The sequence below is a fragment of the Acinetobacter sp. UBA6571 genome (assembly GCF_002434085.1).
Lineage (GTDB): Bacteria > Pseudomonadota > Gammaproteobacteria > Pseudomonadales > Moraxellaceae > Acinetobacter > Acinetobacter radioresistens.
The window spans coordinates 1-115343 of the sequence record NZ_DJJJ01000057.1 but is presented as its reverse complement, the minus strand read 5'-3'; the positions used below and the strand labels follow the sequence as shown (position 1 = coordinate 115343).

At 40.9% G+C, this 115343-nt stretch carries 97 protein-coding genes, 3 tRNA genes and 2 pseudogenes (1 of these 102 running past the window's edge); 56 read left to right on the top strand and 46 right to left on the bottom strand.

Features of this window, described 5'->3' with window-relative positions; all coding sequences use genetic code 11:
* The 4 genes in view from B3X18_RS11215 to B3X18_RS11200 are tightly spaced (at most 19 nt apart) and all read right to left on the bottom strand, a layout consistent with a single transcriptional unit that may run on beyond the window.
* Positions 1-597, bottom strand: the 5' portion of a protein-coding gene (locus B3X18_RS11215) for a Smr/MutS family protein (protein ID WP_005406118.1). Its footprint begins 93 nt before the window's first position; only the first 597 of its 690 coding nucleotides appear in the window; its start codon is at positions 595-597; its stop codon lies beyond the left edge, outside the window.
* Positions 590-1414: an indole-3-glycerol phosphate synthase TrpC gene (gene trpC / locus B3X18_RS11210; protein WP_005406050.1), complete on the bottom strand. Its 825-nt coding sequence runs from the start codon at positions 1412-1414 to the stop codon at positions 590-592. The genes B3X18_RS11215 and trpC overlap by 8 nt, the downstream gene beginning before the upstream one ends.
* A gap of 19 nt (positions 1415-1433) precedes the next feature.
* Positions 1434-2480: an anthranilate phosphoribosyltransferase gene (gene trpD, locus B3X18_RS11205; RefSeq protein WP_005015126.1), complete on the bottom strand. Its 1047-nt coding sequence runs from the start codon at positions 2478-2480 to the stop codon at positions 1434-1436.
* A 9-nt stretch (positions 2481-2489) separates the two neighbouring features.
* Positions 2490-3074, bottom strand: coding sequence for an aminodeoxychorismate/anthranilate synthase component II (locus B3X18_RS11200; protein ID WP_005015125.1), 585 nt, complete (start codon positions 3072-3074; stop codon positions 2490-2492).
* Positions 3075-3798: 724 nt separating this feature from the next.
* Between B3X18_RS11200 and glnA the strand changes: the two genes are divergently transcribed.
* The 6 genes from glnA (at position 3799) to B3X18_RS11170 (ending at position 8695) form a co-directional block, all read left to right on the top strand.
* A complete protein-coding gene (glnA, locus tag B3X18_RS11195) occupies positions 3799-5214 on the top strand; it encodes a type I glutamate--ammonia ligase (RefSeq protein WP_005404245.1) in 1416 nt (471 codons plus the stop codon).
* Positions 5215-5299: 85 nt separating this feature from the next.
* On the top strand, positions 5300-5575 hold the full coding sequence (locus B3X18_RS11190; protein ID WP_005406195.1) for a hypothetical protein: 276 nt from the start codon (positions 5300-5302) through the stop codon (positions 5573-5575).
* Positions 5568-6080 carry a chorismate--pyruvate lyase family protein gene (locus tag B3X18_RS11185; RefSeq protein WP_034428757.1) on the top strand — a complete coding sequence of 171 codons (513 nt, stop codon included), beginning with the start codon at positions 5568-5570 and terminating at the stop codon, positions 6078-6080. Before B3X18_RS11190 ends, B3X18_RS11185 begins: the two co-directional genes overlap by 8 nt.
* Positions 6081-6097: 17 nt before the next feature.
* A complete protein-coding gene (gene ubiA / locus B3X18_RS11180) occupies positions 6098-6979 on the top strand; it encodes a 4-hydroxybenzoate octaprenyltransferase (protein ID WP_005025222.1) in 882 nt (293 codons plus the stop codon).
* Between the two features lie 106 nt (positions 6980-7085).
* Positions 7086-8393, top strand: a complete 1308-nt coding sequence (locus B3X18_RS11175) for an alpha/beta hydrolase family protein (protein WP_005406046.1) — start codon at positions 7086-7088, stop codon at positions 8391-8393.
* Positions 8394-8491: 98 nt separating this feature from the next.
* Complete coding sequence (locus tag B3X18_RS11170; RefSeq protein WP_034428789.1) at positions 8492-8695, top strand: hypothetical protein; 204 nt, start codon at positions 8492-8494, stop codon at positions 8693-8695.
* A gap of 37 nt (positions 8696-8732) precedes the next feature.
* Here B3X18_RS11170 and B3X18_RS11165 read toward each other — a convergent pair whose 3' ends face one another.
* From B3X18_RS11165 to B3X18_RS11145, 5 genes are all read right to left on the bottom strand, one after another.
* Positions 8733-9164, bottom strand: coding sequence for a DUF2726 domain-containing protein (locus B3X18_RS11165; protein ID WP_373866275.1), 432 nt, complete (start codon positions 9162-9164; stop codon positions 8733-8735).
* A 69-nt stretch (positions 9165-9233) separates the two neighbouring features.
* Positions 9234-9309: transfer RNA gene (locus tag B3X18_RS11160), tRNA-Asn, on the bottom strand.
* A gap of 201 nt (positions 9310-9510) precedes the next feature.
* Positions 9511-9586 (bottom strand) — tRNA-Asn (locus B3X18_RS11155).
* 145 nt (positions 9587-9731) lie between these two features.
* Positions 9732-10358, bottom strand: coding sequence for a superoxide dismutase (locus B3X18_RS11150; RefSeq protein ID WP_005015109.1), 627 nt, complete (start codon positions 10356-10358; stop codon positions 9732-9734).
* 149 nt (positions 10359-10507) lie between these two features.
* Positions 10508-11266: a Nif3-like dinuclear metal center hexameric protein gene (locus B3X18_RS11145; RefSeq protein ID WP_005406080.1), complete on the bottom strand. Its 759-nt coding sequence runs from the start codon at positions 11264-11266 to the stop codon at positions 10508-10510.
* Positions 11267-11436: 170 nt separating this feature from the next.
* Here B3X18_RS11145 and B3X18_RS11140 point away from each other — a divergent pair, with 170 nt between their 5' ends.
* The gene (locus B3X18_RS11140; protein WP_005015106.1) at positions 11437-12618 is read left to right on the top strand and encodes a S1C family serine protease; all 1182 of its coding nucleotides are present in this window, start codon (positions 11437-11439) and stop codon (positions 12616-12618) included.
* A gap of 52 nt (positions 12619-12670) precedes the next feature.
* Here the strand turns inward: B3X18_RS11140 and B3X18_RS11135 are convergent, their stop codons facing one another.
* The 9 genes from B3X18_RS11135 to B3X18_RS11095 all read right to left on the bottom strand — a co-directional run bounded on the left by B3X18_RS11135 (position 12671) and on the right by B3X18_RS11095 (position 25075).
* A complete protein-coding gene (locus tag B3X18_RS11135; RefSeq protein ID WP_005025235.1) occupies positions 12671-13918 on the bottom strand; it encodes a multifunctional CCA addition/repair protein in 1248 nt (415 codons plus the stop codon).
* Positions 13919-14003: 85 nt separating this feature from the next.
* Positions 14004-16274, bottom strand: a complete 2271-nt coding sequence (locus tag B3X18_RS11130) for an NADP-dependent malic enzyme (RefSeq protein WP_005406117.1) — start codon at positions 16272-16274, stop codon at positions 14004-14006.
* Between the two features lie 354 nt (positions 16275-16628).
* On the bottom strand, positions 16629-17348 hold the full coding sequence (locus B3X18_RS11125; RefSeq protein ID WP_005015100.1) for a 16S rRNA (uracil(1498)-N(3))-methyltransferase: 720 nt from the start codon (positions 17346-17348) through the stop codon (positions 16629-16631).
* Between the two features lie 40 nt (positions 17349-17388).
* Positions 17389-18225 (bottom strand): methylenetetrahydrofolate reductase [NAD(P)H], encoded by an 837-nt coding sequence (gene metF / locus B3X18_RS11120; protein ID WP_005025240.1) that lies wholly within the window; start codon positions 18223-18225, stop codon positions 17389-17391.
* Between the two features lie 81 nt (positions 18226-18306).
* Complete coding sequence (gene ahcY / locus B3X18_RS11115) at positions 18307-19689, bottom strand: adenosylhomocysteinase (RefSeq protein ID WP_005406147.1); 1383 nt, start codon at positions 19687-19689, stop codon at positions 18307-18309.
* A 472-nt stretch (positions 19690-20161) separates the two neighbouring features.
* Positions 20162-21616 (bottom strand): cryptochrome/photolyase family protein, encoded by a 1455-nt coding sequence (locus tag B3X18_RS11110; protein WP_034688173.1) that lies wholly within the window; start codon positions 21614-21616, stop codon positions 20162-20164.
* Positions 21617-21753: 137 nt separating this feature from the next.
* Positions 21754-22236, bottom strand: a complete 483-nt coding sequence (locus B3X18_RS11105) for an FKBP-type peptidyl-prolyl cis-trans isomerase (RefSeq protein WP_005025246.1) — start codon at positions 22234-22236, stop codon at positions 21754-21756.
* A 138-nt stretch (positions 22237-22374) separates the two neighbouring features.
* Entirely contained in the window at positions 22375-23646 is a 1272-nt protein-coding gene (locus B3X18_RS11100) for an NAD(P)/FAD-dependent oxidoreductase (protein WP_005025248.1), read from the bottom strand.
* A 115-nt stretch (positions 23647-23761) separates the two neighbouring features.
* A complete protein-coding gene (locus B3X18_RS11095; protein ID WP_005015094.1) occupies positions 23762-25075 on the bottom strand; it encodes a D-alanyl-D-alanine carboxypeptidase PBP6B in 1314 nt (437 codons plus the stop codon).
* A gap of 180 nt (positions 25076-25255) precedes the next feature.
* On the opposite strand from B3X18_RS11095, the gene B3X18_RS11090 reads away from it, so the two are divergent.
* Positions 25256-26959 (top strand): M61 family metallopeptidase, encoded by a 1704-nt coding sequence (locus B3X18_RS11090; protein ID WP_005025250.1) that lies wholly within the window; start codon positions 25256-25258, stop codon positions 26957-26959.
* A gap of 516 nt (positions 26960-27475) precedes the next feature.
* Positions 27476-29713 carry an NADP-dependent isocitrate dehydrogenase gene (locus B3X18_RS11085; RefSeq protein WP_005025252.1) on the top strand — a complete coding sequence of 746 codons (2238 nt, stop codon included), beginning with the start codon at positions 27476-27478 and terminating at the stop codon, positions 29711-29713.
* 224 nt (positions 29714-29937) lie between these two features.
* Here the strand turns inward: B3X18_RS11085 and B3X18_RS11080 are convergent, their stop codons facing one another.
* On the bottom strand, positions 29938-30954 hold the full coding sequence (locus tag B3X18_RS11080; protein ID WP_005025254.1) for an ELM1/GtrOC1 family putative glycosyltransferase: 1017 nt from the start codon (positions 30952-30954) through the stop codon (positions 29938-29940).
* Between the two features lie 333 nt (positions 30955-31287).
* Positions 31288-32112: an rRNA large subunit pseudouridine synthase E gene (locus B3X18_RS11075; RefSeq protein ID WP_005025256.1), complete on the bottom strand. Its 825-nt coding sequence runs from the start codon at positions 32110-32112 to the stop codon at positions 31288-31290.
* Positions 32113-32303: 191 nt separating this feature from the next.
* Here B3X18_RS11075 and icd point away from each other — a divergent pair, with 191 nt between their 5' ends.
* Positions 32304-33560, top strand: a complete 1257-nt coding sequence (gene icd / locus B3X18_RS11070; RefSeq protein WP_005015085.1) for an NADP-dependent isocitrate dehydrogenase — start codon at positions 32304-32306, stop codon at positions 33558-33560.
* Positions 33561-33613: 53 nt separating this feature from the next.
* Here the strand turns inward: icd and B3X18_RS11065 are convergent, their stop codons facing one another.
* The gene (locus B3X18_RS11065; RefSeq protein ID WP_005025259.1) at positions 33614-34207 is read right to left on the bottom strand and encodes a flavin reductase family protein; all 594 of its coding nucleotides are present in this window, start codon (positions 34205-34207) and stop codon (positions 33614-33616) included.
* Positions 34208-34288: 81 nt separating this feature from the next.
* On the opposite strand from B3X18_RS11065, the gene B3X18_RS11060 reads away from it, so the two are divergent.
* From B3X18_RS11060 to B3X18_RS11050, 3 genes are all read left to right on the top strand, one after another.
* Positions 34289-35116: a PhzF family phenazine biosynthesis protein gene (locus B3X18_RS11060; protein WP_005025261.1), complete on the top strand. Its 828-nt coding sequence runs from the start codon at positions 34289-34291 to the stop codon at positions 35114-35116.
* 525 nt (positions 35117-35641) lie between these two features.
* On the top strand, positions 35642-37033 hold the full coding sequence (locus B3X18_RS11055; RefSeq protein ID WP_034670480.1) for an L-cystine transporter: 1392 nt from the start codon (positions 35642-35644) through the stop codon (positions 37031-37033).
* 153 nt (positions 37034-37186) lie between these two features.
* Positions 37187-39958 carry a M16 family metallopeptidase gene (locus tag B3X18_RS11050; RefSeq protein WP_034670481.1) on the top strand — a complete coding sequence of 924 codons (2772 nt, stop codon included), beginning with the start codon at positions 37187-37189 and terminating at the stop codon, positions 39956-39958.
* Positions 39959-40048: 90 nt separating this feature from the next.
* On the opposite strand, the gene B3X18_RS11045 is transcribed toward B3X18_RS11050, so the two are convergent.
* The gene (locus B3X18_RS11045; protein WP_005025267.1) at positions 40049-41113 is read right to left on the bottom strand and encodes an amidohydrolase family protein; all 1065 of its coding nucleotides are present in this window, start codon (positions 41111-41113) and stop codon (positions 40049-40051) included.
* Between the two features lie 119 nt (positions 41114-41232).
* Positions 41233-41628 carry a DUF3144 domain-containing protein gene (locus B3X18_RS11040; RefSeq protein WP_005015077.1) on the bottom strand — a complete coding sequence of 132 codons (396 nt, stop codon included), beginning with the start codon at positions 41626-41628 and terminating at the stop codon, positions 41233-41235.
* 108 nt (positions 41629-41736) lie between these two features.
* Here B3X18_RS11040 and B3X18_RS11035 point away from each other — a divergent pair, with 108 nt between their 5' ends.
* Positions 41737-42369 carry a hypothetical protein gene (locus B3X18_RS11035; RefSeq protein ID WP_005025273.1) on the top strand — a complete coding sequence of 211 codons (633 nt, stop codon included), beginning with the start codon at positions 41737-41739 and terminating at the stop codon, positions 42367-42369.
* Positions 42370-42436: 67 nt separating this feature from the next.
* On the opposite strand, the gene B3X18_RS11030 is transcribed toward B3X18_RS11035, so the two are convergent.
* Positions 42437-43918: a CYTH and CHAD domain-containing protein gene (locus B3X18_RS11030; protein ID WP_005025275.1), complete on the bottom strand. Its 1482-nt coding sequence runs from the start codon at positions 43916-43918 to the stop codon at positions 42437-42439.
* 317 nt (positions 43919-44235) lie between these two features.
* Between B3X18_RS11030 and B3X18_RS11025 the strand changes: the two genes are divergently transcribed.
* From B3X18_RS11025 to hemL, 3 genes are all read left to right on the top strand, one after another.
* Positions 44236-44616 (top strand): DUF962 domain-containing protein, encoded by a 381-nt coding sequence (locus B3X18_RS11025; RefSeq protein ID WP_017401214.1) that lies wholly within the window; start codon positions 44236-44238, stop codon positions 44614-44616.
* 72 nt (positions 44617-44688) lie between these two features.
* Positions 44689-45318: a thiamine phosphate synthase gene (thiE, locus tag B3X18_RS11020; RefSeq protein WP_005025279.1), complete on the top strand. Its 630-nt coding sequence runs from the start codon at positions 44689-44691 to the stop codon at positions 45316-45318.
* Between the two features lie 44 nt (positions 45319-45362).
* Complete coding sequence (gene hemL / locus B3X18_RS11015) at positions 45363-46664, top strand: glutamate-1-semialdehyde 2,1-aminomutase (protein WP_017401213.1); 1302 nt, start codon at positions 45363-45365, stop codon at positions 46662-46664.
* A 106-nt stretch (positions 46665-46770) separates the two neighbouring features.
* Here the strand turns inward: hemL and B3X18_RS11010 are convergent, their stop codons facing one another.
* The gene (locus B3X18_RS11010; RefSeq protein WP_005025283.1) at positions 46771-47553 is read right to left on the bottom strand and encodes a hypothetical protein; all 783 of its coding nucleotides are present in this window, start codon (positions 47551-47553) and stop codon (positions 46771-46773) included.
* A gap of 186 nt (positions 47554-47739) precedes the next feature.
* Between B3X18_RS11010 and B3X18_RS11005 the strand changes: the two are divergent.
* The 3 genes and pseudogenes from B3X18_RS11005 to rapA form a co-directional block, all read left to right on the top strand.
* Positions 47740-48228: pseudogene (locus B3X18_RS11005) on the top strand (isochorismatase); the annotation flags it as partial.
* Between the two features lie 174 nt (positions 48229-48402).
* A complete protein-coding gene (locus B3X18_RS11000; protein ID WP_005025287.1) occupies positions 48403-49047 on the top strand; it encodes an RluA family pseudouridine synthase in 645 nt (214 codons plus the stop codon).
* Positions 49048-49188: 141 nt separating this feature from the next.
* A complete protein-coding gene (gene rapA / locus B3X18_RS10995; protein WP_010700104.1) occupies positions 49189-52026 on the top strand; it encodes an RNA polymerase-associated protein RapA in 2838 nt (945 codons plus the stop codon).
* Between the two features lie 60 nt (positions 52027-52086).
* Here the strand turns inward: rapA and B3X18_RS10990 are convergent, their stop codons facing one another.
* Together B3X18_RS10990 and fabR are read right to left on the bottom strand one after the other, a co-directional pair.
* The gene (locus B3X18_RS10990) at positions 52087-52476 is read right to left on the bottom strand and encodes a hypothetical protein (protein WP_005025291.1); all 390 of its coding nucleotides are present in this window, start codon (positions 52474-52476) and stop codon (positions 52087-52089) included.
* A gap of 175 nt (positions 52477-52651) precedes the next feature.
* Positions 52652-53347 (bottom strand): HTH-type transcriptional repressor FabR, encoded by a 696-nt coding sequence (fabR, locus tag B3X18_RS10985; protein ID WP_005025294.1) that lies wholly within the window; start codon positions 53345-53347, stop codon positions 52652-52654.
* 137 nt (positions 53348-53484) lie between these two features.
* Between fabR and B3X18_RS10980 the strand changes: the two genes are divergently transcribed.
* Together B3X18_RS10980 and B3X18_RS10975 are read left to right on the top strand one after the other, a co-directional pair.
* A complete protein-coding gene (locus B3X18_RS10980; protein WP_005025296.1) occupies positions 53485-54540 on the top strand; it encodes a flavin reductase family protein in 1056 nt (351 codons plus the stop codon).
* Between the two features lie 19 nt (positions 54541-54559).
* Positions 54560-55672 carry a fatty acid desaturase family protein gene (locus B3X18_RS10975; protein ID WP_005404239.1) on the top strand — a complete coding sequence of 371 codons (1113 nt, stop codon included), beginning with the start codon at positions 54560-54562 and terminating at the stop codon, positions 55670-55672.
* Positions 55673-56043: 371 nt separating this feature from the next.
* Here the strand turns inward: B3X18_RS10975 and B3X18_RS10970 are convergent, their stop codons facing one another.
* Complete coding sequence (locus B3X18_RS10970; protein ID WP_005025299.1) at positions 56044-56745, bottom strand: SIMPL domain-containing protein; 702 nt, start codon at positions 56743-56745, stop codon at positions 56044-56046.
* A 469-nt stretch (positions 56746-57214) separates the two neighbouring features.
* Here B3X18_RS10970 and B3X18_RS10965 point away from each other — a divergent pair, with 469 nt between their 5' ends.
* Complete coding sequence (locus tag B3X18_RS10965) at positions 57215-58588, top strand: diaminobutyrate--2-oxoglutarate transaminase (protein WP_005025302.1); 1374 nt, start codon at positions 57215-57217, stop codon at positions 58586-58588.
* 3 nt (positions 58589-58591) lie between these two features.
* The gene (locus B3X18_RS10960; RefSeq protein ID WP_005025304.1) at positions 58592-60124 is read left to right on the top strand and encodes a pyridoxal phosphate-dependent decarboxylase family protein; all 1533 of its coding nucleotides are present in this window, start codon (positions 58592-58594) and stop codon (positions 60122-60124) included.
* 104 nt (positions 60125-60228) lie between these two features.
* Here the strand turns inward: B3X18_RS10960 and B3X18_RS10955 are convergent, their stop codons facing one another.
* Positions 60229-60708: an Lrp/AsnC family transcriptional regulator gene (locus B3X18_RS10955; RefSeq protein ID WP_005025307.1), complete on the bottom strand. Its 480-nt coding sequence runs from the start codon at positions 60706-60708 to the stop codon at positions 60229-60231.
* A gap of 136 nt (positions 60709-60844) precedes the next feature.
* Between B3X18_RS10955 and B3X18_RS10950 the strand changes: the two genes are divergently transcribed.
* The 8 genes from B3X18_RS10950 (at position 60845) to sohB (ending at position 71511) form a co-directional block, all read left to right on the top strand.
* The gene (locus B3X18_RS10950) at positions 60845-62566 is read left to right on the top strand and encodes an alpha-keto acid decarboxylase family protein (RefSeq protein WP_034688178.1); all 1722 of its coding nucleotides are present in this window, start codon (positions 60845-60847) and stop codon (positions 62564-62566) included.
* Between the two features lie 148 nt (positions 62567-62714).
* Complete coding sequence (locus tag B3X18_RS10945) at positions 62715-64097, top strand: amino acid permease (RefSeq protein ID WP_005025310.1); 1383 nt, start codon at positions 62715-62717, stop codon at positions 64095-64097.
* An 810-nt stretch (positions 64098-64907) separates the two neighbouring features.
* Positions 64908-65939, top strand: coding sequence for a substrate-binding domain-containing protein (locus B3X18_RS10940; RefSeq protein WP_101160915.1), 1032 nt, complete (start codon positions 64908-64910; stop codon positions 65937-65939).
* Positions 65940-66039: 100 nt separating this feature from the next.
* Entirely contained in the window at positions 66040-67419 is a 1380-nt protein-coding gene (gene pstC, locus B3X18_RS10935; protein ID WP_005025314.1) for a phosphate ABC transporter permease subunit PstC, read from the top strand.
* Positions 67416-68813, top strand: coding sequence for a phosphate ABC transporter permease PstA (gene pstA / locus B3X18_RS10930; protein WP_005025316.1), 1398 nt, complete (start codon positions 67416-67418; stop codon positions 68811-68813). The genes pstC and pstA overlap by 4 nt, the downstream gene beginning before the upstream one ends.
* Positions 68814-68826: 13 nt before the next feature.
* Positions 68827-69735, top strand: a complete 909-nt coding sequence (gene pstB, locus B3X18_RS10925) for a phosphate ABC transporter ATP-binding protein PstB (RefSeq protein ID WP_005015045.1) — start codon at positions 68827-68829, stop codon at positions 69733-69735.
* A 92-nt stretch (positions 69736-69827) separates the two neighbouring features.
* Positions 69828-70499 (top strand): hypothetical protein, encoded by a 672-nt coding sequence (locus tag B3X18_RS10920; RefSeq protein ID WP_017401209.1) that lies wholly within the window; start codon positions 69828-69830, stop codon positions 70497-70499.
* Positions 70500-70548: 49 nt separating this feature from the next.
* Complete coding sequence (gene sohB, locus B3X18_RS10915; RefSeq protein ID WP_005025322.1) at positions 70549-71511, top strand: protease SohB; 963 nt, start codon at positions 70549-70551, stop codon at positions 71509-71511.
* 95 nt (positions 71512-71606) lie between these two features.
* On the opposite strand, the gene B3X18_RS10910 is transcribed toward sohB, so the two are convergent.
* From B3X18_RS10910 to B3X18_RS10865, 10 genes are all read right to left on the bottom strand, one after another.
* Complete coding sequence (locus tag B3X18_RS10910; RefSeq protein ID WP_005025323.1) at positions 71607-72209, bottom strand: DUF1269 domain-containing protein; 603 nt, start codon at positions 72207-72209, stop codon at positions 71607-71609.
* A gap of 568 nt (positions 72210-72777) precedes the next feature.
* Positions 72778-73425, bottom strand: a complete 648-nt coding sequence (locus B3X18_RS10905) for a DUF2238 domain-containing protein (RefSeq protein WP_005015040.1) — start codon at positions 73423-73425, stop codon at positions 72778-72780.
* Positions 73426-73517: 92 nt separating this feature from the next.
* Positions 73518-74906: an adenylosuccinate lyase gene (gene purB / locus B3X18_RS10900; RefSeq protein WP_005015038.1), complete on the bottom strand. Its 1389-nt coding sequence runs from the start codon at positions 74904-74906 to the stop codon at positions 73518-73520.
* 55 nt (positions 74907-74961) lie between these two features.
* Positions 74962-75693, bottom strand: coding sequence for a high frequency lysogenization protein HflD (gene hflD, locus B3X18_RS10895; RefSeq protein WP_005015036.1), 732 nt, complete (start codon positions 75691-75693; stop codon positions 74962-74964).
* Positions 75694-75710: 17 nt separating this feature from the next.
* Positions 75711-76844 (bottom strand): tRNA 2-thiouridine(34) synthase MnmA, encoded by a 1134-nt coding sequence (gene mnmA / locus B3X18_RS10890; protein WP_005025326.1) that lies wholly within the window; start codon positions 76842-76844, stop codon positions 75711-75713.
* Between the two features lie 4 nt (positions 76845-76848).
* Positions 76849-77334 (bottom strand): NUDIX hydrolase, encoded by a 486-nt coding sequence (locus B3X18_RS10885; RefSeq protein WP_005025328.1) that lies wholly within the window; start codon positions 77332-77334, stop codon positions 76849-76851.
* Between the two features lie 847 nt (positions 77335-78181).
* Positions 78182-78718: a gamma carbonic anhydrase family protein gene (locus tag B3X18_RS10880; protein ID WP_005015027.1), complete on the bottom strand. Its 537-nt coding sequence runs from the start codon at positions 78716-78718 to the stop codon at positions 78182-78184.
* A gap of 98 nt (positions 78719-78816) precedes the next feature.
* Positions 78817-79965 (bottom strand): D-alanyl-D-alanine carboxypeptidase PBP5/6, encoded by a 1149-nt coding sequence (gene dacC, locus B3X18_RS10875; protein ID WP_005025331.1) that lies wholly within the window; start codon positions 79963-79965, stop codon positions 78817-78819.
* A 118-nt stretch (positions 79966-80083) separates the two neighbouring features.
* Positions 80084-80482 carry an MCR_0457 family protein gene (locus tag B3X18_RS10870; protein ID WP_005025333.1) on the bottom strand — a complete coding sequence of 133 codons (399 nt, stop codon included), beginning with the start codon at positions 80480-80482 and terminating at the stop codon, positions 80084-80086.
* 160 nt (positions 80483-80642) lie between these two features.
* The gene (locus B3X18_RS10865; RefSeq protein ID WP_005025334.1) at positions 80643-81014 is read right to left on the bottom strand and encodes an MCR_0457 family protein; all 372 of its coding nucleotides are present in this window, start codon (positions 81012-81014) and stop codon (positions 80643-80645) included.
* 106 nt (positions 81015-81120) lie between these two features.
* Between B3X18_RS10865 and surE the strand changes: the two genes are divergently transcribed.
* The 3 genes from surE to B3X18_RS10850 all read left to right on the top strand — a co-directional run bounded on the left by surE (position 81121) and on the right by B3X18_RS10850 (position 83865).
* A complete protein-coding gene (surE, locus tag B3X18_RS10860) occupies positions 81121-81894 on the top strand; it encodes a 5'/3'-nucleotidase SurE (protein WP_005015018.1) in 774 nt (257 codons plus the stop codon).
* Between the two features lie 121 nt (positions 81895-82015).
* Complete coding sequence (locus tag B3X18_RS10855; protein WP_005025337.1) at positions 82016-82837, top strand: peptidoglycan DD-metalloendopeptidase family protein; 822 nt, start codon at positions 82016-82018, stop codon at positions 82835-82837.
* A 98-nt stretch (positions 82838-82935) separates the two neighbouring features.
* On the top strand, positions 82936-83865 hold the full coding sequence (locus B3X18_RS10850) for a LysR family transcriptional regulator (protein ID WP_005015015.1): 930 nt from the start codon (positions 82936-82938) through the stop codon (positions 83863-83865).
* 55 nt (positions 83866-83920) lie between these two features.
* Here B3X18_RS10850 and B3X18_RS10845 read toward each other — a convergent pair whose 3' ends face one another.
* Positions 83921-85135: an aspartate aminotransferase family protein gene (locus tag B3X18_RS10845; RefSeq protein WP_005025340.1), complete on the bottom strand. Its 1215-nt coding sequence runs from the start codon at positions 85133-85135 to the stop codon at positions 83921-83923.
* Between the two features lie 161 nt (positions 85136-85296).
* On the opposite strand from B3X18_RS10845, the gene grxD reads away from it, so the two are divergent.
* Complete coding sequence (gene grxD, locus B3X18_RS10840; protein ID WP_005015011.1) at positions 85297-85638, top strand: Grx4 family monothiol glutaredoxin; 342 nt, start codon at positions 85297-85299, stop codon at positions 85636-85638.
* 55 nt (positions 85639-85693) lie between these two features.
* On the opposite strand, the gene B3X18_RS10835 is transcribed toward grxD, so the two are convergent.
* A complete protein-coding gene (locus B3X18_RS10835; protein WP_005025342.1) occupies positions 85694-88327 on the bottom strand; it encodes a Lon protease family protein in 2634 nt (877 codons plus the stop codon).
* Between the two features lie 181 nt (positions 88328-88508).
* Here B3X18_RS10835 and B3X18_RS10830 point away from each other — a divergent pair, with 181 nt between their 5' ends.
* The 4 genes from B3X18_RS10830 (at position 88509) to rpmE (ending at position 92656) form a co-directional block, all read left to right on the top strand.
* A complete protein-coding gene (locus tag B3X18_RS10830; RefSeq protein ID WP_010700345.1) occupies positions 88509-90662 on the top strand; it encodes an AmpG family muropeptide MFS transporter in 2154 nt (717 codons plus the stop codon).
* A 2-nt stretch (positions 90663-90664) separates the two neighbouring features.
* On the top strand, positions 90665-91066 hold the full coding sequence (gene gloA, locus B3X18_RS10825; RefSeq protein WP_005025346.1) for a lactoylglutathione lyase: 402 nt from the start codon (positions 90665-90667) through the stop codon (positions 91064-91066).
* A 159-nt stretch (positions 91067-91225) separates the two neighbouring features.
* On the top strand, positions 91226-92227 hold the full coding sequence (locus B3X18_RS10820; protein WP_005025348.1) for a bile acid:sodium symporter family protein: 1002 nt from the start codon (positions 91226-91228) through the stop codon (positions 92225-92227).
* Positions 92228-92431: 204 nt separating this feature from the next.
* On the top strand, positions 92432-92656 hold the full coding sequence (gene rpmE, locus B3X18_RS10815; RefSeq protein WP_005015004.1) for a 50S ribosomal protein L31: 225 nt from the start codon (positions 92432-92434) through the stop codon (positions 92654-92656).
* A gap of 61 nt (positions 92657-92717) precedes the next feature.
* Here the strand turns inward: rpmE and B3X18_RS10810 are convergent, their stop codons facing one another.
* From B3X18_RS10810 to epmB, 3 genes are read right to left on the bottom strand one after another with little or no spacing between them, the layout of a single operon-like run.
* Positions 92718-94853 carry an EAL domain-containing protein gene (locus B3X18_RS10810; protein ID WP_005025350.1) on the bottom strand — a complete coding sequence of 712 codons (2136 nt, stop codon included), beginning with the start codon at positions 94851-94853 and terminating at the stop codon, positions 92718-92720.
* Positions 94835-96589: a hypothetical protein gene (locus tag B3X18_RS10805; RefSeq protein ID WP_005025352.1), complete on the bottom strand. Its 1755-nt coding sequence runs from the start codon at positions 96587-96589 to the stop codon at positions 94835-94837. The genes B3X18_RS10810 and B3X18_RS10805 overlap by 19 nt, the downstream gene beginning before the upstream one ends.
* Before the next feature lie 15 nt (positions 96590-96604).
* Positions 96605-97621, bottom strand: coding sequence for an EF-P beta-lysylation protein EpmB (gene epmB, locus B3X18_RS10800; protein ID WP_005015001.1), 1017 nt, complete (start codon positions 97619-97621; stop codon positions 96605-96607).
* 70 nt (positions 97622-97691) lie between these two features.
* Here epmB and efp point away from each other — a divergent pair, with 70 nt between their 5' ends.
* The 7 genes from efp to B3X18_RS10765 all read left to right on the top strand — a co-directional run bounded on the left by efp (position 97692) and on the right by B3X18_RS10765 (position 104919).
* Positions 97692-98261, top strand: coding sequence for an elongation factor P (gene efp, locus B3X18_RS10795; RefSeq protein WP_005015000.1), 570 nt, complete (start codon positions 97692-97694; stop codon positions 98259-98261).
* Between the two features lie 180 nt (positions 98262-98441).
* The gene (locus B3X18_RS10790) at positions 98442-100547 is read left to right on the top strand and encodes a carbon starvation CstA family protein (protein ID WP_286935576.1); all 2106 of its coding nucleotides are present in this window, start codon (positions 98442-98444) and stop codon (positions 100545-100547) included.
* A complete protein-coding gene (locus tag B3X18_RS10785) occupies positions 100547-100849 on the top strand; it encodes a YbdD/YjiX family protein (protein ID WP_005014997.1) in 303 nt (100 codons plus the stop codon). Before B3X18_RS10790 ends, B3X18_RS10785 begins: the two co-directional genes overlap by 1 nt.
* A gap of 79 nt (positions 100850-100928) precedes the next feature.
* Positions 100929-101888, top strand: coding sequence for an AAA family ATPase (locus B3X18_RS10780; RefSeq protein WP_005025356.1), 960 nt, complete (start codon positions 100929-100931; stop codon positions 101886-101888).
* 11 nt (positions 101889-101899) lie between these two features.
* Positions 101900-102808 carry a DUF58 domain-containing protein gene (locus B3X18_RS10775; protein ID WP_005025358.1) on the top strand — a complete coding sequence of 303 codons (909 nt, stop codon included), beginning with the start codon at positions 101900-101902 and terminating at the stop codon, positions 102806-102808.
* Positions 102809-102810: 2 nt separating this feature from the next.
* Positions 102811-104817, top strand: a complete 2007-nt coding sequence (locus B3X18_RS10770) for a transglutaminaseTgpA domain-containing protein (protein WP_034670490.1) — start codon at positions 102811-102813, stop codon at positions 104815-104817.
* 25 nt (positions 104818-104842) lie between these two features.
* Positions 104843-104919 (top strand) — tRNA-Val (locus B3X18_RS10765).
* A gap of 155 nt (positions 104920-105074) precedes the next feature.
* Here B3X18_RS10765 and B3X18_RS10760 read toward each other — a convergent pair.
* Positions 105075-105512, bottom strand: a complete 438-nt coding sequence (locus B3X18_RS10760) for an META domain-containing protein (protein WP_005025362.1) — start codon at positions 105510-105512, stop codon at positions 105075-105077.
* 551 nt (positions 105513-106063) lie between these two features.
* Between B3X18_RS10760 and B3X18_RS10755 the strand changes: the two genes are divergently transcribed.
* On the top strand, positions 106064-106276 hold the full coding sequence (locus tag B3X18_RS10755; RefSeq protein WP_005405128.1) for a hypothetical protein: 213 nt from the start codon (positions 106064-106066) through the stop codon (positions 106274-106276).
* A 939-nt stretch (positions 106277-107215) separates the two neighbouring features.
* Positions 107216-107353 (top strand): annotated as a pseudogene (locus B3X18_RS10750) (KGG domain-containing protein); the annotation flags it as partial.
* A 137-nt stretch (positions 107354-107490) separates the two neighbouring features.
* On the opposite strand, the gene B3X18_RS10745 reads toward B3X18_RS10750, so the two are convergent.
* On the bottom strand, positions 107491-108945 hold the full coding sequence (locus B3X18_RS10745; protein WP_005406140.1) for a SulP family inorganic anion transporter: 1455 nt from the start codon (positions 108943-108945) through the stop codon (positions 107491-107493).
* Between the two features lie 328 nt (positions 108946-109273).
* Between B3X18_RS10745 and B3X18_RS10740 the strand changes: the two genes are divergently transcribed.
* From B3X18_RS10740 to B3X18_RS10710, 7 genes are all read left to right on the top strand, one after another.
* On the top strand, positions 109274-109495 hold the full coding sequence (locus tag B3X18_RS10740; protein WP_005406029.1) for a hypothetical protein: 222 nt from the start codon (positions 109274-109276) through the stop codon (positions 109493-109495).
* Between the two features lie 481 nt (positions 109496-109976).
* Positions 109977-111296, top strand: a complete 1320-nt coding sequence (locus B3X18_RS10735; RefSeq protein ID WP_286935573.1) for an NCS2 family permease — start codon at positions 109977-109979, stop codon at positions 111294-111296.
* 73 nt (positions 111297-111369) lie between these two features.
* On the top strand, positions 111370-112368 hold the full coding sequence (locus tag B3X18_RS10730) for an adenosine deaminase (protein WP_005025370.1): 999 nt from the start codon (positions 111370-111372) through the stop codon (positions 112366-112368).
* A 142-nt stretch (positions 112369-112510) separates the two neighbouring features.
* Positions 112511-113266, top strand: a complete 756-nt coding sequence (locus tag B3X18_RS10725; protein WP_005025372.1) for an HAD-IIB family hydrolase — start codon at positions 112511-112513, stop codon at positions 113264-113266.
* Positions 113267-113280: 14 nt separating this feature from the next.
* A complete protein-coding gene (locus B3X18_RS10720) occupies positions 113281-114492 on the top strand; it encodes a glycosyl transferase (RefSeq protein WP_005406055.1) in 1212 nt (403 codons plus the stop codon).
* Between the two features lie 103 nt (positions 114493-114595).
* Positions 114596-114976, top strand: coding sequence for a hypothetical protein (locus tag B3X18_RS10715; protein WP_005025378.1), 381 nt, complete (start codon positions 114596-114598; stop codon positions 114974-114976).
* Positions 114977-115037: 61 nt separating this feature from the next.
* Positions 115038-115343: ribonuclease HII (locus tag B3X18_RS10710; protein ID WP_286935603.1), on the top strand; the 306-nt coding region annotated here is incomplete at its 3' end.

Below are 115343 nucleotides of genomic sequence, written 5' to 3'. Positions count from 1 at the left end.
CAGTACATCACGGTGCTGACGCAACCAGCCATTTACATAGGTTTTAAGCACAGCTTCTGGACCTTTACCATGCACTATTTTGATGACATTCTGATTTTCATCTTTTGCCATCTGAATAATTTGCAAAACTGCTTCACGTGCTTCTTCTACCGTGCAGCCATGGAGGTCGACCGCTTCAAACCAGCGTAAATTTCCCGCTTTTAAGTCTTCAAATACCTTATGTTGCAAGGTCGCGATACGATAGCTCAGTTTAGACTGGCTTCCAACCGGATTTAATACAGCTTGGGTATCTGAGAGTTCAGCCAGCTCAACTTCACGAGGCCCCTCAGCAGCTGCACGTTTAGCCAAGATCTGGGCATTGGGTTTAAACTTTCGTGTTTTTTCCACCTGAGCAATATTACTACCTTGCAAAGGTTGTACACCCTGCAAGGCTTTTTTAAACAGATCCAAGTCTTCACCAGAGTCTTTGTCATCCCGGGCTGATTGAACTTCAGTCTGCTTCGCTTCAGGTGAAGACTGAGGAATAGAAATCTGCTTTCTAAACTGTTTCAGCAGGTTTTGCTGGTCTTTAGAAAGTGTAGAGTCTTTTTTACTCATAAGATAAGGTTTCAACTCTCTGTGGCTGACCGAACAGGGCCGTGAAAGCCTGATCAGGATATGGCTGCTTCATAAAACTCTCCCCAACCAGAAATGCATGAATATCATGTTCCTGCATTAGCCGTACATCATCCGGACTGGCAATACCGCTTTCTGTGACTAACAGTCGAGAAGGGTCGAGTAGTTTCTTTAAACGTAATGATGTATTGAGGTCAACCTCAAAGGTTTTCAAGTTACGGTTATTTACGCCAAGCAAACAACGGTCTGAAAGTTGTAAAGCACGTTCCAGCTCATATTCATCATGTACTTCTACCAGTACATCCATTCCCTGTTCAAAAGCGGTTTGAGACATTTCTTCAAGTTGCTGGTCAGATAATGAAGCAACAATCAGTAAAATACAGTCAGCATGAAGAGCACGAGCTTCAATAACATTGTAGGGATCAATCAGAAAGTCTTTACGTAATGCGGGCAGGCCGCAGTGCGTGCGCGCAATTTGGATGTTTTCATCAGCACCCTGGAAAAAGTCGACATCAGTTAGTACTGAAAGGCAGGCTGCACCTGCTTGTTCATACTGCCGGGCGATTTCTGCAGGATTAAAATTTTCACGAATGATTCCTTTAGACGGAGAAGCTTTCTTGATCTCTGCAATTACACCAGGATACTTGCATGACAGTGCCTGCACAAAACTACGCACAGGTGTCGCGGCCTGTGCCAGTTCTTCTATATCTTTTAAACTGCGCTGTTTTAAACGCGCAGCCAGTTCTTCAGTTTTACGGTCAACAATTTTACCAAGAATTGTGTTTGCAATATCTACCATGACTGTTTATTCCTGACCGTTATACTTCGTACTGTTTCAAAGTTTTAGTAAATTCTGATAATACGCTCATTTTTTCAAGTGCCTGTCCACCATAAATAATGTCATGCGCTAAAGCGACACCCTGTTTATAACTTTGACTCAACCCAGAAACATACAGTCCGGCACCTGCATTTAGAGCAATCATCTGGGCAGCTTTTTCACCTACCGGCGTTTTCTTTTTGCCTAATGCGTTTTTAATTAACGCCAGACTTTCATCAGAACTGTTTACCACAAGACCAGTCAATGTCTGAGATTCTATCCCCACATCTTCAGGATTCAGTATCCATTCGGTAACTTCACCATTCTTCAGTTCAGCGACTGTAGTTGGTGCTGCAAGACTGATTTCATCCAGGCCATCTTTGGAATGTATCACCATGACATGCTCGGCACCTAATTGGTTCATTACTTCTGCAATTGGGCTACAAAGTTCATCAGAGAATACCCCAATTACAAAACGTTTGACACCGGCCGGATTCGTAAGCGGGCCAAGCAAGTTGAAAATACTGCGAATACCCAGTTCTTTACGTGGGCCTACTGCATATTTCATGGCTTTATGATGGTTAGGTGCAAACAGGAAACCTATTCCCATTTCACGGATACAGCGCTCAGTTTGCTGCATATTCAGATCAAGATTGATCTCTGCTTTTTCAAGCAGGTCAGAAGAACCAGACTTACTTGATACACCGCGGTTGCCATGCTTGGCGATTGTAGCGCCCGCTGCTGCAATAACAAATGCAGATGCTGTAGATACATTAAACAGATTCTGACCATCTCCACCTGTACCCACAATATCAACCAGATAAGGGATATCACTTACATCAATCTTGATAGCAAACTCACGCATAACTCGTGCGGCAGCAGTAATTTCATCAATACTTTCACCTTTCATGCGCAAGCCCATCATCAGTGCACCAATTTGGGCCTCTGTTGTACTACCTTGCATAATGCTACGCATGACTTCTTCCATTTGCGGCTGAGTCAGATGAATATTTTTTGTAATATGATTAAGAGCTTGTTGAATGTTCATATAAATCACTTAAGCGTAAATTTCTAAAAAGTTCTGGAAAATTTTATGGCCATGCTGACTCAAGATTGATTCAGGATGAAACTGCACACCTTCTACTGGTAATGTCTTATGTTTTACACCCATGATCTCTTCCATCGAGCCATCTGCTTCCTTCGTCCAGCAATTCACTTCCAGGCAGTCTGGTAAACTCGCTTGATCAATCACCAGAGAGTGATAACGAGTTGCTGAAAAGGGTGAAGGTAAATGACTGAAAATTCCAGTATCATTGTGATACATGTCAGATAGACGGCCATGCATGACAGTTTTTGCTCGTATAATCTTTCCACCAAATGCCTGTCCAATACTTTGATGCCCCAAACACACACCGAGTAAGGGAATTTTACCGGCAAAATGCTGGATGGCTGGAATAGAAATACCAGCTTCTGTTGGAGAACAGGGACCAGGACCGATCACAAGATACTTGGGTTGCCATCGCTCAATATCATCCAATGTGACACTATCATTGCGAACGACTTTAACTTCTTGATTTAACTCGCCAAAATACTGGACGATGTTATAAGTAAAGCTGTCGTAATTGTCGATCATTAGAAGCATGAGCTTTTAACCTTTTGAAATGTATACACCTATGTGTCTTTAATTCGGATGAACTCTAAGAAAATATTTAACTAAAAACAGGAAACTCAGATTTAGAAATAAATACAAAAGAAAAATTAGAGCGAACAATATCATAGCAAAAAATCATGAATTGCTGCTGAACTATTTCTATTATAGTGTTGAGGCTAATACTTAATATTAAAAAATCTGGTAAATTCTCTTAAATCAACAATTAAGGATGGCCTAAGACTTAAAAAAATCATGCGTAGGGAGAATAAAAAATAGTGAGTAACTGAGCTACAGCTACTATGAATTAAAAATAAACAGTAACTGTTGAAAGCTGGCTATCATCAAAACTTTTGAGCTAAATTCTCGATAGAAATTAAAAAATAAATAATTTATTAAATTTAGAATATCTATTAGAGCTCCTTAAAAATAAAATCATACAAAAATAACTAAACACAGTCTTAACTTCTAAAAAAATGCACTATTTTGGTTCAATAATTCTATTATTCTGAATAAAGTAATTTAAGAATGATTGATGATAGTGCAATTCAATCTGCACACAGTATAATACCCGCATAGCTAAGGTTTTTTTAATCTTCACACTATTAAGAAATTCAAAGCATTAGCTTAGTATTCTAAAGTTGGTATAGGAATTGCTTTATATTGAGCAACTACTAACATGCACTCGATAAGTGCAACAAAATTTCATCGGAGCAAAATGAGCATGGCGAACAAGGTCCTTCAACTCATAGAAGAAAGTGGCGCAAAATGGGTCGATTTTCGCTTTACTGATACCAAAGGCAAGGAACAGCATGTTACTTACCCGGCAGACAGTATTGATGAAGATACATTTGAAGATGGCAAAATGTTTGATGGTTCTTCAATCGCTGGCTGGAAAGGGATTGAAGCATCAGACATGATTTTACGTCCAGATGCAGAAACTGGCTTTATCGACCCGTTCTTTGCAGAGCCAACAGTTGTAGTAACTTGTGATGTGATTGAACCATCAACTGGACAAGGCTATGAACGTGATCCACGCTCCATTGCTCGTCGCGCAGAAGAATATTTAAAATCTACCGGTATCGGCGATACTGCATTCTTTGGCCCTGAACCAGAATTCTTTGTATTTGACGAAGTAAAATGGGACATCGATATGTCTGGTGCACGCCATACATTGATCGCTGAAGAAGCTGCCTGGTCTACAGGTAAAGATTATGAAGCAGGTAACTCTGGCCACCGTCCACGTGTAAAAGGTGGTTACTTCCCAGTTCCGCCAGTAGATTCTTCACAGGATATGCGTGCAGATATGTGTGCAAAAATTGAAGATATCATGGGACCAGGCCGTGTAGAAGTACATCACCATGAAGTTGCATCATGCCAGTTAGAAATTGGTGTGAGCTTCAATACCATGGTGCGCAAAGCAGATGAAGTTCAACAGTTCAAATACGCAGTTTGGAATGTTGCACATCAGTATGCAAAAACTGCTACTTTCATGCCTAAACCAATGGTAGGCGACAACGGTTCAGGTATGCATGTGCATATGTCGATCTCCAAAGATGGCAAAAACCTGTTCGCTGGTGATGAATATGCAGGCCTTTCAGAAATGGCATTGTATTTCATCGGTGGTGTAATCAAGCATGCTCGTGCACTGAATGCAATCACTAACCCTTCTACAAACTCGTACAAGCGTTTAGTGCCTCACTTTGAAGCACCAATTATGCTGGCTTACTCAGCACGTAACCGCTCTGCTTCTATCCGTATTCCTTACGTGTCTAGCCCTAAAGGCAAGCGTATTGAAGCACGTTTCCCAGATCCAATGATGAACCCGTACCTGGGTTTTGCAGCATTGTTGATGGCAGGCCTTGATGGTATTCAGAATAAAATCCATCCGGGTGAAGCGGCTGACAAGAACCTGTATGATCTTCCTCCTGAAGAAGAAGCAAAAATTCCTACAGTTGCTCATAGCCTCGATATGGCTCTTGAAGCACTGAAAGAAGATCACGAATTCCTGCTAAAAGGTGGCGTGTTTACTAAAGATATGTTAGATGCATATATCGAACTTAAAACTGAAGATGTACGTCGTCTTAATACGACTACTCACCCAGTTGAGTTTGATATGTACTACAGCCTGTAATTCTATTCTGAATTTCACTGTAAAAAGACCCGCCTTTGTGCGGGTTTTTTTGTATGATGCTGTAATTGATAAACGATATGATGTTATGGCACCACGCAAAAAACATACTGGATTTTTTCCATGGATTGATCCTCAGGATCACAATAAAGGTTTTAAACTGAATTTTTCTGAAGTGACTTATATAGAAATAGGACGTACACCTGAAGGTTATAAACAGGCAGAATTTGTTGCACTGCGACATCCTGAATTCGCTCTGGACTATGATTACCCAAAAAGTTTTTATCTCACTACTGAGGGCTTGATCTTAAAGAAATTACCGAGCGGGACATATGTAGTCATTGCTAAAACAGATAATGGTTAATTGTGAAGTTGGGAAAGTTGTGAGTTCAAAATATAAAAACAAGCATGCTGAGCAGATTCCTGCAGCACTAAAAATTTGGTTATATGCATCAGGTTCCTTAACCCGACAGTTAACCGATCTGGCTGGCGGACAGTTTAGGGTCGAGACGCTTAATGAATATTTTCAACGCCCTAACTTCGCTGACAGCCAGTGGATGAAAATGCCAGCTCAGCATACTTCCTGGGTACGTGATACTTATCTATATGGCTGTGAGACACAGCCGTGGGTCAAGGCGAAAAGTATCTTTCCGATACTGAGCCTGCAAGGACGGGCACGTTTATTTCAACACATTGGTCAAAAGCCAATTGGACATTTTTTATTTCAGCGTACCCGGCCCGCCTGTGAGCGGCGTGTAGTTTATCTAGAAGACGGTTGGACCCGTCAGAGCTGCTATACTTGGCATGGCTGCAAATTTATTGTGCAGGAGACATTCCTGCCAGCTTTTGAGTATTTTATTCAGCAATAACCTCGTTAAGGACAGTCATGGCAACTGTGCATCAGATTACTTGGCGTGAGCGCCTGGAAGCTTATTACTATTTATGCCGTTTTGATAAACCGATTGGCACCGAACTGGTTTTCTGGCCAACCATGTGGGCACTCTGGATAGCGTCAAAAGGTATACCGGACCTAAAAATTCTCTTTATTATGACTTTAGGCGTAATTTTTATGCGTGCTGCCGGTTGTGCTATTAATGACTTTGCTGACCGGAAGGTCGATGCACATGTAGAACGTACCAAATCCCGGCCTTTGGCGACTGGTATAATTAGTGCTAAAGAAGCGGTTTTAGTATTTCTGGTTCTGGTTGCTGCCAGCGCGTGTCTGTTATTTTTCCTCCCTATTCAAGCTTTTTACTGGTCATTTGGCGCTTTATTGCTTGCATTCATATATCCTTTCATGAAGCGCTATACTCATTTGCCACAAGTCTTTTTAGGTGCAGCTTTTTCTTGGTCTATTCCTATGGCCTATACCGCAGTGGGCCAGACACCAGATTTAATCTGCTGGCTGCTTTATTTTGGAAATCTGTGCTGGACTGTTGCCTATGATACGCAGTATGCCATTACTGACCGTGAATATGATTTAAAGATTGGTGTAAAATCTACAGCCATCCTTTTTGGTCGTTATGACATTCAAATTATCGTACTTTTACAGTTATGCAGTCTTATTCTAATTGGTACAGCACTGTATTTAGAAAATATTTTATTTCCATGGTCGATGATTGCTTTAGTTGTGGTTGCATTCGATTTTATATATCAAACAATTAAAACCAAGGACCGCAATCCCCAAATATGTTTTTGGGCATTTCGTCATAATCGTTGGGTTGGATTCATAATTTTTCTGGGAATATTTTTAAATTTTATATCATAAAAACAGTACTCAGGTTGAAAAGTGTTCTATGCAGGACACTTTTTTTGTGTCTTAATATTTGTGCATAAATTTATGCAGAATAAATAATTGATAAAAAGGATATTTTATGAGACGTTCAAGAATTGCTTTAACTATAACAAGTTTAGTTTCGGCTTTATTTCTTACAGCCTGTAATGATGAGAATGACGATTATAGAGGGGTAAATCCGGATCAGACATTTATTTCTGAAAAGCCTTATTCTAAAGATAGCTTGAGTGGCGCTTCATCTATAAAAATCATGTCCTATAATATGGTCAATGTACAAGGAAAAACAGCGGAAGCCACTGCGCTAGTAATGTTCCCTAAAGTTACTCAACCTAAGGATGGTTATCGAGTAGTGGTTTGGGAACACGGTACTGTAGGCGTAGGGGATAGCTGTGCACCAAGCAATAATACTATTAATCCACGCTTCAAAATTTTAGCTGATACATTATTGGCAGCTGGTTATGTCGTGATTGCTCCAGACTATGAAGGTTTAGGTACTCGAGGAATCCATCCATACCTTAATTTGGGAAGTGAAGCTAAATCTGCAATTGCAGCAGTGAAAGCTGCTAAAGATCAGTACGGCAGTCAGTTGAATAGTTCATGGATGTCGATTGGGCAATCTCAAGGTGGGCATGCCTCATTAGGAACAGCTGAGTTTGCTAATAACGACAGTAACTATAAAGGAGCGGTTGCAGCAGCACCAGCTTCCAGCCTTGGCTATATTATTTCTGTAGTTGCACCACAGGCAATTCAAGATATTCTTGGAAGAGAACAGGCGGGTACTACGCCTGTTGGCACAGCTGTAGAAGTATATGCCGAGCTACTTGCATATGCTGCATATACCACAGTGGGTATTACTGCTTATGAACCTAAATTTAATTATCGTGAAATCTTCCAGCAACGTTCTCAAAGTATAGCCGAGTTTGCAGAAGGCACTACGGGCGAAAATGGAATGTGTTTAACTGATTTGCATAACAAATTTGCAGATGATATCCGTGATTTTCTTGCGACTAATGCTGGTAAAACAGTTATGGACTATCCTGGTCTCGCTGGTAATTTCCAAGAGAATCCAACGGTGAAGAAATTCTTGGCTGATAATCAACCTGCTACTAAAAAAATTAATTCACCTGTTATGATTGTTCAGGGAACTGCTGATATGGCTGTACCATATCCTGTTACTAATACCTTACAAGAGGGACTTAAAAAAATGGGAACTGATGTGACATTTGTCCCTGTTAACGGAGCCGCTCATACTCAGGCGATTGTATGTAGAAATGCTGAAATTTATCAATTTGTACAATCTAAGATGCCAGCTAGAACCAATATAGTGCTTGATCCATCAGTAATAGATGCAAGTAAAAATGTTGAATGTACTGGAGTAGCCCAATAATTTTTTGTATTTAAAATATTCAAATTAAAAGGGTCTTAAAGAAGGCCCTTTTTTTGTTATATTGGTTCAGTTTTAAATTATTTATCTTTGATATTTCTATGACTAAAGAAACGGTGCAATCGAAAGCTAAATTATGGGTATTGATGGGACTGGGTTTATTGATTCCAATTTTTCTGGTCAGTATGGCTTATATTGCAGTAAACAGTGATGCCAAGAATCAGGAAAAGTACCGACAGCAACAAGCTGAACAACTGGCAAAAATTAAGGCACGTGAAGAAGCAGAAAAATTAAAGAAAGAATGAAATTTCAGGCAGAGTTATTAAATATATTCTCAAAAGCTTAAAGTATATCTTTTCGAAGCTGTCGAATAGTTGGAATTTCTGTATATCGTATAATCCTGTAGCCCGCTTCTTTGAGCATCGCATCCCGTTGCCGGTCTTCTTCTTCTTTATAAAGATGTGTAGGGTCATCAAGTTCAATTATGGCAATCACTTCAAACTGAGTGTTTAAAACGACAAAATCTGTAACTTTGCGATTAAATTTCTGACGGATTTTATAGTCATCGCTCGTAATGAGTGCACTAAATGCCACTTGAGCCAGTATATGCTGCTGTGGGAGAGCCTCTTTAAGGCGAATAAACATGCGCTTCTCAAAGGCAGTAATGACCGGTTTAGCCAAAAACTGCTTTTTAGAAGTAAGGTACTGCTGAAGACTTAAATATAGGAGTCCAAGACTTGCCAAGATACCAATAATTAGAAATGAATTATGAATAAATTCTGACACAGTAAGATCTTTCTATAAGAAAAAAGCCCACTTAAATAAGCGGGCTTTTTAGAATCTTGGCTCTCCCACCTGGGCTCGAACCAGGGACCTGCGGATTAACAGTCCGTCGCTCTACCGACTGAGCTATGGGAGAATCTGTGGGCTATTCTATGGAGGAAGAGATAAATGGTCAAGTGGAAACAGCTAAAAAATCATTAGATTTAAAGCGTTTGTTTTAAAAATATTCAGTAAGTGAATCTTGGCGAACAATAAGACCCATCAATAGGAATAATTTGAATATATTCTTGGCGTAATAAAAAAAAGCCCACTTAAATAAGCGGGCTTTTTAGAATCTTGGCTCTCCCACCTGGGCTCGAACCAGGGACCTGCGGATTAACAGTCCGTCGCTCTACCGACTGAGCTATGGGAGAATCTGTGGGCCATTCTACGGATCAATTATATAGGCGTCAATTAAATAATTTATAAGAATAAACTGATTGATCTATAAATATTCATTTATAAAATAATGTAATAAAAAATCACCCCGCAGGGTGACTTTTTAAGGCAAGAGAAAGATTATTTCTCAACTCCAGCAGGCTGGCCTGCAAGTTTTGCATTTACATATTCCCAGTTTACCAGGCTTTCAAGGAAAGTAGAGATGTACTTAGGACGTGCATTGCGGTAGTCGATATAATATGCATGCTCCCATACATCAATGGTCAGAATCGCTACTTTACCATGAGCCAATGGCGTATCTGCATTTGAAGTTTTCATGATTGACAGGTTGCCATTTACTTCATCAGCCACTAACCAAGCCCAACCTGAACCAAACTGTGTAGTAGCCGCAGTTGCGAATTCTTCAGCAAATTTTTCATAAGAACCGAAAGCTGCATCAATTTTCTCGGCAACAGGACCAGTAGCTTTACCGCCACCATTTTTAGTCATACAGTTCCAGTAGAATGTATGGTTCCATACTTGGGCTGCATTGTTAAAAATACCTGCTTTAGATGCATCACCCGCAGTTGCTTTGATGATATCATCCAGCTCTTTACCTTCGAGGTCAGTACCTTCGATTGCTTTAACCAGATTCACCACATAAGTGTTGTGATGTTTGTCATGGTGGAATTCTAAAGTTTCTTTACTAATGTGCGGCTCAAGCGCATCGTAGTCATAAGGAAGAGGAGGTAAAGTAATGGTTGTCATGTTCTAATTCCTTGCATTTGCTGGGTTATACAATTAAGTGCCTCTATTGTAATTGATTATCTGCATGGTAGGCCACGCTTTTTAAATAACAATACATAATAAAGGCCGAATTTATAAACTTGTAAACGATTCCAATCGTAACATAAGGTTTAAACCGGATTGTTCAGTTCATGATAATGATATTCGAGGGCAAACTGTTCAGCCAGTGCTTGACCTAAGCGTTGTACACCGTAACGTTCAGTCGCATGGTGCCCACAGGCATAGTAATGCACATCTAATTCCTGAGCCTCATAATAAGTTCGCTCACTAACCTCACCGGAAATATAAGCATCACAACCCTGAACAGCTGCTTTAGTAATGAAATCCTGAGCAGCTCCAGTACAAAAACCTATTTTTTGCACAGATAACTTTTCCGCAGGTAGATGAAGTACCTGGGTGTTTAAACGTTCTGCCAGATAATTTCTAAATGCTTGCGGACTTAATGCTTCTGGTAAATAACCAATGTTACCCACCGGATGCCGTTCAGATGGATCAAGTGCTTCAAGATGCTCAAGGCCAAGTAAATCAGAAATGGCAGCATTATTACCCAATATTGGGTGCGAATCTAAAGGTAAATGAAAAGCGACAAGAGAGATATTATTCTGTATTAAAGTTTTAATACGTTTGCCGCGCATACCGGTAATCGGATAGGGTTCGCCTTTCCAGAAATAACCATGATGAACCAATAACAGATCTGCTTTTTGTGCAATCGCCGCATCAATAGCTTCTTGTGATGCAGTAACTGCACACAAAATTTTATTTACTTCCTGCGAGCCTTCAATTTGCAAACCGTTCGGCGCATAGTCACGAAATTCGGAAGTTTTCAATGTCTGATCACACCATTGAAGAATATCAGTCAACCTGGCCATGATTTACCTTAATAATTAAACTGGACAATGGGATATAGAAACATATTTTATCTTGTAACTAAAGCCAGACAAAACTTTAGTGTGTTTTAAAGCGTATATTTTGTATTTGTATTACAATCACCTAGATCTATTACGCATTAACAAATCAAAAGAATCTAGAGGATAATAACGTGCGCCGAACCTTTGCCTGGTTACCTTGGGTACTGCTGGTCATTGTGATTATCAGTTTTATTGGCTGGCAGAAATTCCATCAGCCCAAAGCGCCAGTCGCTGCTGATGGTGTAAAAATGCCTGCTGAAAAAGTTGAACCTTTAATTGATACCTCCCGTTCTGGAGGAGTAGTCTCTTATAATGCGGCAGTAAAAGTTGCTGCACCTGCGGTGGTTAATATTTTTACCACGCAAAAAGTTCGGCAGATGAATCATCCCTTATTAAATGATCCGGCATTTCGTGAATTTTTTGGGGACCAGCTACCAGACCAGTTTAATAGCCAGCAGAATGAAAACAGTCTTGGCTCAGGTGTTATTGTACGTCCTGATGGATACATCCTGACCAATAACCATGTAGTGGCACAAGCAGAACAGATTGTGGTGGCTTTAAATGATGGTCGCCGTGCTGAAGCAAAAATTATTGGTACTGATCCTGATACTGACCTTGCCGTTATCAAGATTGAACTGGATAAATTACCTGTTTTACCTTTTAAACTTAGTGGTAATGAAGTCGGTGATGTGGTGTTGGCAATTGGTAACCCGTTTGGGGTAGGGCAAACGGTAACACAGGGAATTATCTCTGCAACTGGCCGTTCTGATTTGGGAATAAATACCTATGAAGACTTTATCCAGACAGATGCTGCAATTAACCCGGGTAACTCAGGCGGTGCATTAATCGATGTTGCAGGTAATCTGATTGGGGTAAATACGGCAATTTTCTCACAGACCGGTGGCTCACTTGGAATAGGTTTTGCCATTCCGGCTAAAGTCTGTCAGCAGGTGTTAAATGCCATTTTGAAAGATGGCCGCGTGGTAAGAGGATGGCTAGGAATCAGTCTGGTTCCACCTGCACAAACTGATGTACTGGCACCACGTGAGCCAGGTGTCGTGGTTGCGGGAGTACTGGGTAATGGCCCAGCTGCCAAAGCCGGTGTAAAGGTAGGGGACCGCATTTTAAAAGTGAATAATGAGCAGATTACCTCAACATCGCATTTAATCAATTATGTCGCTCTGCAAGCACCGAACAGCACTATTCAGCTTCTGGTGGAGCGCGAAGGTAAGCAGCAGACCTTAAACGTAAATGTAGGAGAGCGGGAAGTTCAGAATCAGGACTCCCAGTTTATTCCATTACCTCGCCGTTAATCTTCCAGTAAAAAGCCTCCATATGGAGGCTTTTTTTATATTTATTTTAAAACTAAAACTGGTTAGAGGATTGAGAAGAAAGAAACTCAGCCTTAAATGTGGCAATAGCTTCAATTCGGCGCTGAATCAACATTTCTCCAATATCCGGCCCTTGTATTTCCGGAGGTAAGTCTTGTGCCTTGATTGAACGGACAATCTCGATGACTTGATACATGTAGCTGGCTTGCGGATAAGGACGGTTTTCTAGACCTAAGCGGCCTCTAGAGTCACATTCACATGCCTGTACAAAAGCTTCGACCCGTTCCGGACGGCGTAAAACGTCTAAACGTTGCAGCAGGCGCCATAAGGTTCCAGGTTTTAGAGTTAAAGCCTGATGGCATTTTAAGTGTTCTTTGCAGACTGCCAGAGCCAGTTGCTTGGTAGTAGCAGGAACTTTTAAACGATCGCATACAGCAGTTACGGGTTTTACACCACGTTCTTCATGCATGATATGGCGGGGTAGAATATCTGTTGGCGTAAGAGCTTTGCCAAGGTCATGAACCAGTACCGCAAAACGTACATCAAGTGAATAATTCGCCTGACATGCCTGCTGTAAGGACATCAGCGTATGAATACCACAGTCAATTTCAGGATGATATTCTGGCCGTTGAGGAACTCCAAACAGGGCATTCAGTTCGGGTAACAGGATATTTAAGGCGCCACATTCACGTAAAACTTCAAAATAGACATCAGCGCGCTGTTCCATTAAGGCACGAGAGGTTTCTTTCCAGACCCGCTCTGGGGTCAAAGTATCCAGTTCGCCCGTATTGACCAGTTGCTGCATGAGGCTCATGGTCTCTTCAGCAATCTTAAAACCGTAAGGAGCATAGCGAGCAGCAAAACGGGCAACACGTAATACACGAAGCGGATCTTCAATAAAGGCATCGGAAACATGGCGTAAAACTTTATTTTTGAGATCTTGCCGGCCTTGATATGGATCATATACCTGACCTTGTTCATCCATGGCCATAGCATTAATCGTTAAATCGCGACGGATTAAATCTTCTTCCAGAGTCACGCTGCTATCCGTATGGAATTCAAAACCGTGATAGCCCTGACCGGATTTACGCTCAGTACGCGCTAAAGCATATTCATCCTTAGTATCAGGATGCAGAAATACTGGAAAATCCTTACCAACTGGCATAAAACCCTGAGCGAGAAGCTGCTCAGGCGTTGCTCCTACCACAACATAATCTTTTTCTTGATAGGGATGGCCAAGCAAATGGTCCCGGACAGCACCGCCTACTAAATAAACTTGCATGAAAAAACCTCTATTCTTCAAGCAATCATGCAACAGAATAGAGGTTTTCTCAAGTAAAGAACTTTAGCTTTTATTCAGTTAAAGCTTATACCTCAGCTTGCTGAATTTCAGCAACAGTCAGTGCAGTCATATTAACCAGACGACGGGTGGTGGCGGTTGGGGTTAAAATATGCACCGGTTTAGCAGCACCCAGCAGAATCGGGCCAATTGTTACGTTATTGCCTGAAGTAGATTTAAGCAGGTTAAACGAAATATTGGCTGCATCCAGATTTGGCATAATCAGCAAGTTGGCAGAACCTTTGAAGCGTGAATTGGGGAATGCAAAATGACGAATATTCTCATCAAGTGCTGCATCACCGTGCATTTCACCTTCAACTTCCAGCTCTGGCGCAATGCGTGACAGAATTTCATATACCTGACGCATTTTTTGTGCACTTGCATCCGTCTGGTCAGAACCGAAGCTTGAATGTGATAACAGGGCAATACGGGGCGCGATCCCAAAACGGCGTACTTCTTCAGCTGCCAGAATTGTCATTTCAGCGAGCTGTTCGGCAGTCGGATTAGTATTGACATAGGTATCTGCAATAAACAGGGTGCGGTCTTCAAGCATTAATGCATTTAAAGTAAAGAACGTACTACGACCTTCACGTAACCCAATAACGTTTTTAACAAAATCTAGGTGAATGTCATAGCTTGAATATGTACCGCAGAGCATACCGTCTGCTTTGCCATGACGTACCAGCATGCCTGCAATCAAAGTGGAGCGGCGACGTGCCTCACGCTGTGCATATTCGGGTGTTACACCTTTACGCTGCATTAACTGATAGTAATCGTCCGCAAACTTTTCATAGTCAGGATTCTTTTCCTGATCTACGATTTCAATATTTACGCCCTGTTCAAGACGCAATCCTAGTTTTTTGATATTAGCTTCAATAACCGCAGTACGTCCAACCAGAATCGGCTTAGCCAGACCTTCATCTACTGCAATCTGAACAGCACGTAATACACGAAGGTCTTCACCCTCAGCATAAGCAATGCGTTTCGGATCAGTCTTCGCCTGTGCAAAAATTGGCTTCATGATAAATGCCGAGTTATAAACAAACTCGGACAAGCGCTGGCGATAAGCTGAGAAATCTTCAATCGGGCGGGTAGCTACACCAGAATCCATCGCTGCCTGAGCGATAGCAGGAGCAATTTCCAGAATTAGGCGTTGATCCAGTGGACGCGGAATTAAATATTCACGGCCAAATGAAGCTGATTTTTCGCCGTATGTCGCTGCATCTGCTTCAATATGTGCCATACGTGCAATCGCATGTACACAGGCAATTTTCATTTCTTCATTAATTGTAGTTGCACCCACATCAAGTGCGCCACGGAAGATATACGGGAAGCACAGGGCGTTATTGACCTGATTCGGATAGTCTGAACGGCCTGTTGCCATAATGACATCAGGACGAACCTCGTGAGCATGTTCAGGCAGAATTTCAGGGTCCGGATTGGCAAGTGCGAAAATGATCGGGTTCTCTGCCATTTGCTTGACCATTTCTTTGGTCAGGATACCTGCCGCAGAAAGCCCCAAGAACATATCTGCGCCTGCCATGACTTCATGGAGCTGGGTTTGCGGAATGTCCTGTACATAGCGTTTTTTAGACTCATCCAGCCCATCACGTGAGGTGGTTAGCAGGCCTCGAGAGTCAGCAACAATAATATTGTCTTTGTTTACGCCCAGCGCACACAGCAGATCAAGACAAGATAACGCAGCAGCACCGGCGCCTGAGGCTACAATCTTGATCTCATTAATTTTTTTATTGATCAGTTGCAAGGCATTTAGCAGGGCAGAACCTACAATAATACTGGTACCATGCTGGTCATCATGAAATACCGGAATATTCATGCGCTCACGGAGTTTGCGCTCAATATAAAAACATTCTGGTGCTTTAATGTCTTCAAGGTTGATACCGCCGAATGTAGGCTCAAGTGCTGCCACAATATCAACAATCTTGTCGGGATCATTTTCAGCAATTTCAATATCAAATACATCGACACCGGCAAATTTTTTAAAGAGTACACCTTTGCCTTCCATTACCGGTTTAGAGGCTAATGGACCAATATTCCCCAGTCCTAAAACAGCAGTACCATTACTGACCACAGCAACCAGATTGCCCCGTGCCGTATATTTTGCGGCAGCTGAAGGGTCACGTTCAATCTCAAGACACGGAGCTGCAACACCTGGAGAATAGGCTAAAGCCAGATCACGCTGGTTGACAAGCTGTTTGCTTGGAGTGACGCTAATTTTTCCTGGTGTTGGGAATTCATGATAGTACAAAGCTTGCTGTTTTAATGATTGATCGTCCATTTGAATCTCGATTGTTACATGTGTTGGCCCAGCAGCATGCTGGTCGGTTTTGGCTAAATTTTATCGAATATACCATTACTTGAGCGCTTATCCCAGCGTAAAACCAGGCTTTTTCCATTCACTCAAGTTATAGTCATAATGTCTGGCTTTATAGTTAAAATATTTTAAGAAAAAAGCGAGCTGAAAATAAAAGCTCACAATGCCCAGAGGATATAAGAGCTTATATCAAAATGATTACGGGTTTTTTTAAATACGAATATAACTGAAACTAGTCATTAGTTAATCACGTATTTACAAGCTTGAGTTAAAAGTGATGAATAATGACTTAATTTAACTTCGTATATTGGTATAAGTCTAGTGTGTTGAGAAATGGTGATTTAAGATAGACAAAGCGACTACAGGCGCTGTTTCAGTACGCAGTATGCGTTCTCCAATGCACCAGTTTTTAAAGCCAGCATGATTGGCCATGTCTATTTCTGCTTCACTCAACCCGCCTTCCGGACCGATTAACAGTGCCAGATCTGTTTGAGCATCGGTTAAAACATTCTGCTGACGCTTATTGGGAGCAAGCACTAGCCGGGTTGCTGGTAAATTCTGCTGTAGCCAGTCTGTGAGTGGAACAGGGGGTAATATCTCTGGAATCCGGTTCATGCCACATTGCTCACAGGCTGCAATTACAACAGCTTGCCAGTGATCGAGCTTTTTTTGATCGCGATCGTATTTTAAGCGCATTTCACATCGTTCTGATGTTAACAGCTGAATGGTCGTAACACCCAGTTCTGTGGCTTTCTGAATGACATAATCCATTCGGTCACCTTTGCTCATGACCTGACCCAATACTGTTGTAAAAGGTGGAGTACGATCTGCCGGGTTAGACGACCTGATTGCAACAGATGCAGTTTTCTTGCTGATTTCTGTCAAATTCGCTTCAAATTCACCACCCCGTCCATTGAACAGGGTGGCACTGTCACCAATCTGTGCACGTAATACCTTCACCCAATGATGAAACACTGTTTCTGTAAGCTCAACTGTTGTTCCTACAGTTAAATCAGCTTCAATATAAAAACGTGGCATGAATGTATTACTCTTCAAAAAAGCAGATGATTAATTTAGCTCAGGCTAAACCCAGGTCAAGTACAAGCTGGCGGGTGGGTTCGGTCTGGTTCATTGAATAGAAATGCAGACTTGGTGCACCACCAGCAATCAGACGTTCGCAAAGCTTTAGCACGACTTCATGACCAAAGTCCTTAATTGCCACACTGTCATCGCCATAAGCAGAGAGCTGTTTACGAATCCAGCGAGGAATTTCTGCACCTGTGCCGTCAGCAAAGCGGATCAGGTTGCTGGCGTTAATGATGGGCATAATACCTGGTGCAATAGGAATATGAATCCCTTCCTTTGCAAGGCGATCCAAGAAATAAAAATAGGAATCCGGATTGAAGAAAAACTGGGTAATACCCGCATTTGCGCCAGCATTAACCTTTTCAATAAAGCGACGAATATCAGCATCAAAGCTTTCTGCCTGAGGATGCATCTCCGGATAGGCTGCAACTTCAATATGAAAGTGATCACCTGAATGTTCACGAATAAAACGTACCAGATCCTGTGCATATGGAAGTTCGCCCAGACCGACCTGACCGGATGGCAAATCACCACGCAGGGCAACAATACGTTTAATGTTTTGAGATTTATACAGATCCAGCAGCTCTGCTATACGTGCCTTATCATCCCCGATACAGGAAAGGTGAGGTGCTACCGGTGTACCCTTGCCATTAAACTCTTCAATTGCAGCCAAGGTACGTTCACGGGTGGAACCTCCGGCACCATAAGTCACCGAAAAGAATTCCGGGTTCAAATGTTGAAGATCCTGGTGAACCAGTTTGAGCTTTTCTGCGCCGGCATCAGTTTTTGGCGGAAAAAACTCAAAAGAAATCGGAACACGTTTAGTCATTTTTCAAATCCTTTTTTTAATTTATAAATATGCCAGACAAAGAAAAGGGCAGGATGCCTAAACATCTGCCCTTAAGATATCTTAATATTTATAAGCGTCAGACTTGAACGGACCTTCTACCGGTACACCAAGGTAAGCTGCCTGCTCAGTGGTCAGTTGTGTCAGTACCCCACCAAAACCTGCAACCATTGCGGCAGCAACTTCTTCATCCAGTTTCTTCGGTAGCAGTTCTACACGGATTTTTGCTTGTTTTTGATCTTCTGAAAGATCAGCAAATTTCTCGGCAAACAGGTGCATCTGGCCTAAAACCTGGTTGGCGAAAGAACCATCCATCACACGAGATGGATGGCCTGTAGCATTACCCAGGTTCACTAAACGACCTTCAGAAAGAAGAATCAGATAATCGTTTTCATTTTCTGAACGATATACCTGATGTACCTGAGGTTTAACTTCAACCCATTTATAGCCACGCAGGTAAGCTGTATCGATTTCAGTGTCGAAGTGCCCGATGTTGCAAACCACTGCACCTGCTTTTAGTGTATCCAGCATCGCAGCATCACATACGTGATAGTTACCGGTTGTAGTAACAATCAGATCAGTATTTTTGAGAAGATCTACATTAATATCTTCTTTATTACCGGTCTGAACACCATTTTTATATGGAGATACTACTTCGTAACCATCCATGCAGGCCTGCATTGCACAGATTGGGTCAACTTCAGTTACGCGTACAATCATGCCTTCTTGACGAAGTGATTGTGCAGAACCTTTACCTACATCTCCATAACCGATAACAAGTGCACGGCGGCCAGAAAGCAGCATGTCTGTTGCACGTTTGATGGCATCGTTAAGTGAGTGACGACAGCCATACTTGTTATCATTTTTAGACTTGGTTACGGAGTCATTGACATTGATGGCAGGAACTTTCAGTGAACCGTCTTTCCACATTTCGAGTAGACGTGCAACACCCGTAGTAGTCTCTTCAGTAATACCATGAATTTTTGCAATCAGTTCAGGATACTTTTCATGTACAACAGCCGTTAAGTCACCGCCATCATCCAGAATCATGTTGGCATCCCAAGGTTTGCCGTTTACATTGATTTGCTGTTCAAGACACCACATGTATTCTTCTTCAGTTTCGCCTTTCCAGGCAAAAACAGGAATACCAGATGCAGCAATTGCAGCAGCAGCGTGGTCTTGAGTCGAGAAGATATTACATGAAGTCCAGCGAACTTCTGCGCCCAATTCAACCAGTGTTTCAATTAAAACAGCAGTTTGAATGGTCATATGGATACAGCCGAGAATTTTCGCGCCTGCCAGTGGTTTTGCTGCTGAATAGCGCTTACGCAGACCCATCAGGGCAGGCATTTCAGCTTCAGCAAGTTTAATTTCTTTACGGCCGTAATCAGCAAGTGAAATATCGGCAACTTTATAATCTGTAAATGAAGCAGTAACCGCGTTCATCAGGATCTCCTAGAAAAAATAGTATGGATCATTCAGTTCGCGGATGCCGTTGTTGGTAAGCTTGAACAGACATACCGATCGTCGAGCCTGGCGATTTTACATTTAGTGCCTGTAAAACGTCGCAGCATCCCTCGACTAGCGCAGTATTGTACTTGGATTCTAAAAACGTTCCAAGTTATAAGATGCAATATTATTTATTTTCCTTATACCAAGGTTTTGACTGGTCAAAAGTCTGCCTGTTTTGTTTTGGTTGTAGTATTAAAAATTGCATTACAGTTTTTAATCTTATTACCAGTTAAAAGTCATGATGCAATTTCCACTTAAAATAAACATTATTTTTAATCTGAATAGTGAATACCCGACATGCAATTTTTTATATCAGGTTTTAAAGTCCAGACATGAAATCTGCTGTCAAAAAGCATCAATATTATCTCTGCAAAATACATATATTTGCATAATATCTAGTCTCTTTTTAAGAGTATAAGTTCCACAAATACTGTTTAAAGTGGTCAATAGCCCGGGCACGACTGTATTTTAAATCTACTATGGGTTTTGGATAGTCCAGTTGCTGGACGGTTTTACTTTCATAGGGTGCGTGAATTGTTTTAGCATCCAGATGTGCCAGTTCCGGTATCCATGTACGGATATATTGACCTTCAGGATCAAACTTTCTGGACTGACTGACCGGGTTGAAAATACGGAAATAGGGCACTGAATCCGTGCCGGTGGAAGCACACCATTGCCATCCCCCATTATTTGCCGCCAGGTCACCATCAATCAAATGCTGCATAAACCACTGTTCACCTTGGCGCCAGTCAATCAGAAGATTCTTACACAAGAACATGGCTGTAATCATGCGGACCCGGTTATGCATCCAGCCAGTGGCCAATAACTGCCGCATTCCTGCATCTACAATTGGAATACCAGTTTGGCCTTGCTGCCAGGCAGTTAATGCAGTTTTATCATCTTGCCAGGGAATATTCTGAGCATTGGCTTTGAAAGGTAAGTATTTTGAAACATTTGGAAACTGATAAAGAATATGCTGATAAAATTCACGCCATAGCAGCTCATCTAGCCAGATGCTCTGGCCCTCCTGTTCAGGCACAAAGTACCCGCTTTGATGCCGGAATAAAGCCTGTATACATTGGCGTATAGAAAGTACGCCAATATTCAAATAGGCAGAGAGCTGACTGGTTCCAGAGTGTGCAGGAAAGTCTCGCTCAATATGATAATGCTGAACATGATTTTCAAGAAATTGTTCAAGTAATGTATGAGCATGGTTTTCGCAAGCAGGCCAGAGCTGTTGAATGGATTCTGGAACAGGTATGTCACAAAGCTGCCTGATATCTGGCGCTGTCTGCTGAAACTGATCAAGAGCAGGGAGAGTTATAGGATTTTGAGCTGTAATTTCTGTATAACATTTTGGTAGCGCTATTTCTAAACGGCTATAACAGGCTTTTTTAAAGGCACCAAAGACCTGATAAGGCTGTCCATTTTGGTTGGTAATACTACCGAAAGGGAATAGAGTGCGGTCTTGGTATAAAGTCAAAGCAATACCGGATGTATCGAGCAGTTGCTGACAGTCCTGATCACGTTGCTGCTCGTTTATACCTGCCTCAATATGGGCATGGATTTGCTGAACGCTTAAACTTTGACAGCATTCAAGCAAAAACTCAGGAACTTCCTTCCAGAGAGGAATAGTTTGTATAATGATAGGGATATTGAGCTGTTTTAACTGTTCTTTTAAAACTTTAAGCTGTCTTAAATAAAGATCAATTTTGATCACGGCATCATCATGTTGCCGCCATTGAACTGGTGAAAGGGTAACAAGCGCAATGCAGGGACCAGTCTGTCTGGCATGCCATAATGCAGAATGGTCAACAATACGTAAATCCTGACGGAACCAGACCAGTTGATATGCAGACATAAAAGCCAGTAATTAAAATAACATTATGTTTATCATTAAGAAAAATGGTTAAAAAATCAAGCTGAAGCTATTTCTAATACTGAAAAATAACTATAAAAAAGCAAAGCCTGAGCTTTGCCTTTTTTGATCAGATGATCTTAGTGGTGGTGACCACCCGCGCCATGAACATGCCCATGATCAAGCTCTTCTTGAGTTGCATCACGGATATCAACAATTTCAACTTCAAAAGTCAGGTCTTGACCAGCTAGCGGGAAGTTCGCATCAACCAGTACGTTTTCGCCTTCAACTGCTTTAACAGTCACAATCTGAACACCGTCATCAGTTTGTGCTTGGAACTGCATACCAGGCTGGATATTATCTACACCTTGGAACATTTGAGCTGGAACTTCCTGTACAAGGTCAGGATTATATTCACCGTAACCTTCAGCAGCAGGTACATTTACAGTAAATTTCTCGCCTATTGTTTTACCAGCCAACGCATTTTCCAAACCAGGAATAATGTTACCCGCACCGTGCAAATAAGCCAGTGGTTCACCCTGAGATTGGTCGAGAGTCTCGCCCTCTGCATTGGTCAGTGTATAGTGGAATGAAACCACATGATTATTTGCAATAGCAGTCATATTATTGATCCAGTCAATTTTTTGAAGGGTACATCATAAGATGAAACACAGCGCTTTTAGAAGAAAAATCCTAAAAAAACTGTGATTTCGATCTTTTTGAAGCCAATTTATTCAATTATGGGGTTGTGTGATGAAATTTCAATGCAATTTTATTTTCGGCCGAATTCTTCGTGTAACAAAATCTCTCACTGTGAGTGCACCAGCCTGGCTGTAGCCATATATATTAGCCTGATGTAAGCGGTATAGTGAGATATATAAGCCTTTGGCGACCGATCCCTGGACATTTACCTGGCCCAGGAGTTGGCCCACAGCCTTATTCTGGCTTAATGAAATCAGTGAGCCCTTATCAGAAAAATGGAACATGGGTATTGGCCTCTCCGCAATACGGGCTGTTAAAGCTCTAACCAGAAAAGTTGCTTGCTGGCTGGCAACCTGAGCACGGGGCCCAAGCGGTGGCTGGTCTGCTTCAAGCTGACAATGTGCACAATCACCGAAAGCAAAAATATCCGGGTAATTATAAGACTGCAGGGTGGCATAGACTTTAATACGGTTTAAGTGATCTTTTTCAAAACCTTCTAGCTGTTCAATGACCTGCGGTGCCTTGATACCGGCTGCCCAGATATTCAAATCAGTTTGCAAGGCACTTCCATCCTGAAAAGATATATGGTCTTTAGCGACATGCTGTACTTTATAGCCAGTCAGGACTTCAATGCCTAGCGTTTTGATTTGTCGTAATGTATTTTCGGCCACTTTTTCTGGAAGGGCAGGCAAAATTCGGTCTGCTGCTTCAATTAAAGTAATTTTAACCAGATCAGGATGTATATGATTCAGGCCATAACGGTAAAAATTTTCTTTAGCCTCGACCAGTTGTGCTGCAAGCTCTACACCCGTTGCACCAGCACCAATGATTGCAATATTAAGATGATTAGGCTGTTGGGAATACTGTGCATCTAGATAAGTGTTCAATAAATCTTTCTGAAACTGGTCCGCCTGAGCACGGTTGTCCAGGAAATAGCAATATTCTTTAGCTCCTTCGGTATTGAAATCATTTGATACCGAACCTACAGCAAGTACTAGCGTGTCATAGCTTAACGTTTTAAGGTTTTTGCCTGTGGCGGAGCAAAGCTGAATCTGTTTTTTCTCGGGTAATACATTACATAGACTGCCTGATACAAACTGGTAGTGATGTCTGGCGGCATGAGCAAAATAATTGACTTCCTCGCTATATGGGTCCAGCGTACCGGCAGCGATTTCATGAAGAAGAGGCTTCCAGATATGAGTAAGGTTCTGGTCAACTAGCGTGATTTTTGCTTTAGCTTGCTTGCCCAGACTATTGCCTAACCGGGTCACCAGTTCGAGGCCACCTGCGCCACCGCCGACCACGACGATATGATGTAATTCTTGAGCCATTTTGTACCTGTTTATATTTTATTTCTAAGGAAACATAAAAAAGAAGATGGCAAAACTATGCCATCTTCCTGATTGATTCTTTGTTATATTTATATGGGTTTATAGATTTTAACAGTTAAGAATTAAATACTTCTGGTGCAGTTTTCATCTCATCATTACTCATAAACGGAAATAAGCTGACCAACCATAAAAAGATTCTCTGAAAAAAATTAGCTTCTTCAATATGCACTTCATTTTCAATATCAAATGTGCTGATCAGCTGGTTGTTCTGATAGACATGCACAGTTGCAAGTTTCATGACCTGCATTAACGGGGCAGTTAACTGCTTGGTATTCAGTTCAATATTGATATGAGTGTTGGTCGTCTGCAAGGGTTCGATGGTTTGCAATATACCATTACCCGTATTAAGCATAATACGCTGGGTTGCATTATCAAAAGTCTGTAGGTCAATTGCATAAGGCTGGTTATATAAAGAGGTCGTTATAATCTTCGGTTGGGCTGACTTTACCTTAAACATTTTTAAGGTTGACTTGACTACCGGCAGTTCACCGAGTAGTTGTTTGTCTTTGATCGCAACTTCATCTCGCGTATATGCATAGCCCAGATTTAGCAACTTATAAGCTACCTCGGCACGTTTTACAGCACTGGTTGTACCCATAACTACCACAATCAGGCGGCGGTTAGGTAAATCTGCATTCATGGTAGGGCGACTGGCTGTAAGCGCAAGGTTATAACCCGCAGCTTTGGTAAAACCGGTTTTTAGTCCGTCTACTGTTGCATCCTGCTTGAGTAACAAATTGGTAGCACGATGAAAATGATTGTTATAGGTAAAGCTCTGCTGTTTGGAGTAATTGAGATAATCCGGTGTGTCATTTACCAGTGCCTGGCCCAGCAGTGCCAGATCATGCGCAGTTGAATAATGCCCATCCATAGTAATGCCAGCCGGATTGGTAAAATGAGTATTTTTCATTCCAAGCTTTTGAGCTTCCTGATTCATGCGTTCAATGAATGCAGGCACGTTTCCAGAAATTCGCTCTGCTAAAGTCACCGCAGCATCATTGGCTGACATCACAATAAGACCAGCCAGAAGCTGATCAACTGAAATCTGCTCGCCTTCCTTCAGATACATCTGAGATTCATCCCACATGACCATTTTTACCACCGGGGTCGCAGTCAGAATTTCATTTCGATTCAGTTTCCCGTTCTCAATTTCCTTGAGGGCAATATAAGCCACCATCATCTTGGTAAGTGAAGCAGGTGAGCGCTGTACCTCACTATTATATTCGGCAATTATCTGTCCCGACTGCGGGTCCAGAATGCTCCAGGCTGCGGCTTCAACTGATTCAGGGACCACCTGAAGCAGGCGGGCGTTGGCCAGACTGGCACAGCACAAGCTAAATAAAATAAAGAGGTAAGCAAATATTCTCAACGGGAAGTACCTTTATATGCCGGATTGATCGCAGATGATGCGAAAAACACAGGCATGCTATGCCTTTTTTTTTCTGAATGCTAGCGACTTTTAAGGACAAATAAGACTTATCCGCATCACTTTGTAAAAAAATGCTAAGCTAAATGCTAATTTCTTTCTGTTGATCTTTTATTACGACTTATGTTGCATTATCAAATCGAGTTCGATGACTATCGCCAGCACCTGATTCACGTAACTTTACGCTTCTTGGCCAATCCAAATCAGGTCCTGTGGTTACCGACCTGGATTCCGGGCAGTTATTTGATTCGTGAGTTCTCAAAGCATATCGAAGCAGTGAAAGCCTATGATGAAGCAGGCCGGATTTTAAACATCAGTAAGACTGAAAAAAATAAATGGCGCCTGTTTAATACAGACCATGAGCTGATTACGGTTGAATATGATGTGTATGCCTATGATCTTTCAGTTCGCGGAGCTTATGTTGACCAAACCCGTCTTTACGTAAATCCGGCCTGTGTTTGTCTGGGGCTGGAGGGGCAAGAAGACACAGCCATTGAGGCTGAGGTATTTTTACCGGAAGAGTTGAAACACTTTCAGCTTGCCACCGCTTTAAGCTCTAAGACACTGGTTCGAGGCCGTTATACCTTAAAAGCCAAGAATTATATGGAGCTTATTGATGCGCCATTTGAACTGGCAGAGCAGACCCGTTTCAGCTTTAAAGCACAAGGTATTCCACATGAGTTTGTGGTATCCGGCAAACATGCATTGAATGTTGAGCGCATGCAGCAGGATATTGAAAAAATCTGTGCGACAGAAATTTCCATGTTTGGCTCAGCGCCGTTTGAACATTATACCTTTATGACCATGGCTACAGGTAACAGTTATGGTGGTCTTGAACATCCGAACAGTACCAGTTTGATTACTCCACGTGATGATTTGCCTAAGGCTGATGAGCCTGAAGAACCCTCCAAGGATTATCAGCGCTTTTTAGGACTGTGCAGCCATGAATATTTTCATTCATGGCTGGTCAAATTTATACGTCCAGAAAACTTTGCTGACTATGATCTGAACAAGGAAGGTTACACTTCACTGTTATGGATTTTTGAAGGCTTCACTTCTTATTATGACGATCTCATTTTATTGCGTAGCGGCGTAATCAAGCAGGAATCCTATTTAGAATTACTCAAAGCCCAGATAGATCGCTATTTACAAAATCCGGGCCGTTTTGTGCAGACCGTAGCAGAGTCAAGTTTTGATGCCTGGGTGAAATTTTATCGTCAGGATGAAAATTCAAACAATGCGGGCACCAGCTATTACAACAAAGGCTGCCTGGTAGCACTATGTTTGGATCTGGGCCTGCGTTTACGTGGTTCGAGCCTCGACGCTTTAATGCGTAAACTGTATGAAAACACTCAAAACGGCATACAGGTAAATGAACGTACTATTTATGATTTGTGCGAGCAGTTGACTGGTGATAAGTGGATTGAACAGATTAATTATCTGATTAACACGACTGATGAATTGCCACTTGAGCAGCTCTTGCCGGAGTTTGGTCTTAGTTACAGTTTGAAAAATGACAAGTCTCTACCATTTGGTTTAAAACTGGCAGATAAAGCCGAGGGGGTGGTTGTGCAGACTGTACGCCGTGATGGAGTCGGTTCAAAAGCAGGACTTTCTGCCCATGATATTATTATTGCAATTGATGGTTTAAAAGCCACCACTAAACTGATTGAAAAATATGCAAAACAGCAAGGAAATTATAGCTTGCTTGCTTTCCGTCGTGATGAACTGATGCAGTTTGAAGTGCAAGGTGGTTCTACAGATCTAACTACTGTAGAGCTAAAAGTAGATAATCAAGCCAAGATTGAAACTTGGTTAAATGTCTAACAAGTGCTACATATCACTTGAACCGGTACTCATGTACCGGTTTTTTATATTCTGTAATTTTAAAATTAGATATAGTTCGTTTTATCTTATAGAGTGAACTTATTATTTAGTAGAGCAAATCTTAAAATAGGATCTGCTTGATATAAACTATAAGAAATAGCTCATCATTTTATAAACAGAGTTTAGACACCAAGCTGTAATATATTTGCTCTAGCTTGTAAGCAACTTAACTTAATAGTATTTCTTGGCGAAATAACAGTTTTGATGAATTGTATAAAAAGTATTCAGTATTTGGAAGAGTAATATTATATTTTACCTAAACTAACCATATTTCATAGTAAAGCTTTTAAGCTATACACTACTATTTCGTATCGAAATGTCGTTATCACAAGATCTTGCGTTGACTGAAAGGTCATGAGGGCTGATACTCTCAAGGTTTATTTAAGCATTTCGGTTTAAAGGGGCAGGGCCAAAAGCTCAATCCTTAAACACTCAATCCAACGCAAGGGGCTATATATGGCTGGTGGAAAGTCAACTATCATTTACACACTGACTGACGAGGCGCCACTGCTGGCGACCTATTCGCTACTGCCGATCATTGAGACCTTTACTAAGCCGGCCGGTGTTAAAGTTGTTAAAACTGACATTTCTGTGGCTGCACGCGTGCTCGCTGAATTCTCGGACTACCTCAGTGAAGAGCAGAAGGTAGTAGACAATCTTGCAGAGTTAGGTCGTCTTACCCAAGATCCAGATACTAATATTATCAAGCTTCCAAATATCAGTGCCTCTGTTGCGCAGTTGATCTCGTGTATCAAAGAACTTCAATCAAAAGGTTATGCAATTCCGGATTATCCAGAAAACCCGGTAACCGAAGAAGAAAAAGCAATTAAGGTACGTTATAGTAAATGTTTGGGTTCTGCAGTAAACCCTGTACTACGTGAAGGTAACTCTGACCGTCGTGCACCAGCTGCAGTCAAAAACTATGCGAAAAAACACCCGCACTCTATGGGTGAATGGAAGCCTTGGTCACAAACCCATGTTTCACATATGCAGGAAGGGGACTTCTACCACGGCGAAAAGTCGATGACACTTGATCGTGCGCGTAATGTAAAAATGGAATTGATCACCAAGTCTGGTGAAACCATTGTTCTGAAGCCAAAAGTAGCGCTTCAAGATGGCGAAATTATCGACTCAATGTTCATGAGCAAAAAAGCGCTTTGTGACTTCTATGAAAAAGAATTAGATGATTGTAAAGAAGCTGGCATCCTGTTCTCTTTACACGTAAAAGCGACCATGATGAAAGTATCACACCCGATCGTATTCGGTCACTGTGTGCGTATTTACTATAAAGATGCATTTGAAAAGCACGGTAAACTGTTTGACGAGCTAGGCATTAACGTTAACAACGGTATGGCCGGTCTTTACGAGAAAATTGAAACTTTACCAACCTCTGTACGTGAAGAAATTATTGCTGACCTGCATGCTTGTCAAGAGCACCGTCCAGCGCTTGCGATGGTTGATTCTGCAAAAGGGATCACTAACTTCCACTCACCAAATGATGTCATTGTCGATGCTTCTATGCCGGCAATGATCCGCGGTGGCGGTAAAATGTGGGGCGCTGATGGCAAACCTTATGACTGTAAAGCAGTAATGCCTGAATCGACTTTTGCACGTATCTATCAGGAAATGATTAATTTCTGTAAGTGGAATGGTAATTTCGATCCACGTACGATGGGTACGGTACCTAACGTTGGTCTGATGGCGCAAAAAGCTGAAGAATACGGTTCCCACGACAAGACATTCGAGATTCCTGAAGCGGGTATCGCGAACATCACTGATCTTGAAACAGGTGAAGTGCTGATGTCTCAGAATGTGGAAAAAGGTGATATCTGGCGTATGTGCCAAGTGAAAGATGCGCCAATCCGTGACTGGGTAAAACTGGCTGTAAATCGTGCACGTAACTCAGGTATGCCGGCTATCTTCTGGCTTGACCCATACCGTCCACATGAAAATGAGCTGATCAAGAAAGTACAGAAATACTTAAAAGATCATGATACGACTGGTCTGGATATCCAGATCATGTCTCAAGTACGTGCAATGCGTTATACGCTTGAGCGCGTAGCTCGCGGTCTCGATACTATTTCAGTAACAGGTAATATTTTACGTGACTACCTGACTGACCTGTTCCCGATTATGGAACTGGGTACATCAGCGAAAATGCTGTCTATCGTGCCATTAATGGCTGGTGGCGGCATGTATGAAACGGGTGCTGGCGGTTCTGCACCAAAACATGTTCAGCAGTTAGTTGAAGAAAACCACTTACGCTGGGATTCTTTAGGTGAATTCTTGGCACTGGCGGTTTCTTTAGAAGAAATGGGAATCAAGGAAGGTAATGACCGTGCCAAGCTGTTAGCCAGAACACTTGATGAAGCTACTGGTAAACTGCTCGACAACGATAAATCTCCATCACGTCGTACTGGTGAACTGGATAACCGCGGTAGTCACTTCTATTTATCACTATATTGGGCTCAGGCACTTGCTGCACAGGACGAAGATGCTGAACTTAAAGCAAAATTTGCTCCACTGGCCCAAGCCTTAGCTGAAAATGAAGAGAAAATTATTGCCGAGCTTGCACAAGTGCAGGGTCAACCAGCTGATATTGGTGGCTATTACGCTATTGATCAGGCAAAAGTAAATGCGGTAATGCGTCCAAGTACCACATTCAATAATGTAATTTCGAGCGTTGCTGTTTAACATTGTATAAAGCCGGATAACCTGCTGATAATATAAAAGCCAGTGCACATGCACTGGCTTTTTTAATCAAATACTAAAAAAACTTTTATAGAATGAATTTTTTATATGCTAAGGATATCACTGTTATTTTTAACTTTTATGTTTTAATTAGATTTATAAGATAGAACTCTAAACATTATTACTCCTATCTTTATTCCTTAAATGCTTGAGTTTATAAATTGTTTTTAAGCAAATTTCCTGCGCAGATCATAAGGCGCATAATGATCATCAAATAATAAATAATTGCGGAAATGACTACCCAGTGGGCGGATCAGATCTAGATCGGCAATATAAGGAAAACGTTCATCTGTATAAAAGGGCTGATTTGCTGGCTGGCGCTGTATAAGATGATTATGTAAATACTTTTCAATCAACAAGTTGTTGTGTTCGGGATTCAGGCAGACTGACCGTACAATCCGACCGCTCTGAATTGCTTCAGAAAGCATAGTACTACTATCTTCAGTCACAAAAATATATTTGCTTCTCGCAACCAGATGTTCAATTGGTGTAGTGTCGTTTATAGACACAAATTTTAGTCCTGAGGTCTTGAGATATTTTTTAATTCGGCTATTAAAGGCAGGCGTACGCCTCGAGCAAACAATATAACCCTGGATATTATAAGCCTCCACAAAAAAATCAAAATGACGGATAATGTTAAGATAGTCTGCTTGTGTAAAGGGATATTCGTGGGTAGGGCCGCCCAATAGCAAACTTGCCTCACCACAGTGAGGTTGGGCACGGAGTTCAATAAATTTTTTTCTGACCGGAAGTGTAGGTAAAATAATCTGTTCAACCTGAGTAGGTTGAGCCAATGCGCTAATAGTCCAGTGAATTAAGTGTTCATTAAAACTACCTATATCACCTGAAAATGCTAAAGGGATATCGAACTCTTGCGACAGATAAGCTGAATACAGCAGATTGGACATACCTGAACACACAATCAACCGATACTGGGCAATATGCACTGGGGCAGCACCAAATATTAGCTTTGCCATTACACGAAATAATCTAGGAAACCAAGAAAGGCGCTTTAATAGACTGACCATAGAGTTGCCCAGATTTACTGGAACTTTTAAGGTTTCATAAGAATTTCTAAACTGTTGTTCAAGAATCTCTCCAATTGCAAGAGAGGGGTTTAAATGACCAGTATGACCATCATGCACTACCAAAATTTGGGATTGGCTCGAAAGTTCTCTGATCATCCGTTCTATCCTGTGATTAATCTATTGAGCACAGAATAAACAAAAAAATGGTAGCTAGATGCAGGAAAAATTTATATAAATGTCAGATTTAACAGACTATTGTATCTCAAATTACAATTTTAAGAGTTTTAGATTGCAACAATTCAGCCTTTTGTAAGTACTGCATATATATGTAGCTCAGCCTTTATTATTATGCTCCATGTCTATAGCAGTGATATGTTTCAACAAGAAATTTCTATAGAGTAGGGCTATAAAAATACAGTTTCTAAAATAATTTATAAAATTGAAAAAGAGCAGAGAATTATATGATTATTCAACTGCTCTTAACTCTAATTACCCAAAGCGGTTAGATCGACGAATTTTTCCTGGACGGGTAGTCCCATTAGTCTTGCGACGTGGCTTCGCCTCACCTTCTTCTGTTTGCCATACGCGTTTTGTTCCGCCGGATGGTAACTTTTTACCTGCTTTGTTTGCACCTTTGTCTTTAGGCTGTTCTTTATTAAATTTGGACTTGCCATCTTTCTGTTCAAAGGGCTTTTTTGCTGCATTACGTGGTGCACTGCGGCCTGTATAAGGCTTATCTGCAGGCACATCTTTAAAGTCCGGATAAAGCAGAGGCTCAATTTCAAACTGCTCACCTGGTTGGAGACCAAGTTTTACCAAGTCAATAGTGCCAATTTGTGTGCGAATCAGACGTAAAGTCGGAAAGCCTACTGCAGCTGTCATACGGCGCACCTGCCGGTTTCGGCCTTCACAGATTTGCAGCTCAACCCAGCTAGTAGGAATGCTGGCACGAAAGCGCACAGGAGGATCGCGGTCCCATAACCATTCCGGCTGCTCAACCTTACGGGCTTTGGCCGGTAAAGTCATACCATCTGCCAGTTCGACCCCTTGACGTAACTGCTCGAGAGCTTCTTCTGTAATATCGCCATCAACTTGTGCCAGATAGGTTTTAAACTTTTTATTCTTGGGATTAGTAATGAACTGATTCAAACCGCCATGATCGGTGAGAAACATTAAACCTTCTGAGTCCAAGTCTAAACGACCAGCCAGCCGTAATTCAGGATCATGAATAAAATGGGAGAGTGTTAAATGCTTAGAGTCTTCACGAAACTGTGAAAGCACATCATAAGGCTTATTAAAAATGATAATTTTCATACGGAATTTCAACTTCAGTGTATACAACAAAAAATAACGACGTTTTATTTAATAGAGAAATGTTGTTATTTCTCGTATAAATCTCAACCAAGCCCTAAGATCGATTAAAGTATATCATGTAAGGAAAGTTGAAGAGTGTGCCTGCATGGCATACATTTTATTCGTCAGCTACATAAGGGAGAACCTGCACAATGGGTTATCAGAAGATCGTAGTTCCTGCAGATGGTAATAAAATTACAGTCAATGCAGACCTGTCACTGAATGTACCAAACCATCCGATCATTCCTTTCATTGAGGGTGACGGTATTGGTGTGGATATTACACCAGCAATGAAAGCAGTGGTAGATGCTGCGGTTTTAAAAGCTTATGGTGGCAAACGTTCGATCGAGTGGATGGAAGTATATTGCGGTGAAAAAGCCAATAAAATTTACGGCACTTATATGCCTGAAGAAACATTCGAAGCCCTGCGTGAATTTGTTGTCTCAATTAAAGGTCCTTTAACCACGCCGGTTGGTGGCGGGATCCGCTCACTAAACGTCGCATTACGCCAGGAACTGGACCTGTATGTCTGTGTACGTCCAGTACGCTGGTTCGAAGGAGTACCTTCACCTGTCCAGCATCCTGAATTAACAGATATGGTGATCTTCCGTGAGAACTCGGAAGATATCTATGCCGGAATCGAGTGGAAAGCCGGTTCTCCGGAAGCTAAAAAAGTTATAAAGTTTTTAAAAGAAGAAATGGGTGTAACCAAGATCCGTTTTGAAGAAAATTGTGGTATCGGTATTAAGCCTGTTTCTAAAGAAGGTACGCAGCGTCTGGTACGTAAGGCTATTCAGTTTGCAATTGATAATGATAAACCGAGTGTAACGCTTGTGCACAAGGGTAATATCATGAAATATACTGAAGGTGCATTTAAAGAGTGGGGCTATGAAGTTGCACTTGAGCGCTTTGGTGGTGAACTGCTAGATGGTGGTCCGTGGGTTAAAATTAAGAATCCTAAGACTGGTAAAGATATTATTATTAAAGATGTCATCGCTGATGCATTCCTGCAACAGATCTTAATGCGTCCGGCAGATTATTCTGTGATTGCTACGCTGAACCTGAATGGGGACTACATTTCTGATGCACTTGCAGCAGAAGTTGGAGGCATTGGTATTGCGCCCGGTGCAAATATCGGTGGGGCAATTCAAGTATATGAAGCGACTCATGGTACTGCGCCTAAATATGCCGGACAGGATAAAGTCAACCCGGGTTCAATCATTCTTTCTGCTGAGATGATGCTGCGAGATATGGGCTGGATAGAAGCTGCTGATCTGATTATTAAAGGAATTGCTGGCGCTATTGCGGCCAAGACTGTGACTTATGATTTTGAGCGTCTAATGCCAAATGCAACACTTCTGCGCTGTTCTGAATTCGGACAGGCAATTATTGAAAATATGGGCGAGTAATTTCTATTTTCCCCAATAAAAACCCGCGACAATCGCGGGTTTTTACTAGAAATCTATAACTCCAGATTTGCTTCTTCTACAGAGACTGCTTTACCGATACTATAAAAGTGTCCTCCTGCTACATGGTGAATGGTTCGCCACTCTTCATCTGCATCTTCAAAGTGCCAGCGGCCCTGACTGAAAACCCTATTATCTGCATAGGCTGCAATAACCTTTCCAATAAACAGATCATGTGCCTGCTGGATATGGGGTTCCGGAATTAATTCACACAGTAGCCATGCTGAACAGTCTGCAACCACGGGAAGATCGGAGTTTTCAAACTGGAACAGCTCAACCTGACAAATCTCCAGCTTATTAGGTTCAGTCATCTTGCTGGTAGTGCCGAGTTTGTATACGAGTTCCAGTTGTTTAAGATTGGGAATCTGTAAGGCGAAATAACCCGAATTCTCAATAAGCTGCCGGGTTTTTGTACTTTTATCCAGCACTACAGTCACTTTGGCTGGATTGAACTCAAGTGCACATGCCCATGCAGCAGCCATCACATCTGTCTCTTTATGGTCTTTACTCGAGACTAAAACAGTAGGACCGTGTGTCAGCAGACGATAAGCTTTCTCTAGGGGAACATGTTGAATGTGTGGATTTAACATCTGCATTCTCAGTAAAACAATTTTGCCCAGCCTAGCAGAAAAAGCCTTAAGATACAGAGCAAAGAACGTAGGAAAAATCTTATGAAAATGTATCAGGTTGATGCTTTTAGCACAGAACTTTTTAAGGGAAATCCGGCTGCTGTGCTTGTATGTGAAGAGTGGTTAGATGACAGGATTATGCAAAACATTGCATTGGAGAACAACCTTTCAGAAACTGCCTTCGTCAAAATAATAAATGATGAAAATTATGAGATTCGTTGGTTTACTCCAAGTGTTGAAGTAGATTTCTGTGGTCATGCTACCTTAGCCAGCAGTTTTGTTCTTTTTAAAGATTTTACCACCACAAAAACGATTCATTTTCATGTAAAAGACCTAGGAGTCTTTATTGTCACACAAGGACAAGATGGCAAAATCACCATGAATTTTCCAGTACGTGTACCTGAGCCCTTGCCAGATTATCCTGCCTTGTTAAATGAGGTAGTAGATTGCCCTTTTAATGAAGTTTATGTAAACCAGCAAGCTTTTATTTTGGTCTGTGAATCTGAACAGGCTGTACGTGATGCAAAACCAGATTTTAATAAAATTAAAGAATTGGCAGCAGCCTATCAGCGCAGCACAGCAATTACTGCCGCTGACCTTGATATTTCCATTACCAGCAAGGCACAGCATTATGATTACATTGCTCGTTATTTTGCACCGCATAAAGGGATTGATGAAGACCCTGTAACAGGTTCCATGCATACTGGTCTTGCTCCACTCTGGGCCGATAAACTTTCAAAACGGCAACTGGTTGCCTATCAGGCTTCTGCTCGCGGCGGATTACTGTACTGTGATTTAAAAGATAATCAACGTATAGAAATTTCTGGTTATGCGAAGCTATATATGGTTGCAGAAATCTTTTTAGACTAGAGATATACTTTTCAACCTGGAAATTATCATTCAAGGTTCTCGGCCTCGAGAACCTTTTATTTTTATATTTTGCTTGTTTAATACTTTTTACTGTAGTAATTGAAAAATGCTTTTATTCACACCGCAGACTGAACAGATTAAATAAAGGGTAAATATAGGCACTATAATAAATGCATGAAAATGACCTGGTTATTAATATAGTGATTAAAATCATTTGTCTATAATTTTTATTCCAATCTAATATCTAAAAAACCGAAATAGCCAGCTAGAGCTTTAAATAGATTCTTAACATCAGAATTTACTAAAACTATCAGGAAGATAAAGAAGCATATCGGTTTGATCCTTTCATCAAATTAGTCTTCATTTAAACTGCTAATTATATATTTAAAAATAATTAAGCATTACAAACAGATCGGTAGTAATTTTGATGCTATAAAATTGTTAAAAAGGCTAGGTGTTTAAGACAGACTATAGTCAAATATGCCACCTTAAAAGAATGCACCGGCAACTAGATGGAGTTTGGGAATGAATATACCCCTAATCATTAATATTGTGGTTTTTATCGGGTTGATATTTTTGCTTGCCCAAACACGCAAAACCACATGGAGCCTGTCTAAAAAAGTACTTGCTGGTCTTGTTCTGGGAGTTATATTTGGACTCGGATTACACGCCGTGTATGGCGCAAACCACCCAGTTCTAGCCGAATCTATCAGTTGGTTTAATATTGTGGGCAATGGCTATGTGAAGTTTTTGCAAATGGTCGTGATGCCACTGGTCTTTGTTTCTATCTTAGGAGCTGTGGCAAAACTACATCAGGCTTCGTCATTAGGTAAAATCAGTTTCTATTCAATTGGAACCTTATTGTTTACCACTTTAATTGCGGCCCTAGTCGGGGTTTTCGTAACCAATCTATTCGGTTTGACTGCTCAGGGTCTGGTACAGGGAGCGGCCGAAACGGCCCGTTTAAATACTATTCAGTCTGATTACGTTGGAAAATTAACCGATTTAAGTGTGCCACAATTGATTTTATCGTTTATTCCGAGTAATCCTTTTGCCGAGTTGACCGGAGCTAACCCGACCTCAATTATCAGTGTGGTGATTTTCGCCATATTCTTAGGTATGGCTGCATTAAACCTGATGAAGGATGATGTGGTAAAAGGCCAGCGAATTCTGAATGCTATTCAGACTTTGCAAGCTTGGGTAATGAAACTGGTACGTTTGGTTATGACTTTAACACCGTATGGCGTTTTTGCTTTAATGACAAAAGTAGTAGCCAGTTCTAACCTTGCTGATATTTTAAATCTGGGTGGCTTCCTGATAGCCTCATATGTGGGCTTGGCCATCATGTTTGCTGTACATGCTATTATTTTACTTCTTACTGGCATTTCTCCAGTAAAATTCTTTAAAAAGGTAGCACCTGTACTGACATTTGCCTTTACCAGCCGATCAAGTGCGGCCAGTATTCCTTTGAATATTGAAGCGCAGACTCGCCGGTTGGGCGTTCCAGAGTCGATTGCCAGTTTTTCAGCCTCCTTTGGAGCCACGATTGGTCAAAATGGCTGTGCAGGTTTATATCCAGCCATGCTGGCAGTGATGGTCGCACCAACTTTAGGAATCAATACTCTAGATCCGATGTGGATCGCATCACTGGTTGGAATTGTGACTTTAAGTTCAATCGGTGTAGCCGGAGTGGGTGGCGGAGCAACTTTTGCAGCGCTGATCGTATTGCCGGCTATGGGCCTGCCAGTAACTTTGGTGGCGCTCCTGATTTCTATCGAGCCTTTAATTGATATGGGCCGGACTGCATTAAATGTAAATGGTTCAATGACAGCCGGTATTGTTACTAGTCAACTGATGGGCCAGACCGATAAAAGTATTTTAAATAGCCGTGAAGAAATTGAACTGGCACATCATTAATATTGCTATACCAAGATATTTACAGGCATATTTTCTATACACTGAGCCGTTGAAATAAGCGGCTATTTTTTTAGAATAGGCTGTTAAATATAACAATCATTACCTATGATGATGAATAAATAGCTTCACTGAGCTGAAATAATTGGAATAATTATGTTAACGCGGTTTAAGACTCTTACTCTCTCATTATGTCTTCTCGGTTTAAATACAGCAGTATTTGCACAGCCGATTCTGGTTAAATCCCAGCAAAAAATCGAGGAATACAAACTGGACAATGGCTTCCGTGTTGTACTTGCCCCGAATGATAAAGAAAATAAAGTTTATATCAACACAATTTATTTGACCGGTTCCCTGAATGATCCGCAAGGAAAAGGAGGGCTGGCTCATCTTTTGGAACATTTGGCTTTTAAAGGTACTCAAAATGTAAAAGGTGAGGAGTTTCAGCGGCGTCTGGACCAATATACATTAATGACAAATGCCAGTACTGACTATTACTCTACCCGTTACCTTAATATTGTCCGACCTGACAGCAAAGCCCTGAATGAAGTTTTGTATCTTGAAGCAGAGCGAATGGATAAGCTGGTACTACAGCAAAAGTTTGTTCCCTCTGAAATCGAGATTGTAAAACGTGAGCGCGAAATCCGTCTGGACCAGCCCTTCGCTGTGCTCATGGACCAAATGTGGAAATCTGCTTATGGCAACCAGTATCTTGGGCGATTACCAATTGGAGATCTAGAAGAACTTAAATCAATCCGAATGGATGAGCTTAACCGCTTTTACCGTACCTGGTATGCGCCTAACAATGCAGTCATGGTCATTGCCGGAAAATTTGACAAGGCAGCCATATTAAAAACGATTGATCAGCAGTTTAGTCCAATTCCAGCACGTTCAGTGCCTGAGCAGGTTAAAGTGCCAAAACTGGACTCGACCCAGATCAAGAACCGTAATTTTATTGTCAGAAAAGGCAGCGATCTGGCCAAGTTCCATATTTATATGGATGGAAAAAATACCAAAATTCAGCCGGCACTGGCATTGGCACCATATTTGTATACCATGCAGCCAAGCGGTCATCTTTACCAGAGTATGGTCGAATCCGGATTAAGTACTGCTGTCCAGTCTACTACCTGGTTAGATCAGGATTTTAATCTGGTCTTTATGGGAGCTATTTATGCGCCAAGTCATGATGAAAATAAAGTTGAAAATACTTTGCTTTCCAGTGTAGAGAAAAACCAGAATTTCAATGATACAGAGCTAAAACGGGTTCAAAGTCTGATGCAGAATCAGGCAGACAGTATTATGAACAATGCGACTGCTATTGGTTCACGGCTCAGTGATTATGTTGTTTCAAGTCAGGGTAACTGGAACCAGTATTTCAATGATTTACAGGCCGTGCGTAATTTAAACACTGCCGAGCTGAACCAGACCCTGAAAAGCTTTCTGGTACCGCAACACCGGATTTCAGGTGACATCAAGCCTACACCAGAAGAACAGAAGAAGGCACTGGAACAAAAGCAGGCTGCCGAGCAGCCAAAAACACTTGATCAGCAGGCAGTATCAGCTGAACCCTTGCTTGACGCCAGTGTTTACAAGCAACAGGTTACCCAGTATCTGACTAACTCGAAACAGCTTCTGGACCAAGCTGAAAAGAAAATTCAGCGGGGAACCCTCAAAAATGGCATGCAATATGCGCTGTTTCCAACCGCTACTCGTGATGACAAAACTTACGCCACTATTACCCTGCAATTCGGTGATGAGAAAACGCTTTTTGACCGTGGAGAAACTCTGGAACTGATGGCTTATCTGCTACTAAGAGGAACAGATCAGTACAGTTTACAAGACATTGCAGACCGTTCGATAGAAGCCGGAGGCCAGGCCAGTGCCAGTGCGGATGAAAACGGTATTGTGATCCGGATACAGGCAAAAAAAGAAAAATTTGATGATTTTTTCAGATTTGTAATTGAGTTGCTGAAGAAACCCAAATTTGAGCAGTCACAGTTTGATCTGATCAAATCACAAACTCTCGCTACTCTGGACAGGCCTTATACTGAACCTGATACTGTTGCTGCTTTAACTATGGCACGTTTAATTGAAATTTATCAACCGGGCGACCTGCGCTATCATTTTGAACCCGAACTGGCGAAATCCAAAATACAGACCGCCAAAGTAGAGCAGGTCAAACAGCTATATCAGCAGTTCTTTGCTATGGACCATGCTCAGGTCGCAGTTACTGGTGAATTTAAGCCTGAACAGATTAAAAAACTGTTGCAGCGTGAACTGGGTAACTGGAAGGGGGGCCAGCCTTATAAAAAGCTGACCTCTGAACATAGGGTATATCAAGCACAAAAAGTACATGTGCTTTCTGAGCAGCGTGAATTTGGCAACTACCAGAGCATACTGACTTTTCCGGTAGGGGTGGACCATCCTGATGCACCTGCACTGATCATCTTTAGCCATATTCTGGGCAATTCTCAGTTATCATCACGCTTGGCACAAGAGCTACGTGAAAAGAATGCACTGGTCTATGGTTTTGGTAGTGATTTACAGCTTGATCCGGATGCAGCGGTTGGAGGTTTAAGTATTGAAGCAAATTATACAGCCGGCCGTTCTGCACAGGTGTCACAGTCGGTACATAAAGTACTGGATGATCTTCTGAAGCAGGGCGTAACCGAGCAGGAACTTGAAGCAGCCAAAGCTGATATTATGAAACAGCGCGTTACTGCACTGGAAGATGAACGTAATATCCATGGCATGCTAAATAGCCAGCTGGAGCGCGGCAAAAGAATGGAAAGCCGTGCAAAGCGTGATATGGCTATTGCCGGTTTGAATAAAGCTGATATTGATGCAGTAATTCGTAAATACATCAAGCCGGAGCACTTGGTTGAAGTGATGGCAGACCAGTATGGTCAGCCTCAGAAAGGCTCCTAAATGAAATATGAAATAAGCCGGTTATGGCTTATTTCATCTTAAAGAATATAAATGTATACGCAGGTTGGCTATCAAAAGCCAGCCTGTTTTTTACAGACGGTAGAATTGCCGTGCATTATCATAAAAAATATTTTTCAAAGCGCTAGCATTATAACTTGCCACAATATCACTATAAGCATCGATCAGATTAACCAGACTGGTGCTTACTTTATCCATGGGAAAATTGGAGCCAAACATTACCCGGTAGGTCCCGAAACTCTTGAGTGCGTGTAGAATCATTGGACTAAGCAGATCGATCATTTGCTGTTTGGTGGCCAGACGTTTATTTTTATGAAATTGATGTCCTAAAACCGGCATCATTAGTCCGGACATTTTGGTATAAACATTTGGGCAGGTAGCAAGTTCTGCAATATCTTCCTGCCATTGATAAAAAATATTGTCACGACCGGTTTGGGTCAGTCCGGTATTTTTTCCGACTTTTCCAAATATACCCGCAGGTGTTCCAAGATGATCCAAAACAATCGAAGTTTCTGGAAACTTGCGTGCCAGCTGAATCAAGTCTTGAAGCTGGGTAGAGTAGACCCAGGCATCAAAACTGAGCTGGTGTTGAGCCAATTGCTCAAATCCCTTTAAGAATTTTTTATCAGTATAAAGATGGGGCTGATCTGCCCATGCCAGAATACCTTTATCTTCATGTACAGCTCCCATTCGGCGTATACCGCGCAGCCGTGAAGAATTCTTTGCATGGAGTTTGAGAATCTTTTTAAAATTACTCTGACGCGGATCAGCTGTTGCCACAATGGCACCCAGTTGAGTACGGGTTGTATCAAAAGGCAAGGATTCAATAAAACGGGTTTCGCCGACTACTCCTTTACCTCGGTCATCATGCCAGTGAGCTTCGATATGTACTACCTGCTCAGACTGATAGGGACCAAGATCCTGCTGGTAATTCTGGGGGAGGTAAGGAGAAGTTACATAGACAGTTTGACCTAAACTCTCGATCAGTTCTTTAGGTTTAACCAGGCGTATAACTTTGTCGAGTACAGCCGGATACCTACCAAAAACTTTAACTGCCATACGGGCACTATGTGGAGTATTGAGTGGATCCCACTGGTGAATATGTGAATCAATAAAATTAAAACCCAGATCTTGCATAATCATTCCATGTTGTTTTTATTTCTGAATATCCTGAGCACAGATTATGATGAATCATCTTTTTATTCTAGATAAATCTGTAAACATAAAAAAAGCCCCGCAGGGCCTAAACAATGATTTCAATGGTCATGCTTGTGATCATGTTTATGAGTATGGAACTCCTCATTTTTACGAAAACGCAGATAGTTTTCAAACTGTTCGCAATATTCATCAAAGTTATCTTCCAGCATCATTTGAAACTGCTGAATCAGATAGGACATAACCTGTTCTTTCGCTTCACGCATCTCGTTGCCATCTTTAAAATTGTTAGCTGCAACCCATGTGTTAAAACGGGCAGCAGCAAATAACATGGCCGCACTAACCTGACCACGAAGTTCTGCAGGATTGGCTTTTTCACCTTTGGGAGGACGGCAAAATTCATTGGCCTGTCTAATAAATTCATCGGCACGTTCAAAGAAAGCAGCATTTAACACTTCTTCTTCGGTAACATCCGTTGCTTGAATCTTTTGAGACATGACATTTTCCAACTCAAAAATTTAATGTTCTATTATAGGCAAAGCCTTGCAGAAACTGAACCTTTGTCTTAATCTAAAAATAGCCTAAGCCTAGAATGAGGTAAACTCATGCAAGATGCCATTGCTGTACAAAGTCTGAAAAGTGACATAGCCTTATTACGCCAGCATATATGGCCACCTAATCACCTGGAACATGTGGAAGGTTTGCCTATTTACTATGGTTCAAAATCTGAAGTGGCAGAATATTATCAGCAGTGGCAAGGCTTAATTGAGCGTGCTCAAGAAATGTTCCAGCCTTTTATGGAAGATGAAATTTTAGATGCAATTCATCTGCCCAGTCATTTAAATTTACCGCTTTTTTTCTTTCATGTAGACCGGATCCGTATTAATAAAACCCGCGCCAAAGAGTCTAAAACGTTTCGCGGTGTTGCCAGTCTGCTAGAGAAATGTGGCCAGTTCGAACCTGAACAGGTATTCGCTATGAAAGAGTGGCTGGAAAGTGATGATACCGCTGCACTGGTAGCACATCGTGAGTTTATTGACCTGCGTACCTATGTATTTCAGCACGGCCAGAGTGAATATACCCGTACCCGGTTTTATGTAAATGGCATTGTGCTGAGTGTAGAACCTGACTTTAAACTGGTAGATGCCCGTGACAAGCCACGCAAACAGCGCAGTGACAGCTATAGTGATCCACTGGCTGATAACGGGGTGTGGAAAATCTACGGAAAATATCGCTAGTTAATACATGCTGCCCAATCCTGAGCAGCATTTAAAATCACTATGATATAAAAAATTTATCTCAAGACTATGACCAGAAGGTTTGAGCAGTGCAGAATTTTTCTAGAGCTTGAGCTGCCTCACGTAAAGCAGATTCTTGTCTGGCCTTAACCCAGCCAGCGGCATACCAGGCAGTAGGTTGTTGTGCAGCTGCGTCACGGAAAACCTCTTCTGCAATAATTAGATCATTATAATGCCCGAGAGCCTCCTGCACCGGACGTAGCTGCTTTAGATAGTGCTGGACCTCTTTTTCAGAATATAAGCTGCTCACAAATTCAATACCATAACGTAAGCGTTTAGCACGTTTGCGGGTACGATGCCGTTCTTCAGCTTCGAGCTGCATAAATTGCGATGCATCATGCACGATCTGCTGATGCATTTTCTCCAAACGTTTTTTAATTTTTTTCTTTACTTTAGTGGACTTATGCTGGTTTTCATTGGCAGAGCTGCCTGTATATGCAAAAGCCATCAGGTCGAGCAATGTGTTCATTACCATGACTGAACGTACAACTGATCCAGCAGGATGTTCTGAATCATCAGATGCTGACGGTAATTCAATAGTAATTAAACCTTCCTGGACAATCTGAGGCAGAATGTCTGCTTCTACTACATCGCGGTCACGTGCTGAACCAAGCTGGCTGAAGAGCTTACTCAGATTTTCTTCCCAGACAGGGTCTACAGCATCAGACCAGTTACTAAAAATCTTGAGGGCACTACGCAATCTGCGGATACCTACACGCGCCTGATGAGTATGTTCGGCATCAGCAACCTCTGCAGCAACTGCTGCCAGGTTCGGTAAAATTTGATCGAGACAATTGGCCACGATTTTTCTTAAAACAGTATCAGTACTGTCTTCTTTCGATAATTCAATAGACTTGGCATGTACTGCTTTGGAGGCTTTTTGGCCGAGCGCCAGTAGCGTGCCCCGTTCAGCTTTACTTCTAACATCGAGCCAGAGTTGATATTTCTTGACCCAGCCTTGTGCAAAATGAATCAGGCTTTCAGCAGGGCCCTGTTTAAGTTCGAATTCAACTTCGTGAATAACATCGATATCATTTTGGGTACGGACTTCTCCCTGGTCGAGACATACTTCAATTTCTGCATTATTAAAGTTAAAAATCCGGTAGATTCGCTGCACATCAGTTTCAAACTGTAATTCTAGCTCGGTTACCTGGTTCCCCAGTGTATTTTCCAGAAGAGTTTGAGCTTCAGGATGTTCTGCAAAAAAATTCAGATCAGGAAGTTCAGGCTCTTCACTACATATACCAAGATCAACTTCTGCTTCAATACGATGCAGATGATTTTTGCCAGCTGCCTTAAAAGTTTGAACCCAGTCTTCACCTTCCTTGCGTAGCCGCAGCGCCATCCCATTTTTAGAGAGTAATCGTTCTGGTGTATCAAAGTATTTGGCTTGCAGGTGAATAGACTGTGCAGTATCTGGCTGCAAAGCCTGCTTGAGTGATTTTTGTTGAGCCTCAGGAATTTGAAATTTTAATTCGATTTCCAGCATTGAACAGTCTCCGAGTTCTCAATCACGCTAAAAAAATAGTGATATAAAATTTTAATCAGATCAGCTCTACCAGCTGAACAGCTATAAACATGAATTTTCACTATGACATAAAAAAAATAAACCACCAAATTTTCGGATTTAAAATAATATTATTAATTATTTGATTATATTAATTTATTTTTATTCATATATAAGCATATTGTATCTTTTTGCTATCTTGAATCTATGAGGATTACAATTCAAAATGCTCAGCTTTATTTTGCTCAAGAAATGCAGTAACGTGAAAGAAAATAAGTAACCGGTATCAGGATGATTCCATGACAACAGCACATTCACCCCATGAACTGAGCACAGAAATCAAATATCAGCTGCCAATACGTAATTATCACGAATTTTACAGGTTCTATCTGACAGAGCACCGTAATATTATGAGCCGACGTCTACATGTGGCCGGGAGCAGTACAGGTTTATTGCTGCTCGGTGTAAGTTTGGTTAAATCTAAAAAACGTTATCTTCCACTTGCTTTGCTGGCTGGTTATGCTTGTGCCTGGGTAGGGCATTTTATGTTTGAGAAAAACAAACCTGCCAGCTTCAAACAGCCTTTATACAGCTTTATTTCAGACTGGCGTATGTTTGCCGATGTCGTGCGTGGTAATTTAAGTCTAAAAGATCGCCGCTACGATAAAATTGACTCATAAGCAGAGCTGATAAAAGCCTGAAATTTGTTATACTTTATTGATATTTTTATTTAAATTTAAAAGTGAGGTTTTATGCGCGGTCTATATCTCATTACCAATGATGATCCAATTGAGCTCTTACTGGAAAAATTGGAGGCTGCGCTAGCCACTCATCAAATTGAAATATTGCAGTACCGTCGTAAAAAAGTAGAAAAAGCTGACCAATTGCATGAAGTGGAACGGATTAAAGCCCTATGCGATTTTTATAAGGTTCCTTTGGTGATTAATGATGATATTAGACTGGCCGCACAGTTTGGTCTAGGTGTGCACTTGGGGCAGACCGATGGTGAAATTATAGAGGCGAAAACTCAGTTACCAGAAAATATGATCATTGGCCGGACCTGCGCTAACTCTATTGAACTGGCTGAACAGGCAATTGCAGATGGGGCAACCTATATTGCATTTGGGGCAATTTATGCGACTTGCAGCAAACCTGAAGCAGGTAATATCGGGCTGGAAACTTTAAAGCTGGCACGCCAGAAGTTTAGTCTGCCTATTTGTGCCATTGGGGGGTTAACGGTTGAAAATGCTCAGCCTGTGATTCAAGCTGGAGCAGACCTTTGTGCAGTCATTAGTGATATATTGGCATTGCCGGCCGAAGAAATTCCAGGCCGCGTACAGGCTTGGGCTATTTTATTTGCAGAGACCCAGCCTGCTATATAAGCTGAATATTTTAATTTTATTGTGATTATTAGTTGAGACCTTCCATGAGCTTATCTCCAAAGCAAGAGCAGTTATTCAAGCAAGCCAGTAAACATATTCCGGGTGGCGTAAACTCTCCGGTGCGTGCATTTAATGGTGTAGGGGGAACGCCGGTCTTTATTAAAAAAGCTGCAGGTGCTTATCTTTGGGACGAAGATGATAAGCGTTATGTTGACTATGTAGGCTCATGGGGTCCAATGATCCTGGGTCATGCACATCCAGATATTATTCAGGCAGTACAAAATGCCGCTCAGGATGGTTTGAGTTTTGGCGCGCCTACTGTTCATGAAACTACACTGGCAGATATTATCTGTGAGATTATGCCATCTATTGAAATGGTGCGTATGACCAACTCAGGTACAGAAGCTACCATGACCGCGATCCGTTTAGCTCGTGGTTATACTGGTCGAGACAAGATTGTTAAATTTGAAGGCTGTTATCATGGCCATTCGGATTCATTACTGGTAAAAGCAGGTTCAGGTTTGTTAACCAAAGGGGAAGGTGAGCCAACCTCTAAAGGTGTACCAGCAGATTTTGCCAAACATACCTTAACTCTGCCTTATAACAATATTGCTGCTTTAAAAGACTGTTTTGCAAAATTTGGCCATGAAATTGCTGGTGTCATTGTAGAACCGGTTGCAGGGAATATGAATCTGGTTAAGCCTATTGATGGTTTCCTGCAAGCAATCCGTGATGTCTGTGATGAATACAAGTCCGTCTTTATCATTGATGAAGTAATGACAGGTTTCCGGGTTGCTCTAGGTGGTGCACAGGCTTATTACGATGTTAAGCCTGACCTGACTACACTGGGTAAAATTATTGGGGCCGGGTTACCCGTAGGTGCTTTCGGCGGAAAGCGCGAAATTATGCAATGCATCGCGCCTTTGGGTGGTGTATATCAGGCTGGTACATTATCTGGTAATCCGCTTGCCATGCGTGCTGGTATTGAAATGTTTAAAAATTTACGCCAACCGGGTTTTTATGAAAATCTTACAGTTAAACTCGAGAAACTGTTAACAGGTTTACAGCAAGCCGCAGATGAGATTGGTATACCTTTTAAAACCCAGCAGGCCGGCGGTATGTTTGGTCTCTACTTTACTGATCAGGAAGATATCACCAGTTTTGATTCAATGCTGGCCTGTGATGTAGAAGCTTTTAAAAAGTTTTTCCACGGTATGTTAAAACGTGGTGTTAATCTTGCACCTTCTGCTTTTGAAGCTGGATTTATCTCGGCAGCCCATAGTGATGAAGATATAACTTTTACTATTCAGGCAGCAAAAGAAACATTTGAAGAAATGAAAGCTTAACAGTTTTGAAGTCATGCAGGAACAACCCGATCCTGGTCGGGTTTTTTCAACCTATTTGCTCATGTGTGTTCTCAGTAAAGCAGAAATAATAGATTTTTTATTTAATCTATTCGTGAAAATCAAAAATTTCTAGCGACTCTACGTAGGGTAAAATAAGATATTGATGAGCAAGTAAATGCTGTTTTAATTGTATATAGCCTATTTGACTAGACTGATAAATTTTCTTTAGTTCGTTCAGAAGTTCATCTATTTTGCTTTCATTAAACCTTGTGGTTTTAATAAAAAATAATAAACTTGCGCCTAGACCTATATACTCTAAGCCAAAATTTTGATCTAAGTGCTGAATCAGGCTAAAGGTCTCAAAAGGATTTAAATTACCAGCAAAGTAGCCATTAAGTTGTGCTGCAAATTTATAAGTTTCATTGGTAGTATCCACCAATTTTACTTGAATAATTTCATCTAGAATCTGTTCAGGATATTTGTTGATTTTAATTAGAAGAGATAAATCCTGCTCACTATAATTGAACTTATTATACAACCTGTTAATCTCTATTAGATGTTCAGGTTTTAAAAGTTGCTGGATATGATATTGAAACTCAAAGGATTTGACATTATCCCAACTACTGTCTAGATCATCTTTAACAAGTTCAGTGGTATCGAAATATAGTCTATCTTCCATGGACGCATGCATGGAAGTGTATTCACATTGTCCAATATCTTCTAAAAGAAAAAGTACTTTTTTGACAGAATTTTGTCTTTTAAGCTGGAAATATAGATCAAGGAGAGCTTGCCAGGATTTAACTTCATGAACAGTAGCAAAGCATATTAATTCCTGCGCCTCATCATTTATAAGAGGATCCTTTTTATTTTCAATATAAAGCGTGACCATAATAATATTTTTAAATTAATCTGTTTGCTTGAGAGATTTATATCATAAAAATAATGATCTCTAACTGAATAATACTAGCGTAAAAAATCCTCACATTTATTAAATAACTGATATATAAAACTTCCAAATTCTAATCCGGCCCATCAGTTATTATAATGGGTGCTTAATCCTTCTAAAGAGTCCTTAATGCTGTACGCGATGCCCAAGAAAATCCAGCTTGCCCCATCTCAAGCCAAATGGCAAATTTCATCATCAGGCTCGGTTTTGGTACTGGTTGGATTACATAATTTAAAAATGCAGGCTATGGTTCAGAAAACTGATCTTATGAGTAATCTTGTTCAAATCAATAACAAGGCTGTAACTTTAAATATTCCTGTGGTCGACCTGTATGGCGATGACCTGATACAAGGTATGCAGCAGCTTGGTGAATATACTTCCACTCATCCCCAATTAGTCTTCACAGGACAGGTAACACCGATGCTCAAACAGATTCTGCCGCATCTGCAAAGCGTGACGGATCAACTCTGTATTGTGGATGATGCCATCTTGCTGGCTAATCAGGAACAGCATATTCAATGGATAGAAAATATCTCGAAAGAAGGTTTGCACCATATGAACAGTTATAGTTTAACCCGGCTTTGGGATTTGAGTGCTCCATCAAGTTATATAGTTTCCTAAGTGAATTGCTCGATTATATTTTGCAGTTAGCAAAAATTTTGGCCCTGATTGAGCAGTTTTCTTAACATAATCGGAAATTTCATCACCAATTGCCTAAATGCGCATTGTAATTATTCTCCAAGATTTCTATTATTGCCGGCTTGTTTTTAAATTCGCGATCGGAATAAAGCATTGGGTAATTTTCTAGCCGAACACCTGATTCATCGTGATGAAGACTTTATGGTAATTCATAAACCATCAGGCATACTCAGTGTTCCCGGTAAAGGTGAAGCATTGTCTGACAGCGTTCTGACACGTCTGGTCGCAATTGAACCTAAAACACTTTTAATTCATCGTCTGGATCGGGATACCTCGGGTATTCTGGTTTTCGGTTTATCCCGGCGTGGACAAAATTCAATTGCCAGACAATTTCAGGAACGCCAGACAACGAAAACCTATCAGGCGCTGGTAGCAGGGCATCTGCAAGGTGAAGGAACTATAGATGTTCCTGTCGTTTATGATCCAGCTCATCCGCCTTTGCATATTGCAGATGCTCATCATAATAAGCCAGCATTGACACATTGGCAGGCAATTGAGCAATTCGAAATAAACGGTCAGCAGGTGACGCGTGTCAAACTGGTTCCAGTTACCGGTCGTTCGCATCAGCTTCGTGTACACATGCAGTATCTTGGCCATGCTATTGTTGGCGATACCTTATATGCAGATCTGGAGCAGCAACAGTTGATGCCCCGTTTATGCCTGCATGCCGAGCAGCTGGGATTTGCGCATCCGCAGACCGGTGAGGCTTTAAATTTCTATTGCCCGGTCCCATTTTAAATAAAATACATATTTTCGAGATTTATTAGAGTTCTCCTTCGGGCGAGCTTTATGCCAAAATACATTGCTTAAAGACTACATAAACATACTCAAAAACTATCGGGTTTGAGTTTTAAAATGTAGTGCTAACTTGAAATAAAGGTGGAAAAATTGCAGCAGTTCGCTATTGGTCAACGTTGGTTATCAGATACAGAGACAGAACTCGGTTTAGGTGTTCTTATTGATGTTGATGAGCGATCGATCAGCATTTTATTCCCAAAAAGCGATGAAACTCGTGTTTATGCGCGAAATAATGCACCATTGTCCCGTATCATTTTCAATATTAATGATGAAATTCAGGATCAGGAAGGCCATAAATGGCTGGTCGAGTCGCTTGAAGACCGCCACGGGGTAGTTCGTTATAATGTTGTCCGTACCTTGGAAAATGGTGAACAGGAACGCAAAGCGCTGAATGAAACCCGTGTAGGTGCCCAGATTCAGCTTTCCAAGCCTTTAGACCGACTGCTGGCTAGTCAGATTGACTATAAAGAGTGGTATGACCTGCGTATTGAAGCACTCATCATGCAGGCACAAATGCAGACCAGTCCGTTACGAGGGCTGATTGGGCCCCGAGTCGGGCTTATTCCTCACCAACTCTATATTGCCCATGAAGTAGGACAACGCTTTGCACCACGTGTTTTACTGGCCGATGAAGTCGGATTGGGTAAAACAATTGAGGCTGGCCTGATTATTCACCAGCAGCTTAAAACTGGTCGTTCTGAACGTATTTTAATTCTAGTACCGGATTCACTGCAATATCAGTGGATGATTGAAATGCGTCGCCGTTTCAATCTGCAATTTTCGCTATTTGACTTAACCCGTACTGCCGCGATCAAGGAACATGATCCTGAGTTAAATCCGTTTCTGACCGAACAATGCATCATTGCCAGTATTGATCTGATGATTGACCATGATGACCTGCGTGAACAGGCGGTAGAAGCCGGCTTCGACTTACTGGTTGTCGATGAGGCACATCACCTGATGTGGAGCGAGGAAGAAGGCGGGAATGACCGTTACGACCTGATTGAGGAACTGGCTGAAAAGACCCCGGGCGTGCTGCTATTAACCGCAACACCTGAGCAGTTAGGGGTAGAGAGCCATTTTGCTCGCCTACGTCTGCTTGATCCTCAACGTTTCAGCTCACTTGAACGTTTTCTGGATGAAGAAGCGCAGTACCAGCATACAGCCCAGATTGCTGAAGTCTTAATGTCTGATGAGCCGCTTTCTGAACAGCATTTAAATGCTGTTCAAGACCTGTTGGGCCACCAGATTGAAGACCAGCCTGAACAGCGTTTCCGGGCCATTCACGAGTTACTTGACCGGCATGGCACTGGCCGTATTCTGTTCCGTAATACGCGGGAGGCCATCCAGGGCTTTCCTGGTCGTGACTGCCGTCCGGCACCATTGCCAGCACCTGAAACCTGGTCAATGGACGGTAAACTTCGCGAACAGATGTGGCCGGAAGAAGGTCAAATCGATGGCGCATGGATGGAAAGTGATCCGCGCGTTGCATGGTTAATGGAAATGCTGCGCAAAGATTTGAAACATAATAAGGTGTTGCTCATTGCTCGCAGCGGACCTGTAGTTGAAGCGTTGGAAAATGCGTTACGTCTACATGCAGGTATTCGTACAGCCATGTTCCATGAAGGCATGAGCCTGCTGGAACGTGACCAGGCTGCTGCATATTTTGCTGAAGAAAGCTATGGTGCGCAGATTCTGCTCTGTTCAGAGATTGGTTCTGAAGGGCGGAACTTCCAGTTTGCATCTGACCTGATTTTATTCGATTTGCCTGCGAATCCCGATGTTCTGGAACAGCGAATTGGTCGTTTGGACCGGATAGGTCAGCAGAACCGTATCCAGATTCATGTACCTTATCTGGTGGGTACAGCTCAAGAGCGTATGTTCCGCTGGTACAATGAAGCATTGAATATTTTTAGTAATATTTCACCAGCTGCACAGACTCTGCAGGAAAACTTTATTGTTGAGCTGAAGGATTGTTTACTGTCTGATCAGGGGCAAACCTTTGAGGATTTACTGGAAGAAGTGAATGTACAACGTCAGGCACTGGAGAGTGAACTGCAGGCTGGTCGTGACCGCTTGCTGGAATATAACTCTTGTCGGCCAATTGTTGCACAGGAAATTGTTCAGGCACTTGAAGATTATGATGACAATACCACTTTGCCAATGTTTATGAAGCGTTTTATGGCTTCAACCAATATTGATTTTGATGAGCAAAGTAATGGTACAGTAATCATTAAACCAACTGACCAGATGCAGGTTCAAGGTCTGACTCTAGATGAAGAAGGCATGACTGCAACCTTCTATCGCGATCAGGCCCAGATCCGTGAAGATGCTCAATATCTGACACTTGAGCATCCATTTACTGAAAGTGTAATGGAAGTGATCCGTACACAGTCTTTCGGGAGTACCAATGTTGCAGTACTTAAGTCGAATGCATTAAAGCAGGGCTCAGTATTGCTTGAAATATGGTTTAAGGTCGATGTAGTAGCGCCAAAGGCATTAAATTTACAGTCAAGCCTGCCAAAACAGTTAGTACGTGTATTACTGAGTGAAAATGGCCAGGATTTATCTGAAAAGATTGATCCTTCGATTTTGAAACCTTATCTACATCATCTGGATGGTAATAGTTGCCGTCAGGTGGTCAAGGCACGCCGTGAAGTCATTGATGCACGTTATAAACAGGCGCTGGATATTGCCAGAGTTGCATTGCCTGAGCTTAAGCAGCAGGCAAAAGAAATTTATGGTAGCAAATGGCAGTATGAAATTGACCGTCTGAGTTATCTGAAACAGTTTAACCCTAGTATCCGGCAGGATGAGATTGAACGATTGCAAAAACTGCAGAGAGAAGGCTTGAACTTGCTTGATGGCCTATCGGTTACGCCAGAAGCAATTCAGGTGCTGGTTGTAGTTAAACCTTAAAAATATTTAAAGAAAGAGCTTCCTTGGTAGAGGCTCTTTCTTTGTATAAGTATTTTGTATTTATGTCTGAGGTAACTGAAACAGGCAACGCCCCAGCTGCTCTATTTCATGGTCAAATTCATATTCACTATTTAGCATGCGATAACGGTTCTTTAGACCTGCATAGGCAGGATGAGCTGCATCTACATACACCCAGACATGTGATCGGGCTGGAAGGGTTGCTAAATTAACTGCTTCTAATGCTGGCCGTTTGATGGCTATAGCTATAAAAGGATTAATATAGGCATAGGACAGGGCATAATCTGCCTCCTGTTCAGAAGCAACAATAATATCTGCGTCAAATTTCTCACAGTTTTGATGGATAGTTTCTAAAATACAGGATTGAGGCTGAGATAAATCCAGTTGTATATACTGCTGCCGAAGTTTAGGGAAAGTATTGATCAGGCGCATTTCAGCTCCTTTAAAACTCACCAGATGGATTTTTTATAGCTGTTTTTACCGCAAACAACTACAAGGAAAGCGTAAATAAATGCAGTAAATATTTTAAATAACCAGACTTAAACTGAATTTTCGGAAAGAAGAAAGCGGCCTATTTAGCCGCTATTTTCACTGCTCTATAAAAAGATTATCGAATTTTTGATTCATCCAGATGACGGGCACCTTCAAGAATCATTCTGATCATGATCATAGTTTGCTCGGCAATTTCCTGCCGGTCACTTGATGGCAAATTAATAACCTGTGCACCCATATTAAACACCAGCTGTGTTATAGCTTTTGCTGCTATATCTGGATGTGCCATATTGCTATGATTTAAGCGTTCCAGTCGCACCAGATCTTCCTGGAGTTCTTGCTGGAAAAAGTTGAGCTGTCGGTCAACTGCTGCCTTATAAGATTGTGAACCGGTATAACCTTCGCGTAATAGCAGGCTGAGGTTACCTTCATCTGCATCTAACTGCTCTATAAATACGTTCACTGAACTTCGAATAATACTGCTCTGTTTCAGAGCCTTAAGACGTGCCTGGTGTAGAATCTGACGTAATACAATACCCGAACGTTCAATCAGGGCAATTGCCAGTTCATCAATATCCTTGAAATGCCGATAAAAACTGTTAGGTGCAATTCCTGCTTCACGCGCAACTTCGCGCAGACTTAAAGAAGAAATACTTTTTTGTGGACCAATCAGATTTAAAGCCGCCTGAAACAGTTCTTCCTTGGTAATGGTTGCTTTTCTCCCGACCGTACGTACAGGCATTTTTTCATGCAGAACAGTTTCTGCATGAGTATCTAGCTCTAGTTCGGCCGAAATTGAAGATGCGCTCATATATTTCAATACATTGAAAGAGTGATTCTATTATAGCGGTAGAGCGTAACGTTGTGAAACGAATACAGCAGATAAACTTATATACAAATGTATATACATGTGTATAATAATTAAAAACCACAGAGTTCAGATGTACTATGCAAGCTCTAAAAAAGCAACATTCGCCTTTATCCTTTTTAACTAGTTCCGTATTCGATACGGATGCAGCAAATTTCTGGCTAAAGAAACTAAATCCTTTATGGTCAGTTAACCAGTCATTAGGACAGATTGTGCATAAAGAAAAAGCGGCAAATGGCATATTCAGTCTGAAAATAAAGTGTAACCGACATTTTCGTATGGGGCAGGCGGGTCAGCATCATCCCGTATTTATAGAAATAGATGGGCGACGTTATGAACGTAGTTATAGCCTGCATCGTATAGATGAGCAGCATGTCTTATTAACTGCAAAACAGGTTGAACAGGGCGTAGTGAGTAACTGGCTGGCTAAACATGCTCAAGTAGGCGATCTGGTCGAATTCGGCCAACCCTATGGCGATATGATATTACCCGAAGCTTCAAATTTGGTGCTGCTGGCAGCCGGTAGTGGTATTACACCAATGTTAAGCATGATTGAAACGTGGGCAAAGCAGCCTGATGCTCTAGCTAAAGTTCAGTTGCTGTATTGGGTTAAAGATTATGAAGATGCAGCTTTTGAAGCAAACTTTAAAAAAGTTGCTGAGACAAATGAAAATTTCAGCTTCCAGATTTTTTATACTCAGCAGACAGATCAGCGTTTAAATACTGAACATTTATCTTTGGTAAGCCAGCCTGAACAGAGCGCGGTATACGCATGTGGTCCATCAGGTTTTGTCTCTCTGGCTGAAGAGCTATTCAGTCAGGCAGTGCTATTCAAAGGTGAGGCATTCAGTTTAAGTCAGGCTGATTCTTCTGATACAGGTTTCGTAAATATTACTTTGCTACAAAGCGAGAAAACAGTCGCCATCCCAAAAGGTCAGTCTATTTTGGCAGGTTTGGAACAAATGAACCTTAAACCAAAACATGGATGCCGTATGGGTATTTGTAATAAATGTGCATGTAACAAAGTGCAAGGTTCAACTAGAAATCTTGTGAATGGTGCTGAAAGTACCGAGCCTGGAAACCTGCTGAAACTTTGTGTGAGTTCCGCACAGACTGACCTTGTTATTGATCTTTGAGTGAGTTTGCATTATGAATATGTCAGTAAATTTTTCTACAGCAAAACCTATAAAAAACCAGTTTTTTAAAAATCCTAAAAATAGAGAGTTAACTGCAGATGAAATGAATCAGCTCGCCAAAGAGCTGGATGCCATCAAGCAGGAAGTATTAGATGATATTGGCGAGAAAGATGCCAAATATATTCGTCGTATTTATTCAACTATCCGCTATACCGGTGCAGCTGGACGTGCACTATTGTTTGCTGGCTGGTTTCCACCTGCTTGGGTACTGGGCACTGGCTTGTTAAGCCTTTCCAAAATTCTGGAAAATATGGAACTTGGCCATAATGTTATGCACGGTCAGTACGACTGGATGAATGATCCGAAATTCAATGGTCCGAAATATGAATGGGATATTGTAGGGACTTCTGAAAACTGGCGTCAGACACATAACTATAAACATCACACCTATACCAATATTAAGGGTATGGATGATGATATCGGATATGGCTTGTTACGTTTATTTCCAGAACAACGCTGGAAACCAGGCTTTTTATTACAGCCCCTATATAGTATTCCATTCTGCCTGTTGTTTCAGTGGGGTGTCGCTATCCAGAATCTTGAGATTGGTAAAGTCTGGATGAAGCGCAAATCAAAAGAAGAGTTTAAAGAAGAGTGGAAACCGTTACAGAAAAAAATTACTAAACAGTTGTTCCGAGATTATGTATTTTTCCCGCTAATTGCCGGACCAGCAGCATTACCTGTATTTACAGGTAATCTGGTAGCGAATGGTGTGCGCAACATCTGGACCTTCAGTGTAATTTTTTGCGGACACTTTACCAAGGATGTGGAAGTTTTTCCAAAAACTGTTCTGAAAGATGAGAGCCGTGGCCATTGGTATATGCGTCAAATTCGTGGCTCATCAAATCTTAAAGGCTCAGAAGCATTTCATATTTTAACAGGCCATTTAAGCCATCAGATTGAACACCATTTGTTTCCAGACGTACCTGCACGCCGTTACCGTCAAATGGCGCCTAAGGTTGAAGCAGTCTGTAACAAGTTTGGTCTGAATTATAATAATGCCAGTTTAGCCAAACAGTTTGGTCAAGTGGTAGGGCGTATTGTTAAATATGCTTTTCCCTTTAAGAAATAAAGTTAAAACAGTTAGACCAAGATATTGTAAAACCAATTTAAGCGTCTGCTTAACTATCACAAAGGCTATCTAAATAGATAGCCTTTCTTATTCTCTAAAACTCAAATTTTATTTTCTGTAAATAGAAAATACTGATGAATATACTCAGGATTGAGAAGTATGAAGAATTAACCTTTAATAACTTTCTAATTTATTTATATTTTTTAAAGTTAATATAGGAATTTTCAGATATTTATATAAGCCTTAGTTTTCTTGGTCTCTATGTAAAAAGAATTTTTAAAATTTAATATCTAGAAAGAAAAAACCGGTGTTAGTGTATAAAAAAATGCCTGAAAGAAATTAACTTTCAGGCAGTGTTAGCAAAAAATAGATTATCTGAACTGAATGGTACCGTTAGCATTAACTGTAACTTTAGATTCACCAGCGGCAACATCCTGTACAGGAGCAGCCTCAGCTGTAGCAAATTTTACCATACTGCTGCGCATTAAAGGCTGGGGGAAATAATTATTGGTATTCAGGTTTAAACTAACCAGATTATATGAGCCTTTATTCCATGCTTGCGAGAGCAGCTGTGCACGCTGCTGAAAGTTTTTGGAAGCTTCTACCATCAGCTCATTTTCAACTTTTTTGCGCTGCGCATCGGATACCGTAAAATTAATTGATTCTGTCTGGAATTGTTGCTGCAGTTCACTAATGAGTTGGCTGGTCATACGAAAATCTGTACCTTCCAGCTGAATTTCTGCACGACCACGCCACTCTTTGAGTTTACGACTATCATTGTCATATACCGGATAGGTTGTTTGTGAACCTGTTTCTACCTTAACCTGCGGATATTTACGCGCAATATTCATGGCCCAGTTCATTAACTGATTAATCTGTGTGGAAAGCTCGGCAGGCTGTTTACTACTTTTTTCTATGAAAAGTACAGCATGCATTTCATCATTTGAAATTTGACGGCTCGCTTCGGCCTGAATATTGACCAGGTTATAATTCAGTTTCTCATTTTCCTGAGCAAAAATATGAGTACTAAGAGCAGCAGTGGTAACTAAGGTGGCAAGAGCAAGATAACGCATGAGAGAGCCTTTTGTTCGTTTTAGAAAGTTTTATTGCTTTATATAAATATATTAATGATAACAAATGTTGAATTTTTGAAGAAATCGTAGTGGCTTTGTAATAGCCAAGTCAGCATTTTATAAAAAATATTTAAGGATAAATTTTTTATTATCAGTATTTTATAAAAGTAATAGCTTGTAATCATGAGTTGACCATTATGTATAGTTGATTTGGTAAATTCTTGAGCGTGTCACATACTCAATAGATAATTTTATTTAGTGCTTAACCTCTACGTTTTTTCCAATAAAACGCGGTTATGAAAGTACACAAAAAATGTTTTTTTTCTTTAAAAATTAGGTATCATCGCGCTCCTAGTAATAAGATATTAAAACCTTGTGTCTTCACTAGATTCTTAACAAGCACCGAGTCAAAGGACCAAAAGTCACCAGACTTATTTTCTTTTACCCTTATCAGAGATGGTAATCCGATATGAGCGTTACTTCTGTAAACCCTGCCACCAATTCCACCAACGAATATTATTTGACTCGCCAAAGTCAGATGGAATCGAATGTACGTAGTTATCCGCGCAAATTGCCGTTAGCGATCGCACAAGCACATGGTTGCTGGGTTACCGATGTGGAAGGTACAAAATACCTTGATTGTTTAGCTGGGGCAGGTACATTGGCTTTAGGTCATAATCATCCTGCGGTGATTCAAAGTATCCAGGAGACACTTGCAAGTGGTCTTCCATTACATACACTGGATTTAACGACTCCTTTAAAAGATGCTTTTACTGAAGCACTACTGGCATCTCTGCCAGGTGGTCAGGAGGCTTACTGTTTACAGTTCTGCGGTCCATCAGGCGCCGATGCAACTGAAGCAGCAATTAAACTTGCAAAAACCTATACTGGTCGTAGCTCTGTTATCAGTTTTTCTGGTGGCTATCATGGCATGACACATGGTTCACTTGCCATGACAGGCAACCTGTCTGCTAAAAATGCAGTCAATGGTTTAATGCCGGGTGTACAGTTTATGCCGTATCCGCATGAATACCGTTGCCCATTGGGTCTAGGTGGTGAAGCGGGCGTAGACGCTTTAACTTATTACTTTGAACAGTTTATTGAAGATGTTGAAAGTGGTGTTACCAAGCCGGCGGCTGTTATCCTTGAAGCAATTCAGGGTGAAGGTGGCGTAGTTGTTGCCCCAACTAAATGGCTGCAAAAGATTCGTGAAGTGACTGAAAAACACAATATCGTGTTGATTCTGGACGAAGTTCAGGCAGGCTTTGCGCGTTCAGGTAAGATGTTTGCCTTTGAGCATGCTGGAATTGAACCTGATGTTGTGGTGATGTCTAAAGCAGTTGGCGGTAGCTTGCCACTTGCAGTTTTAGGTATTAAGCGCAAGTTTGATGCATGGCAGCCAGCAGGCCATACTGGTACATTCCGTGGTAACCAATTGGCCATGGGTACAGGTCTTGCGTCACTTCAGGTCATTCAAGAGCAAAATCTTGCACAGAATGCTCATGATCGTGGTGAGTTCTTGCAGTCTGAACTGAAAAATCTGGCAGCTGAATTTCCATGTATCGGCCATGTACGTGGTCGCGGCTTGATGATCGGTATCGAAATCGTTGACGAGCGCCAGCAGCCAAATCATATTGGTGCTTATCCTGCTGATGGTCAACTGGCTGCTGCAATTCAGGCAGCGTGTTTTAATCATAAACTGTTGCTTGAAAAAGGTGGTCGTAACGGTACAGTAATTCGTTTACTTTGTCCGCTGATCATTACTCAGGAAGAATGTGTAGAAGTAATTGCTCGCTTTAAGAAAGCAGTTGCTGAAGCTCTTGTTGCAGTTCGAGGCGCATAATTCATGGTAGATTTTGCAGAACACCGTAAAGCGTTACTCTGCAATGATGCTCAATCCATTGCTGACTATGAGTCAGCAATGGAACAGGCGACTAAAGCCGTAGCAGCATGGTTGCAAAACGATAAAATGTATACTGGCGGCAGTATCAAGGAACTCCGTGAAGCAATCGCCTTTCATCCTTCTAAAGAAGGGTTGGGTGTACAGAAATCGCTTGAACGTATGGTTGAGCTTTTTCTGAATAAAAGTCTGAAAGTACACCATCCACATTCGCTGGCGCATCTGCATTGCCCAACTATGGTGGCAAGCCAGATTGCTGAAGTACTCATCAATGCAACTAACCAGTCAATGGATTCATGGGATCAAAGCCCAGCCGGATCATTGATGGAAGTGCAACTGATTGACTGGTTACGCCAAAAAGTAGGTTATGGTTCAGGTCAGGCAGGTGTATTTACCTCAGGTGGTACACAATCAAACTTGATGGGCGTATTACTTGCGCGTGATGCCTGTATCGCGAAAAACTGGAAAGATGAAAACGGTAATCCGTGGTCTGTTCAGCGTGATGGTATTCCTGCAGAAGCAATGCGTAATGTCAAAGTCATCTGTTCTGAAAATGCACATTTCTCTGTGCAGAAGAACATGGCAATGATGGGGATGGGTTTCCAGTCAGTAGTCACTGTTCCTGTGAACGAAAATGCCCAGATGGATGTCGATGCACTGGAAAAAACCATGGCTCACCTTCAGTCTGAAGGCAAGATTGTGGCATGTGTAGTGGCAACCGCAGGTACAACCGATGCCGGTGCAATCGATCCTTTAAAACAGATCCGTGAAATTACCAATAAATATGGTGCGTGGATGCATATTGATGCAGCATGGGGTGGTGCACTGATTCTGTCTAATGATTATCGCTCTATGCTAGATGGTATCGAGTTGTCTGATTCTGTGACACTCGATTTTCATAAACATTATTTCCAAACCATTTCTTGTGGCGCGTTTTTGCTTAAAGATGAAGCGAACTACCGTTTCATGCACTATGAAGCAGAATACCTGAACTCAGCTTATGATGAAGAGCATGGCGTGCCGAACCTGGTGTCTAAGTCTTTACAAACAACACGTCGTTTCGATGCGTTGAAATTATGGATGACGGTTGAAGCACTGGGTGAAGAGCTTTATGGTTCAATGATTGATCATGGCGTGAAATTGACACGTGAAGTAGCAGACTACATCAAAGCAACTGATGGTCTGGAACTTCTGGTTGAACCACAATTCGCATCAGTATTGTTCCGTGTTGTTCCAGCAGGATATCCAGCTGAATTTTTAGATGCATTGAATCAGAATGTAGCAGATGAGCTGTTTGCCCGCGGTGAAGCTAATATTGGCGTAACTAAAGTGGGGCAGGTACAGTCTCTGAAAATGACGACCTTGAGCCCGGTAGCAACACTAGAAAATGTAAAGAATTTACTTGATCTGGTTTTAGCCGAAGCTGACCGAATCAAGGAATCAATTCAGCAGGGTAGTTATACTCCGCCGATTGCCTAAACATTGTTCCTATAAAAAGCCGGTGTCTATGATACCGGCTTTTTATCATGGTGAATTAATAACCTGGAGTTTCTCTCGTAATAGATTTTTTCACATAGAATAATTTAGGAAGTATAGGAGGGAACTTTATTCTTGAGCATAAAGTGATTCTGTTCTTTAAATTTTTTCAAAACAATGTAAGATTTTATGTGACCAATAAAATCACAAGATAATAATTTTTCTGTCACAAAGTGCGAAAGCTGCTCCAGATTTTCTGCTACTACTTTTAAAATAAAATCTGCATCGCCACTTAAAGAAAAAGCATCCTGTATACATTCTTCACTTTCAATCAGCTCCTGAAATGCTAGCTGGTTTTTGGCTTCATGTACTCTTAAATTTACATGGACCATTGCAGTAACTTCAAGGCCTAAGGCTTGCTGGTGAATACGTGCGGTATACCCGATGATGATTCCTTTCTGTTCTAGAAATTGCCGTCTGCGCGAGCATTGTGATGCTGACAGTCCAATAAGCTCACCCATTTCCTGATTGGTCAATCTGCCATTTCTCTGCAACGCCTGAATGATTTGCCAGTCAAATTTATCCATTATATGCACCTTATTCCTTTATGATACACATATCATGTATTTTTATTAAAATCCGTTTCTATTATGCATGAAATATAAGTTTTAGATGAAATATTATCTTTCTATGGAATAAAAATAGATGAGAAGGATGATAAAAATGTTCATGGAAATCGGTAATTTTTTAAATAAACGGTTAAGCGAACTGGGTATCAAGCATATTTTTGGTGTGCCAGGTGATTTCAATCTATCTTATCTGGAACAAATTGAAGCTGATTCGAAAATTGAATTCATTGGTAACTGTAATGAACTTAACGCAGCATATGCTGCTGATGGTTATGCGCGTATTAATGGTTTCTCTGCATTGGCCACCACTTACGGTGTTGGTGACCTGAGCGCCATTAATGGAATTGCGGGGGCCTATACAGAGAATGTACCCCTAATCCATATTTCAGGCATTCCACCACTGCATGCTGTTACTCAGGGTGCTTTAATACATCATACCTTGGTTGATGGTAATTATGACAATATTATGAACTGCATGCGTGAGTTTACGGTAGCCCAGACCCGTCTGACACCTGCTAATGCTGCTTCAGAAATTGACCGGGTACTGCGCCAGTGCGCGCTAGAACGCCGTCCAGTACATATTCAGCTGCCTTCCGATATTACCCATGTGAAGATTCAGATAGATGATCAACCGCTGTGTCTGGAACGTCCGGTAAGTGATCCTGAAATACTTGAACAGGCAGTAGACGAATTATTTAAATGCTTATCTCAAGCAAAAAAACCTGCTCTACTAATTGATAATGAAGCCGATATTTTTAATGTCACAACATTATTAGCTGAAATTTCTGCCAAAACAGGTATCTCTTATGCCTGTCTTCCCACAGCTAAAAATATTATGGATGAATCATCGCCACATTATGCAGGTGTGTATGTTGGTGCGGCCAGTCAACTATCTGTAAGAAATCTGATCGAATGTTCAGACTGCCTGATTGGAATCGGAGCCAGATTTACCGATATTGGTACGGGTATGTTTTCACATAAAATCAATAAAGACAGCTATATTGAAATTAAACGGTATGAAGTCAATACTGCACGTAAAAACTTCCCAGGAATTGAAATTGGCGAATTGCTGACAGCACTGAATCTACGGGTCACAGCTAAAAAGTCGCTTAAACCTACACTTGAGACGCCAGCCACTGAGCGAATTCAGGTATCAGAACACCAGAAGCTGTCGCATGAAATCCTTTGGAAATATATTGGTGATTTCTTTAAAGCAGATGATGTAATTCTGGGTGAAGTGGGAACATCAAATACAGCATTATCTGGGCTACGTTTACCGGTAACTGCCAAGTATATCTGCCAGCCTATATGGGGCTCAATCGGTTATACCTTACCTGCATTACTCGGCAGTTTACTCGCTGCACCAAAACGTCGGCAAATTTTATTTATTGGCGATGGTTCATTGCAACTTACAGTGCAGGAGCTTTCTACGATTATCCGTTATGGTCTCAAACCCATTATTTTTGTACTCAACAATGGGGGTTATACGATTGAACGATTAATTCTGGGTGAAAATGCCAGCTATAACGATATTCAGAACTGGAAATATACTGAATTGGTACAGGTGTTCAATGGTAAAGAAAAATATCAGACCTGTATGGTCGAGACCGCTGGCCAGCTAAAAAATGCGTTAGATCAGGTAGAGGCATATGATGGTTTAAGCCTGATTGAACTTAAATTACCGGCAATGGATGCTCCGGTGAGCCTGCTTAAATTTGCTGATGTCGTAGCGCGTTATGACTATGGTAATTTCGGCTACCAAAAACTTAAAACACAACAGCACTATGTAGAATGCAAAAATGCAATATCTTTCTAATTTTTTAAAAATCAATCGGTTATTTTTTTATAAATTATTTTAATCCGACCTTGAGGAGCACTGGTTTTTACTCGGTGCTCCTGACTTAATTTCTCTAAACAATGATAAAGGGTGTAAAGGATATTACGCCTTCAATGGAGATAAAACTGTGGACACAAATCAAAATACATTGAAGAAAGGTCTCTCTAACCGGCATATACAGCTGATTGCACTAGGAGGCGCTATTGGAACCGGATTATTTCTGGGAATTTCACAAACCATTAAACTTGCTGGCCCTTCAGTTTTACTGGGGTATGCAATTGCAGGCATCATCGCTTTCCTCATTATGCGTCAACTGGGAGAAATGGTGGTAGAGGAACCTGTGAGCGGTTCATTTAGCTATTTTGCTAATAAATATTGGGGCCGTATGGCAGGTTTCATGTCTGGGTGGAATTACTGGGTTTTATATGTACTGGTAAGCATGGCTGAATTGAGTGCTATTGGAACATTTATACAGTTCTGGTGGCCTGAAATACCCACTTGGATTACTGCAATGGGGTTTTTTATACTGATTAATGGCATTAACTTTATTAATGTCCGTTTTTTTGGAGAAACAGAATTTTTATTTTCCTGCATTAAAATTATTGCCATCTTGAGTATGATTGGTTTTGGTGCCTATTTATTGTTTTCAGGTGCCGCTGGGCCAGAAGCCGGAATAGCCAATTTATGGCAGCACGGCGGATTTTTCCCAAATGGTATTTCTGGCCTGGTAATGGCTATGGCAGCTATTATGTTTGCATTTGGCGGACTAGAGCTAATTGGAATTGCAGCCGCAGAAACACGAAATCCTGAGAAAAATATTCCAAAAGCTACGAACCAGATTGTTTACCGTATCTTGATTTTTTATATTGGCGCAATCGGTATTCTGTTGAGTTTATATCCCTGGAATCAGGTGGCACAAGGGGGGAGCCCATTTGTACTAATTTTCCAGTCTTTAAATAATCATGGTGTAGCCAATGTCTTGAATCTGGTCGTAATGATCGCAGCAGTTTCAGTTTATAACAGTTGTATTTACTGTAATAGTCGTATGCTGCACGGACTGGCAGAACAGGGCAATGCACCGCAGTTTCTAAAAAAAGTGAATCATCGTGGAATTCCAGTCGCAGCCTTGGCTGTATCCGGTTCGATTACTGCACTTTGCGTAGTCATTAACTATATTATTCCAGAAAAAGCGTTTGGTTTTCTTATGATGCTGGTGGTTGCTGCATTAGTAATTAACTGGCTTATGATTTCAGTCACTCATTTGAAGTTTGTAAAAGTGATGAAGCAGCAACACAGGCTGACTGCATTTAAAGCTATTGCCAGTCCTTGGACAAATTATTTAACGATTGCTTTTATGTTTTTCATTTTAACGATCATGAGCCTGACACCAGATATGCGCTCAGCCGTTATTTTGGCACCTGTATGGCTCAGTGCACTGGCCATTATGTATTTTGTCTATTATCGCAAAAGAAATGTTATATTGACTGGGGGGATCCAGCCTAATCCTTAAAAACAGTTATTTAAGTATTTTGTTTTCTATATAAAGAGAGATCGAATGATCTCTTTTTATCAATTCAAGAGGAGATTTGAAAACTGGAGTAAGTCCTGATTTTAAAGTGGATTTTATATTTTTATGTTAAAACTATAAATTAATGAACAATAAATATTTTAAGACAAATCTATAAACCAATGGTCCAGTTTTTAGATTTCAGGTATTAATCACTTTCCTTTAAAATTTTTTTAACTGAGCCTATTAGAATACTTCAATCTATAAATTTCTATTTATAGGTCTGGAGAAGGTATACAAATGCTCTGCTTGATCGCACTCCCATAGCAGGGGACTCATTGATGAAATTCTTATTAGGCTTAAATATCTGTTAGCTAGTACACTATTTATGTAGTGAGCTATATCACATCTTATAAATATAGAAAGCTCAATTCTAACTTTTATAGATTAGTCATACTGAAATTTTTTAAGATAACTCAGAATCTGTATAGATCTATTACAGTGAAAAACTACCTTAATAAAAGTGATACAGAATTAATTCTAGTTTATAAGATGTCGGGATTAAATGTTTGACCCAATCTCTTTAATATAATTTTAAATGTTAATCTTGTTATTTGAAAAAATTTAAAATAAAAATTCTAATATAATTATATAGTTAATTTAATATATGAAGTGCTCTAGATGAGATCATGAAAGTGTCATAAAGGTGTAACTTATTTGTCATATTTTAAACTCAAAATGCACTTATCCAAAATGTACTAACACTGTAAACAAGTGGAGTACGGAAAAATTGCAAAATTAAGAGAGAAGAGAATGCGCTTAAATCCACGTCATGTTGGCATCATTTTAGCAGTTACTGGGGCAGCTGCAGCAACAACCGCGAATGCGGCTCGCGATACCATTCAGATTGCCGGTTCTTCAACCGTCCTTCCATATGTGAGTATTGTTGCTGAAGAGTTTGGTAATACTTTTCCACAATTTAAAACACCAGTTGTAGGTTCTGGTGGCACTTCAGGCGGACTAAAACAGTTCTGTCAGGGTGTAGGCGACAATACAATTGATATTGCAAATGCATCACGTGAAATTAAAGATACTGAACTTGCTAGCTGTAAAAAAGCTGGTGTAAACAAAGTTCAGGAAATCAAGATCGGTTATGACGGTATTGTATTTGCATCAAATGCCAACAAGGCAGCCTTCAAGTTAAAGCCTTACCATGTATATGCGGCACTGGCAGAAAAACTGCCTTCTAAAGGTAAACTGGTTGCTAACCCGTATACTCGCTGGAACCAGATTGACAAGACCTTGCCAAATGAACCGATTACTTTAGTTATTCCAGCATCTAACCACGGTACACGTGAAGTGTTCCAGGAAAAAATGGTTGATCTGGGCTGTAAAGCATATGAGTACAACAAGAATCTAGATAAAGATACTCAAAAAACTGTATGTTCGACTTTCCGTAAAGATGGTCGTGTCATTGAAATCTCAGGTGACTATACTGAAACACTCAGCCGTCTGAAAACAAATCCGAGCGCAGTTGGTGTATTTGGTCTAGGTTTTTATGACCAGAACCGTGACCGCCTGCGTGTAGCAACAGTAAATAATGTAACACCGTCTGAAGCAACTATCCTTTCTGGTAAGTACCCTGTTTCCCGTCCACTGTTCTTCTATGTAAAAGGTGAGCACCTGAAATCAATCAAAGGACTTGAGCAGTATGTAGAATACTTCCTGAATAAAAAGGTTTCAGGTAAAGGTTCTAAACTTGAAAAGGCTGGCTTGATTTCACTGTCTGACTCAGAACGTGCCAAAGTACTGGCAAATTTTAAAGCAGGTAAAACTGTTCAGTAAGGTGGACTTATTCAAGACTGATGGCAGGGAAGACCTGCCATCAGCTTTCGCGTAAATAAGATTTTTTCATGCGGTCATGTGAAAGAATTGTGGAGAATACATGAATCTGCTGCTCATTGGAGTGTTACTGGCGCTGATTGCAATTGCTTATCAGGTTGGGCTCACCAAAAGCCGTAAACTGGCAGGTAAAGAGAATAATTCTGCCAGTCTGCATTCGCGTCCGGGCTATTATGGCGCACTGGTTGCATTATGGTGTGGTATACCGGCTTTTATAATTTTAATTGTGTGGAATCTGGTTGAGCCAAATATTCTAAAGCATATTATCCTTAATAATATACCGGCAGCGACTGTAACGGCACTGGACCCTGCTGGACTGGATGTTATCGTTGAGCGAATCAGGGCAATTGCATCAGGTTTTGGGGTAAGTGATCAACCAGCAGCTTATGAGGTTGCAGCGGCAGAACAGTTAGCCAAATTCCAGATGATTGGTAACTTTTCCAAAATGGCTGTGGTTATTGCTGTAGCGCTAGGTGGTCTGGTCTGGGCAAAAAAACATGTAAGTCAGCAGTACCGAGCACGTAATCAGGTCGAAAAAGCCATTAATATTGGCCTGATTTTATGTTCAGGAGTTGCTATTCTGACCACGATTGGCATTGTACTTTCGATGTTTAGTGAAGCAATGCGCTTTTTCCAGTTCGTCAGTCCTCTGGAATTCTTTTTTGGAACAGAGTGGAATCCGGGCTTTAGTACATCAGGTGGCGCAGAAGGCAGTTATGGTTTGTTGCCACTGATCTGGGGCACACTCATGGTCAGTGCTATCGCTTTGCTGGTAGCTGTCCCAATTGGACTGTTAATTGCGATTTATCTGGCTGAATATGCATCTCCAGGTTTACGTTCCTGGGCGAAGCCCACTATTGAGATTCTGGCGGGTATTCCGACGATTGTTTATGGTGTCTTTGCTTTAATGGTCATTGGCCCGTTCTTTAAGATGCTGGGAGATACGGTTGGCCTGCATATCAATGCAACCAGTGCACTGACTGCCGGTTTTGTGATGGGAATTATGATTATTCCTTTTGTTTCTTCACTGTCAGATGACATTATTACTCAGGTGCCGCGTTCACTACGGGACGGTTCACTGGGACTTGGAGCGACCAAGTCTGAAACCATTAGGCAGGTGGTACTTCCAGCAGCTTTACCCGGAATTATTGGTGCCTTTTTGCTAGCTGCTTCACGTGCCATTGGCGAGACCATGATCGTGGTGCTGGCTGCGGGTAACAGTCCAATCCTGCACGGTAACCCACTAGAAGCTGTCTCTACAGTAACAGTTACTATCGTTAACCAACTTACTGGTGACACTGATTTCGCCAGTCCACAGGCACTGGTGGCGTTTGCCTTGGGCTTAACCCTGTTTGTAATTACTTTGGGTCTTAACATTGTTGCACTTTACATTGTGCGTAAATACCGCGAGCAATACGAATGAGTACATCCAATACTTCTCCGCTGGGCCAAAAAGATATATTCGATGCTCAAGCTGCTGCCGATTTGCGCGCAAAACGTAAAGACAGAATTGCCAAATCACTCAGTAAGCGTCATCGTAAAGAGAAAATCTTCCGTATTGCTGGCTTTAGTGCAGTAATGGCCGGGCTATTCTTTGTGGCTTTACTTTTTGGCAGTATTCTGATTAAAGGTTTGCCCGCGTTCTGGCAAGCTGGTATGTCGGTACCTGTATATTTTGACCCTAATATTATTGACGCCGGACCACGTCCAGTTCAAAAAGCAGGCGAAAGTCCAGCCCAGTTCCAGGAGCGTTACATTGCCTGGCAAACAAAGATGGGTATGGTAGATTGGGATGCCTTGATCGTAAATGGTATTATCTCTAAAGCACCTGCACTGGCGCCACAGCGTGATGAGCTAGGGGAGATTTATACCAGCTCGGAATCTTACCGATTACGCGATATGGTATTTGAAAATCCCACTTTAATTGGTAAAACGCAAGACATCAAGATTTTGGCTGATGCCAATGTGGATGTCTGGGTGCATGGCCAGATTGACCGTGATCTTCCGGATGAGCAGCAGCAGTTAAGTCCAGAAGTACGCAAGCTTGCAGATGAAATGGAAGCACAAGGTGTATTGACCACTTCATTTAATACTCAAATCTTTACGAATCCCGATTCGCGTAGTTCTCCTGCAACGTCAGGACTGGCTGGCGCTTTTATGGGTTCGCTGTTTATGATGCTGATTGTCATCTTTATCTCGATTCCAATCGGTGTGGCAAGTGCGATTTATCTGGAAGAATTTGCGCCAAAAAATTATATTACCGATATTATTGAAGTAAATATCAATAACCTGGCCGCTGTACCTTCAATTGTATTTGGTTTACTAGGTGCTGCGATCTTTATTGGCTGGATGCATCTGCCATTATCGGCACCGTTAGTGGGTGGTCTGGTACTGAGTTTGATGACATTGCCTACGGTTATTATCACAACACGGGCCTCGTTAAAAGCTGTACCTCCCTCAATTCGTCAAGCTGCATTAGGTTTGGGTGCATCCCGTGTACAAACTATTTTTCATCATGTGTTACCTCTTGCATTACCAGGAATTTTAACCGGTGCAATTATTGGGGTAGCGCAGGCACTAGGTGAAACAGCTCCTCTATTATTGATTGGTATGAGTGCCTTTGTGGCCAGTGTGCCAACCTCCCCATTAGATCAATCCACGGCTTTACCTGTACAGATTTTTCTGTGGCAGGGCAATGAATTACGTAACTTTTTTGAAGGGCGTACAGCAGCCGCCATTATTGTACTGCTGGCACTCATGATTGGCCTAAACAGCTTGGCCATCTGGTTACGTAAGAAATTTGAAGTACGCTGGTAATTGAGGACAAGATATGAATACTAATGTTATGAATGCTTACAAGCAGGAACCGTCCGTGAATTCAGAACCAACCCAAATACCTGTCACCGGATCAGGCAAGACATCTGCAACTTCGTTTGTATCCCAGTTCGATACATCTGCAGCGTCTAAAAAAGAAACAGCACACAAAGTCAAAATCTGCACTGATGATGTCCATGTTTATTATGGCGAAACAGAAGCGATCAAAGGAATTGACCTTGAAATTTATGAAAATGAAGTGATTGCATTCATTGGACCATCAGGCTGTGGTAAATCAACATTTTTGCGTACTTTGAACCGCATGAACGATACTATTGACAGCTGCCGGGTTACAGGAAAAGTAACACTGGATCAGCAAGATATATATGATCCAAATCTGGATGTCGTATTACTGCGTGCACAGGTCGGAATGGTGTTCCAGAAGCCGAATCCGTTTCCAAAATCGATTTTTGATAATGTTGCTTATGGGCCTAAACTGCACGGTCTGGCACGTGACAAATACGACCTTGAAGAAATTGTCGAAAACAGCCTGCGTAAGGCTGGACTTTGGGATGAGGTCAAAGACCGTTTGAATCAGCCTGGTACAGGACTTTCAGGTGGACAGCAGCAGCGCTTATGTATTGCCCGTACTATTGCGGTAAGTCCAGAAGTGATATTAATGGATGAGCCATGTTCTGCACTTGACCCGATTGCGACTGCAAAGGTAGAGGAACTGATTTCGGAGCTTTCGAATCAGTATACCATTGCGATTGTAACTCACTCGATGCAGCAGGCAGCGCGTGTATCTGACCGGACAGCTTATTTCCATTTAGGTGATCTGATTGAGGTCAACTCTACGGAAAAGGTTTTTACACAGCCTGATCATCAATTGACTGAAGCTTATATTACAGGACGCTTCGGCTAATTATTTAACCTGAGATATTAAAAAAAACAGAGTCTTGATACTCTGTTTTTTTGTTATGATGCGAGATATAAAAATTTCATGCTAAAAAAATAATGCAATTGACGCCGGAAGAACGAGAATACGCAAAAATTTCGAAACATGCTTTAAAAGACTTATTCCAGGTTCTGTTTGGCACCAAATATATAGATCAATATTTTGCTATGCTGATGGTAGGATTGAGTATAGCTCTTGCAACTTTAATACCCCATCATGGCTTGTTTGCAACATCTCAAAGTCCGGGAATGACCAATTATCATCGCTGGTTATATGACATCTTTGTGGTTGTATCGAGTTTAATCGGCTTTGTACTTTATTTTTGGTTAAAACGACAAAAAAGTAATATTAAGGTTGGCCAAAAATGGCGAGCTTATATTAAGGCAAATTCTGATTTTAAAATGTATCGTTATCGCATTGCTCAACTTAAAGGTAAAGAACCTTTTATGCATACCCCTTTTAAAGAATATTGCTTTATTCTTCTGTTCCTGGCCTTATTTATTCTGATGTACTCACTGCTTACCCCTTTTGAAAATGGTCGACGTGGTAACTTCTGGATTCAAACTTGGTGGCCAATAAATGCCTTCATTATAGGTGTATTATATTCAGGATTATTCTGGATATATTTCCGTTTATTCGCCATCAAAGCAATCATGAATCAATATGCTTTATTGATCAGACAAGAACGAGCAAATAACAAACATAATAAAGCTATTGAAAAATGCCAGTAGTGACCTAATCTAAAGATACAAACCGAATTAAACTGAGAATAGATTTTTTATGTTATTTCATACGCCAAAGTTACCCGCAGAGATTCGTATTAGCCATCTTAATGCGCGTGTCAATGAACAACGAAAAAAAATTGCGCAGACAACAGCGTCTAAACTCGAATTATTGCAACTTGCTCAACAACTGGCAAAAGAAGGGCGGGCACGTAAAAAAAATAACCAGAAAATTTATGTCATCGATTTTAAAGGCGACGTACAAGCTTCAGCTGTTGAAAATCTGCGTGAAGAAATCACCTTGATTCTGGCAACGGCTAAAGCAGGAAAAGACCGTGTAGTGGTGCGTCTGGAAAGTCCGGGTGGAATGGTACATGGTTATGGACTCGCAGCAGCACAGCTGGTGCGTTTACGTGATGCAGGATTTCACTTAACTATCTGTGTAGACAAGGTTGCTGCCAGCGGTGGTTATATGATGGCCTGTATTGCAAATGAAATTATTACCGCACCATTTGCTGTTGTTGGTTCAATTGGTGTTGTGGCTCAGGTACCAAATTTTAACCGTTTATTAAAAGAACATAATGTCGATTTTGAGCTTTATACTGCAGGCGAATATAAGCGTACTGTTACTATGTTCGGCGAAAATACGCCAGAAGGTAAAGCCAAATTTGAGCAGGAACTGCAACAGACCCATGCTTTGTTTAAGCATTTTGTAGAAAAATACCGCCCAAAACTAAATGTTGAGAAAGTAGCAACAGGTGAGCATTGGTATGGTCAGGATGCTCTAGATTTAAATTTAGTAGATGAGCTGAAAACTTCAGATGAGTATTTACTGAGTGCTCTACCACAGCATGATGTGTATGTTATTTCAACTCGCCGTAAACCAACCTTAGGCGAAAAACTGGGTCTTCAGGCCGCGCAAATGGCAGATGCACTGGTGCCAGCAGTACTAAATAAAGTAATGGATACCTTGGCTAAAGCCAGTTCCAATCTGGTACAGATGCGTGATCCAGAACTTTAAGATTATCGTGAAGTCCTATTAAAAAAGCTCACTAAAGTGAGCTTTTTTAATAGGAAATTATATTGATGTAAAAACAGGACAATTATACAGAGAAATTATTTAGCATGCTCACGATGGAAATGGGATTTAAAAGCTTCCCATTTAGCTTGACGTCTTGCTTTATGCTCAGCTTTCTTCTGTTCTTTCAAAGTCAAGTTTGCAATACGTTGAGTTTCTTGCCAGGTTTCAATACTGGCTTCAATTTCTGCCTGTACATCTTCATAATCCCAGCGATAAATTGTTGCTCCGGTTTTTTCAAAAAGCGCATCAATAAAATCTTCAGACGCTTCATGAATATCAATGAGTATACCCACAGTGCCGAGGGGTAATGCTTGGCTAATTCTAGCCAGTACAGCTAAATCATCTTGTTCACGATTAATATCATAGGTTCCACCAATTAATGCACCCGTGGTAAAACCTAAAAGTAAGCCAAGTGGGCCACCCAATATTCCAATTAAAGAACCCAGTAGGCTGCCACTTAAAATCCCATTATTTTGTTTGGGATCTATTTGTTCTTCAATTTTAAAACTACCATTTTCTTGGCGTTTTAAAAGCGTAACTTCATTAATATCCTTAATAGGGGAGTCTTTAAATTTACTAAAATTTTCAAAGGCTTGTGCTGATTCATTCCAAGTAACTAAAATAATATTATGTGCCATTTCTTCACCTGTATTGATTATAATGTGTATAATATTCATACAGTATTAAAATAAGAGAAATAGTTAACTTTTGTGAATATAATAAAAATTATATTGTATTAATTTGATTTTTATAATATTTAATTTTATTAAAAATTAATACTAATATTTTGTTTCTTATTTTTTATAAAAATGAATAGTATTCAGCTTCTAATAAAACATTTTTGATAAAGTTAGTTTTAATAATGGATATTATATAAGTTGTGATAATTTTTAATAAAATTAAAGATAATCAAAGAAAAAGTTAAGTGTATTTTTAGAGTAAATGATAATTACAGAGAAAAGGGTTATAATCTCAATAAAATATAATTATTGCTCGTAATATACAAATTAGAACTTTATTAAGGGTAGATTGTAATTATTTATGAACAATAAATTTAATTTTTCAAGCTTAATTTTTTATTTTGGATATTAATGTGTGTATATTTATTTCAGCTAAGTAAAATAAATTTTTGTTTAAAAGGATATTAGCATAAATCTAGATAACTACATGTTATAAAAATATTAAAAAAAATTATTTAATAATATTTCAAGATCTATTTAATAAAGTTTTATAATTCTCCTTAATTAAAACGATGATACCTGTCATTATTGCTCCGAGAGTTGCAAGCAATATATCTTTATGTGCATCCCAAATATCACCTTGCTGGCCATTATAGTTTTCTGCAGCTTCAGGTGATAAGTTAATTGCTATCAGCCATTCTATCCATTCGTAAATCAGGCTGGTACTCATGACAGACTCAATCACAAGGATAAACCATATCCAAGGTTTCAAATCTGGTAGCCAAACCTGATGTAACCTTAAAAATACCGGATAGAGTAGTAAACCATAAGCAAAGTGTACCAGACGGTCATACATGTTACGTTGCCAGCCCATCATCTGATTCAAATCTATCCCTGATAACTGAATGAACCATTCATTATAAGGAACATAAGAATAGAGATAATGGGCACCTAATACATGAATCAGCAGAAAGATAATATAAGAAGTTACGCTACCAAAGCCGAGTCCGATTTTCTTAATAAGAATAATCAGAGCAATCCACATCAATAGGGTGCCGAGTTGATGGAGAAGATAAGAAGATAGCTCCATTGGATGAATGCTGGCAATCATCACAGCCAAAGCTAAAATTATAAAGACACCCCAATGTTTCGCATGTAAATGGTAATCAATCATTTTAATTTTAGAAAACTTTAAGTTTAAATATATAAGTTAAAGTCATCATAATAAAAAAGCGGAGCCAAAGCTCCGCTTTTTTATTTTTTCAATTAGATTTTTTCAATCAGCTCTTTAAGCTGTTTTGCCTGTTCAGCAGCATTGCCGGTATAAGTTGCGGGGGTCATTTCAGCAAGACGGGCACGATCAGCAGCAGGCACGGCTTCCAGCTCATTGCCATTTACAAAGTTTACCATCATCTCTCGCGTCATAGCCTGGCCACGAGTCAATGCTTTTAACTTTTCATAAGGTTTTTCTACGTTGTAACGACGCATTACTGTTTGAATCGGTTCTGCCAGTACTTCCTGTGCCTGATCAAGATCTTCAAGCAGGCGGTTAGCATTTAGCTCAAGCTTACCTACACCTTTAAGACATGCATCAAACGCAATCAGGCTTTGTGCAAAACCTACACCCATATTACGAAGTACGGTAGAGTCCGTCAGGTCACGCTGCCAGCGAGAAACAGGTAATTTTTCACCCAAGTGAGCCAGTACTGCATTAGCGATACCGAGGTTACCTTCAGAGTTTTCAAAGTCAATCGGGTTAACTTTGTGTGGCATGGTGGATGAACCAACTTCACCTTCTTTAAGTTTTTGCTTGAAATAACCTAGAGAAATGTAACCCCATACATCCCGGTTAAAATCGATCAGGATGGTGTTGAAGCGGCGTAGGGCATCAAAGAGTTCCGCCATGTAGTCATGCGGTTCAATCTGAGTTGTATACGGATTAAAGGTGAGACCTAGAGACTCAACAAAAGCCTGAGAGTGTGCTGGCCAGTTGATATCTGGATAAGCTGAAAGGTGGGCATTATAGTTACCTACTGCACCATTGATTTTCCCAAGCAGTTCAACATTTTCAAATTGCTTGATCTGACGCGCCAGACGATAGGCAACATTTGCCATTTCTTTACCCAAGGTAGTCGGACTGGCTGTCTGGCCATGAGTACGGGACAACATTGGCTGGTCTGCGTGCGTTTCAGCCAGGGCAATAATTGAGTTTAATAACTGTTGCATGCTTTTCAGTAGCACATCGCGGCCATTTTTCAGCATTAATGCATGAGACAGATTATTTATATCTTCAGATGTACAGGCAAAGTGAATAAATTCACCTGCATTCTTTAGCTCATCAATACCGGCAATTTTTTCTTTCAAGAAATATTCGACTGCTTTGACATCATGGTTAGTGGTGCGCTCTATTTCCTTGATCCGGTTAGCATCAGCTTCAGAAAACTCTGTAACAATCTGGTCAAGAGCAGCATTGGTTGCAGCACTAAAATCAGCAACTTCAGTAATTTCAGGATGTTTTGCGAGCGCTTGTAACCAACGCACTTCAACAGTAACACGGGCATGGATCAGGCCAAACTCAGAAAGATAAGGGCGTAATGCATCGCATTTGCTTGCGTAGCGCCCGTCGAGTGGTGAAAGTGCAGTTAAAGCGTTCATAGTGATTCCTTGAAGTCTGGAATTAAAGCTAAGCAGCAAGCCCATTTTGCATCAGTTAAACCGCCTGATACTGTAAACGAGCGAGATCCTGAATATCCTGTAGTAATTTACGTTTCCTGAAAATCATATTCCAGGAGCTGCCACCGAGCTGACGCCACAAATGTGCCATTTGCAGACCAGTAAACAGGCTGGCGCGAATCCGGTTGGTATGTTGTGTGTCTTTAAATGCTTCAGCGTTACCACGAACTAAAATACGCGGATTAATCTGTCCTGCTGTATCGACATAGGTCTGGGCAAGATTGGCAAGAATACTGGGGTGCAAATAATTATTATCGAAAAAAGAAAGCTGTTTTAATATTTTTTGCTGAGATTTTTCAATAATCTGGACATATTCCGGATTCCGATAAACCTTCTTTTCTAATTGCAGCAAGGCCATAGCATACGACATGGGCAGTTTAGCTGCCGAGATTTTAGGAATACGAGATTTGGGGGTGCTTGAAAAAGGCTGGATTATACTGCTTTCCAGCGTTTTTAAACCTAAAGATATATCGGCAAGGTGATTAAAAAAATCGAGTGTCTGGCTAGAATGATTAACAGTTGGGCGAATATTCAAACTGGCTTTAATCAGCTGTTCGAAATAGAAATTGCCACTTTCGCCCATACTTTTTTGACCGGACATGGCGGTCATATGAGTAAGCTGAGTAGCCTGGAATACGGCTGCCAAGGCTAAAGCCCTGTTTTGGCGCTCACTCAGGGTTTGAGGCTGTTGAAAGGGGAAATCAACCATGCCTGATCACTTCCTTGCTAAATAAAATCGGGAACAGGTGCATTGGTATGATGAATCACGCCACCACCTAAGCAAACTTCACCACTATAAAATACTACACTTTGTCCTGGTGTAACTGCGCGTTGGGGATCATCAAATTCAACCCGTACCCCTTGCGTACTAGAATCATCTTTATAAACCGTACAATCCTGGTCAGCTTGGCGATAACGAGTTTTTGCTGTACAACGTAATCCGGATGCAGGAATTTCCTGTTCACCCGCAACCCAGTCAATCGCTTCACTCCAAAGAATTGTACTCTGCATAAGAGGATGCTCATGGCCTTGGCCTACTACCAGACGGTTACCCGCAATATCTTTATACAGCACAAACCACGCACCTTCAGCCGCACCTTTTAAGCCACCAATTCCAATACCGCCGCGCTGGCCGAGTGTATAGTACATTAACCCGTGATGCTCACCAACCTCTTTACCATCATCGAGAACGATTTTCCCCGGCTGTGCTGGCAGATACTGTTTAAGAAAGTCATTAAAGCGGCGTTCACCAATGAAGCAGATACCGGTTGAATCTTTCTTTTTTGCTGTGGCCAGACCAAGCTCTTCTGCGATTTTACGTACCTGCGGTTTTTCTATTTCTCCTACTGGAAATAGAGTCTTGTTAATTTCACGGCCATGAACAGCATGCAGAAAGTAGGTCTGGTCTTTATTCGTATCTACGCCACGCAATAGTTCTGCATAAGCTTCACCTTGCGAATTATATTTAGTTTCACCACGGCGAGCATAATGACCAGTAGCAATAAAATCTGCACCCAGTTTTACGGCATGATCTAGAAATGCACGGAATTTAATTTCCTTGTTACAAAGAATATCCGGATTAGGCGTACGGCCTGCAGCATATTCGGCCAGAAAATGTTCGAATACACGATCCCAATATTCCATTGCAAAATTTGCGGTATGCAGCTTGATGCCGATTCTGTCACAGACAGCCTGTGCATCAGCCAGATCTTTCATTGCAGTACAGTACTCCGTGCCGTCATCTTCTTCCCAGTTCTTCATGAAGAGACCTTCAACCTGATAACCCTGTTGAAGAAGAAGTGCTGCAGAAACAGAAGAATCTACACCACCAGACATACCGACGATGACACGTTGTTGCATAGGATTAAGCATCCAGATTTGAAATAAGGGGAGAATTTTGGTGCTCATAGATGAGCGATAAAGGAAATTTTTGCCCTGACAGTGCGTCTTGAACTGCTTTGATGACCAGTGGACTGCGTGCACGGGCTGTCTCGGTCAGCTCGTCTAGAGTCATCCATACTGCGCCGACAATACCAGTGTCTAGTGGTGCATCAGCATTGTAAGTGCCTGCCTTGGCAAGAAAGCAGAAACGATAATAAGTACGATCAGGAAACATGGGAGGGGTATAAGTATAGATGCCTAGCAAAGAGTGTATTTCTACCTCATAACCAGTTTCTTCCATGGTCTCACGCACAGCAGCCTGAACGACTGTTTCACCTGCTTCGACATGGCCTGCAGGCTGGTTAAATACAGTATGAGTTACGCCTTCAGCCTGTTCTTCAACAAACAGAAATTTACCATCTTTTTCTACGACGGTTGCGACAGTCACATGTGGTGTCCAAGCAGTCATTTAAAAGCACCGGAAGGTAAAAGCCGTATTCTACAAAATTTAGGTGGATATGGCTATGCTCATGCCAGACTAAGTATTGAATAATATTTTATTGCTTATTATCTGTGCTGGAAAATATCGATCAATTATTGAAATTTTTTCACTTGGCTACCTATCCATATTACAGGTCACAAACGTCATTTACAGTCAGATGTTTCAAGATCCGGTGTTCCAAAGCCACCATACTTATATCTTTAGTAATATTAATCCCTTAAATTTTATTTACTTCTGAACTATAGATATAACTGAATTTTTAGATTTAAAAAATTGATAGCTGTATTATTCCGGTCAAGTAGCGGCTGATCATACAGAAACTTTATATCAGAGTTAACCTTGTCAAACGAATCTGCTTTTACAGATGGTCCAGATTGATGAAGTGCAGGATAAAAGCGCTGTTATAGTAGCTGAGTGCTATACCAAAATAGTCTTTAAACTTTTTTCATCGATCAATAAAAAATTGGATCGACTTTCCTTAAAAAATGATTATAGCTTTTCTTCCAGTTATAAAATTCACCTTGCTCAACCGGCTCAGTTACAGGGCTGATTATGCTACTGACGACAGACAAGCTCAATCATATAATTTTCGGAACGCTGATAAGTCTAAAAAGCCTAATACTATATAAAAGAGAGCTGTCCGTAGCATTTACTGAAATGCCTTCGAAGCTATACTTTTTAATATCATTTTTAGTCTTTTCTCATAGCTGACTATGTTTAGGTTAGTGTTGATCTTAAGCAGAGTTCATAGATTTTTTCTTGGACAAGATAATTTTAAACCTAAATGATAGAAGAGATATCATTAGGCTATAAATTAATTTTCCTGATAATTATTTGCGACTTTCACATAGTGTCTTGCTGAGTATGGAAGAAATTCTTTTTCTTTGTCTGTAAGTGGTCGAACTTTTTGTACAGGACTCCCTACATATAGATAACCGCTCTCCAGTCGCTTGCGTGGCGGTACCAGACTGCCTGCCCCAATCATTACGTCATCTTCAATGATGACATCATCCAGAATAACGGTCTTGATGCCAACCAGTACCCGGTTTCCTATAGTACAGCCATGTAATATTACATGATGTCCAATCGTCACATCTTCACCAATAATCAGTGGAGAACCTTCAGGTTTATCAGCTTTTTTATGGCTAACATGCAGCATGCAATGGTCTTGTACATTACTGTTCTTTCCAATACGAATACTGTTTACATCGCCACGTACCACTGCAAAAGGCCAGACAGAAACATTTTCAGCCAAATGCACATCTCCAATAACGACTGCCATGCTATCGATGTAGCAGCTGTTATCAACTTGTGGTGTATGTTCGAGGTAGGAGCGAATATTGTTATTCATTTCTGGGGAACCAATCAAAAATCAGGTCAGTATAAAATAAAAAGCATCCATACCGCAGTAAAGATGCCCTAACTTTAGCATAAGCTTAAAAAGTGTAATTAGAACAAGTTGCTAAAGAACTGTTTAATATGGTCGATCATACGTGAAAAGAAACCTGCTTCTTCTACCGATTTTAATGCGACTAATGGCTTTTCTGCAATAACTTTACCATCTAGGCTAGCCACCAGTTTACCTACTACTTGGCCTTTTTGGAGGGGAGCATTTAGTTTAGGCTGAACCACCAGCTGGGTTTTAATTTTGTCGGCCTGACCTTTTGGCATAGTCACGTTAAAGTTCTCGGCAAGACCTACTTCAACCTCATTTTCCTGACCAAACCAGACTTTTGATTTAGCCAGAACCTGTTTTGCAGGTTGTACATTGGCAGTTTCAAAGTTGGCATAACCCCATCCCAGCAGATCACGAGTCTGAGTTGCGCGTTCCTGCATGGTTGGCGCACCAAAGATTACTGAAATTAGTCGCATTGGACCACGTTTTGATGAAGTAGTCAGACAGAAGCCAGCTTCATCAGTGTGTCCTGTTTTCAAGCCGTCCACACTTGGGTCAGTATAAAGCAGGGCATTACGGTTACCCTGTTTGATACCGTTAAAGGTAAATTCTTTTTCTGAATAGATCGGATAATATTTAGAGCTGTCTTTAATGATGTGCTGTGCAAGTATGGCCATATCTTTGGCCGTAGAAACATGACCTTCAGCTGGCATACCTGTCGAGTTAACGAAATGGGTATTTACCATGCCAATACGTTTTGCTTCCTGATTCATCATATGGGCGAAGGTACCTTCATTCCCAGCTACGTGTTCAGCCACGGCCTTTGATGCGTCATTACCAGATTGTACGATGATACCTCGCAGCATTTCTAGGACAGAGGCTGTTCCATTTAAAGGAACGTACATACATGATTCAGAACTGCTTCCTCGGCACCAGGCTGACTCGTTCATACGAACCTGTTCGTTTTCGGTGAGTTCACCTTTTAATAATTTTTGCTCAATGATGTAGCTGGTCATCATTTTAGTCATTGAGGCAGGTGCCAGCTTTTCATTTTCATTTTTTGCAGCCAGGATTTGCCCGGTCTCATAGTCCATCAGAACATAGGATTTATTATTCAATTCTGGTGGAGAAGAGAGGACTGTTGCTGCATATGAGAAAGATGGTAATAAGAGTAGGGCAGCAATGGCACTTTTTCGGGTCATTCTAGGAGGTTCCAATACTTAATATGAGCACAAAAAGAGGCTAGCATTTTAGGCCAAAGCACAGCTGACTTCTACCAGGAAGCCAGCTTATTTCATACAGTATTGTAACTATCGGGTATTAGGCACCGTAACTAGCGACGTCACGGCAAACTTGGGTGTTTTTAGATTTGCCTGCATTTTTAGCATCCTGACGTGCTTCTTTCAGAACACTCTGGAAATTTTTTGCTTTACTGCGTTTTTCTAGGGCAGAAACTGCATTTTTCTCGCCAGGCATATGTGCCTGAGCCAGACGGCTATATCCCTCATTAAATTTCTGGTCTTTACCAATCAGTCCCGGACAAATCTCAGACAACACATAAATAGCGGCGAGCTCTTCTTGGGTAACCTGCTGCTGTGGTGTTACATCAATATTTTCAGAACCAGCTTTGTTGTTTTCTGCCGCATAAGTACCAGGCGCAGTTAACATAAGAGCTGTGAACAAACCTAAACCCATTTTAGAGAAGTGTTTTAATTTCATACAGTTTTAGTCTCATAATACAAGCAATTAGCAAAACAGCTTAATCAAAAATCATGGAAAGAAAATAGATAAAGTGTATCTAGCCTGTACATGCACCATAAAAATCCCGGCTTGGAAAAGCCGGGATTTCTAAAACAGGTTATATTTTTAAGTCGATGTTTTACTCAAAGTCCAGAACATCCTGACATACTGATTTCTGTTCTTCCTGATCAGCTTCTTTTGCAGCTGAACGTGCTTCAGCAAGCACACGCTTATACTCTATATCATTTTGCAAACGGGCATAAGTCATTGAGGAATCAGAGTATTCTCCCAGATAGCTGTTAATCAGCTTTTGGATATTAGTGTCCAGACGAGTATTTTTCCCCAAGATTGCTGGACATACCTCTGCCAGTACCTGAGTGCCTGCAATATCTTCTTTGACCAGTGTATCAGCCTCTTGCTGAGTCAAGCCCTCATTGGCCAGTGCCACCTGAGACATGACTGCAACAAACCCCAGACTCATTAGTCCCCGTAATAAAAATGACTTAATCATTGTTTTCACAAATTTATAGGTAGATGTAGAGAGTCAAATATATATAATTTATTGAATAATTCAATTTAATGTCCTCTACAGTCATTTTTTTAACCGAGATTTTTGTGTGAATATTCTAATTGCCAATGATGATGGTGTGTTTGCTCCAGGCCTACAGGCGCTTGCACAGGCCTTGAAACCTTTAGGTCGTGTAGTTGTGGTTGCTCCTGAAGCCGAGCGGAGTGGTTATTCGAGTGCGTTAACCCTAGACCGTCCTTTAAGACCGGTACCTATTGCTGAAGATGTTTGGGCTGTTAATGGCACACCTGCAGATTGTGTTTACCTGTCTATGAATGGCCTGTTTGATTTCGAGTTTGATCTGGTCGTCAGTGGTATCAATAGTGGAGCTAATTTAGGCGATGACGTACTGTACTCTGGTACAGTAGGTGCTGCTTTTGAAGGCCGTCTCATGAAGCAGCCGGCTATTGCCGTTTCACTTGCTGGCGGTAATGTACGCTCATATGTACATCCTGATGAGTTCAAGGTTGCTGCTCGTTGGGTTCATGATTTTATTGCTCGTGGTTTGCCCCAGTTACCGCCACGTCATATCTTGAATATTAATATTCCAGACCTACAGGAACTTAAAGGTGCCCAGATTACTTATCAGGGTCAGCGTTCTCAATCTAAACCGATTACCAGCCATGTAGACCCACGTGGCCGCCAAGTGTACTGGATTGGTCTGGCTGGTGAGGCAGTAACAGAACCGCGAGAAAATATTCACCAGATTCAATCAGATTTTTTTGCAATTGCCAATGGTTATGTGAGTATTACGCCAATTCAGATGGACGCCACCAACTATGCAATACTGGAGAGTTTACAAACAGATCTTGAGCTCAGCTAAACACGGACAAACCAGTTATGTTATAAGTTTGTGAAAAAGGAAAGGTGAAATGATTTTCACCGGACTTTTTTGATACCCTTAGCGCAGTTGTTTTTTGAGTCTATATAAGAGAGGGAGATCAATGCAATTGGTTCCACAACACCGCCTATTTCCTGTTCCAACTACAACAATCATGAAAAAAATAGTGTTGTCGGTTGCTGTTGTTTCTACCCTGATTCTTACAGGTTGTGCTTCTAAACCTCAGATCAATAATCCGACTCGTTATGCAACTGCACCAGATTACTATACAGTACGCTCTGGTGACACCTTAAGCGGTATTGCAGCGCGTTATGGTCTGAGCTATTTAAGTATTGCTGAAATGAATGATATTTCAGCCCCTTACCGGATTTATGTAAACCAGTCACTGCGCCTGAAAAATTCAGGTACACGCCGTAGTCAAACCCAGCCGATTACCCAGGCTGCCCCAATTCAGCGTCAGCGTGTTGCTCTGCCAACACCGCCGCCTGTAACCACAACTACTCGTACGACTGTCCAGCCAACCAGCCCTACACCGAGCATACCGGTTCGTAGTACGACATTACGATGGGTGAAACCGGCCAATGGGCCTGTACTTCAGGCTTATAATCCGGCAAGTAATATTAAAGGAACCCGTTTTTCAGGAAATCTGGGCGATCCAGTATTTGCAGCAGCAGACGGACAGGTGGTTTATGCGGCAGATGGCTTGAAAGAGTATGGAAATCTGGTCCTGATTAAGCATATAGATGGTTATATTAGTGCTTATGCACATAATAGTAAAATGCTGGTAAAAAGCGGTGATAATGTAACAGCAGGACAAAAAATTGCTGAAATGGGTTCTAGTGGTACGAATCAGGTTATGCTGGAATTCCAGATCCGTCTGGATGGTAAACCGATCAATCCGGCAAGCATTTTACCAATTAATTAATAAATTAATGCAAAACTAGAAAATCCCCGTATAATACAACGAGTTGTTTTTATCAAATATTGAATAATAAAGACAGCTCAAAGTTCAGAGGGAATTTTATGTTAGATCAACTCCGGGCAATGGGAGTATTTGCTTGCGTTGTTGAAAAAAGCTCGTTTAGCGGTGCGGCTCGTGAACTTGGTATTACGACAAGCGCCGTCAGTCAGCAAATCCGCTCATTAGAAAATGAAATGGAAGTAATTCTTCTGCATCGTTCTACCCGGAAGTTGAGTCTGACCGAAGCGGGACAAGCTTTTTTCCACAGCTGTCGAGAAATGCTCGCTGCTGCTGAACGTGGAAAGGTTCGAATTAATGAACTGCGCGATGAACTGGTCGGTGACCTGCGCATTGCGACCACGCCAGAAATAGGTGCCATGCATCTTGTACCTGCTCTGTCTCACTGGATATCTGCACATCGCGGTTTATCTGTTCATTTTGAGGCTGAGAATAAATATATTGACCTGATTGAAGGCCGTATTGATATTGCTGTACGCATGAGTTCAAAAATAGAGGATTCTAATCTGACCGCCGTGCCGCTGGCCCGGGTTGAGCAGATTCTGGTTGCTTCTCCAAGTTACCTGAACCAGTCTGCTCCAATATCACGTCCTGAAGATTTAAAAAATCATGATCTTATTCCAATTAATGTCATGAATAATTATCAGCAGTTTTCATTCCAGCATGGTGTGACAAGTGAAGTTGTTGACCTGGAAATGCGTTGCCGTCTGTACAGTAACAATGTGCTGGTCGCGAAATCATTATGTCAGCATGGACATGGCTTGGCGCGTATTCTTTATCTGGATGTGCAGAAAGATCTGATTAATGGATCTTTGGTTGAGGTATTGCCTGAGTGGAAACTGCCTGCTTTTACTCTTTATGCAATTATCTCTCGACGTGAACAGCAGCCAATGAAAATTCATCGCTGTCTGGATGCTCTGAAACAGTATTTTAGTCAACTTCCCGGTGGCAGAGTCTATCAGGAAGCATCTTAAACAAGAGTATAAAAAAGCCGCACTGAGCGGCTTTTTTATATTACTTTCTTATCTGTTAAGCCTCAAGAAAATTCTTGATTGCCGGGATTAGACGCTGAATCAGATCATCGGCTTGCTCTTGTGTCATGTTAAGTGGCGGCAATAAACGGACCACAGAACCAGCAGTTACATTAATAATCAGTTTGTACTCGTCGCGTGCAATATTTACCAGTTCGCCACAGTCTTTCGGTAATTCAATACCAATCATCATTCCGAAACCGCGGACTTTAACCTGATATTCTTTCAGCTGTTCACGAATCTGGTCCACAATATATTGACCGATTTGAGCTGCGTTCTCCAGTGCATTTTCCTTTTCCAAAAGTTCAAGTACGGTATAAACCACACGTGAACCCAGTGCTGAACCACTATAGGTTGATCCATGATTTCCAGCAGCAAGTACGCCTACACCACGGCCTTGAGTCATTACCGCACCAATTGGAAAACCGTTGCCTAGGCCTTTAGCAGTTGTCAGTACATCTGGAATAATATTGGTATGCTGGTAAGCAAAATATTTGCCAGTACGTCCATTTCCGGTTTGTACTTCATCCAGCATCATCAGCCAGTTGTGCTGGTTGCAAATTCGACGTACATCTTCCAGATAGCTGAAGCCTTGTGCTGCAGTATTCACGCCACCTTCACCCTGAATAGGCTCAATCAGGATAGCGACAATATCCGGATGCTGAAGTGCAGCCTCTTCAATGGCTTCGAGGTCGCCAAATGGTACACGGATAAAGCCTTCTACCAGTGGAGCAAAGCCTTCCTGGACCTTTTTATTACCTGTGGCAGATAAAGTTGCCAAAGTCCGTCCATGAAAAGACTTGTCCGCTACAATAATTTTAGGGGTAGCTATACCTTGCTGATAACCGTATTTACGTGCAATTTTGATAGCACCTTCATTGGATTCAGCACCACTGTTTGAAAAGAAAATCTCTTCCATACCAGAGACCTGAGCCAGTTTCTGCGCAGCAGCTGTTTGCCAAGGCACTTCAAACAGATTGCTGGTATGAATGAGAGTCATCGCCTGTTCGGCAATTGCTTCGGCCAGTACTGGGTGAGCGTGGCCTAAACCGCATACGGCAATACCGGTAAGTGCATCCAGATACTCGGTGCCATCTTCGGTATAAAGATACGCTCCTCGACCTCGGACAAAACTGATCGATTGACGGCCAAAGACTGGCATCAGATGCGATGGTTGATCAGCTTGTACAGGGGCGAGGGTAATATTATTCATGGCTAACTCTTGATGTTAGGTGGATTAAAAAGTTTATATAAGCAAAAACAGCCTCAGAATAAAAGGCCAAAAATCAAATTAACATAGAAATATCTTTGACACGGACCCAGTTTTCCTCAGTTTTAGGTATAATGGCCGATAGAATAGTTGAGGATTGATCTATGACTGAACAAGCACGTGATACTGAAGCGTTAATTCGCGATCAAATCGCTAAACATGCTGTACTTCTTTATATGAAAGGCACTCCACAATTTCCGCAGTGTGGTTTCTCAGCGCGTGCTGTAGAAGCACTCAGTCAAATTGGCCGTCCATTTGCGTATGTAAATATTCTGGAAAATCAGGATATTCGTGCAACACTGCCTAAAATTGCTAACTGGCCAACTTTCCCACAACTCTGGGTAAATGGTGAGCTGGTAGGCGGAAGTGACATTATGCTGGAAATGTTTCAAAATGGTGAGCTCAAGCCATTGGTCGAGCAGTATAGCCCAGCTCCAGAAGCTTGAGTAACTGCCCAACCATAAAAAAGCGCCTTGTTAAAGGCGCTTTTTTATTAAGAGGTCAGGGCTGACCAGAAAGTTCAGCAGATATATTACCTGCTGGTATTTGATCGACTGTATTCCCTTCAATGGCAATCTTTATTTCATTTTTCTTCTTTTTTTTCTTCTTTTTTTTCTTCTTCTTAGGATCCTCACTCATTTCTTCACCATCTTCAAGTGCTTGCCAGTATTCAAGCTGCTCCATAACTGCCGCATAGATGGAACCTTTACTATAACGGCCTTTTTTATCTAATATACCTACAGGTTGGGCCATTAAAATCTCTAGCGCCTGATCAATCGTGCTAATAGCATGGACATGAAAATGGCCGGCATTGACAGCATCAATCACATCTTGGCGTAGCATCAGGTGCTGCATGTTTTGGCGTGGAATAATGACGCCCTGCTTTCCAGTTAGACCTTGCAGTTTACATGCATCAAAGAAGCCTTCGATCTTGGCATTGACGCCACCCACCGGTTGTACCTGTCCAAGCTGGTTCATAGAGCCTGTAATTGCCCAAGACTGGTCAATCGGAATCTGACTAATAGCAGAGAGCAGGGCCGATAACTCTGCAACAGTGGCGCTATCTCCATCTACTTGTCCATAACTCTGTTCAAAAGCCAATGCTGCCGAGAAATGAAGCATTTGCTCGCGGCCAAAATGTGCTTTCAAAAAGCTGGACATCAGTAGTACGCCTTTAGCATGCAAAGAACCACCAAGTTCAACACTGCGTTCGATATCAAGAATATCTCCACCGCCTTGGTATACCGATGCAGTCAGGCGGGAAGGCAGACCAAACTCTACATCTGCATAATGAATTACAGATAAGGCATTAATCTGGCCCAGACGGTGCCCAGACGTTTCAATCAGCTGAGTACCGCGGGACAGGTCCTGCCAATAAAGCTCCCTTAAATAACCTAAGCGATATTTACGGTGATCAAGTGCCATATTGATGTATTTGGCAGAAACCACCTTGTCACCCGCCTGATGGGCATGATGATGAGCTTCACGTATTAGGTCACCTAAAGTCAGTGCATGTAAAGACAGAGAACTTTGATCTTCTGCTTGGCGGCTTGAGTCTGTCAGGAGCGCAGCAAGTGCAGAGCGGTCAAAGGGTAATAACTTGTCTGCCTGTACATAATCTGCAATGAGCTGCATGTAAGCCTGTTCGTTAGTGTCATTACGTTGTAATGTATCAGTAAAATCTGCACGGATTTTAAAAATACTGTCGAGTTCTGGTTCAACCTCCAGAATCTCATAATAAATTTCAGGTTCAGCTAGTAGAACCACCTTTAAGTTTAAAGGTACGGGTGCAGGTTCGATTGAAATACTGCCAGTCAAAGTTAGCATATGTTCAAGCGATGATAATTTAAGCTGCCCAGACTTTAAGGCACGTTTTAAACCCTGCCATGCATAAGGCTGTTCTAAAAGCTGTTCTGCTTCTAAAATTAAGAATCCGCCGTTGGCTTTATGCAGTGCACCAGGGCGGATCAGACTAAAATCTGTACTGATCGTACCATTTTGAGTTAGCTGCTCAACATGGCCTAAAAGATTGTAGTGGGTTGGGAAATCTTCAAAAATAACAGGGGCGCCGCTGTTTGGCTTATTACTGACTATAGTATTGACCTGATAGCGGGAAGGGACACGACTGAATAAAGCAGGCGAGAATTCGTCTTCTTCCTGATCCAGAATCATCTCGACATTTTCAATAATGTTTTCTGCATATTGCTTCAGGTATTTCTCTAAGCCGGCAACTTCAGCGTATTTATTGAGAATACTCTCAATTCGCGGCATTACCACCTGTTTAGCAATTTCGCGGTTCAGGTCTGATACCTGATCTCTGGCTTCATCTTCAAGATCACCCAAATGTAAGCCCAATCGCTCCAGTTTTTTATCCATATAACGCATATTGGATGCGATTTCAGCACGTTCTTTGCTGCTCAGTGCATTAATTTCGGTCTGGCTCAGTTCTTCAAGTTTGCCATCTTTAATCTGTACAGGAACAAAGCAATGCTGTTCTTGATGGGAGACCAGTTTAAGGTCAAGGCCTTCGCCCTCTTTGGTTAATTCTACCAGTGCCTGCTGTTGTTCATTGCCGGTTTGCTGACGAATTAACTCGATCTGGTTGTGATAGGTCTCGGCACTAAAGCGCCGTTCTAACTGTTTGAGTGCAACCTGCCAGGTTTGATGCAGGGCTTTTTGAAACTTGGGTCCATGTCCGGCCGGAAAACGTAGTAGTATGGGCTGGCGGGCATTTTCAAAATTATTGACATACACCCAGTCGTCTGGCGTAGGCATGGCTTTGGCATGCTGCTGTAACAGGCGCCGGATCATAGTACGTTTACCTAGACCTGCTGTACCTACAGCAAAGATATTATAGCCTGAATAAGGTAGCGTAATTCCGGCCTCGACAGAGGCTTTGGCCCGGTCTTGACCTAAAAAATTATTAAGAGGCTTGATCCGTTTTGTTGAGGAAGGAATTTTCTCCAGATCAGGAATATGAGTAAGCTGTTCTGGCTTGAGCGCAGTTAAGTTTAAAGTATTTTGAATTTCAGTCCGGTCCAATGCTGATGGATAGGCATGATCAAGTTGTTTCTCAAGATTAATTGTAGTAGTGGTAGATAAAGAAGATGTCATTTGATCGAGTCTTTGGGTCACTGTAAAATCCAAAACTTAATATTCGCTAGAGTTTTAAAGGTATACAGGTTTAAGGGAAAATATCAAGCAGGCGAATCAGCTTTCATTATAAAAGACAGCGGATTTCATAAAAAGCATTGAAACCTGATCAATTAAACGTTTGAATAGCAAAATTTAAGATTCACTGGAAAATAATTATTCAATGTCCACACAAAGTTCAGGATGGAAAGCTGCTTTCTTAGCCTTTCTTGACCGCCGAGCCCTTATTATGCTGTTTTTGGGTTTTTCTGCCGGTATCCCTATTTTATTGATTTTTTCAAGCCTGTCACTGTGGCTGGGCGAGGCAGGGATAGATAAAAGTGCAGTGACTTTTTTTAGCTGGGCAGCATTGGGCTATTCTTTTAAGTTTGTATGGGCACCTTTAATTGATGAGCTGCCTGTCCCATATCTGACCAGAACTCTAGGGCGTCGCCGAGCCTGGTTGCTCATTGCACAGTGTTTGATCATTACTGCAATTTGTATTATGGCTTTTTCTGATCCGGCGCTCGGGCAGAGTCATCTGATCCAGATGGCAGCAGGTGCCGTATTACTAGGTTTCTCGGCAGCAACACAAGATATTGTAATTGATGCCTACCGAATCGAGCTTGCTGAAACAGAAATGCAGACCGTCCTTGCATCTACTTATAATGCCGGTTACCGGATTGGTATGATTGTCGCCGGTGCAGGTGCTTTATTCCTGGCAGCATATTTAGGAACTGCTAAAGGTAATTACATCTATACTGCATGGCAGACTACTTATCTGGTTATGGCAGCCGTCATGTTAGTTGGTGTATTGACTACACTTATTATTCGCGAGCCACAAGTAAACCGTATCTATAAAGAATATAAACGTAGTGATTACTACCGGCTGGTGGCAGTATTTTTTGTTGCGGTCATCAGCTTCGTTACTGCCTATATTTACTCAGGTACTGCCGTTGAAGCACTTGTTCATAATATGGGTATTGAAGATAGTTTTCTTTTGTTCCTGTTTGAAGCTTTGCGCTTTTTAGGCTCAGGCGCAGTATCAATACTGGTGGGTGCTACGCTGGTAAAACTGGGCGCTGTAAACCGGCAGATGGCTTTTGAAACCTGGGTAAATCCAATATTAGATTTTTTTAAACGCTATGGATTAAAACTAGCTCTGGTATTATTGCTGTTAATTGGTTTTTACCGAATTTCCGATATTATTGCTGGTGTTATATCTAATGTGTTTTATCAGGATCTCAATTTTAGTAAAGAACAGATTGCCGAAGCGGTTAAAGTGTATGGCGTAATTTTTAGCCTAATCGGTGGTTTCTTGGGCGGTTTGCTGGCGCAGCGCATTAACATTATGAAATTAATGTTTGTAGGAGCAGTATTGGCCAGTTCTACCAACTTAATCTTTATTGGCTTGGTTAAATCTGGTCAGCCATTAGGTGATATTGAAATTTCAGTGGGTCATCAAACTTATCAGACTACTACGGATGAAGTAGGAACTTGGAGTGTAGCAATACCCAACAACCAGCTTGCACAGCAAAGCCAGATTTCAGTAAAAACTCAGTATACAGATAGTCCTGAGCAGGTTAATGCCTATATACCTTATTTAACTCAGGATCATAACCGTTCTCAACTGCTGTTGCTACCCATTACCAGTGATAACCAGCTAGATCAGCAGGAGCAGAAAAATAGCCTGGTGGTAAGAGGACAGTATGCTGGCCCTGCTTTTAATCCAGAGCAAAAAATAGTTTTACATCTGGATGGTCATAATTTCGATGCCAAACTTGATGACAACGGTATATTTAGCGCAGCAATAGATGCTCATCTGCTAGTCAATTCTCCAAGTAAAACAGTTGTTGCGGAGTTGATAGAAAACAAGCAGGTAAAATTACAAACCACACACTCTTATAAAGTGAATAATTTAAAAACAGCCAAACAGCTTGATATCGATATTCAGCCACTTTCTGTTGTTGACCCCCAAAAAGACACAACAGTTGTAAGTGGTAAAGTCATTAAACCTTATAGCTCGCTCTGGTTATATTTTGCCATTATTGTTGATAATCTGGCGTCCGGTCTGGCAGGTGCGGCATTTATTGCCTTTTTATCTAGCTTGACCAGCGTTTCTTTTACCGCTGTTCAATATGCTATTTTTAGTTCACTTATGACATTAACTCCTAAGATTTTAGGAGGGTATTCAGGTACTATTGTTTCCAATATCGGTTATCCGAAGTTTTTCCTTATGACTACACTAATCGGTATTCCGATTTTGGTATTAGTCGTATGGGTAGCAAAATTACTGCGAGAACATCAATCTCTAGAATCTGAACATAAAGGTGATTAATCATGCGCATGCTGCATACCATGTTACGAGTAGGCAATTTAGAACAGTCTCTCAAGTTCTATACTGAAGTGCTCGGTATGACTTTACTTCGTAAACGTGATTATGAAGAGGGCCGCTTTACTCTGGCATTTGTAGGATATGGTGATGAAGCAAACCATACAGTACTTGAGTTAACCCACAATTGGGATACAGAAAGTTATGAATTGGGCAATGCTTACGGTCATATCGCCATTGCAGTAGAAGATGCCTACAAGGCATGTGAGGAAATTAAAGCACGTGGTGGTAATGTGGTTCGTGAAGCTGGACCGATGAAAGGCGGAGTTACCGTAATTGCCTTTGTTGAAGACCCAAATGGTTATAAGATTGAGCTAATTCAACAGGATGACAATGCCAGGAACAATTAAGTAAAAGACTAAGTGTTCAAAGAAAATACCGAACATTTTAGCTAAACACTAGCTTAAATAATTACGCTCAGTAAGATGAAACTTTACCTAAAGGTAAAATCGTCTGACTGGGCTTTTCTATTATTAATTTTCAGCCTATAAAAAAACAGGATGTTGATTATGAATATATTAAAATTACTGGCATTGGACCGCTTTACTATATTGCTGATTGTAATGGTTGTACTGGCAACTTTTTTACCAGTAAGTGGTGAGCCAGCTAAAGTCTTCGGGGTTATTACCAATATAGCAATTGCCATTTTATTTTTTCTGCATGGAGCAAAATTATCACGCCAGGCAATTGTTGAAGGTATATTGCACTGGAAGTTGCATGTAGTGGTTTTTGCTTTTACGTTTGCTGTATTTCCTATCATTGGCCTATTAGCCAAACCTGTGCTACTTCCGATGCTTGGTGAGCAACTATACTTGGGTTTTCTGTTTATGTGCTTTTTGCCATCTACAGTTCAATCTTCAATTGCTTTTACTTCAGTTGCCAAAGGCAATGTTGCGGCGGCAGTATGTAGTGCTTCATTTTCAAATCTAGTGGGTATGTTTATTACTCCGGTTCTTGTCAGTCTTTTTATTTTTGGACAATCCAAACATGATTATGATCCGACTTCATCCATTATAGAAATTACTTTATTACTCCTTGTTCCATTTATTGCGGGACAGTTATTAAGGCCTTATGTTTTTCCCCTTATGCAAAAAGCGCCAAGCATTGTAAAAACTTTTGATCAGGGCACTATTTTAATGGTGGTCTATGGCGCATTTAGTGGTGCTGTTGTAACAGGTCTCTGGCAACAGGTAAGCTGGCTGACTCTATTTAACCTGACTTTAATATGTTCAGTGTTTCTGACAGTGATTATGTTGTTGGCTTGGTATATTCCTAAATGGCTGGGATTCAACAGACCAGACCAGATTGCAGTATTTTTTTGCGGTTCAAAGAAGACCTTGGCTAGTGGTGTACCTATGGCACAGATTCTGTTTGCAGGGCAGCCACTTGGCATGATTGTTCTACCGATTATGATCTTTCATCAGATTCAACTTATGGTCTGCGGCGTAATTGCTAATTATTGGTCTAAACAGGACACTGAGGAATATATAGGTGAAGAGGCGGCAGAATAATTCGCTATAAATTAATTTTTAATTTATAATACTGGCCACTTGTTGTGCTTAGCCCTGACGGAAACCGTCTCGGTGGGCCAAGAGAATGGTCTGTTGTGGTGTTGATCTGCTGTGGTTTTTATTAAGCCCGGCCTTCCTCAAATGATTTGAGAGTGGTCAATTGCGATGATAGCAAAACCTTTCTTTACTTAGGAGTAATCGACGATGCGCGCCGATATTCACCCAAAATATGAAAAACTTGTTGCTACCTGTTCTTGTGGTAACGTAATCGAAACTCGTTCTGCTTTAGGTAAAGAAACTCTTTATCTGGACGTTTGCTCAGCTTGTCACCCATTCTATACTGGTAAGCAGAAGAATGTTGACACTGGCGGTCGTATTGACAAGTTCAAACAACGTTTCGCTGGTATGTCACGTTCTATCAAACGTTAATACTAGAAAAAAAAACGGGCAGTAAGCCCGTTTTTTTTACGCTTCAAAACAGCAGCCTGAATTACTGATCCTGTACATCAGTTAAGAATTCTAGTTTTTTCTGGAAATAATTACCTTCCAAATAACGTGCTTCAATATTCCATGCATTGGCAAACAGGTTCATGTCATCAAGTTCACGCAAAATAATTTCAACAGGCTTAATTGCCAGGAAATTGATAATTTTTTCTTGCAGGTTGCCTAGTTCTTTATCATTAGAAATCAATTGTGTTAACTGTTGATCTAAGGTGACATACTGTAGCTCTATCTGATTTAGTAATGATTCACTATAAATAGAATTTCCAAAATTCCGGATTGAGATCTCTGCACCATATTGACGTAATAGCGCAATCTGCTTTTGTGCTGCCGGTAAATTGTAAAGAATTTCTTCCTCAGCAAATTGCAAAATAAGTGGATGGGACTGTTTACTACCAATAATGGTAATAAGTTTAGCCACCAATTCAGGAAGCTGTGAGTCATTAAATAAAATATGCTGATTCAAGTTAACAATCAGTCTGGCGTCAGGATACTGGCGAATAAAATTATGTAATTGTTTACAGGCTTCTACCAGTACCCAGCGATCAAGTTTGATTGAAAGCTCATTGTTTCCTTGTAGGTCAGCTAAACCAGAAAATTCTTGCCAGCGATTTTCATAAATAATACCGCTGGTAACTTCATAAGTATAAAGATTGATATCCTGCTTATCATAAAGCTGTTGATATCTTAAATGAATATCTGCCTGCTGGAGTTTCTGGGCCAATACTTGTACCAGTGAAGGGGTAGAGGTGGCTGCGCTCAGAGCGGTTTCTGGAACTTCAGGTACCGGAGCCGGCTCAACTTCAAGCGGAGCAGTTAATTCTAGTTCAGGCTCATGTTCCAGCTCAGGCAGGTGATGGTTAAATGCATACTCCAGAAGCTCTTCGAAATGATCATTGTCCCGAATTTCATCTGGAATGAGTGTATAACCAATTTGTAGTTGCAAAGAGAAATTCACATCATTAACTGTCAGAAGCTGGGCTTTTTCGAGGGCGCGCAGACTCATTAACTGAGATTCTAATATTTCTTCAGATTCTGCTTGAAACAGGGCACCATATAATATGGTATGAACTTTAAAGACCAGCGTATGAGTTTGCTCTCTAATAAAGTCTTCAATATTCAAAAAGTAAGTTTTTAAAGTATTCCAGTCACTCTTGAAAATCTGATCAGAGCAGGTGGCCAGACTAAATACCACCAGAGCATTAAATTTTGCAGGCTGGCTAATTAAATAACGGTTGACCAGCTGAAAAGGGTTAACTGAATTTGAGTTTTTCTCTGATATCTGGGGTGAGCTATTATTAGAGAGCAAGGTATTAGAATTACTTGAGTCACAATTAATTCTAATTTGTAGAGCGTCTTCCTCAGCAGCAGATACAAATTCAAGTTCAAGTGCGGATGAACAGGCAACCTGACTGTTTAGAGTGCGTATTTCGAAATGCCCCTGATCAAACTGCCCCTGACTGATTTTTTTAAAACGCTGTTTAAAATCATTCAGATCTTCAGGCTGTAATATATCTAAAAGAGGTAATCCAATAACTTCATCTTCTTTTTCCAAGCCGAATAAATTCAGGTATTCATTATTTGCCTGAATATGAATTCCTTCCTGAATAATAGCAACAGCTTTATGACTTTCCTGAACCAGGGTCTGCGCCTGATTCTGGGCCATCTCAAGTTCAATACTTAAACGCTGTTGAGCCTGTACCAGTCGGTAATATGAAAGTGCCCGTACCAGCCCTATATAAAAACGTTCTGGAAAATCCAAGTTGATGACATCATAGATACCTTTATATATATAGTGATTATATTGTGCCGGTTCATATTGATCAGGTTTTATAAGGAGCACCGGCAAACTTGGCTGGGTTGATGCCTGTACGATTGAAAGAGCCTGTTCAACTTTAAGATCATAGGCCCGGCCGAAAATAATCAGATCCCAATCCAGATGAAGCTGCTTTTCAAAACTTTTTAAGTCATCCAACAGCACTGCCTGTACCAGGTGATCTTGCTGAGCAAAAATCTCTATAATCTGGTTATAACGGATCTGATTATCATCAATAATGAGTAGACGCGTTTCAGTACGTTTGAATTTTTTGGAGAGTAGCGGGTTTCTCACTTCAATGCTTCCCATAAATCTTGTTTATTTAATTCTTGCGCCTGTTTATCCATAAACTGATCGAGTAACCCCTGTTGCTGCTCGTTAATCAACTCAAAATTGAACTGGATAAAGCTTTGGGTAATCAACAATGCCTTGGTAAGACAAATTTTGATTTCTTCCTGGCCCAAGCGCAAGTAAATAGTTTGGTGTTCTTTAAAGGTTTGTGAACCTGGTAAAATAAGGGTGACCTGCTGCTGAAAGACGGCTTTTTGAATAAGTAAAGCAGGATGATAATTAATTGTATGAAGATCAATCTGCATTCGAACTGCGCACGGATACATCTCTTGTGCCAAAATTTCCAGTCCAAGTTCCAGGCTTTTATTAGTAGACTGCTTAATCCAGCGAATGACTCCACCTCGCCATTTCTCTTGGGTTTCTTCCTTAACCAGTATAAATTCGCCTGTGCGTAAATTTTTTGGGGTTTCACCTTTCCATTTAATTCGGTAACCATTTAAGCTGACATCAAGCACGCTGGTCTGATAAAGTTGTTTGGCTTCCCGATCCAATAGCCGGCTAGAATTGACTTGGGGAAGAGTATCAGGCGTATCTTTATCCCAGTTTAATAATAATTTTGATTCACTTTGAAAGCCATAATTATTTTCCAGCATTAATGTTTCATTAAAAGTCTTGGCTTTTGAAAGATAGAAATGTGCGGACAATAAACTAAAACAGATATCTAGCTGTGCAGAATATTGATAGCGGTCATGACGGCGTTCTGTCGTGCTGCCTAAAATGGTTTGTACATGGAATTTGAGTGCCAAACTTAAATTTTTCTGTTCATGTTTTGATAAAAATTCTGGCGTTCTTCCAAAAGTCGCATTGATGTGTTCCAGCAATTCCTGAGTAGTAATAAAAAAACTGGGTTCAAAATCCGGATTCTGTTTTTTCTGGTGAATTGGTGGGTAGTCTTTATTGCAATCTACAACATATTTGGTGAGAGTCGTTGCTCTAGGTAAAATTTGGATCAGCTTGGCCCAGTCAAAACTGCATTCATAAAGTGACTGAATTTCAGAGGGCCGAATTTGATGGGCATTAAAAATGTCCAGTAAGATCAGCTGGGCATAGGTCTGATTAATATTGGCTAAAATATTTTGAGTGCCCTGTATCTGGTTAATACTGTTCATATGAAAATCATTTTTTAAAGCAATATCATACAGCTGATGAGCAATGAGCCATTGACCGGTAAAATAGTGACTATAAAGTATTTGCTGTTGATACAGTAGGCTGACAAGTTGTTGCAGGGCATAATAAATTGCCAATGTTCGAGCTATAGATAAGTTTTTTTTCTGATTAAAAGCAAAAAGAGAAAATTTTTGATGAGCGAGCTGCTCGTGCGCAGAACGCGCAATATTAATATAAACTCCTGCAAAGTGACAGCGTAGTAGCATAGCCAGTTCAATAATATGCTCATTACGGTCAGTACTGATAGGACCCTGATTAAAAAAATGTTTTTCTAAGCTGGCCAGTACTTTATCGATGGTAGGATGCAAACTATGAATCAGGTCAAATCTGAGTGTTTCACTACATTTTAAGCGAGAGATTTCGAGTACGGCATGAAACAGCGACTTAGAGGTGTCACCAAGCTGCATGAAAGACAGATTACCTGCCCACATTTCCAGATCTTTCACTGTAGCAGGTGCAAAGCTAAGTTTTTCCCTATCAAGAACATTGGGGGAATGAAATATTTCTGAAAATGTACTATTCATCATACTTATTATAGAAACTCAAATTGTTATAGTCCCAAACAGCGGTGTTTTATTCTTCTCACCTGCAATCTCCCTAACCAGTTTAGGTACTAAATAACCTGGCAGACTTGCTAGGACCTCTTTATAAACTTCATCAATCTTTGAAGAGGGCAAGTCAAAGTGATGGGCCCCCTTAACTTTATCCAGCACATGTAAATAATAAGGCATAACCCGTGCCTCGAACAGTCTATAACTTAAATTGATTAATACTTCCGCTGAATCATTAATACCCTTAAGTAAAACGGCCTGATTGAGCACAGTGACCTGACGACGTGCCAGTTCATGCAATTTTGAACAGGTGAAGTCATCGAGTTCTGAAGCATGGTTAGAGTGTACCACCAGTATAATACGTAGCCTACTGTTTTCCAAAAGAGAAATTAACTCATGATCAATACGGTCTGGAATCACAATCGGCACACGTGAATGTATTCTAAGCGTATCAATCTGGGGAATAGACTCAAGCCTTTCCAGCCATAAGCCGAGTTTACGGTTGGATAAAGTCAGTGGATCACCACCACTTAAAATAATTTCATGAACCTCAGGTTGACTTAAAATATAATTTTTAATTGCTGGCCAGTCTTCATTTTTAGGTAAATTTTCCTGATAGGGGAAGTGACGTCGAAAGCAGTAGCGGCAATGAACTGCACAGGCACCTGTTAAAGTAAGCAGGAAACGTGTTTTATATTTATGCAAAACACCAGGTAAGAGATTGGCTGCCTCTTCACCTAAAGGATCAGTAACAAATCCTGGAAAATCCTCTAGTTCAAGATGATGTGGCAAGACTTGCAGCAAAAGAGGATCAAGAGGGTCACCAATGCACATTTTTGCAACAAATGCGCGCGGTACGCGTAATTTAAACTTTTCAGAAGCCAGAACTGCCCCTGATAATAACTGTTCGGGTGAAAGCTGAAGCGCGTGTAACAATTCTAGCGGGTCAGTAATTAGGTCACTGAGTTGTGATTGCCAGTTTTGCTCTTGATATAAATAGTTTATCATGCCACACGTTAAAAATAATGCTAGTCTAGCATTAATAGATTTAAGTTAGTAAGTTTGGAGCGTGCCAGTCATGGCCAATTATTCTACAAATGATTTCAAATCAGGCCTCAAGGTTATGCTTGATGGCAACCCATGTTCAATCATGGAAAACGAATACGTAAAACCGGGTAAGGGGCAGGCGTTTAACCGCGTTAAACTGCGTAACCTGAAAACGGGCAAAGTATTAGAAAAAACATTCAAGTCAGGTGATTCACTCGAAGGCGCCGATATTGTAGAAGTAGAAATGAACTACTTGTACAACGATGGTGAAATGTGGCATTTCATGGACCCTGAATCTTTTGAACAGATTGCTGCTGATAAAAACGCTATGGGCGATGCAGCAAAATGGTTAAAAGATGATTCAAATGAAACCTGTACAATTATGCTGTTTAATGGTGTACCTTTAAACGTAAGTGCACCAAACTTCGTAACCTTAAAGATTATTGAAACTGATCCGGGTGTACGTGGTGATACCTCTGGTGGTGGCGGTAAGCCGGCAAAACTGGAAACTGGTGCAGTAGTACGTGTTCCATTATTTGTACAGCAAGAAGAAAGTGTTCGTGTAGATACCCGTACTGGTGAATACTTAGAACGTGCATAATGGTTTAAAAATAGACTATTATCAAAAGGGATGATCATGATCATCCCTTTTTTAATGCCAAAGTATTAGATGAAAACAAAAAGATGAGGAGTAGAGTCAAAAAAGGAAATTTGCAAAGGGAAAGTAGCACGATGAATAACAATAACTAACCTGCTTAAATAATTGAAATACGAGGTCAAGATGGAATCAATTCAAACTAAGTCATCCCCCTTTTCAAAATTGATCTGGGTGATTGTAGCAATTATCGGGGCAATATCTTTCGGGATACTTGCTGTCAGTCGTGGTGAACATGTTAATGCAGTCTGGTTAGTGCTTGCTGCTGCCTGTGTCTATAGTATTGCTTACCGTTTTTATAGCCTGTTTATAGCCAACAAGGTGTTTGAGCTTAATGCCAGACGGCTCACTCCAGCTTATCGGATGACCGATGGCCTGGATTATGTCCCAACCAATAAATATGTACTTTTTGGCCATCATTTTGCTGCAATTGCCGGTGCGGGACCTTTGGTAGGACCGATTCTGGCAGCCCAGATGGGGTACTTGCCCGGAACGATCTGGTTGCTGGCTGGTGTAGTACTGGCCGGTGCTGTACAGGATTTTCTGGTCCTGTTTATTTCTACCCGGCGTGATGGACGCTCACTGGGGGAAATGGCAAAACAGGAGCTTGGATCTTTTGCCGGTGTGATTGTGATGCTGGGTGCACTTGGGGTGATGATTATCATTTTGGCAGTACTGGCACTGGTCGTAGTCAAGGCTTTAACGAATAGCCCTTGGGGGGTATTCAGTATTGCAGCTACTATTCCTATTGCAATTTTCATGGGCATTTACATGCGCTATATACGCCCGGGCAAGATTGCAGAAGTCTCAGTGATTGGTTTCATTCTGATGATGCTAGCCATTGTGTATGGAGGAAATATTGCTGCACATCCATACTGGGGGCCATTTTTTACACTTTCAGGTACACAGTTGACCTGGTGTCTGATTATTTATGGTTTTGTGGCTTCAGTACTCCCAGTATGGCTGTTGCTTGCACCACGTGACTATCTATCGACCTTCTTGAAAATTGGGGTAATTGTCGGGCTGGCTATTGGTATTATTTTTGCCTTGCCAGAACTAAAAATGCCAGCTGTAACACACTTTATTGATGGTACTGGGCCTGTATTTGCCGGTTCGCTCTTTCCATTTCTGTTTATTACTATTGCCTGTGGTGCAATTTCAGGTTTTCACGCGCTCGTTTCTTCAGGTACCACACCAAAGCTGGTTGAAAATGAAGTTCATATCCGCATGATTGGTTATGGCGGTATGTTGATGGAATCTTTTGTTGCAATTATGGCAATGATCTGTGCAACGGTACTGGAACCAGGAGTATATTTTGCAATTAATGCTCCTGCTGCTGTTTTGGGCACAACAGTTGAAAGTGCAGCAGAAGCTGTACGTAATCTGGGCTTTGTTGTGACACCCGAAGCATTAGCACTGCTCGCAAAAGAGGTAGGAGAAACTACGATTTTGTCCCGTACAGGGGGAGCGCCAACATTTGCAATTGGTATGGCTCATATTATTTCCGAAATCTTTAACAGCCGTGCCATGATGTCATTCTGGTATCATTTCGCTATTCTGTTTGAGGCTTTATTCATCCTGACAGCAGTCGATGCCGGTACACGTGCCTGCCGTTTTATGGTACAGGATACAGTAGGTATTGTAATTCCGGCTGTAAAACAGTCTCATAATTTCTTTGGAAACCTGCTGGGGACTGCGGTAGCTGTAGCCGGTTGGGGGTTCTTTGTATATCAGGGCGTTGTCGATCCGCTAGGCGGTATTAACAGCTTGTGGCCATTATTTGGTATTGGTAACCAGATTCTGGCAGCAATGGCACTAATCTTAGGTACAGTCATCCTTTTCAAAATGAAGAAAGAAAAATATGTTTGGGTCACGATTTTGCCTACTATTTTCCTTTTCATCACTGCAATGACAGCAGGCTGGCAAAAAATCTTCCATGAAAATCCGAAAATTGGTTTCTTGGCGCAGGCTAATCGCTTCTCTGATGCAATTGCTCGTAATGAGATACTGGCTCCGGCAAAAAGTATTGCTGAGATGCAGATGATTGTCATGTCGAATCAGATTAATGCCGTCCTCTGCGGTTTCTTTATGATTGTGGCAATTGTGATGGTCATTGCATCTATCCGTGTAGTACGTCGTGCTTTGGCTAGCCCAACACCGACAGTAAATAAAGCACCCGCGGTATATCGTGATGAGACAGCGCCTGTAACTTCGATCAGAGGAGAGTCTTAATGAAATTGAAGCTTGCAAAAAATAGTACGACTGTTCTGGCAAAGATAATCAAGTTTACACTTTTGTCGCAAAAGCATCTGATTTTCTCTCCAAAGAACTGGTCACGTATCGCGACTTTATGGCAACGTTTGCAACAAAGTTTTCGCCTGATGGTAGGGGTGCCTGATTATCAGACTTATTTAGAACACATGAAACAGCACCATCCAGATCTTGAAGCAATGGACGCTAAAACATTTTATCGCCACTGTGTAGATTCACGTTATCCATCGGCAGGTGGAGATTTAAAAAAATGTCCATGTTAGTAATAATTTAGTAACTTAGAAAAACATAAAAACGGTGTATGTTAAATATACACCGTTTTTTTATTCAGGAAGGAAGGGGATGTGGGGAACCAACAGGCTTCAAAAGAATGAAAAAGATCAACAGAATAAAAAACTAGCCAGGCAGATAGGAGAGTATGCCTCACAAATAGACAGCTTTTTACAGCAGATCAATACCATTATTCTGGATAAACCGCAGCAAACCAAATTGGCCTTAAGTTGTTTGCTAGCAGGTGGGCATGTCCTGTTTGAAGACTTGCCCGGATTAGGTAAAACTACTTTATCGAGTGCATTAGCGCATATTGCCGGTTTAAGATTTCAGCGTATACAGTTTACCAATGACATGTTGGCCAGTGATGTAATTGGAATTAATATATTTAATCAGGCTGAACATATTTTTGAGTTTAAACCAGGCCCGGTTTTTACCCAGATTTTACTGGCTGATGAGATTAACCGTTGTAGTCCGAAAACACAGAGTGCCTTGCTGGAGGCTATGGAGGAAGGTTGTGTCACGGTAGACGGTGTCCGACATGCTTTACCTCAGCCATTTTGGGTGATTGCTACACAAAACCCTTTATTCCAGAGTGGAACTTATGCCTTGCCAGAGTCCCAGCTGGACCGTTTTTTAATGCGATTATCCTTGGGCTATCCATCGCGCCAGGCAGAAAGGATTCTGTTACAACAGGACTCGCGTCAGGCATTAATATCAACAATTGAGCATGTCTTTAGCCAGCAGGATATTCTGAATCTTCAACAACTGGCACGTAATATTTATTTAAGTGATGTAGTGCTGGATTATATTCTGGATTTGGCTGAAATGACCCGTAAAGGCCGACATGGGTTATCTACCCGCGGAATATTGGCCTTAAAAAAAGCTACGCAGGCCTATGCTCTATTAGAAAAGCGCAGTTATGCGACTACAGATGATGTACAGGCCGTATTTAATGCTGTGGTTTCTCATCGTCTCGGAACAACTGATGCAGAAAGCTATAAGCTTCTGCAAAGTGTGGCGGTTAGTTAGGAGCACACCATTTGCAGAAACATATCCAAGGCTGGCTTGCCAAGCGTTTCCGGATTGATGGGCAAAGAACCCTCAAGCAGCGGGATATACTGGTCTTTATGTATCAGCAGGGTTACCTGTATTTGGTTCTCATACTGATTACTTTTATTGCCGGCGTTAACTATGCCAATAACCTGATACTGGGTTTCTGCTTTTTAATCAGTGCTGTACTTTGTATCAGTTTTTATCTTGCTTTTAAACAGTTGCATCAACTCAAAATAGAAGTGATCGTGCCTGAAGTCGGCCGGGTAGGCCAAGCCATGCAAATAGAGATTATTTTTTATCAGGAGCGAGAGATTGTACGTTATTTAAACCTGTATTATGCAAAGCAAATCATTCCAGTTCTAGTACAGCATAAACAGCAGCGTTTTCATTTACTGGTGTGGCCAGAAGAACGCGGACCATTACATTTACAGCGCCTACAGATATATTCTACTTATCCTTTCGGATTGGTTCGTGCCTGGACCTATCTTTATCTGGAGCAAATGAGCTGGATTGCTCCCCAGGCTTTAGATTTTAAAGCTGAGAATGCTGCACAAAATGCATTAAAACAGGCACAGGATATGGATGAATTTCAAGAACTACGTGATTTTAAAACGGGTAACTCTTACCATGCGGTGTCATGGAAGCAGGCTGCTCGAGGTCAGGGCCTCTATATCAAGGTATTTGAAAGCTATCCCGAGCAGAATAAGATAGAAATTTGCTATGAGCATATGCCAAGTTCAGAGCATGAGGAAAAACTGAGTTTAATGATGGGGCTGGTAGATCAATGCGAACAGCAACAATGCCCTTATCGTTTGGTTTTACCACAGGACGAGCTGGCCACCGGATCAGGTGAGGCTCAATTTCAGAAAGCACAAAAATTACTGGCGCAGGCTTAACCATGTTAAATCGACCTGTTCATGGCGCCATGCTGCTGGCTCTCGGGCTGATCTGGCTGGCACAACTGGCTTTCACTCCTATAATGAACAGCCTTCTATTTGCTTGTGTAATAATAAGCTTGGCATGGCAATATCATAAAAATCTCCATAAAAAACAATCTAAAATTTTTCAGGTCATTTTTGTTCTATTCAGCTTTGCTGCGATTTACTGGCAGTATCGGAGTTTCATCGGTGTAGAAGCAGGGGTAACACTATTAGCAGTTGGCCTGTATGGTAAAGCTTTAGAGACTCGAACTCGGCGTGATTATCTAATTATTTTTAACTTTGCACTATTTGTAAGCGCCAGCCTGTTCCTTTACAGCCAAAACATCGGGATGGCTATCCTGATCTTATGTTCACTCATCAGCTGCTTGATCGGGCTGTACCGGATTCAGATAAGTGATTTTCAACAAGAGCAGGTTAAAGGCCGTTTAAGAAAGGACTTTCAGCATGTAACTAAGCTGATTCTGTATGCCATACCATTTTTTATAGTACTATTTATTTTTTTCCCACGGTTGCCTCCACTCTGGTCAGTACCATTACAGACCGATCGTGCCACCACCGGCATAAGTGACCGGATGTCACCAGGAGATATCGCCCAGATTTCTCAATCCAGTGCGCTGGCATTCCGGATTTTAGGCAATATACAGAAACTACCTGAGCGTGAGCAGCTGTACTGGCGCGCGATGGTGCTGGATGAATTTGATGGACGGACTTGGACTAGCCATTTTATTAATCAGCAACCTAAGACATTGCCATCTCTTCATATAACTGACGGGCTAGATTACCAGTATCTGCCTGCTGACTCACAACAGCAATGGGTAATATCGCTTGAAAAGTCTATTCCTTTACAGGCGAACTTCCAGTTACATCAAGACTGGAGTATTACTCCAACCCGTCCAAATCAGGGTGCACAGCCCATTCGACTGCAATGGTTGGGACAGTCAGCTCAGACGGTAGCACCCCAGTATTCGGATACAGTTCAGGCTATAAACCTGAAAGTACCGAGTAGCACTGATCCCCGGACCCGGCAGTTAGCCAGCAATTTATTTAAACAGAGTAATCAGCAACCTGCCCGGTATGTAGAGAATGTATTGAACTGGTATCGTCGCAATGGCTTTGTCTATACTTTAAGTCCAGGCCGTCTCGGGCAAGACAGAATAGATGAATTCCTGTTTAAGTCCCGGCAGGGTTTCTGTGAGCATTATGCAGGTAGTTTTACAATGTTGATGCGCTATGCCGGTATTCCTGCTCGGGTAGTAGTCGGGTATCAGGGAGGACAACCGGCTCCAGATGGACAAAGCTGGGAGGTGCGACAGATGGATGCTCATGCGTGGTCGGAAGTCTATTTAAATGGCCAGTGGCATCGGGTTGATGCAACAGCTGCGGTAGCACCAGAACGGGTAGGGTCGGGCATGCAGGACTATCTGGAACAGGAGCCTTCTACACTAGGCAATAATCACCGTTCTGGCTTGCAATATCAACAGTTTGCCTTGCTTAAAAATATTCGGGTATGGAGTGATTATGCTTCCTATCAATGGCAAAGCAAGGTCGTAGGATATGATACTGATAAACAAAAAAACTGGCTTGCACGTTTAGGTTTAAAATCTATTTATAGCTATATTCTGATTTTATTTATTAGTATTGTGATGCTGGTTCTAATCTACTTGTTGATACAGTATCGTCAAAATCTACAAAAAATGACCCCTTATGAACGTTCTATAAGAAAATTTACTAAAAATCTTCCCGTTGAACTGCATAAGTACTCTTATGAGACTTTTCAACAGTGGATGATAAGATTGGCTCAATACAGTAATGACACAAGTTCTTTTTATGAACTAGCTCAACTTGACCAGAAAATTCGGTTCATGCAACAGGACACGCCAGAGAATCTTAAAATGTTTAAGAAATTGCTTAAAGACTGTGCATTTGCTTTAAAGCTGAATAAAAAAAACTTGTCAGAAAAATAAAAAATGCATATGATGCAAAACACTTAGGCGTATAGCTCAGTTGGTTAGAGCGCTACGTTGACATCGTAGAGGTCTCCAGTTCGAGTCTGGATATGCCTACCAAATATGACACCTTATGGTGTAAAGGTTTCAAGGAAATACAAGTACTTGAAGCCTTTTTTAATATCTGGCATTCATAAAATAAAATGTTTTTAATTTTATATGCGCTGTCATAGATATAGAACGTAAAAAAGTCCTCATAGTGAGGACTTTTTATATTAACGCTGAGTTTTAAATTCAAGCACTGTATTCTTGTTGCTGTCCATCAGTTTTAGCTCAGTTTCACTCACCTTATATTGAGTAACCTGATTCAAAGCATTAGTAAATTTATCTGGTAAATTTGTAGGGCTTAAACAAGCTCTTCGTGTTTTGGCTATTTCTGAGAAAGTAATTTGTGTACCTTTCACTGCATAGCCTCCCATAAGACGGTTACAGCCATCAGTTCCGCTAAGTTGAGTATTATCAAAAATTAAACTTGGAACATCAGATTGCTGAGGATCAGCCTTATATTTTACATCATTGATCTGAGTTACTATCCATGTCTTGTTTTGTAATAAAGCCAAGTTGCGGTCAGTAGATGGGTTGTTCATAGTAGCACAACCGGCAAAAGCTAAAGTGGATGCAATGCTAGAGGCTATAAAAAGTTGTTTTATCAATTTTTTCTCCTATAAAACTTTAAATTATATTTTTAGATTAACTACTACAGCATAGAACAAATTTAACTAAGTACAGAGGTAAATTACTTTTTATCAATACTTTATTAATAAAAATAACATAGATAATATTTTTTATATAAGAAGTTAATAAAATTATATTATTAAATTTGAAAGATTTATAATTTTAAAAAATTAAAAGATAAATAATAAGATTTTCTTTAAAAATATTAAAATTAAATTCTAATTAAAAAATGGAAAAATTATTTATCTATGAATATAAATTATATAGTTATTATATTCTTTATTACCAAATTAAAAAAATTTTTTGATCATAAAAACCTATAATTATTTCTAATAAGCTTGTTATTTTGGAAAGCTGTGCTAAGATATAAAACTTAATGAAGGCAAACCTCATACGATGCCACTCCCATTTTTCAAGATTTTCTTGAGATTTTGTAGTTATTAAAATTAAAACAATTTTATTTTAATCAAATAATTGTTCGAAAACTGCTCTAAAGAGTTTACTAAAGTTTATTGTATTGGTGTATATATTGAAATATCCAAATTTTCGTACCGCGAAATCTATCGACGGTGATATTATTCATGTTCAGATTATAGCTTCAGAAAGAAAACAAAATATTTCTGGCGGCTTTAAATGGGTAAAAGTAGGTGAAAAAGTTCTACTTGATTCCGGAAGAGAGATTAATTTTAATCTAGATGGCCAAAGCTTTTATGTTGCGCCTAATCAGATGTACCGGTTATAAATATTAAGCTCACTTTAGTGGGCTTTTTTATTTGCTAAGAATTGATAATTTCAATAAATTATAAATTTTTAGAAGAGGAATAATACGAATTAATGTAAAGAATTTAAAATTAGAAAAATTTAGTTTCTAGAAAGCAGAAGCATAAAGAGAGTAGATTAATTAAATGGGTAAGATAAAATTAAAATTAGACTTAAACTTTATTTGAAAAATTAACCATTTAAGCAAATTCAGTTTTTTTAAATTTTTACTATTGGGCTAATTGCTTAATTTATATGCGAATATTAATTAAATTATACTAACTATAACATGTATTAACACTTATTCTTAAAGATGTAACTCTATTTGAGTTTAAGTTTGGTTAAAATTATTTCCACTATATTAACAATTGTACAAAAGAATAAAGCTACTCTAGAGGCCTGTTTTCAACCCCAGAAAACAGGTCTTTTTTTATAAAAATTATTCTGGAGTTATGAGTTCATATGATGTTTAAAATAAAGTAAAAAATTATTTAAATGTAAACTTATAATAATTAAAAACAGGTAGAATATACATTAAAATAAATGAAGCATTGATATTAAAGTAGTTATAAGTATGTCTAAATTTATATCCCAGAAGAATGATTATATAAGTATATTGAAGTCACACCTATGAATACCTAACTCAAATGCTTTAAATAAAACTCATCCTTAGTTATAACAAAACTTATTGCTGGCTCCCTTATAGTAAAGATGTTCGTTTGATAACGACCAACCTGAAACCAACTCAATATTTGTTATGAGGTGTGAAATGGCTAATCAAGATAATAAACGCGACAATAACCAGCGCCAGCAACAGGGCAGCAATAATCAGCAACAGCAAAGTGGCAGTAATAATCAGAAACAGCAAGGTGGTGGCGGCCAAAATAGTCGTCAGCAAAGTCAACAAAGTGGCAATAACAGCTCAGGACGCGGCTTTGCTAGTATGGATGCAGATAAACAGCGCGAAATCGCTAGTAAAGGCGGTAAAGCAGCCCATGAAAGTGGTAATGCACATGAGTTTACCTCAGAGGAAGCTCGTGAAGCAGGCTCACAAAGCCACAAAAATGATAGATAATTATCAAGGACTTTAATTTTATTAAGAAGTCTTTAGATAATTTTCTAAAAGGAGAGGGTTGCTTGGAGCAACCCTTTTTTTGTACTTCTGATATATAATTTGGTATGAATCGGATGAGGGTGTCAGATCTTGGCGTGAGTTCCATATTTATCGATCATGATTGAACTTGCTTCATTTAAGCCAATCACTTCACAGGAAGTGCCGCGCTCGGTAAATTTTTTGATGACGGAATCCAGCATAGCTACAGAGGTTACATCCCAAATATGGGAATGGGTAAGATCAATAATTACTTTTTCCACCTGTTCATTAAAATTAAAACTCTGGTAAAAACGTTCGGATGAACTGAAAAAAATCTGCCCCACCAAGCTGTAAATTCGGACACCTTCCTTCAAAGTAGATTCAACTCGAATATCATTTTCCAGTTTGTTGGCTAAAAACAGTGCAGAAAGCAATACACCAGTCAGTACGCCCAAAGCCAGGTTATGAGTGGCAACTACGACCACCACAGTTGCGATCATTACACTGTTGCTACTCTTCGGGTTTTTATGAAACTGTATGACTGATTGCCAGTTAAATGTGCTAATTGAAACCATAATCATGACTGCCACTAAAGCTGCCATTGGTATCAACTTAAGCCAGTCACTGATAAATACCACCAGAATTAAAAGAAATATCCCTGCACAGAAAGTCGATAAACGTTGTCGACCGCCAGATTTCACATTAATCATTGACTGTCCAATCATGGCACAGCCAGCCATACCCCCCATAAAGCCGGTAACAATATTTGCAATACCTTGTCCTTTACATTCTTGATGCTTATCACTTGAAGTATCAGTCATTTCATCCACAATACTGGCAGTCATCATTGACTCTAAAAGGCCTACTGCAGCCAGAGCAATAGAATAAGGCAAAATAATTCTGAGCGTTTCAAAGTTAAGCGGAATGTCTGGTATAAGAAATACGGGCAGACTATCAGGTAAAGTACCCATATCGCCTACAGTACGTATATCACTATTCAACCAGATTGAAAGCAGGCTAATCACGACAATACACACCAACGGGGAAGGTAACCAGCTGCCAAGTCTTGGAACATAGGGAAATAGATAGATAATACTGAGGCCTACAGCAACAAATAGATAAACCTGCCAGCTGACATTGATGAGTTCAGGTAATTGAGCCATAAAAATTAAAATGGCGAGGGCATTTACAAATCCAATCACCACAGATTTAGATACAAAACGCATCAGCTTGGCCAGTTTGAGGTAACCAGCCAGTATCTGGATGATGCCAGTCAGTATGGTAGCCGCAAGTAGATACTGTAATCCATGCTCTTTAACCAGAGTAACCATAACTAAAGCCATAGCTCCAGTTGCAGCTGAAATCATGGCAGGTCTGCCCCCTACAATGGCAATTACTATTGCCATAGAAAATGAAGCATATAAACCGACTTGCGGATCGACTCCGGCAATAATTGAAAAGGCAATTGCCTCGGGAATAAGTGCCAGACCTACTACCAGTCCAGCCAGCACATCAGCACGAATGTTTGAAAACCACTGTTCACGGAAAGAAGACAACATAAAGAAAGCCCGTATTTTTATTGGAACAGGCGAGTGAGGTGACAATATTGTGAAAAAGACATAATTACGCCACACCACTAACCTTTAATATAGCAATGAGAAATTACTTCTAGGAAATGAGTAATCAGGGTGGCGTAAGAAACATAGAAAATAGTAAGAAGGTTTAGATTATAGGGCACCGAGAATAACACGTTTCAAGTTCTTAGAAAATTGGTGCTGATCTTATCGGCCATAGTGTTAAAAGAAATTCAGTTTTAAAATGCATGAAGCATTACGCTTTTGATAAAATTACATCAAGATTTTTTGATAACAACTAAAGATAAGAGATATGAAAACAGTTATAACGGTAATCGCAGCAGTTACAGTCGTCTCGGTAGGCTATATAACCTATCATAGTATCCAGCAAAAACGTCAGCAGGAGATCAAGCAGGTCATCCAGGAAGCACAGAGCTCTTTAGAGCAGGCTCAGCACAACCCGCATCATCTCGAACGGAGTACTTTCCCGGTGTTTGATACTGCAGGGAAATCCGTTCAGACTGAAAAAATGTAGAGATTTTTATACGTTTTTGGGGTTAACGGGAAAGAAAATAAAAAACTTGCAAGTTTATTTAAAATTAAGCGCCTGATTTTAAATATTTTAAAAACAGTAAGTGTTCCAAATTAATCTAAGAAGATTAAACCTGATAATCAAAAATAAAATCAGTGTGTTATAATCTGGCCGAAAAAATTTAGCGGGTAGATTTAAGTTCGCACTTTTTTCTACAGGTTAGATGAAAAAGCTGCATAAGATGATGCAGCTTTTTTGTTTGCCTCGCCTATTAGTGGCACTCATCAAGTGTTTAGTAAGTTTGGGCTCAGGTGCAGCTTGAAGATGGGAAGTAATTAGGATGGCATAGGTCTTGCTGTTTTATCCAGAATTACTTGCACAATATCTGATTTTGATGCATTTAAATTTTATAGCAGTGTGGTGATTTGAGGCTTTTCAGGCCGAGGATTCAATCGCAAAGATCTTAATTCTCAGGGGCGATGTAATGACAACTCCCAATACCTCAGCCGGTATGCTTGAGCGCTTGTTCAAGCTCAGCGAAAATAAAACCAGTTTTAGAACAGAAGTTCTAGCAGGTGTAACCACATTCTTGACAATGTGTTACATCATTATTGTTAATCCAATGATTTTATCCGAAACCGGAATGGATCATGGAGCTGTCTTTGTCGCAACCTGTCTTGCAGCCGCAATTGGCTGTCTGGTTATGGGAATTGTGGCCAATTATCCAATTGCCCTTGCACCAGGTATGGGACTAAATGCCTATTTTACTTATTCAGTGTGTTTAGGGATGGGGGTGCCTTGGCAAACGGCACTAGCTGCGGTATTTGTTTCAGGTCTGGTATTTATTGCTATCAGTATGTTCAAAATCCGTGAGGCAATCGTCAATGCCATTCCCATGTCATTAAAACTGGCGATTGGCGGCGGTATTGGGCTGTTTTTAGCCTTGGTCGCGCTTAAGAATGCCGGCATTATTGTAGATAATCCGGCTACTTTGGTGGGACTGGGCGATATCAAACAGCCAACAGTTTTACTGGCCCTGTTAGGTTTCTTTCTTATTGTGATCATGCACCATTTTAAGGTCCGTGGTGCAATCATTCTCAGTATTCTGGTCGTAACTGCAATTGCAACTGCTTTAGGCCTGAATGAATTTAAAGGTATAGTAGGCGCAGTGCCATCATTGGCTCCAACATTGTTACAAATGGACTTTGAGGGCCTGTTTACGGCCAGTCTGGTAGGGGTGATTTTTGTATTCTTCCTGGTTGACCTGTTTGATTCCACCGGTACTCTTGTAGGGGTTTCTCATCGTGCTGGCCTGCTTAAAGATGGCAAGTTACCACGCTTGAAGAAAGCATTATTTGCTGACTCTACTGCCATTGTAGCTGGGGCCGCACTAGGCACCTCATCCACTACGCCCTATATTGAATCTGCATCGGGTGTGGCTGCAGGCAGCCGTACTGGGTTAACTGCTGTTGTCGTCGGTTTTATGTTTCTGGCGTGCTTGTTCCTGGCACCGTTAGCCCAGTCTGTACCGGGTTTCGCGACAGCGCCGGCTTTATTGTTTGTCGGGGTATTAATGATCCAGGGTATTACCCATATTGAATGGGATGATATTACTGAAGCGGTTCCTGCTTTCCTGACTATCGTTTTCATGCCTTTTACCTATTCAATTGCTGATGGTATTGCTATGGGCTTTATCAGCTATGCACTGGTGAAGCTTTTTACAGGCAAAGCAAGTACGGTTCCTTACATGGTATGGATCATTGCCGTGTTATGGGTAATCAAATTTGTTGCTTTTGGTGGCTAATTTTTATACATCATTCAGAGTGTAAACGGAAGTTTGCACCCTTTTTATTTATTGCGAATTCCAAGGAGAGACCATGAGTCATACTGAACTCATTCGTGCTTTACCTAAAGCTGAACTGCATGTACATATTGAAGGGACGTTTGAGCCTGAACTCATGTTTGAAATTGCACAGCGTAATCAGATTGATATTCCTTATAAGTCTGTAGAAGAGGTAAGACAGGCATATAATTTCCATAACCTGCAGTCATTTCTTGATATTTATTATGCAGGGGCAAATGTACTCATTCATGAACAGGATTTCTATGACCTGGCTTGGGCATATTTTAAAAAATGTGCTGAAGATCATGTAGTACACACTGAAATATTCTTTGACCCGCAAACTCATACAGATCGTGGTATAGCATTTGAAACAGTTCTGAATGGTTTGCAACGAGCCTGTAATGATGCAAAAGCAAAATTAGGTATCAGCTCATACCTTATTATGTGTTTTTTACGCCATTTAAGTGAAGAAGCAGCATTGAAAACTCTGGAGCAGGCACTTCCTTATAAGAATCAGATTATTGCAGTAGGTCTGGATTCAAGTGAAGTCGGCCATCCACCAGCCAAATTTACCCGGGTTTTTGCCAAAGCCCGCGAAGCAGGCTTTCTGGTGGTCGCACATGCGGGTGAAGAAGGTCCACCAGAATATGTTTGGGAGGCTTTAGACCTGTTAAAGGTTAACCGGATTGATCATGGTGTGCGTTCTGAGGAAGATCCGGTTCTCATGCAGCGGCTGATTCAGGAAAAAATGCCTCTTACAGTTTGTCCGCTGAGTAATCTGAAACTTTGTGTAGTGGATGATATGCAGCAGCATAATATTCACCGTCTGTTACAGCAGGGCGTTAAAGTAACAGTAAATTCAGATGATCCATCTTATTTTGGTGGTTATATGAATGATAATTTCTTTGCTATTCAAAAAGCACTGAATTTGTCTAAAGCTGAACTTAAGCAGTTAGCGATTAATTCTTTTGAGGCGGCTTTCATAGACAATATTGAAAAGCAATCATGGATTAAGAAAATTCAGGCTCTGTAATCAAATAAAATGAAATCAATAGGTTTACTCTATGTAGGCCTGTTGATTTATTGTTATAAAAAGTAAGCTGAAAAAAATAGTGATAAAAGCCTTATATGATCAGGAAACAAATGTGCAATTTAACTGATCAATATTATTTATTATGCCTGATTATCTTATTTTTACAGATTTAGATGGAACACTATTAGGCCACGATACTTATACTTATACGGAAAATCTGGAGCTAATCAGACAGCTTAAAAGACGTTACCCTATTATTTTATGCAGCAGTAAAACCGCATTAGAAATTAAAAATTTACAAAAAAAATTAGGTCTAGTAGATATGCCGTTTGTTGCAGAAAACGGGGCATATATATTTTTTAATTCTTTCTATCAGTTTCAGAGTCCGGTCAGGCAGGCAGCCATTACTGAAGCATTACAACAACTCCGTATACAGTACCATTTGAATTTTCAGCTTTTTAGTGAATATACATCCCAGCAGATTGCTGAGTTAACCGGATTAAGCTTAGCTGAATCATGTCAAGCCCTACAACGGCTTTATAGTGAAGTGATTATCTGGGGTAGCAATCCACAATATGAACAGCAAATTATTGCCCGGCACTTGGCCAAAAACTTGCATATAGTACATGGCGGGCGCTTCAGTCATGTATTGAGTACAGCATGTGATAAATCTATAGCAGTACGCTGGCTACAGCAATTTTATCCAGCTGAAGCTGTCCGGATTGGCTTGGGAGACAGTGAGAATGATATTGATATGCTAAAAGCCTGTGAGCATGCTGTGGTTGTAAAGCGTCCTTATAAACCAGTCCTTCAATTTGCGCATAATTCTGTCTACTACACTCAGAAAATGGCTCCAGCAGGGTGGAAAGAAGGTCTTGAATACTTTTTACAACAATAAATGGAGAGAAAATAATGGTCGATTTTGCACAAGAAGGTATGATTACGACGATTCATGATCTAAAGCAGCGCCAGCTGGAAGATTATGAAAATGAATTGCGTGAATTTACTAAATATAGACCGGTTACCTTAGTTTTACCTTCACTTTATTCTGAGCTGGAAAGGCCTGCACTTACTAAAATTGTGCAGGAATTGAAAGAAGCTGATTATATCCAGCAGATTATCATCGGACTGGATCAAGCTAATCCTGAACAATTTAAGCATGCCAAGGAGTTTTTTTCCGAGCTACCTCAGCCGCATACCATTTTATGGAACGACGGACCGCGTTTACAGAAAATCCATCAGCATCTTGAAGAATTAAAAGTTGCACCTTCACAACGTGGAAAGGGCCGTAACGTCTGGTATTGTGCCGGCTATGCGCTAGCTGAAAGTAACAGTAAGGTCGTGGCACTCCATGACTGTGATATCAGTACATATCAGCGTGATATGCTAGTGCGGTTGATTTACCCCATGGTTCATCCACAGTTTAATTTCCAGTTCTCTAAAGGATATTATGCCCGCGTAGCTGAGCATAAAATGAATGGCAGGGTATCCCGTCTGCTGGTTTCTCCACTCTTACTTGCACTCAAGAAAGTCTTTGGTCCACTGGATTATCTGCTTTATCTTTCAGCCTTCCGTTATCCACTTTCAGGCGAAATGGCAATTCATCTGGATGCATTACGTGATTTAAAAGTTTCAGGTGACTGGGGGCTGGAAATTGGAGTTCTTTCTGAAATCTATCGTAATTATTCTACCAAACGGATCTGTCAGGTAGATATTGCTGACCGCTATGAACATAAGCATCAAAATGTAGTGAATTCAAATGGAGAGGGTGGCTTGAAGCGTATGAGCCGTGATATTGCTCTAGCACTTTTTCGTAAACTTGCCACGCTGGGCGTTCCAGTTAGCCTAGATAATATCCGGATTATTCGTGCAACTTATTATCGAAATGCTTTAGATATGATTGATCACTATTATTATGATGCAATAACCAATGGTTTACATTATGACCGGCATAGTGAAGAAAATACGGTTGAACTTTTTGCTCAGAGTATTGTTGAGGCGGGAGAGCAGTTTATGAATTTTCCAAATCAGCAGTCGTTTATTCCAAGCTGGAACCGCGTACATTCAGCTTGTCCAAGTATTTATAAGGATATTAAACAGGCAGTAGCGCTCGATAATATGTGATTTGAAGATTCTTTAGGCAGTTATTTACATTTAACAGTGTTCAGATACTTCATAATCTTTAAAATTGGTCCAAAATTTATATATACACTGATAAAGGATAAACATGAAGAAATCTATATATGTACTGGCACCATTAGCCTTAATTTTATCGGCGTGTACAACTTCAGGAATAGAGCAATCGGCTAATACCACCACAACTACACAGCAATTAGGAGCAGCTGCCATTAAAGTGGCAGTAAATGCAAAATGTAATACTGAACTAAACAACCAGCCCGCTTGGCAAAATATAACTAAGGTAATGACAGCTGAGCAGAAACAGGCAGTTCAGGCAGATATTTGTGGTTGTGTGAGTGATAAGGCTCCACAAAATATAACAACTGTGGATCTGGCTACAGCAGCGATTGATCCGGCTGCACGTACCGCCATCATAACCAATGCAGTCACTAAAACAATTAATGCATGTGTAGCAGAAGTTTTAAATTAAGTTTTTTCAGTATTGAGCAGGATGATACAATCAGCCTGCTTTTTTATGAGTAAATAGTTTGATGAAAATTGCAGGTGTAGATGAAGCAGGGCGTGGACCATTGGTAGGTGCTGTCGTGGCAGCTGCAGTCATTCTCGATCCAGCTCGTCCAATCGAAGGTTTGAATGATTCCAAAAAACTGACAGAAAAAAAACGTGAAAAGCTTTTTGTCGAGATTCAGGAAAAAGCTTTGGCTTGGTGCATTGCAGAAGCAAGCGCTGCTGAAATTGATGAAATAAATATCTTGCAGGATTCATTACTGGCAATGCGTCGTGCTGTGGAAGGTTTATCAATTCAACCGGATCAAGTGCTGGTCGATGGTAATAAA

Excerpts from the sequence above, each read along its gene's own strand:
- trpC (WP_005406050.1), bottom strand. The coding sequence starts at position 1,414 with ATGGTAGATATTGCAAACACAATTCTTGGTAAAATTGTTGACCGTAAA.
- trpD (WP_005015126.1), bottom strand. The coding sequence starts at position 2,480 with ATGAACATTCAACAAGCTCTTAATCATATTACAAAAAATATTCATCTG.
- B3X18_RS11200 (WP_005015125.1), bottom strand. The coding sequence starts at position 3,074 with ATGCTTCTAATGATCGACAATTACGACAGCTTTACTTATAACATCGTC.
- glnA (WP_005404245.1), top strand. The coding sequence starts at position 3,799 with ATGAGCATGGCGAACAAGGTCCTTCAACTCATAGAAGAAAGTGGCGCA.
- B3X18_RS11190 (WP_005406195.1), top strand. The coding sequence starts at position 5,300 with ATGGCACCACGCAAAAAACATACTGGATTTTTTCCATGGATTGATCCT.
- B3X18_RS11185 (WP_034428757.1), top strand. The coding sequence starts at position 5,568 with ATGGTTAATTGTGAAGTTGGGAAAGTTGTGAGTTCAAAATATAAAAAC.
- ubiA (WP_005025222.1), top strand. The coding sequence starts at position 6,098 with ATGGCAACTGTGCATCAGATTACTTGGCGTGAGCGCCTGGAAGCTTAT.
- B3X18_RS11175 (WP_005406046.1), top strand. The coding sequence starts at position 7,086 with ATGAGACGTTCAAGAATTGCTTTAACTATAACAAGTTTAGTTTCGGCT.
- B3X18_RS11170 (WP_034428789.1), top strand. The coding sequence starts at position 8,492 with ATGACTAAAGAAACGGTGCAATCGAAAGCTAAATTATGGGTATTGATG.
- B3X18_RS11150 (WP_005015109.1), bottom strand. The coding sequence starts at position 10,358 with ATGACAACCATTACTTTACCTCCTCTTCCTTATGACTACGATGCGCTT.
- B3X18_RS11145 (WP_005406080.1), bottom strand. The coding sequence starts at position 11,266 with ATGGCCAGGTTGACTGATATTCTTCAATGGTGTGATCAGACATTGAAA.
- B3X18_RS11135 (WP_005025235.1), bottom strand. The coding sequence starts at position 13,918 with ATGCAAGTTTATTTAGTAGGCGGTGCTGTCCGGGACCATTTGCTTGGC.
- B3X18_RS11130 (WP_005406117.1), bottom strand. The coding sequence starts at position 16,274 with ATGGACGATCAATCATTAAAACAGCAAGCTTTGTACTATCATGAATTC.
- B3X18_RS11125 (WP_005015100.1), bottom strand. The coding sequence starts at position 17,348 with ATGCCACGTTTTTATATTGAAGCTGATTTAACTGTAGGAACAACAGTT.
- metF (WP_005025240.1), bottom strand. The coding sequence starts at position 18,225 with ATGACTAAACGTGTTCCGATTTCTTTTGAGTTTTTTCCGCCAAAAACT.
- ahcY (WP_005406147.1), bottom strand. The coding sequence starts at position 19,689 with ATGAACGCGGTTACTGCTTCATTTACAGATTATAAAGTTGCCGATATT.
- B3X18_RS11110 (WP_034688173.1), bottom strand. The coding sequence starts at position 21,616 with ATGTCTGCATATCAACTGGTCTGGTTCCGTCAGGATTTACGTATTGTT.
- B3X18_RS11105 (WP_005025246.1), bottom strand. The coding sequence starts at position 22,236 with ATGACTGCTATTGCAAATAATCATGTGGTTTCATTCCACTATACACTG.
- B3X18_RS11100 (WP_005025248.1), bottom strand. The coding sequence starts at position 23,646 with ATGGCTCAAGAATTACATCATATCGTCGTGGTCGGCGGTGGCGCAGGT.
- B3X18_RS11090 (WP_005025250.1), top strand. The coding sequence starts at position 25,256 with ATGTTGCATTATCAAATCGAGTTCGATGACTATCGCCAGCACCTGATT.
- B3X18_RS11085 (WP_005025252.1), top strand. The coding sequence starts at position 27,476 with ATGGCTGGTGGAAAGTCAACTATCATTTACACACTGACTGACGAGGCG.
- B3X18_RS11080 (WP_005025254.1), bottom strand. The coding sequence starts at position 30,954 with ATGATCAGAGAACTTTCGAGCCAATCCCAAATTTTGGTAGTGCATGAT.
- B3X18_RS11075 (WP_005025256.1), bottom strand. The coding sequence starts at position 32,112 with ATGAAAATTATCATTTTTAATAAGCCTTATGATGTGCTTTCACAGTTT.
- icd (WP_005015085.1), top strand. The coding sequence starts at position 32,304 with ATGGGTTATCAGAAGATCGTAGTTCCTGCAGATGGTAATAAAATTACA.
- B3X18_RS11065 (WP_005025259.1), bottom strand. The coding sequence starts at position 34,207 with ATGTTAAATCCACACATTCAACATGTTCCCCTAGAGAAAGCTTATCGT.
- B3X18_RS11060 (WP_005025261.1), top strand. The coding sequence starts at position 34,289 with ATGAAAATGTATCAGGTTGATGCTTTTAGCACAGAACTTTTTAAGGGA.
- B3X18_RS11055 (WP_034670480.1), top strand. The coding sequence starts at position 35,642 with ATGAATATACCCCTAATCATTAATATTGTGGTTTTTATCGGGTTGATA.
- B3X18_RS11050 (WP_034670481.1), top strand. The coding sequence starts at position 37,187 with ATGTTAACGCGGTTTAAGACTCTTACTCTCTCATTATGTCTTCTCGGT.
- B3X18_RS11045 (WP_005025267.1), bottom strand. The coding sequence starts at position 41,113 with ATGCAAGATCTGGGTTTTAATTTTATTGATTCACATATTCACCAGTGG.
- B3X18_RS11040 (WP_005015077.1), bottom strand. The coding sequence starts at position 41,628 with ATGTCTCAAAAGATTCAAGCAACGGATGTTACCGAAGAAGAAGTGTTA.
- B3X18_RS11035 (WP_005025273.1), top strand. The coding sequence starts at position 41,737 with ATGCAAGATGCCATTGCTGTACAAAGTCTGAAAAGTGACATAGCCTTA.
- B3X18_RS11030 (WP_005025275.1), bottom strand. The coding sequence starts at position 43,918 with ATGCTGGAAATCGAATTAAAATTTCAAATTCCTGAGGCTCAACAAAAA.
- B3X18_RS11025 (WP_017401214.1), top strand. The coding sequence starts at position 44,236 with ATGACAACAGCACATTCACCCCATGAACTGAGCACAGAAATCAAATAT.
- thiE (WP_005025279.1), top strand. The coding sequence starts at position 44,689 with ATGCGCGGTCTATATCTCATTACCAATGATGATCCAATTGAGCTCTTA.
- hemL (WP_017401213.1), top strand. The coding sequence starts at position 45,363 with ATGAGCTTATCTCCAAAGCAAGAGCAGTTATTCAAGCAAGCCAGTAAA.
- B3X18_RS11010 (WP_005025283.1), bottom strand. The coding sequence starts at position 47,553 with ATGGTCACGCTTTATATTGAAAATAAAAAGGATCCTCTTATAAATGAT.
- B3X18_RS10990 (WP_005025291.1), bottom strand. The coding sequence starts at position 52,476 with ATGCGCCTGATCAATACTTTCCCTAAACTTCGGCAGCAGTATATACAA.
- fabR (WP_005025294.1), bottom strand. The coding sequence starts at position 53,347 with ATGAGCGCATCTTCAATTTCGGCCGAACTAGAGCTAGATACTCATGCA.
- B3X18_RS10980 (WP_005025296.1), top strand. The coding sequence starts at position 53,485 with ATGCAAGCTCTAAAAAAGCAACATTCGCCTTTATCCTTTTTAACTAGT.
- B3X18_RS10975 (WP_005404239.1), top strand. The coding sequence starts at position 54,560 with ATGTCAGTAAATTTTTCTACAGCAAAACCTATAAAAAACCAGTTTTTT.
- B3X18_RS10970 (WP_005025299.1), bottom strand. The coding sequence starts at position 56,745 with ATGCGTTATCTTGCTCTTGCCACCTTAGTTACCACTGCTGCTCTTAGT.
- B3X18_RS10965 (WP_005025302.1), top strand. The coding sequence starts at position 57,215 with ATGAGCGTTACTTCTGTAAACCCTGCCACCAATTCCACCAACGAATAT.
- B3X18_RS10960 (WP_005025304.1), top strand. The coding sequence starts at position 58,592 with ATGGTAGATTTTGCAGAACACCGTAAAGCGTTACTCTGCAATGATGCT.
- B3X18_RS10955 (WP_005025307.1), bottom strand. The coding sequence starts at position 60,708 with ATGGATAAATTTGACTGGCAAATCATTCAGGCGTTGCAGAGAAATGGC.
- B3X18_RS10950 (WP_034688178.1), top strand. The coding sequence starts at position 60,845 with ATGTTCATGGAAATCGGTAATTTTTTAAATAAACGGTTAAGCGAACTG.
- B3X18_RS10940 (WP_101160915.1), top strand. The coding sequence starts at position 64,908 with ATGCGCTTAAATCCACGTCATGTTGGCATCATTTTAGCAGTTACTGGG.
- pstC (WP_005025314.1), top strand. The coding sequence starts at position 66,040 with ATGAATCTGCTGCTCATTGGAGTGTTACTGGCGCTGATTGCAATTGCT.
- pstA (WP_005025316.1), top strand. The coding sequence starts at position 67,416 with ATGAGTACATCCAATACTTCTCCGCTGGGCCAAAAAGATATATTCGAT.
- pstB (WP_005015045.1), top strand. The coding sequence starts at position 68,827 with ATGAATACTAATGTTATGAATGCTTACAAGCAGGAACCGTCCGTGAAT.
- B3X18_RS10920 (WP_017401209.1), top strand. The coding sequence starts at position 69,828 with ATGCAATTGACGCCGGAAGAACGAGAATACGCAAAAATTTCGAAACAT.
- sohB (WP_005025322.1), top strand. The coding sequence starts at position 70,549 with ATGTTATTTCATACGCCAAAGTTACCCGCAGAGATTCGTATTAGCCAT.
- B3X18_RS10910 (WP_005025323.1), bottom strand. The coding sequence starts at position 72,209 with ATGGCACATAATATTATTTTAGTTACTTGGAATGAATCAGCACAAGCC.
- B3X18_RS10905 (WP_005015040.1), bottom strand. The coding sequence starts at position 73,425 with ATGATTGATTACCATTTACATGCGAAACATTGGGGTGTCTTTATAATT.
- purB (WP_005015038.1), bottom strand. The coding sequence starts at position 74,906 with ATGAACGCTTTAACTGCACTTTCACCACTCGACGGGCGCTACGCAAGC.
- hflD (WP_005015036.1), bottom strand. The coding sequence starts at position 75,693 with ATGGTTGATTTCCCCTTTCAACAGCCTCAAACCCTGAGTGAGCGCCAA.
- mnmA (WP_005025326.1), bottom strand. The coding sequence starts at position 76,844 with ATGCAACAACGTGTCATCGTCGGTATGTCTGGTGGTGTAGATTCTTCT.
- B3X18_RS10885 (WP_005025328.1), bottom strand. The coding sequence starts at position 77,334 with ATGACTGCTTGGACACCACATGTGACTGTCGCAACCGTCGTAGAAAAA.
- B3X18_RS10880 (WP_005015027.1), bottom strand. The coding sequence starts at position 78,718 with ATGAATAACAATATTCGCTCCTACCTCGAACATACACCACAAGTTGAT.
- dacC (WP_005025331.1), bottom strand. The coding sequence starts at position 79,965 with ATGACCCGAAAAAGTGCCATTGCTGCCCTACTCTTATTACCATCTTTC.
- B3X18_RS10870 (WP_005025333.1), bottom strand. The coding sequence starts at position 80,482 with ATGAAATTAAAACACTTCTCTAAAATGGGTTTAGGTTTGTTCACAGCT.
- B3X18_RS10865 (WP_005025334.1), bottom strand. The coding sequence starts at position 81,014 with ATGATTAAGTCATTTTTATTACGGGGACTAATGAGTCTGGGGTTTGTT.
- B3X18_RS10855 (WP_005025337.1), top strand. The coding sequence starts at position 82,016 with ATGCAATTGGTTCCACAACACCGCCTATTTCCTGTTCCAACTACAACA.
- B3X18_RS10850 (WP_005015015.1), top strand. The coding sequence starts at position 82,936 with ATGTTAGATCAACTCCGGGCAATGGGAGTATTTGCTTGCGTTGTTGAA.
- B3X18_RS10845 (WP_005025340.1), bottom strand. The coding sequence starts at position 85,135 with ATGAATAATATTACCCTCGCCCCTGTACAAGCTGATCAACCATCGCAT.
- grxD (WP_005015011.1), top strand. The coding sequence starts at position 85,297 with ATGACTGAACAAGCACGTGATACTGAAGCGTTAATTCGCGATCAAATC.
- B3X18_RS10830 (WP_010700345.1), top strand. The coding sequence starts at position 88,509 with ATGTCCACACAAAGTTCAGGATGGAAAGCTGCTTTCTTAGCCTTTCTT.
- gloA (WP_005025346.1), top strand. The coding sequence starts at position 90,665 with ATGCGCATGCTGCATACCATGTTACGAGTAGGCAATTTAGAACAGTCT.
- B3X18_RS10820 (WP_005025348.1), top strand. The coding sequence starts at position 91,226 with ATGAATATATTAAAATTACTGGCATTGGACCGCTTTACTATATTGCTG.
- rpmE (WP_005015004.1), top strand. The coding sequence starts at position 92,432 with ATGCGCGCCGATATTCACCCAAAATATGAAAAACTTGTTGCTACCTGT.
- B3X18_RS10810 (WP_005025350.1), bottom strand. The coding sequence starts at position 94,853 with ATGGGAAGCATTGAAGTGAGAAACCCGCTACTCTCCAAAAAATTCAAA.
- B3X18_RS10805 (WP_005025352.1), bottom strand. The coding sequence starts at position 96,589 with ATGATGAATAGTACATTTTCAGAAATATTTCATTCCCCCAATGTTCTT.
- epmB (WP_005015001.1), bottom strand. The coding sequence starts at position 97,621 with ATGATAAACTATTTATATCAAGAGCAAAACTGGCAATCACAACTCAGT.
- efp (WP_005015000.1), top strand. The coding sequence starts at position 97,692 with ATGGCCAATTATTCTACAAATGATTTCAAATCAGGCCTCAAGGTTATG.
- B3X18_RS10790 (WP_286935576.1), top strand. The coding sequence starts at position 98,442 with ATGGAATCAATTCAAACTAAGTCATCCCCCTTTTCAAAATTGATCTGG.
- B3X18_RS10785 (WP_005014997.1), top strand. The coding sequence starts at position 100,547 with ATGAAATTGAAGCTTGCAAAAAATAGTACGACTGTTCTGGCAAAGATA.
- B3X18_RS10780 (WP_005025356.1), top strand. The coding sequence starts at position 100,929 with ATGTGGGGAACCAACAGGCTTCAAAAGAATGAAAAAGATCAACAGAAT.
- B3X18_RS10770 (WP_034670490.1), top strand. The coding sequence starts at position 102,811 with ATGTTAAATCGACCTGTTCATGGCGCCATGCTGCTGGCTCTCGGGCTG.
- B3X18_RS10745 (WP_005406140.1), bottom strand. The coding sequence starts at position 108,945 with ATGTTGTCTTCTTTCCGTGAACAGTGGTTTTCAAACATTCGTGCTGAT.
- B3X18_RS10740 (WP_005406029.1), top strand. The coding sequence starts at position 109,274 with ATGAAAACAGTTATAACGGTAATCGCAGCAGTTACAGTCGTCTCGGTA.
- B3X18_RS10735 (WP_286935573.1), top strand. The coding sequence starts at position 109,977 with ATGACAACTCCCAATACCTCAGCCGGTATGCTTGAGCGCTTGTTCAAG.
- B3X18_RS10730 (WP_005025370.1), top strand. The coding sequence starts at position 111,370 with ATGAGTCATACTGAACTCATTCGTGCTTTACCTAAAGCTGAACTGCAT.
- B3X18_RS10725 (WP_005025372.1), top strand. The coding sequence starts at position 112,511 with ATGCCTGATTATCTTATTTTTACAGATTTAGATGGAACACTATTAGGC.
- B3X18_RS10720 (WP_005406055.1), top strand. The coding sequence starts at position 113,281 with ATGGTCGATTTTGCACAAGAAGGTATGATTACGACGATTCATGATCTA.
- B3X18_RS10715 (WP_005025378.1), top strand. The coding sequence starts at position 114,596 with ATGAAGAAATCTATATATGTACTGGCACCATTAGCCTTAATTTTATCG.